The organism is Pedobacter superstes (assembly GCF_037622515.1).
GTDB lineage: Bacteria > Bacteroidota > Bacteroidia > Sphingobacteriales > Sphingobacteriaceae > Paradesertivirga > Paradesertivirga superstes.
On the sequence record NZ_JBBJCN010000002.1, the window covers coordinates 403,362 to 518,704 of the forward strand.

Consider the following 115,343-nt stretch of genomic DNA (forward strand, 5'->3'; position numbering starts at 1 on the left):
ATTTTTCTTCCATTTTCGCAATGGGCCTTCATTCTCAGATGAAGTGTTTTAATTCCCCTCAAAACTAAAAAGCTATCCATAGGGCCCGGAGTTGCTCCGCAGGCGTTGTAAATAAACCAGAGACGTTTATACAGATCCTCATCGTTCAGCATCAATGCCCCCATAACAACATCCGAATGTCCGCCAAGATATTTCGTCACCGAGTGCATCACAATATCAGCCCCCAAATCTAAAGGGTTTTGCAGGTAGGGAGAAGCAAAAGTATTATCAACAGCAAGGAGGACTTTTTTAGCTTTGGCGATTTCTGAGATGGCGGCAATGTCAACAATCTGCAGAGTCGGATTAGTTGGAGTTTCTATCCATATAAGCTTAGTTTTATCGGTGAGATACTGATTGATATCTGCTGGAATTGCGAAATTCGCAAAATGAAATTTAATGCCATAATTAGCGAAAATCCTGGTAAACATTCGGAACGAACCCCCATACAAATCGTTCCCGGTTATTACTTCATCGCCAGGCCGAAGTAACTTCATAACGGCATCAGTCGCTCCCATCCCGCTCGAGAAGGCCAGTCCAAACTTTGCATTTTCCAATGCTGCCAAACAATCTTCTAAAGCTTTTCGGGTTGGGTTCGTACCCCGGGAATATTCAAAACCCTTGTGTTCTCCAGGTGTTTTTTGCCAATAGGTCGATGTTTGATATATGGGTGTCATTACCGCTCCAGTAGTTGGGTCAGGATGCTGCCCAGCGTGAATAGCTTTAGTTCCGAATTTCATGCTTATAGAATTTATGATGCAAAAGTATAAAACCCTTTCGGGAGATTTATGTACTAAAATTCCGGGAATAATTTACCGTAATCAAAACAATCCGCATCCAAAACAATTTAAGCTTCGTAGGTTGTATTAGTAACTTATATATGCTTTTAGATAAATACAAAGAAGTAAGGGCACTAACCGAAAAAATCTGCGCACCCTTGAAAACGGAAGATTATGTCGTGCAGCCAATTGCGGATGTTAGTCCACCAAAATGGCACTTAGGTCACACCTCATGGTTCTTTGAGACCTTCATATTAAAGCCTCATCTTAAAGAATATAAGGAATTTGATTTAAACTATAACTTCGTATTCAATAGTTATTATGAAACTGTTGGAAACAGAGTTATTCGAACGGATAGAGGCAATTTAAGCAGACCCGCAGTAGAAGACATATATGCTTATCGTAGACATGTTGATAATCATATGCACATTCTTTTACAGGATAAAGATTGGATCGCAAAATTCAGTTATTTAATAACATTGGGCCTCAACCACGAACAACAGCATCAGGAACTTTTATACACAGATATCAAATACATTTTTGGGCACAATCCCTTGTTTCCCGCTTATAGCCAAAATCAAAATCCCTTACCTTCATCCGAAGAAATAAAAGATTTTATTGAAATACCAGAAGGCTTGTATGGAATAGGATATGAAGGTGAAGGTTTTTCTTTTGACAATGAATCATACAGACATACAGTATATCTGAACTCATATAAAATCCGCTCTTCCCTCATTAGTAATAGCGAGTATCTTGAATTTATTAAAGATGGTGGCTATCAGAATTTCAACTACTGGCACCTCGAGGGCTGGGAATGGGTGAACCAAAATCACATTAAGGCCCCTCTTTACTGGCACCAAATAAACGGCGCTTGGCACCAGTATACTTTAAATGGATTAAATCCAATAGAAATGGACGCCCCTCTTTGTCACATAAATTACTATGAAGCTCATGCTTATGCTGAGTGGGCAGGTAAAAGACTCCCTACTGAATTTGAATGGGAAGCTGCATCGGCCAAATTTAACTGGGGTAAGCGCTGGGAATGGACAGAAAGCGCCTACTTACCCTACCCCGGGTTTAAAAAAGAAGAAGGAGCTCTTGGTGAATACAATGGCAAATTTATGATCAATCAAATGGTGTTGCGGGGTGCCTCCGAAGTGACCTCACCGGGACATAGCAGGGCAACGTACCGTAATTTCTTTCACCCGGATTTACGATGGCAATACACTGGTATTCGACTTGCACAATAAACAATATGAATCACATTTCCCAAAAAGATAAGCACTCAGAGACCACTGAAACATTCAAGAAGGATGTTATTAAAGGATTGCGCTCTACGCCCAAATTTCTTCAGTCTAAATATTTTTATGATAAACGCGGAGATAAACTATTTCAAAAAATAATGGAAGCCGAACAGTATTACCTTACTGATGCGGAGCTGGAGATATTTAACACCCGTTGTAGAGAAATGCTCGAAATTGTTAGCGACTTTGAACATGGCTTTGATTTAGTAGAGCTTGGAGCGGGTGATGCATTGAAATCTGCTGAGCTCTTAAAATGCTTGAGTAATGCAAATATTGATTTCAGTTACTATCCAATAGATATTTCAGGTAACATCATTCAAACAATTGAAAAAGAGCTGCCTAAAAAAATAAAAGATTTAAAAATAAAGGGCATTACAGGCGACTATTTTGATGCGCTGGAAGAAGTCAAAGCATTTTCTAAAAACCCTAAATTGCTCCTCCTTTTAGGAGGAAACATTGGTAATATGCCTCCTGATGATGCTCTTATTTTTTGCAACAAACTTCACAATCACCTAAAGCAAGGCGACAAAGTATTAATAGGTTTTGATTTAAAGAAAAATCCCTGGACAATTTTCAATGCCTATAATGATAAAGATGGCATAACCCGAGAATTTAATCTGAACCTGCTTCATCGGATAAATCGGGAACTAGATGCTGATATCAACGTAAACCAGTTTGAGCATTACGAAAGTTATGATCCGGAATCAGGAGCCTGCAAAAGCTATCTTTTTAGTTTAATAGCACAAACTATAACCATTGAGGGTATTGATATACATTTCGAAGAGAATGAATGTATTTTCATGGAGACTTCACAGAAATATACCATAGAGGAAACTCAAGTGTTAGCCAAAAAATCCGGATTTAAACCTCTAACGCAACTTTTCGATTCAAGAAACTTGTTTACCGACGTAGTATGGGAGAGGCTATGAGAAACCTGCGACACCTCGCCGTAAATATGTGATATACATTAGATTATTCTAAATGTAGAATTAAATTATCTGTTCCTCAAAAACTATTTTCCCCTGAGCTAACTGCTTTGATGTATCAATTACCCAGGCTGACAAATAAACAGATCCATCGGTTTCAAAACGAAGTTTAAAAAAGCCTTTTGCTTTCACTCCATAGCGTAAATACTTACCTCTTTGAACTACATACTTCACTTTAGAACCCGAACCACTAACAACAAAGTGGTTGTGATTTTTGCATATATACTGCAAATTATGCTCATGACCAGCAGCATAAATCAGCCCGGGATACATCGCGAGAATATCCTTAAGCTTCTTTCTTAATCGCCGGTAACGTGGATGAGCTACATCTTCTCTGGCACCCAGAAATTTTCTATATAAGGGAACTAAGGATCCAAGTCCTGGTAAAGGAATCCATGCATTTTCGTCGTATAAGGTTAAAGGGAAAATATGATGTTTAAGTTTAAATTTGCCTCCATGAATTGCATAACTATATACCGGATGATGGCCTGCTACCAGCAGATGCTTATCTTTATTCCGATCAAGAATCCCGATAAGTTTTGCAAAAAATTCCTCTTCAGTTGATACATCACAACCATACTCCTTTCCTATAGGACGCAAGCCTTTTTGCATCCACCATTGGGTATCAATTGCTACAATGGTAAGGTGATCGTTTAAATTAATTTCTACAGGCCCCGGACAACCGTTTGCAGGGAGGAAAACTTCCCTTTCCCCAAACAGTTTCCGCATATATTGTTCCTGTCGAATAATATAATCGTAACCATCAGGGCGCCCTCTGTTCCAGTCGTGATTTCCTGCAATGAAAACTAATTTACCGTGATAATCTTTTAAAGCTTCGTAATGCTGATTCAAAGTTCTTTCAGCATTCTTCCGCAGGATATTACTTATGGGAGGCATGCCCCTGGGATAAATATTATCGCCTAAGAAAATTATCCCGGAAGCTTGATTTTCGTCGAAATGTGAACCAAGCGTTTGCAAAACCGGATCGGGACGTGCGAGAGAAATGTCCCCTGTATCTCCAATCAAAAATAACTCAAACGGACTTTTAGGCTGATGTTCAGTCATACCTAGCTAACAAGCCTTTAATAAGATTGTTGGATAAACTACCATTTGGGTTGGATTTTATTGAGAAAGGCATCAATGCCTTTTTTAAAATCTTCTGTTAATCTGGACTGAGCATTAATTTTTGAAGCATGGTTTAAACTCTCATGAATTCCCATAGATTGAATTTTTGCCAGCAAAGTCTTAGTCGCTTTTATTGACTGTGAAGAAGTATTTTGAGCCATTTTAATAGCGTAAGCATTTACGGCTTCATTTATATTATTTTTATCTTCAATAAAATTCACTAACCCGTATTGCAGGGCAGTAACTGCGGGAATTAATTCTCCGCTTAACAGCATTTCACGACCTCGCCCCTCGCCTACTTTTTTTATCAGGAAGGTAGCTACAATAGCCGGTACAAACCCAATTTTAACTTCTGTATAACCCAATAATGCTTCCGGTACAGCAAAAGCTATATCACACACCGAAACTAAACCACATCCGCCTGCAATTGCGTTTCCTTCAACCTGCGCTATAACAGGTTTCTCAAGTTTATAAATCGTTGAAAACAAAAACCTTAAGTATTTTGAATCTTCCAGATTTTGATGATAGGTATTACTTTGCAGCTGCTTCAGATACGACAAATCAGCGCCGGCGCAAAAAGTGTCGGCAGAACTTTTCAAAACAATAACTTTAATCGCAGAGTCAGCTTCAGCATTTTTAAATGCTGTAATCAGTTCCCTGATAAGCTGAGGGTTAAGAGCATTTCGTTTTTCAGGGCGATTAATAATTATGCTTGCAACTCTGTTTTGAATATCGATTTGTATAAAGTCTGCCATAATAGATCAATAATCCAAAGGTATAGTATACGCCGGATTTTTCTTCAACACATAGAAATTAATCGACATTTTTCCAGCTGCCGACGTCCATTGTCTGATTTTATAATCCGGGTTTGATCCATCAATAAATAGCATTTTAAATCCAACCACTTTTAACAAATCTTCCAGTTTAACTTTAGGATTTCCGGATAAAATTAATGCGTCGACCATTATTCTTTTTGAATATAGTTTCTCATTAATATCCTTGTTCCAAATTAACATTTTCCAGTTTTTATACTTAAAAAAATTACCTTCTGTAAAAACAGCATTATTTGGTGACAGATGATTCAATTGAAAATAAACTGAGTTGCTGGCATTTGCCTGTACGGCTGGATGAACAGAAAAGGCAAGAGTTTTATCAGAGCTATCCAGATCAGAATACACATATGCTCTCCCCCGATCAAAAAAGGCAAAGGCTGTGTTCTTTCTTAGACTATATATTGTAACGCCGCTATTGCTGAATGACAAAACTGAACAGATCGAATGATAACTAATAAAAACAGAAATAAATGCTAAACTACTGTAGACCAAAAACTTATTTTTATATTGAAGAGCCAGTATTACGCCGGCAATAATCAGGTAGATTAACAGGTAGTAAAAGAAACCAAAGTAACTCGAATAAGTTGCCAAAGGTAATTGCTCAATATAAAACAAACCCTTATTCATAAAGTCAATTCCATACTCCAGCAGCATTCCTATTGGTTTTAGCAACGCATCCCAGGGAATAAAAAGGAAAACTATCCCCAGATACATAATACCGGTTACCGGAAGTACTATAAACAAATTGCTTATCAGAAAATACACCGGAAAATTGTGAAAATAATACATTGCAAGCGGAAAAGTTGCCAGCTGAGCAGCTAGTGAAAGTGCGATATAACTCCATATTTTATCGCCAAGCCAGTTTTCAACATAAAATAAATTATAAATCCTAGGGTAAAAGTAGATTAAGCCCAGGACGGCCAGATAGGACAACTGAAATCCTACATCAAACAAAAAATATGAGTTATATAGAAGTAAAAAGAAAGCAGATATAGCAACCAGATTATAGGAATTACTACTCCTGTTTATAGCTTTACCTAAAACATACATGCTTAGCATTAATGCAGCCCGACAGACAGAAGGTGAAAAACCTGTGATTAATGCATAAAACCAAATCAGAGTTATAATTATTATCGCTCTAAGTATTCTCAGTTTGCTGGTTCGGCCCATAAACCAAAGCATTTTGCCAAGTATAAAAAACACTATTCCAACGTGCATGCCAGATACGGAGAGCACATGCATAGTTCCCGTTTTTGAATATGCATTTAATACGTCCCGACTTAATTCCGCCTTATAGCCCAGGATTAATGTAGACACGACTGATCCTGCCTCTTTATTATGTATGTATTGGCTGTATTTATGAACCATCGATTTGCGCAACGTTAACGCATAGCCAATAATAGAATTCTCCTTTCTTCTGGATAAAATCCGAACCTGCGATTTATAAATAAAAGCCTGATGGGTTATTCCCTGGTAGCTCAAATTTTTTTTATAATCGAACTCATAGGGGTTTAATGGCGGTTCGACCTCAGTATTTACACCACTGATTAACAATTCATCTCCATATCTGAAATTGCTCTTCCCCTTTTCAAGCTTTAAAGCGATATAAATCAACCCGTTTTGCGGGCTGAATTTATTAGCATTTAACCCCTGTTTAACCTTCGCCACAAATCGTAGAATATCCCCTCCCAATTTAGGCTCGGAGTTAACGATAACCACCAGGGCCTGGCTTTTATAATTCGCAAAGTGATTTTCAATAAGTTTTTCGCTTTTAGAAAGGCTGAGAACTATACCGATAATAAATACAAAAAACTGAACTAAAATACCTGACTTCCATCGGCCTAGATACAATTTAAATTGATTGTAAAAAGAAACTGATAACCACAACAAGCAAAAGAGTATAATCGCAATGCCTAGGGTGAGATGATATAACAAAAATGAGGGAGGTAAAAAGAGACCCGCAACTATACCCAAGACAAGAGGTAATAACAACCTGACAAAAACTAATTCGCCTTTTTGAATTAAGTTCATTTAAAATTGAAATCGTAGTTGAAATTTAATGTCAGACTTCTTATTTCCCTCAATTTTATCCAGCCCCGACCCTATTGATTCTACATCTGAATAATAACTCAGGGCATATTTAAACCATATATCCGTCGCAGGACTCACCCTAACCCTGCTGTTTAGATAAAATCGCAAGCCTTTATTCTGGTAAGCAGGCACTGAATAACTATACAAAACGTCATTTTCGAAGGCATATAAACGAGAATTAAATCCCGGTGTATCAAATATCGCAAACCGGAAATTACCCGATATTCGCGACGACATGGGATTATAAATCAAGTCCTGATACATCAAAAAACCTTTTTCTGAAACATCGTCCTTTTTATAATCAACCATTTCGGCGCGGTTTCGAAATTGGAAGCCATCAGAGATCTTATAATTGATCTCAAAGCGAAAATTTTGCTTCCGAACTTCTGAAAGATAATTTATTGTATTATCCAATACATCATTTTCTTCCTTGTTCTCAAATTTATATCGCAACATAGCTTTTAACCTTTTTGATGGAGAAAAAGAAAATTGAGAAAAGATTTCATATCCGGATGAGGGAGCATCTACCCTATATCTCAACCATGGAAATTTGAAGAAATCCGCATAAATATTGTATTCAAACTTTTTATTTGGGGTTATCGCAAGGCCAGAATAAAAGCCCTGTTCATTTGTTGCTGCAGTCCCCTCCGAAACAGCCTGGTTAAAAAATGAGTGATAATTTTTCTGATAATCACGATGAAACAGAACTAAAGATATTTTTGGAGTAAGAGAACTTATTAAACCATTTAAAAATGCAAATCCACTGTTTAAGCTGTGGCCCCCTTCTCCAAAAAAGTAAAAATTATGCCAGTTATAACTATAATATGCGCCAACATTAGTTAGCTTATTGCCAGAAAACCGAAATTTATTATACGGAAGCTGTCCGGGCTCAAATGGATAATTAAACTCCGTTTGGTAAGCCGTTGTTCCTAGCCGGAGTGACTTATTCGAATAATTAAGATTGGCTCCATAGATTAGCTGTTTAATGGAATTCTTATTATTTATCTCATTCTGAGTTCTGTGAAAGCCGGTATTGTTTATTGAGGAAATTTCTTCAGTATCGCCATCAGCTTCAAGACCTCCGTCGATAAAGCGATAGGATAAAAACGGGGTAAAATCTATTTTCCTAAAATTGACTGTACTTGCCAGTCCCCTTAAAAAAAGGGATTCGTTGGTTGAAGTATATGGTTTTAAGCCAATATTATTTTTAGCAACCGTTGCAACTGCTGCTCCCTTACCAAAGCTTAAACCAGACCACATGGTTAATCCCTGACCGAATTGCAGGGAGAAGTCGCCAACAACCAGTTTCTTTATCCGGCCAAAACCCTTATAACTTATATTTCCTGAGTAAAAATCAAAACCCCGGCTTTGGCTTTGTGAGAAAAATGCTTCCCCCGCATCTTTCTCCATGGTTAAAGATGCCGAAAAAGCTTGTTCAAAATGATACCTGTATCTGCTCAGAAATCGTTCAGAACCTCCAAGGTAATATGAATCAGGAGCACTGCTCCTAATAAAGCCTTCTTTTTTCTGAAGTGTTTGTCCATAAGTAAACATCACCTCATTGGTTCCTTTAGTCACCAATGTTTTGAAACTTAGATTTATGAAGGGATTTATCTCGGTTAAATTACAAAAAAGCAAAAGCTTTTTTATCGTCTCCAAATCCATTCCATCGATTGATTGAAGTTCATAAATCTCCATGAAATCCCCGTTATTAGTTCGATGACGTATTAGTTCATTTATTTGCAAAGGGCTCAGAAAAACCAGGTCCTTCAGCTGATCCGCCGTAACTTTATTTAGATTAAATGGATTTTTATTATAGTAATTTAAACGTTCAACTATTTCAGAATAATCAAAATCTTCCGAAGTACTTTCGAACATTGGTTCTATTATTTGTTCAATAAGTAAATCGGTTTCTGTCTGAGATTTTACTTTTTGAGAAAAAACCAGCAAGGAGGTAAGTAGAACAAGCTTAAAACTCATAACTCATTGCTATTTGAGGAGAGAAACCCAGAGTAGGGTGCGATGAGGCTGCTGCATCGATCTTTAGATCATTTAACTGATATCCAAAACCAGCAAACTGACGGAAGGGATTAGCGGATAAACCGCCCCGGAAGGCTAGCCAATTTATAACCGAATATTCCAAACCACATCGAAAGTCGGTTACGGAGTTTAATGTTTTTATAATACCGCTGTTCAGTAAAACTTTATCGGTAAACTTATAAGAAGCTCCAAACTCTAAAATAACAGGAATAAAGGCATCAACATCCTGGTCATAAGAACTTTGGTTAGGATTTGAAATATGGCTCCCTATAATTAACTTTTTATCGATAGAATACTGCAAACCCGCTTCCAGGGAATAAGCCAGAGCACTTCCATACTTTGGAATATGTACCTGATGCAGGTTACAGTTGAGAGAGGCTGCTACGAAATTCCCGAACCGTTTAGCATAGCTAAAACCAATCTTTTGTTCACTATAAGCAGAGAAACCATAATTCTGTAAACTTAATCCAACTGTGCTTCGCCCCATGGGATAAACGACGGCCGCCGATTGGGTACTCAACTCAGGATTCAAATAACTGCTACAGTATGAAACGGAGGCAATGGGCTTTTGCAAACCTGCTGTCCCCGCCTGGTTGGATTGCAGTGTCCATACATCATTGATGGCTACACCGATATTCCCTATAGCGGTGAGCCTGGCCCCTAAATTAATTTCCTGGGAATGTACTTGTGCTGCAAAGCCAAAAAGCATGTACAAAGCACTTAGGTAGAGTCGCTTCATACTATGAAAATATAAATTTTTAAATTAAAATGAAATATTTCTAAATTCTTACGTTACATTTAAGGATAAAAACTTCTGACACATTATTCATTTAGAAATGAGAAAAATAATTTTAAGTGCGTCTTTTGCGCTAATGGCAACCCTGGGATTTGCTCAGAAAAAAATTACCGAAGGTACCATCACATATCAGGTACAATACGATTTGCCTTCAAACATGCAGCAAATGAAAGCTATGTTTCCCAATGAGATTACAGTATATTTTAAAGGGGATTCAAGTTCTTCTCAAAATAAAACGCCGATGGCGATCACTAATTTTATATTGAATCCCAAAACAGAATTTCAACGCTTATTACTGGATATTCCAATGATGAGTAAAAAATATTCGATTCGATTTACACCGGATGACATGGAAATGATGAAAGAGAACTTTCCCGAGTTAACATTTACTGAAGGGACCGAAACAAAAACTTTAGCATCATTTACCGGAAAAAAATATACTGTAACGGAAAAGAAAACCGGTAAGGTAAACGAGGCTTTTTTTACCAAAGACATTGAAATCCCTGCCAATTCTTTTACTCAATATTTTGATAAAAGCTATGGCTTTCCTTTAGAATTTACCACCTATCAACAAGGCATGACAATAAAGGCTGTAGTAAAAAGCATCAAAGAAGAAAAAGTACCTGCCGGAACATTTTCAGCCTCTAAAGAGTACGAGGAAATAACCTATACTCAACTTCAGGGAATGATGGGTGGAAGAAAGTAAGATCTATAAAAATAAGAACGAGCTGCCTCCTAAAAGAGGTGGCTTTTTTTATGAGCGGAAGAAGGTGAGCGGTGCCGATTTACATAAACCACTCATACAAATCTGTATGACTTAACTTAATTTTCTCATTTTTATCCAAATCCCGCACAATCCTCCCCTCAACCATTTGTATAATCCGGTTCCCGTAATTAAAAGCCTCCTTCATATTATGGGTAATTAAAAGAGCCGTCAGCTTATAATCAGAAATAAGTTTATCAGCTGTCTTCATAACAATTTCCGCGGAGCGTGGATCAAGAGCTGCGGTAGGTTCATCGAGTAGTAAGATCCTAACATCATCCATTACAGCCATCAGCAGGGTTAAAGCCTGACGTTGTCCGCCTGACAGACTGCTCATAGGTTGTAGAATTTTATTTTCTAAACCCATACCAAGTTCAGAAATTTTTTCTCTCACTGTATTTTTAAAGGTCTCATCAATACCAATCGTTAATCCCTTTTTCTTTGTTCGTAAAGACGCAAGTCTGAAGTTTTCCAAAACACTTAACTCACCCGCCGTTCCCATTAATGGGTTTTGAAAAACGCGTGCAATCCATTTGCTTCGTCTGTGCTCAGCCAATGAAGTTATGGCGTTTCCATCTATTGATAGTTCACCGGAGCCTTGAAGAACACTACCCGAAATACTGTTTAACAAAGTGGACTTACCCGAACCGTTTGCTCCTACAATCACAAGGAACTCACCAGCCTTAATTTCCAGATCAATCCCATGCAAAGCTTTTACTTCATTCGTCTTCCCGGGATGGAAGGTTTTATATAAATTGGAAACTTTAATCATGATTCAATGAAAAAATTTTTGGCAGACTAACGATCAGAAGTACAAATAAGGCTGTAACCAGTTTTAACAGGTTAGCATCAATACCCACACTTAAAGTAAAGGCCAGCACCAATTGAAATAGTACAGCTCCTGCAATTATTAAAGCCAGATTACTCCATACAGATTTGACCTTCAACCAATGGATAAGCGTCTCTCCTATTATCACAGAACCCAGTCCCACAATTACAATTCCGATACCCATGTTTATATCAGCGAAACCTTGGAATTGGGTGATCAGATATCCACTTGTCGCGGTAAGGCAATTTGCCAGAGCTAAACCTATAACTTTCATTCTATCGGTATTAACCCCCAAAGCTCTTATCATCGTTTCACTGTTGCCAGTAGCACGCATCGCAATTCCGAAATCAGTTTTCAGTATATAACCAATCAGCAGAATAAGGATAGCTACAACGGTCAGAAGTATGATAAATGAATTTACGTTAAGGTCTTTGATCATCATCCAAGAACTGAATATCGTGGGAAAATTCAATAAAGGAATATTAGAACGACCCATCACTGTTAAGTTAACAGAGTATAAAGCCGTCATCACCAGGATTCCTGCTAAAAGTGGATTGATTTTGAGGCGGGTATGAATTAACCCTGTAATTGCACCTGCGCAGGCACCTGCAAGCATAACTAATGGAAGGGTAATCCATACAGGAATTTCCAGAACCAATAATACCGCAGTTATTACTCCTCCAAGGGTAAAACTACCATCGGTGGTAATATCAGGAATATTAAAAATTTTCATGGAAATGAAAATCCCAAGAGCCAGAGCAGAGAAACAAAAGGCTTGCAAAATAGCGGTAAGATAGAAATCCATCAGCTTATGATAATCTGCTCAAATGTCAGAAAAATTTCCCCTATTAGAACATTCGAAAAACAGGGTCTCTTTTGCTGAAAAAACTCTCTGTAAACGACTCAACATTTGTCGTTAAACACCCTGTTAATGCCGCGTTTACACCTCTATTCTATATGAAAAAAGTATTAGGTTTGTATAAACTACCTCAAAATGGAAACACTCTCTGTAAATGATAGCAGAATGCAGTCTCTTATAGTACTGTATGATATGCATACTAGTTTTTTCAAAAGTGCCTTAGACGGGATATCTGATAACGATGCACATAACCGTCTAAACACAAAAGCTAACCATATTGCCTGGCTTACCGGGAGCCTGGTACAGCAACGTTTCGAACTTGCCCATACCTTGGGTATTGACATTAAAAATCCCTCCGATGAGCTTTTCAAAGATAACAAGGGCATTCAGGACGGAATTCAATATCCTTCATTATCGACGTTCAAAAAAGATTGGGAAAGTATTTCACCAATTTCACGAGATGCTTTAGTTCATGTAAATGCCCAAAAACTCGATTCCAATTTTGAAATGATGCCTGGAATGAATATGACCTATTACGATCTGATTACATTTATTATCTATCGGGAGGCAAATTGTATAGGCCAGATTGCATTGTGGCGAAGGTTGTTGGGATATGAGGCAATGAAGTATATGTAAGATTCATTTATTTACCTATATTCCCTCGTTAATTTCAATCTCTGAAATTGGCCGTTTAAACACCTATCCGTGGATAATAATGAGGGGACTGTAAAGAATGATGAATGACGTAAACAGGTCTAAAGACATTTTAAATTTTGAACTTTTCTTTGAAGTATCTACCGATCTTCTTTGTATTGCAGGTTTTGATGGGTATTTCAAGAGAATAAATCCAGCGGTTTCTAAACTCCTTGGCTATAGTAATGAGGAATTATACGCAAAACCAATTAGTGAATTTATTTATTTTAAAGACAGGCATATTACAGGGGAACATCGTAAAAACCTGTTAAAGGATACTCCCCTAACAAATTTTGAAAACCGGTATGTAACAAAATCAGGAGAAATTATTTGGCTCGCCTGGACTTCAATACCGGTATATGAACACCAAGTGGTATATGCCATTGCGAAAAACATAACCCATAAAAAGAAACTTGAGGAAGATCGCAACCAGGTAATTGAAAATCTCACGACAGTGAATAATGATCTAAAATTGTTAACCTATTCAACTTCCCATGACTTAAGAACTCCGGTAAATAATTTGCTCGCGGTATTTGATCTTTTAGACATTTCTAAAATTGAAGATGAAGAAACTCTTGATTTTATTGATATTCTAAAACTTGCTACAGAAAGTTTAAAAGACACCTTAAATAATTATGTAGATATTCTGAATCAAAAAAACGAACTGAAGATACAAACGCAGGAGGTGTTTTTGAATGATTCTTTAAATTCCGTCAGACAATCTTTAAATTCATTATTACACACTTCCAAAGCTTCGATTAGTGCCGATTTTTCAGAAGTTGAAGTAGTTAATTTTAATAAAGCTTACCTTGAAAGTATTTTTCTTAATCTCATAACTAATTCTATAAAATATGCAAGACCCGGTTATTCACCTGTAATTTCAATCCATTCTAAATGGGTAAACGGTTGCAGAGAGTTAATTTATATGGATGAAGGTCAAGGGTTTGATATGGAAAAACTAAAAGATAAAATTTTTGGATTAAATCAAAAATTTCACAATCACTCAGATAGCAAAGGTATTGGCCTTTATTTGGTATACAACCACATTAAAAGTTTAGGTGGCAAAATAAGCATTGAAAGCAGAATAAACGAGGGCGCTAAATTCACAATAACATTCAAGGATTAGAGCAAAAGAAACTTTACCTCCAATTAAATTTAAACGTAAAGCTTATAAATGTAATTTCATATATTTTTGCAGCATGGCTCAAATAAATCTCAAAAAACTTGCTGAGGAATTGAACTTATCAGTATCAACTATATCTAGAGCGTTAAGCGATAGTCATGAAATAAGTAAGAGCACTAAACTGAAGGTTTTATCCCTTGCCGAAAAATTACATTACCAACCCAATCCATATGCGAGAAGTTTAAGAAAGCGGAATAGTAATACAGTAGCCATCATCATTCCAGAAATTGAGAATAATTTTTTCGCACTAGCGATAAATGGAATCGAAGAAATTGCTCAGCAAAACGGCTTTCACGTATTAATTTATATTACTCATGAAAACATAAGTAAAGAGATTGGATTTGTCACTCATTTATTAAACGGAAGAGTAGATGGTGTTATAATGTCCTTATCTGGTGAAACCGATAACATCAGCCATATTAATGAACTTCTTAAAAATGATGTTCCTATAGTTTTTTTCGACAGGATTAGCGAACAGGCAAAAACTGTTAAAGTTACTACCAATGATTATGAAAGTGGCCTGCTGGCAACCAAACACTTAATTGATAAAGGATGTAAAAGAATTTGCTATCTGGGTTATACAAATTCTCAATCTATAGGAATTCATAGATTGAACGGTTATTTAGACGCTCTAAAACAAAACAACATTAGCGTGAATGATGATTATGTTTTAAACTGTTCATCCGAGCATGATTTTAGCTTCGTTAAAATAAAGCAACTGTTAGAATCGGATAACAAACCGGATGGAATTTTTGCCTCAGTAGAACAGCTCGCGCTAATAAGCTATGAAGTATGTTCCTTTTTAAGCTTAAAAATTCCAGAAGATATAAAGGTAATAGGCTTTTCGAATTCAAAAATGGCAGCTTTGCTTAATCCTCCTTTAACAGCAATTGTACAACCAGCCTTTGACATTGGAATGGAGGCCGCAAAAGAATTATTTTCAGTTTTAAATAAGAAAAAGACGACCTCTTTAGAAAATAAAACTATAATCCTTTCCTCTCGCCTCGTAGAACGGAAATCGACAGCGTCTTAGTTAGAGACCAAAGCGGTCAAATCAAAATCCCAAATAACTATTTCAATAAAACGGAACTGCATTTCGCAATTCCGTTTTATAATTTATTCGCCTATGCTTCTCAGAATTCCTAACTCCAGTCCGCGTAATTCCGCCAAACCTCTTAAGCGTCCTATTGCCGAATAACCTGGATTTGTTTTCTTATTCAAGTCGTCCAGCATTTTATGTCCATGATCCGGACGGAAAGGCATTCTTAAATCTTTGCGGCCTGCCTTCACACGTTTCTTTTGTTCTTCAACCAAAGCTTTCATCACAGCATACATATCCACATCACCATCCAAATGATCAGCTTCATGAAAATTCCCTTCAGCATCACGGCGGGTACTTCGCAGGTGAATAAAGTGAATTCTATCGCCCAGACGATGAACCATTCCGGCTAAATCATTATCTTCTCTCACTCCGAAAGAACCTGTACAAAAAGTTAATCCATTATTCGGAGATGGAACGGCAGAATAAAGATCTTTCACATCATCCTCTGTGCTCAATACCCTTGGAAGTCCAAGAATCGGAAACGGCGGATCATCGGGATGGATACAAAGCAAAACTCCTGCTTGTTCAGCTGCAGGAATAATTTCTTCAACAAAACTAAAAAGGTTTGCTTTAAGTTCTTGCGGACCAATATTGTCGTATTCTGCCAATACTTTTAAAAACTCCTCAAGCGTATACCCTTCTTCCGAGCCTGGAAGCCCTGCGATGATATTTCTTACCAGTAATTGCTTATCAGAATCACTAAGGTTTTCTAAATAGTGTTTAGCTTTTTCCTTCTGCTCTGCAGTATATGAATCTTCTGCACCGGGTCTTTTTAAAATGTACAATTCAAAAGCAGCAAAGGCAGCGGCTTCAAAACGTAATGCAGTGGATCCATCCGGCATTCTATATTCTAAGTTCGTACGAGTCCAGTCAAGAACGGGCATGAAATTATAACACACGATATCAATCCCACATGCTCCTAAGTTAATAAGAGACTCTTTATAATTATCAATATAAAGCTGATAGTCGCCCTTACGCTTTTTAATATCCTCATGAACAGGAACACTTTCCACTACAGACCAGGTGAGGCCTGCGGCTTCCACTTCTGCTTTTCGTTTAAGAATCTCTTCTTTTGTCCATACCTGCCCATTTGCTACATGATGCAACGCAGTTACAATTCCTGTAGCTCCGGCCTGTCTAATATCAGATAATGATACAGGATCTTTCGGACCGTACCATCTCCAGGTTTGTTCTAAACTCATTTTCGTTTATATAAATGATAAATAATTAAACTCCACTAAATGCGCTGAATCCACCATCTATTGGTATTACAACGCCGCTAACAAAAGATGATCCTTCACCACACAGCCACAACAAAGTTCCGGTAAGATCATCAGGGGTACCAAAGCGCGACATCGGTGTATGAGAAATGATCGTATTTCCACGGTCTGTTAAGCTTCCGTCAGCGTTTGTAAGCAAGGTACGGTTTTGATCTGTCAGAAAAAATCCAGGAGCCAGAGCGTTTACACGGATATTAACTTTAGAAAAATGTACTGCCAGCCATTGAGTAAAATTAGAAACGGCCGCTTTAGCTCCGCTGTATGCAGGTATTTTTGTAAGAGGACGAAAAGCATTCATGGAAGAAATATTAATAATGGATCCACCATTGGCAACCATATCTTTTGCAAAAATCTGGGTAGGTAACAGCGTTCCGATAAAATTAAGATCGAATACAAACTTTATACCTTCCGGATCTAAATCAAAAAAGGTTTTTAGCCCGGTAGTGTCTTCCATATCTTCTGGAAATAAATGTCCTTTCGACGTGGTACCTAATGGATGATTTCCGCCAGCGCCATTTATCAAAATATCGCATGGACCCAAAAGTTCCAATACTTTTGTATGAGCTTGCTTTAAACTTTCTGCCTCAAGTACATTACAAGCCAGTCCAATTGCTTCTCCGCCGCCTTGTTTAATTTCGTTGGCAACTCTTTCAGCGTTTTCGGCTTTTAAATCAAGGACTGCAATTTTGGCTCCGGCCTTTGAAAGAGCCATAGCCATTGTTGAACATAATACCCCACCGCCTCCGGTGACTACTGCAACCTTTCCTGAAAATTCTAATGACATAATTTTATAGTTCTAAATTGGATCTTCAACAAAATTGATTAAAAAAAACTTTGATTTAGATGATTATTTTCGATTTTCTACGAAAACGTTTTCGTGTCAGCAACAAATGAACATCCTAATTTAACTAAACTAAGTTACAGAGCCCAGTTGCCTAATTCTTTGGGAATCACAGACCAAATAAATGATTTTTGAAAACAAGCCTCCATTCATGTGGAAAATACAACAGTCAGGGGAAAATATTTTCACCGCGAATAAATTAAGTCACGGCAGAATAAAAAATGCTTTATATTAATTTTACTTGATGTATAATTGCCTCCTAATGGGAGAAAAGAGATGGACATAAATCTTCCTCAGCTCAGAACTGTAAATGTTACCCGGTATGTTACTCCTTTGCGTGAAGGAGGGTCAATGCCTGCAATTGCCGAAGCAGATGACGACTTTTTGTATGTAATCAAATTTCGCGGAGCCGGACAGGGCCCAAAAGCATTGATCGCAGAGTTAATTGGCGGCGAAATCGCACGTTCAGTTGGTTTAAAAGTTCCTGAGTTAGTGTTTGCTACTCTTGATGAGGCTTTTGGACGGGCAGAGCCAGATGAAGAGATACAGGATTTGCTTAAGTTCAGCGTTGGATTAAACATTGGATTACATTACCTTTCGGGAGCTATAACCTTCGACCCGGCCGTAAGTACCCTTTCGCCAACCCTGGCTTCACAAATTGTTTGGCTCGATTGCTTGCTTAATAATATGGATCGAACTTGCCGTAATACCAATATGCTGATCTGGCACAAAGAATTATGGCTAATTGACCATGGCGCTTCTTTATACTTCCATCACTCCTGGAATAACTGGCAGGAACAGGCAGTAAAGCCATTCGCCTTAATAAAGGACCATGTATTGCTGGCGCAGGCATCCGATTTAGATAATGTTAATTTGGAATTCAAAAAAATCCTGACAAAGGAGCGAATTCGCTCAATTGTATCTTTAATTCCTGATGAATGGTTAACAGATGTCAGCATATTTGGAACAAGCCAACAGCAAAGGGCTGCATATGCCACTTTTCTTGAAGCCCGGATTAACCATTCCGAAATATTTGTAAAAGAAACTCAATATGCACGAGAAGCACTTATTTGAATATGCTGTGGTTCGCGTAGTGCCGAGGGTAGAACGTGAAGAATTCTTAAATGTAGGAGTTATATTATATTGTCCTAAACAAAAATTTCTGAAATTTAAATTTAACCTGGATGAAGATCGCCTTAGAGCCTTTTCAGCAGAGATAGATATTCAAGAACTTAAGGAAAACCTGAACGCATTGGGACTGATAAGTATAGGAGACAGTAAAAGCGGGCCCATTGCTAAATTAGATCTGGCCTCTCGCTTCCGATGGCTTACCGCAACCCGAAGCACAGTAGTTCAAAGTTCCAAAGTACATCCCGGTTTATGTAATGAAGCGGATAAGACACTTGAAAAACTGTATCAAAGTTTAGTCCTTTAAATTTTTAAAACTTCAGGTTGACCTTGATCCATTCACTTACCTCTTCCTGACTTTTCACTTCGGAGGGTAAACTATCATGGATTAACTTTTCCATTTTATTGCCAGTATGCGAGAATCGATAATCCCATAACAACATTAGTTTATTGATAAGGTAAACCACTTCATTCCCCTCTTTAGGATTAAATATAGTAGAATCGGGCTTTCCGGATACTCTTACGTCATTATTTAAAAACGGCGTCCACTGGTAATCTTTATAGATCAGGTTTTTTGTAGAAAATAATATCATGTTCGGCTATTGTCTAAAGGTACGCTATTAAAATCTAGCTAACCGTAATATAAATCATAACCCAGTCTATTCTAAAAAATTTATGAAGATTAAGTTATTACAGAGGCATTATTTACTTCAACTCTTTCAATAAAATAGCGTTTATTTCATTGGCATGTGTAAACACACATAAATGCCCAGCTCCCTCAATGATATACTCTGGCTTAGTCAGTCGTACGGGAAATACTCTGTCTTTAGACCCATGAATTTGAATACTTAACGAACTTGTTTCTTTGTTTCGCCATCTGCTGATTTTAGAAAAAGCCCAGGTAAGCATCAGAGGATCACTCTGTTGTAAAAAACTAGACACCAACCTTTTACCCTCGATATCCAGAGGACCAAAGAACCAATATAAAAAAGAAAGGGTTTGAGTAAGAAACTTATCCGGCAATAGTTTGTACAATCGCATTAATCCGGCCAGTCGGTATAATAAGGGCAATTCTCTATTTGAACGTATAGTAGAAAACAAAATAAGCTTATCCGGCTTTACTATTTTACTCATTTCAATTGCCATCATTCCTCCAAAAGAAAGACCCGCTATAATAAACGGCTTGCTGACATCTATTTTATCAGCCAAACACTTTGCGTAAAACTCTATAGATTCATTTCCTTTTACAGGGAGCCATTCAATGTGGTACATTTCATAACCGGCAGGCAGAACGATTCTTTGAAATGCTCTTCTATCAGCACCTAAGCCACTAACGAAATATATAATCATTTTACAAAAATTAGTCTTCGGCAGCCTTAATATTTAAAGCAAGGTGCTTGGGTGCTACCTCACAATAAGCTGTATTCATAGCATCTAACAGCATCTCTTTATGAACCAAATTAAGGTTTATGAGAGTCCAGCCTTGTTTACCCCATTTATTGGGAACAGGAAAAATAATATTACAATTAAAGGCCGAAAAGACATTCTGATCAATTTCAGACAATTTTATACAGGCTTCGTTATTTGAAATGTCAAGTGTAGCAAATATTTTTTTTCGAACTCTGAAAGAAGTTTTTTCAAAATGCGGCTGTTCTGTTGATTCAGGAAATGAGAGAGCTATCTTCCTGAATGTTTCTATATCTATCATTTTTGTAAACTACCCTATTAATTACAATTTCAAACATGAAAATAAGACAAATCCTCTTTATCGGAATTAATTTAAGCCGAAACGAAGTGCAATATTAATAAACCCCGCCGCAAAGGAAACTATTATAAATAAAACAATGTTTAAACAAAATGCCACAAAACACTTTCCGTACCAGGCTTTATTCGGTAATTTTTCATTCAGACACCCCAGGAGGCAGAAAATTTGATGTTGTGCTGTTGTGGCTGATTTTATTCAGTATTGCTTCAGTGTTTCTGGAAAGCATTCCTTCTATTAGAAAAGAATACTATCCATTTATTGTTATTTCTGAATGGTTCTTTACAATTTCGTTCACAATTGAGTATATACTAAGGGTTTATAGTCACCCCAATCGCTTTAAATATATATTCAGTTTTTATGGGGTAATAGACCTTATGGCCATCCTTCCCGGTTATCTGGGCTTGTTTATTCCCAATTTACAATATCTTCTTGTAATACGGGCCATGCGATTATTAAGGGTGTTCAGAATATTAAAACTTACCCGGTATCTAAATGAAGGAGATGTTTTAAAGCTTGCATTGAAAGCCAGCATGTACAAAATCATTGTATTCCTGGCTACAGTTTTAACCCTCGTTATTATAGTTGGAACGTTAATGTATGTTATTGAAGGAGAAAAAAATGGATTTACCAGTATTCCGGTTTCAATTTATTGGGCTGTTGTGACCATTACAACTGTGGGATATGGTGATATTTCACCAGATACACCATTAGGCCAGTTTCTTGCAGGAGTTTTAATGATAATCGGCTATGGTATTATTGCTGTACCTACAGGAATAGTTTCTGCAGAAATGACCAGGGCTACTCAGTCATCACTTAAACCTTGTCCGGAGTGTGGAACCCTACTCTACCCGACTAATTCGAAATTTTGTTCTAACTGCGGTGCAGAGCAGAAAACTATTAAAATTGCACCCAAATAAAACCGAATATTGTTAGGTCTATATATCGCAATTGTTCCGGCGAAAATTCCCCGCAAATATTTACCTGCTCAAATCGTCCATTCACCGAAAACTTTATCCAGTTAACCTAATTACCATTTGAGCCGCTTAATTTCCGAAGTATTTTTGAGTTAACAAATAAGAAATAAAACATAAATCACTCAAAAACAACGGATATGAAAACTCTAAAAATTTTAACCGCAGCATTAGTATTAGCTTTCACAAGCAGCGCGTTCGCAGCTGAGGAGGTAAAAAATGAAAAACTTCAAATGAACTATACTATTCAAACTTACATCGATGCAATTGCGCATGGTAAAATCAAAGACCTTTCAGAAATATTGGATAAAGATGTTAAACACACCGTAACAACAGGAGAGAAAGTTATTAATTACACAAGAGCAGACATCTTAAACTCAATGCAACCTAGAAAAAACATAGAACAAAATTGCAGCACTACATATCAGGTCCTGGAAATCAATTCACCTCAGGCAATTATTAAAGTTCTGATGAAGTATGATACGTTTACTAAAATAACTTTGGTAAACATTGCCAATACCAAAAACGGATGGAAAATAACCAATATCACGGATTCATATATGTGAGATCTGTTCAGAATCTCAGGATCTCAGAAACATTTGAGGATTTTTGAATTCAAATCCTCAAATATTTTTTTCCATAATTCTAAAATCGTAATTCCTGTTATCTTTGCCCATGCCTTATAAAGAACGCGACATAAATAAACGGTACTACACCATGGGTGAAGTAACCGAAATGTTTAATGTTAATGCTTCTCAGATACGTTTCTATGAGAAGGAGTTCGAAATTCTGCAACCTAAGAAAAACAAAAAAGGTAATAGACTTTTTACACCAGAAGACGTTGAAAACCTCAAAGTGATTTTCCATTTAGTGAAAGACAAAGGATTCACACTTCAAGGTGCACGCGAGTATCTAAAAAATAATAAATCAGAAGTCAAAGAGAATCAAAAAGTAATTGACTCTCTTGAACGATTAAAGCAATTTCTTTTACAGGTTAAAGAACAACTTTAAGTTTTTAAGCTTGTTAGATATAAAAAACATGCTCAAAGTTCTATTTATTGTAAATCCGCGTGCAGGAAATCGTGAAGGAGGCCGGTTAGAACTTGCTATCTCTGAAGAATCGAGAAATCAAAAATTTGAATATCTTATCTATCGTTTGCAAAGCAACAACGAAGAAAAGAATATTAGAAGGGAAATTTCACAATATGCACCCGACATTGTTGCGGTAGCGGGCGGGGATGGAAGCGTAAACCTCCTTGCAAAATTACTTAGGGGACAAGAAATTCCGTTATTAATCATTCCCCTGGGTTCAGCAAATGGCATGGCTAAAGAATTGGCTATAGGCAATAGAACCGATACTGCCTTACAGCTTATTTCACATGGTATTCAAAAAAAGATAGATCTTTTAAGTATTAACGGAAATATCTGTATTCACTTAGGAGATGTTGGTTTCAACGCAAGTATTGTAAAACGCTTTGATAAGGATCCAAAGAGAGGGTTATGGACCTATGCCAGACATCTTTACAAAGAATTATTTTTAATCGACGAATATAAATTCAATATCACCATTGACGGCAAGGAGATAAAACGAAAAGCGGTATCGGTAACTTTTGCCAATGCCTCAAAATATGGCACAGGGGCAGTCATTAATCCGTTTGGGCTTGTCGACGATGGCAAGTTCGAACTTGTAATTATTAAACCATTTCCTAAAATTCATTTATTATCTATTACCTGGAAAATGTTTATTGGCCGCCTGCAAACCTCAGAATTCGTAGAGGTTTTTAGTTGCAGGAAAGCATTTGTCCAAACTTCTAAGAAGACCACTTTACAAATCGACGGAGAAGTGATTGGAAAAACAAAAGAAATCGACGTTGAAGTAATTCCACAATGTATAACAGTACTGGTACCTGCGGAATAGGCCACGCCCAATTATAATTTTACTTGTGTAGAACAAAACCTGTTCAAATCCAACCTTTTACTTTCACATTAATTTAAAAAAAATCACAGTAATTAAGGTTATCTTTTTATTAATTTTTTGGAAACTGTTTCAATATTACGTGGTTAAATATTTAGTATTCACTTAAGTTCATCCATATGAGATAAAGTTTACTTTAATTTAAACATGTATGGAATCAATCAATAAAACTTCTCTTGTTGCAAAGGCAAAAAGCTGTATTGCATATAATCAAATCCAACCATTAACTTTAGATTTTCGCTTCACGGAAAGAAAAATCGTGAATAAAGAGACTTATTTAGGATCAAAAGTTCCAGATTTTACTAAATATAATTACCTATCCGGGTATTAACCATCCGCATTGCAAATACGAGCTCAATTCGGGTTTGTAAATCTCTGAAAAAAGACAAATAAAATTTCTTACACTAAATTTATTAAAATGGCTAAAACGAAAACAGGATATGTTCCTGCGAAGGGGAAACCTTCCGGTAGTGGACGGGAAACTCATGGATTGAAAAATGCCTTTGCTGTAAATGATTTGGAGACAGATATAGAAATAGCAGAAAAATACACTGATGGTGAAGATCAACCTTCAGCAAATGTAAATTTAAGGCATGTGAACCGAAACCTTCACAAAGGTGAAGATAATATTAATAACAGTTTTTAAAGCTTAGACTATGGAGGTGATTTCAAAAGATGAATTTAAAGAACTTGCAAACTATCATACTGATGGTTGCGTAAGCATTTACATACCGACACATTCTTCAGGTATGGAAGTCAATGAAAAATACGATACACTCGTTTTTAAAAACAATGTTCAGAAGGCAAAGGTTCAGTTAATCGCAAAAGGTTTGGAAATTAAAAAGGTTGACTCCATTCTTTCCCCTGCGCTTGAGCTGATTAAAAATGAAGAATTCTGGAATAAACAATCTAACGGCCTTGCAGTATTTCTGGCTCCTGGATTCTTCAAACTGTATCAGTTACCTTTACCTGTTAAGGAAGAAATTTTGGTGAACAGCTCTTTTCTTCTTAGTCCGATTCTGCCGGTAATGGAAAGGAGGCATCGTTTTTATTTACTTGTTTTAAGTAAACATGCCTGCAAATTTTATGAAGGAGACCAGTTTCAAATGAAAAAACTGGAAATTGAAGAATTACCAACCGGAATAGATGATGTAGTACCCTTTGAGCTTAAAGAAGCCAGACAAATTCATAGAAGAGCCGGCGCAGCCGCCGGAGCAGCAGCTTCTGTAGGTGCTAGTTTTCATGGACATGGTTCCGGCCTATCCGATGAAGACGAGTACTTACTGCAATACCTTAAAGAAGTTGATCAGACTTTATGGAGCGAGGTGCTTCATAATCAACACGTTCCTTTGGTTTTGGCATCTGTAGATTACGAAATTGCCTATTACAAGCAGATTTCGAACTATAAACATATTGCTGATGTTTGCCTTTCGGGAAACTTTGAGCATGAAGACAGACATAGTCTGTATTTAAAAGTAAAAGAGAAGCTGTGTCCTTATTTCAGAGAATATAGCAAAGACGCTTTAAAGAATTATTACAATAATTCTGCTAAGGAACTAACAACTTCAATTCCTGAAGAGGTTATTCCCGCTGCTTATTTTGCGCAGGTTTCTGATCTGTTTGTTCAGAAAGACCAGCATCTCTGGGGAAGTTTCGATGAAAGCAATAATTCAATTACTATTAACGAAGAAAAGCAATTAGATGATGAATGCCTGGTAAACAAGGCAATTGTTAAAACGCTTATGAATGGTGGGGAAGTGCATATGCTTGAGAAAGAAAAAATGCCTGCGGATAGTCCTATTGCAGCATTTATGCGCTATTCTCTTTAGTTAAGTAGCAAGCGTTTGTTATTTAAAAAGAAAGGAATTATCTAATCTTCAAAATGACAAACGCTTTTTATATTACTATCTTTTTCGTAAATTATTATCTAACTAAAACCTTTTGCAAATAACTCAGAAACACTAAAGTCATCTTTTACCTGTTTTCTCCTGCTAAATTTCCAAACTATTGCAAAGGCGGCTATTGCACCGAAAAATGCCGCAGTTAGCAACAATTCCGGATTGTTTACCTGCTTCGGTATATATTGAACTCCATTCTTATTTGTTCGTGCAGGCTCTTTAACATACCTTCCATAGATTGGAACAGCTTCCTTCTCGAAATTATCAATAAGGTTTTTTAATGACTCAATTAATTCTTCGCCATACATAGGATAACCATGTCCGGTAGCGGCCGACTGAGGTTTAAGATCGAGGAGCTTCTGGACTGAATCTTTAGCAGCGATCCAGTCAATTGTAAAATATTTTGGCGGACCGGATAGTACATGTTTCTGCGTCATTACAGAAAAAGCAGATTCCTGTTTTGTAGTAACAAAAGCATCTGCTGCTATCAGAGTTCGGTCGCTCTCTCTGAAAAGTGAAACTTGTCCCGGGGAGTGTCCGGGAGTATGGATAAATTTCCAATCGGGCAAACCCGGGACATCACCTGCTGTGTTTAAACGATGAACTCTGTTTCCCAAATCTTTCGGACTTTTTGGAAATGTCCACGACAGAAGGCTCATTAACCCCCCGCCCACCATTGGATCTGGTGGAGGATAGGACGAAACACCTTTCAAATAAGGGAGTTCCAGGTAATGTGCGTACACTGGGGCATTCCAGGAGGTCAATAATTCTTCCAGTGCTCCTACATGGTCGAAATGCCCGTGGGTAAGGATTATAGCAGAAGGTTTGGCACCTTCACCAAAAATATCCTCCGCCATCCGCCTAATCTTTTCGGCAGAGCCCTTTAAGCCAGCATCAATTAACACCCAATTATTTCCACCGTTCTCGCCGGAAGCAACCATATAGACATTAACGAAGGTTATTTTCATTCCCCAAACACCCGGAGAAACTTGATAATATTCCAATCCAGAGCGTTTTATTGGAGTATATTCAGTATTCTTCACTATTTCCATAGGTAAATTGTTAGATTTTGTCTAAACACTGAACAACAACCCTGGGTAATAGGTTTAAAATATTTTAGTGTATTAGCAAAATTTACCAATTAAGATTTTAATCATTCAATATAAAATATCCTGCCACAACAGTCACAGCCTTTCCGGAAAAAAGAACTCTGTCACCTGCAAGTTTCACTTTAACCTCTCCACCCCTGGTCGATGCCTGATAAGCCAACATTTCAGTTTTTCCCAGTCGTTTCGACCAATAAGTTGTCAGGCAGCAGTGCGAAGAACCCGTAACCGGATCCTCATCGATACCATGCGAAGGAGCAAATGATCGTGATACAAAATCATATTTCGATGACTTGCCGCCCTTACTGGTAATAACTATCATCTCCTGATCTTTAAGTTTATTAAAATCAGGCCTACAAGCAACAACCTCTTCTTCAGAAGACAATTCAACTAAGTATCTTGTCTTCGAAAACACTACGTTAACAGGTTTAACATTCAACGCGCTTAATGCCTCGGGCGGTAAAGCCCTGTCCTCTTCAAACGAAGCCGGAAAATCAAGTTCAATCCAATCACCTACTTTTGCAGCTGTAAGTGTTCCGCTACGTGTATAAAATCTTATAGTTTCATCACTCTTGATAACACCTTCCTGCCATAAGATATGTGCACTCGCTAATGTAGCATGACCACACAGATCTACTTCAACTGATGGTGTAAACCACCTTAAATTAAAACCATCTTTAACTTTTACTAAAAATGCGGTTTCCGATAAATTATTCTCCTCAGCAATAGACTGCATACTCTCTTCAGAAATATCATCATAAAGCACGCATACACCTGCCGGATTTCCCTTAAACTGCTTTTCGGCAAAAGCATCTACCTGAAAAAATCTGATTTTATTCATATTTATATTACCGCTTTTTATAACTGAGTAAAAATTAGCTGTTTAAACACCGGGACTTTCTAATATTTCTAATTGACATAGAATGTCTTCTTCCTTTATCGGGAAAGGTTCATCCTTGCGGATATAAGCAAAAACAGCATCAAATAAACGATTGTAATTTCCTTTTAAAGCTGTAGAATATTTTGTGGATTTGTTTCCATTCGCATCTACTGTAATTAAAAGGCCCTCAAGTCCATCTGGTTCAACTCCGTAAGATCTGTCTGCCGGCGAAATTCCCTTATCAAGCTGTTCTTCCTGAATATCAGTTCTTTCCTTTATAAAACTACCGCTGGTTCCGTGAAGTACAAATGCAGGTAAGGGATTCGCCGTTAACAAACTCGCCGTTACAAATACATTTAATCCTTCAGGATAAACTAAATGAACGGTCATGTAATCATCTACCTTAGAATCGGGCCTGAATGTCCTTAGCGCTTTAAACCATTTTAATGGTTTCCCGAAAATACTGATTATCTGATCGAGCAAATGCGGCCCCAAATCATAACTCAGGCCACTTGCAGGAACAGGATTTTCTTTAAAAGATTTCTTACTAATCTCCCTGCGGTAGCGATCGAACCTGAAATGTACCTCTATTAATTTACCGAGTTTACCACTTTGTATTGCAGCCTTTACCGATTGAAAATCGGAATCCCATCTGCGGTTTTGATAAACCATTACCTTTCGGCCAACCGTTCGTGCTAAATCGAACAATTCCTTCGCTTCTGAAGATGTAGAAGCAAACGGTTTTTCAACCAATACATGTTTACCTGCCAATAAAGCTTTTTTTGCAAACTCGTAATGGGTGTTGTTGGGAGTATTAACTATTACTAATTCTATTTTAGGATCAGCCAATAATTCTTCAACAGAATTATAACTGATTATATCAGGGTAGCGAGACTTGGCTTTTTTCTCATTTCGTTCTGTAACCGCATACAGGTTGAATCCTTTATGGGTATCAATAAATGGCGCATGGAATAATCTCCCGGACATTCCATACGATAAAATCCCGGTTACTAACTGACTTTGCATATTTTTAACTTGATGATATTATTATTATTCCTCATTTAGTTGATATCATTTTAAGTTAGCTGCATACTTTATGCCGCCAAGTAAATGTTTTAAAAAATACTCATCCGATTTAAATGCATCTGATGTATGACCTAAAGCGGTATAGAAAACTCTGGATCCTTCAAATTTGTGATACCATGAAACAGGATGCTCCGAGCCATTTTTACCTCCTTTATACGACTTTTCATCTACTTTTAACAATACATTTATATTCTTATTTGTATACCTGAAATTATACCATTCATCAGTATGTTTCCAGGGAGATATTAAAGATTTGGTTGCAGGATGTCTTGTATCTACCAGTGTCAAAACAGCCTCCTGAATTGGCGGATGGTCTGTAAAATAAGCCCCTATCATCTTCCCGTACCATTCCCATTTGAACAGGCAGTCCGTAGCAGCATGAATACCTGCAAAACCGCCTCCGTTCTGAATATATTTCTTGAAAGCCGCTTTCTGCTCATCATTAAAAAATTCACCCGTCGGACTTAAGAATATTATTGCCCGGTATTGTTTCAAATTCTCAGACGTGAATTTTGAGGGATTCTCTGTGGTGTCGGCAATGAAATTATTTTCTCTGCCCAGTTTTTGAATAGCTACTATCCCGTCTTTTATACTCGCATGCCTGTAACCCACTGTCTTTGAAAATATAAGAACCTTTACGGACTTTAATTTGATATTATCTGCTTTAAGCGATACACATAATAACAGAGGAACAAGTAATAGCAAGAGTTTCTTCATAGCCTTTAATTAAGAAAGCCTAAGTTATAAAACTTAGGCTTTCCAAATAAATAATAGTTTGATTTGAATGTATTATGCCAAATTTCTACCGGCATTTACTATCCCATAAACTGTTCTAATGACAAGCTTATTGTAAATTGCAATTTGTTTTTCGCTTAAATTTTCAGACTGCAACTTTTGTAATGCGTAGTGCTGTATGGTAACCAGTGGCAAGATAATTTTCTCTCTTAGAGCAATTGAACGCCGCTCTACAGGGTATTGCTCCATAATCTCTGACGTACCTGTCATTTCAAGGATAAGATCCCGGGTAAGTTCAAATTCATATTTAAGCTGTTTCCAGAAAGCTCCAAACTCTTTATCTTTTTCGAGATGAGCAGTAATTCGGAAATCAGACTTCGACATAGACATCATACAATTGTCTATCATCGTTTTGAATTGTCCTGAAGTAACATACAAACGTTTCACCTCATCCCAGCTCCCGTTCGTTTTAACTTTTTTTAATGCAGATCCTACTCCGTAAAATCCCGGAATATTTTGTTTTAACTGACTCCAGGCCGTTACAAAACTAATTGCCCGCAAATCTTCAAGTTTGAGTTCCGCACCAGAATTACGTTTAACCGGCCTGCTGCTGATATTAATCTGAGATAATAGCTTTAACGGACTGTAACACTCCAGGTATTTTAAAAATAAAGGATCTTCGCGTAAAGCAACAAATGAATGATGACTTTCATTCGCCATAACATCAATTAATGCTTTTTCAGACGCATTTAATGTATCCTTATCATTATGTGTGTCAAGAGATGACACCACGCCGGCATTAATTAATTGTTCGATATTATAATGAGCCGTATCAAAAGACCCGTATTGACTGCTTATGGTTTGCCCCTGAATAGTCAATTGTATATGATCATTGGCAATTTCCTGACCCATAGTAGCATAAAACTTATGAGTTTTACCTCCGCCACGCGCAGGCGGACCACCACGGCCATCAAAAAATGCTAAATCTATTCCATAATCTCTGGCAATGGCTGTAAGCTCAATTTTGGCTTTATATATCGACCAGTTGGCCATTAAATAACCTCCATCTTTGGTACTATCTGAGAAACCCAGCATAATTACCTGCCTGTTACCCCTTTTCTTTAAATGTTCTTTGTAAAATGGGTGAGTATACAAGCTTTCCATTACGTTTGCGGCTGTAGATAAATCTTGAACCGTTTCGAATAGAGGAACAAAATCAACATGGATATCTTCTTTTTTCCACCCGCTCCACATGAAGAGATTGATTAATTGCAGTATATCGGAAGCTTGCTGACAATTACTTATAATGAAACGATGAGATGCTTTTTCTCCTCCTGCATACTGCATCCTCTTCATCAAACGGATAGTTTGAAGTGTATCATTACTTAAATCATCTAACAAATCGGAAGGACTGTCAGCTTCTTCAAATGTTAACTGTGCGAGTTTCTCCTTTTCTGAGAATTCGTCATAACCTTGCGGGAATGGAGAACTTAAATATTGCCGGCATGATTGGTGAGTTTTTCTTAAAACACGGCTATCCTGACGGATATCCAATGAAGCAAAATAACATCCAAATAATCTGACTTTCCTTATCAAATCATCAACATGATTTAAGAAAAGGCTGTCGTGGCTTTCAACAAGAACAGTTTTGATAGCTTCAAGATTTTCAAGAATTTCCTGTTGCAAGTCGCGGGGCTCTTTTACACGCATAAAACTATTCTGATAAAACAGCTGCTGTAAACGATCCATATATTTTTCGACCCCACGGAAAGTTATACGACGCTTAAGGATCTTAAAATCGCGGTAATAACAACGGAAAAGTATTTCCCTTAATATCTCGGATACGTCTTTAGTACTTTTAGAGGTAACATTTGGATTGCCGTCTCTGTCTCCTCCTGGCCAAAAACCCAGCTCTATGAGTTGAGGATTAATAAAAGCCGGACCTTCAAACTCATTTTCTATTTGCTTTTGAAGATTAGATACTACATTATAAAACACATTTTCCAAGAACCATGCTAAACTTACAGCTTCATCCACCGGAGTAGGCTTGTTTTTATTAAAAAATGGCGTTTTTCCTAATTGCTGCAACAGCTCATGAATCGAACTTACATTATTTGCCTTTAACGCTTCTGTTAAATCGGTAATAATAGCTAAGACACTTCCAGGATAAAATTGTGTCGGATGGGCTGTTAATACTAATCTTAGTGAAAAATCCTGAAGCTTCTTCTGAATCTGGGCCTTCATCGATGGATTTGAAGCAGCCTGATGTAACAACACAGGCAAGCTTCCGGCATCCTCGTTTTTGCTGGTTTTAGTAAATGCAGAATCTTCAATAGCATCAAAAAGCACAACCTGTCTTTCTATATACTGTATAAACCTGAATAAAAGATCAAAGCGATCTTCTGCCTGAACATATTGTTCGTACTGACCAAAAAAGCTTTCTATTATATCTTCAGGAGCTAAATGATTTTTAACTCCCCCTTCGCAATGCGAGGTGAAAAATGGCAATAATGTTCCTGTGTGTTTGATACGATAGAATGGTAAGGTCAAGAACAAACTGTTATAGAGTTCGAATCTTGTTACTACTTCACTCGTAAAAAGTGCTTCTTTCTGACTTAATTTCATGTTAATTGCTTACGGCATTCGGCAAACAAAAATAGCAGGATAAAACCGTATGCAAAATTTAGGACGATAAAAAGACATAATAATTATGATTTTATCGTCCTAAATGAGTTTTTGAACTGAAAACTAACTTAGTTTAAGATTTATCCGTTTATAATCTCCCCGCCATTGGGATGAAGAACCTGGCCTGTTATGTAACTTGAATCTTCTGAAGCGAGAAAAAGATAAGAAGGAGCGACCTCTTCCGGCTGTCCCGGCCTGCCTAAAGGCACATCACTTCCAAACTTTGCTACTTTATCTTCGGGAAATGAAGAAGGAATTAACGGCGTCCAAATCGGTCCTGGTGCTACCCCATTGACACGTATACCTTTTTTCGCGAGATTTTGAGAAAGAGATCTTGTAAATGCAACAATTGCACCTTTGGTAGAAGCATAATCTAACAAATGGCTGCTTCCGCGATATGCTGTTACAGATGTCGTATTAATTATAGAACTTCCTTTTTGTAAATACTTTAACGCTGCTTTTACCAAATAGAAATAGGCGAAAATATTAGTACGGAAAGTTTTTTCCAATTGCTCTGAAGTAATCTCTTCTATATTCTCCTGGGGATATTGGACAGCCGCATTATTAACTAAAATATCCAGGCGGCCAAATTTTTGGATCGTGTCTTCAACAATTTTTATACAATGCTGCTCCTCTCCGACATCGCCTGATATTAAAAGACATTGCTGCCCTTCTTCTTCTACTTCCTTTTTTGTTTCTTCAGCGTCCGTATGCTCATCAAGATAGGAAATTACAACGTTAGCACCTTCTCTTGCAAAAAGAACCGCTGCCGCACGTCCAATTCCACTGTCGCCACCCGTGATAATGGCAACTTTTCCTGCCAGTTTGGAAAACACATCCTCTCCTTCAAAAGCAGGCCTGGGTGTCATCTTAGACTCAATACCAGGCTGTTTCGCCTGATGCTGAGGCGGCTGTATGTTTTTTTCTTCATTGGATTCTTGCATAGCTGTAAGTTTAGATAGATGATAAAAGTTTAACACCAACCCACAGCTGTAGTTTTAAAAATTCGGATCGGTGAATAATCATATTCTTCATTTAAAGCTCGACACATAAGTTCGAATTCCGAAGATCTGAGTCTTTTCCATTTCAAGCTTTTGACCTGCCTCAAACTCCCTCCCTTTTACTATACTTGTTCAATGCTATTTGACGATCGTTTTAAGACAATTGCGGGGCCATCCGAAGGAATTTTCAGGGATAAGGGTAGTAAATTTCTGGCTTATGCCTATCCTGTTCGCACTGATGAAGAAGTAAAAGGTCATATATCCCTTTTAAAGGCGCATCATTCAAGGCCAGCCATCATTGCTGGGCGCTCCGGATAAGTCCGGACAGGGCTGTCTTCCGCATTAATGATGATGGAGAGCCGAACGGAACCGCTGGAAGGCCAATATTAAACACTATATTATCTTATGATGTAACCAACATCCTGGTTGTTGTTGTCAGATATTTCGGCGGCACTCTATTAGGCGTACCGGGGTTAATAAATGCATATAAAACAGCCACAGCAGACGCATTAAAAAATGCTGAAATTATCGAATTAACTGTAAATGATGTTTATATGATCTCATTTGACTATCTTCAAATGAATGATATTATGAAAATAATTAAGGATTATGGGCTGAAAATAATTCACCAGCATTTTGAAAATTCATGCCAGATAGAACTCGAAATCCCAAAGGCCCAAATAAATCCCATCGTATCAAAATTCGAAGCTATTAAACTGGTAACTCTTACATATCTCAGAACATTATGAGCCCTATTTCTGAAACCGATCTTATATTAAATCCTGATGGCAGTATTTACCATCTTAACCTTTTACCAGAAGATATCGCTGATACAATTATTACAGTTGGAGATCCAGACAGGGTAAGTGAAGTATCGATACATTTTGATTCGATCGAACTAAAGAAGGAGAAAAGAGAATTTATTACGCATACAGGTTATATAGGCTCTAACAGAATAACTGTTGTATCAACAGGAATTGGCACTGATAATATTGATATTGTTCTGAATGAATTAGATGCTCTGGCAAATATCGATTTTGACTCACGCATTGAGAAACAACAAAAAAAATCGTTGAATATTATTCGTATCGGAACATCAGGATCATTACAGGAAAGCATTTCAGTCGACAGTATTCTGGTTTCTGAATACGCAATTGGGCTCGATAGCCTCATGCATTATTACAATCAATCTTTAAGTTTAGAAGAAGAACATTTTAAGCGGGCAATAGAAAATCATTTTCAGGGACTCGCCAACATATCCCCTTATGTAGCTAGTGGCGACAGTGATTTATTACTTAAAATCGGCAAAGATTTAAAACGTGGAATTACCATAACTGCGCCCGGCTTTTATGCGCCTCAAGGTCGAATGCTCCGGGCCCGAAGTTCAAATGATAATTTAATTAAAAGCTTTCAAAATTTTCAATACAACAGTCACAGAATTACAAATCTGGAAATGGAGACAGCCGGCTTATATGCCCTGGCAAATGTTCTGGGCCATAAGGTAATTTCTGTAAACGTTATAGTAGCCAACAGAATAAACCTGCAATTTAGTAAAGCACCTCAAAAAACTGTACAGCAAGCAATTGAACATGTTTTTCAAAAATTATTTTAGTCTTAATTAAGTTTATTTTGTTTATTTTCATGTAGCATTTTTATGCACCTGATCAAATCTAAACCTAATTACTTTATCATGAAAAAATTTGGCAAAATCATCGTCTACATTGTCTTATCGCTGGCAATAATTGTCGGAGCTTTATTAAGTTATGTTAAATTCGCACTGCCTAATGTCGGAGAAGCTCCCGATTTAAAAGTTGAACTGAGTCCTCAAAGAATTGAACGAGGTAAATACCTTGCAATGCATGTTACAATCTGTATTGACTGCCATTCTACACGCGACTGGAGTAAATTTTCAGGCCCCTTAGATCCAGATAAAATTGGTGTAGGAGGAGAAAAATTCGATGAAGCGGCTGGCCTCCCGGGGACTATTTACAGTGCAAACCTAACCCCTCACAACTTGAAATCCTGGACAGACGGAGAGATATTCAGAGCAATAACAACCGGAGTTAAAAAAGATGGTTCAGCTATTTTCCCCATCATGCCATATGATTCTTATGGAAAAATGGATAAGGAAGATATTTATTCCATTATTGCTTTCTTACGAACATTACCAGAAAAGAACACTTCTATTCCAGAAAGAGACCTTGATTTTCCCTTAAATTTTATAGTTAATACTATTCCTCAAAAAGCAAATTTCCAAACACTACCCCCTCCTTCAAAGGAATTGGAATATGGTGCTTACTTAGTTAATGCTGCCGCATGCATCCATTGTCATACAAATTTTATAGATGGAAAATCTGTCGAAGGCATGGAGTTTGCAGGAGGTCGCGAGTTCATGTTACCGGGGGGATCGGTATTTACCGCTAATATTACCCCGGATAAAGAGACAGGCATTGGCAATTGGACCAAGCAGCAATTCGTAGAAAAGTTTAAACTATTTGCTGATTCTGGCCATATCATGAGAACGGTTTCAGCAACCGACTTCCAAACTGTTATGCCATGGACCATGTATGGTGGCATGAAAAGTCAGGATATTGAGGCTATATATTCATATCTCAGAACGGTGAAGCCTATTAAAAATCGGGTTACAAAATTTGTTCCTGCCAAAGGCTAAAATAAAAAGGATAGACATCTGAGTCTTTTTTGATGTCTATCCTTTTACCTTACAGGCTACTGCAGATTGTAGTGTTAAACCCGATTCTTTTCGAATTGATGGTCTACATAGATTTCATCTATTTCATTTTTATACTTTTCCATTATAACCTTCCTTTTAATTGTTCCTTTGGGTGTTAATTCTCCATTATCGATAGACCATTCATAAGGCAGGAGATAAAACTTTTTAACTTGTTCTACGTGACTGAATTCAGCATTATATTTATTAACAAGCGATTGATAAAAAGCAATTACTTTTTCTTCTTTTACAACCTGATCGTTGGACTCGTAAGGCACCTGGTTCCTGCTGCACCATTCCTTCAGATTTAAGAAAGAAGGAACCAGTAAAGCCGACGTGAATTTTTTCTCGGGCCCTAGTACGATTATCTGTTCGATATATTTATTTTCCTTCATCTTATTTTCAATAGGTAAAGGAGCTACATACTTACCACCTGCGGTTTTAAAAATTTCTTTTTTACGATCAATGATCTTAAGAAACTTACCATCCACGATTTCGCCAATATCCCCCGTATGAAACCAGCCATCCGTCAGTACTTCTGAAGTTAAATCCGGCTGTTTGTAATATCCTTGCATAACGTTTGGCCCCTGACAAAGAACCTCTCCATCATTTGCAATCTCAACTTTTACATCGTCGATTACCATACCCACTGTACCAAACATCCTTTCCTTTTTATCATAATGATTTACTGCGATAACAGGAGAAGTTTCAGTAAGTCCGTAACCTTCCATTATAACAATATTAGCAGCAGTGAAAATTTTCTCAAGTCTAATCTGACAGGCAGCGCCTCCCAAAACAATAGCCTTTACATTCCCTCCGATTGCAGCCCTCCATTTGCTAAAAACAAGTTTATCAGCTACTCTCATCTGCATTCTATAAAATAAACTTCCTGATGAGTTAATTTCATATTGCTCAGCAAGATGAATAGCCCAATAAAAGATCTTCCTTTTAACACCTTTCAACTTGTTACCTTCTGTTAAAATCCGCTCATAAACTTTTTCAAGTAAACGCGGCACAGATGCAAAAACATCAGGTCTAACTTCTTTTAGGTTAGCTCCAATCGTTTCCATGTTTTCTGCATAATAAATTGAAAACCCATTAAATAAATAGCAATAGGTTATCATTTTTTCGAAAATATGGTTTAGAGGTAAAAAGCTAAACGCTTTTTTCTCTGTTAATGGAATCTGAACCAGTACCTTATAACAGGCTTTTACATTACTTAGAATATTTTTATGAGTAAGCATTACTCCCTTAGGACGACCAGTAGTACCCGATGTATAGATAATAGTTGATACATCGTTTTCTTGTACCTTATTTGCTGTTTTTTCAAGTAAGCTCTGATCTTCTGAGCTCAATGGCTGAAGTAAAGTTTTCCAACAAACTCCATCTTCAACATCATTATATGTAAAGATTTTTATAGATGCTGGCAGTTTATCCGCAATCTTTTTTACATCGAGATAAAGCTCCTTACTTTCTACAAAAATCATTTTAACATTAGCCTCCTGAAGAATCATTTCCATTTCATGCATACCAATCGTGGGATATAATGGAACTAAAATAGCGCCGGTTTGCTGAACGGCTAGATCAGTGATTACCCACTCAGGTCTGCCTGTGCTAATTAAACCTATTTTATCTCGTCCTTCAAGACTTCCATCATTTCCAGATACACCTAATTTAAGGAGGGATCCCGCCAACTCAGTGATCATCTGGTGCACCTCAGAAGTACTGTAACTATGCCAGTTTCCATTCATTTTAGCAGCTAACAGGTCGGGCCTTGGCGCACTCGCCTGAACTTGTATGCAGTCGAACAATCTGGTTACGGTTTCCATATCAAATTAAATTAGGTGTATCTCATTCTCAAAAGCAATAGCTATTTTCTTCAATAATTTTTGCAGCTATCTTTCTTCTGCATGCTGTGGCATTCAAGTCATCTGCTTTAGTAAAGCGTTTTAATCCCATGAGCATTAACTTTTTTTCATCTCCTTCTGCAAAGGAGTTAAGTGCTTCTTTGCCTGCCTTATAAATACGATCCGCAGCATCGTTGATATAAACTTTCATAATTTCAACCTGCTCGGCTACGGTGTCCGTGTTTTTTTGACTCAGTTTCTCTACTCTTAATTGCAAAGATTCAGATATATAAACCTCAATGGTCATATCAGCCAGATACATTAATATTTCCTGCTCTTCAGAAAGATTTTTATTTAGTTTTTGTACTGCGGCTCCGGCGACTAGTAATACAGCCTTTTTAAAATTCGCGACATACTTTTTTTCCTTTGTAAAGATGTCTTCTCCGGTTCCATTAAAATCAGGGATACTCAATAATTCAGAAGCAACTTTTTTTGCGGGTCCCATCAAATCGAGCTCACCCTTGAGCGCTCGTTTCAGCATCATATCTACTATCAATAGTCTGTTAATCTCATTAGTGCCTTCAAAAATCCGGTTTATGCGGGAGTCGCGATAGGCTCTTTCCATCGGGGCTTCAGTACTATATCCCATCCCCCCGTATATTTGAACACCCTCGTCTACTACATAATCCAATGTTTCTGACCCATGAACTTTAATGATAGCGGCCTCGATAGCAAACTGTTCCGTTCCACTTAATTTTGCCTCGGCAGCATCCATGCCGTTTTCAATTAAGTTTTGTATCGCATCCTCAATATTTTGACCTGTTCTGTACACTGCCGACTCTGTTGCATACGTGCGGATCGCTTGTTCTGCCAGTTTATACTCGATAGCACCGTATTTTGCTATCGGTTTCCCAAATTGCTGACGTTCATTGGCAAATTTCACCGATTGTGTGATGACATTCTTTGCGGCCCCCAGTACGGCGGCTCCTAATTTGATCCGGCCTATATTTAAAATATTCAGGGCAATTTTAAAACCTTTACCCCGGTCTGAAAGTAAATTACCAGCAGGTATTTTACAATCATTAAAAAAAACCTGCCGGGTTGAGCTTCCCTTGATACCCATTTTATGTTCCTCCACATTCAAGGTAAAGCCTTCCGTTCCTTTTTCGACAATAAAAGCACTCAGATCTTTATCATCGCCAATTTTCGCAAAAACCGTAAAAACATCGGCAATACCTGCATTGGTGATCCACATTTTCTGACCGTTAAGTATATAATGTTTGCCATCATCAGATAATACGGCTCTCGTTTTTCCCGAATTTGCGTCCGATCCGGCGGAAGGTTCTGTGAGGCAGTATGCGCCCTTCCATTCTGCACTTGCCAGCTTAGGGATATATTTATCCTTCTGTTCCTTATTTCCGTAATATAAAATTGGTAAAGTTGCGATACCTGTATGAGCAGAAAAAGCAACCGAAAAAGAAGCTCCTGCACCAGTTTTTTCACTAACTAACATAGAAGTATTAAAATCTTTGCCAAAGCCGCCATATTGTTCAGGGATTGAAATAGCACATAATCCTAATTTCCCTGCTTCATCTAAAAGCCTTGTCATAAGACCATCTTCCTGAGCATCAATTCGACTGATGACAGGAATAACATTCTGTTCTATAAAGCCCTGACAAGTCTGAGCAATCATTAATTGTTCATCCGTCCAGTGTTCTGGAATAAAAACATCTTCTGCCTTTGTTTCTCTTATTAGAAACTCGCCACCTTTTAATGGATTTAATTGAATGGAGATACTCATACTGTAGGTTTTATAAGGTTTATAAATTTGATGTCTCAGCTCTACTTCATAAGGTCGTTATTCGTTTAATTACAGTCGTTCAAAAATACCGGCCGCCCCCTGGCCCGTTCCTACACACATGCTAACCATCCCATATTTGCTATTTCGTCTTTTCATTTCGTCAAAAATCTGAACCGAAAGTTTAGCTCCGCTGCACCCTAACGGGTGACCTAAAGCAATAGCCCCGCCATTAACATTTACCAACTCCTGGTTTAGATCCAAATCACGTATTATTGCAAGCGATTGGGCAGCAAACGCTTCATTAAGCTCAATTAGGTCTATATCCTTTTGCTGCAGGCCGGCCATTTTCAAAACCTTCGGAATGGCTATTATCGGACCAATACCCATTATACGAGGCGGAACTCCTCCCACAGCATAATTTACCATACGTGCGATGGGAACCAGATTATTTTCTTTAAGAAATCGTTCGCTAACAACCATTACAAATGCTGCCCCGTCGCTGGTTTGAGATGAGTTACCGGCGGTGACCGTTCCGGTGGATTTAAATACGGGCTTTAGCTTTGCCAGGGCTTCAATTGTAGTGTCGGCCCTTGGCCCCTCATCAATATTTACTATAAGATCCCGGCTCCGTCCTTTTCCGCTTTCATCGATATATTTTTCAACTATTGATACCGGAACTATCTGTTTATCAAATTTCCCTTCTTTTATGGCTGATATTGCTTTTTGATGAGAATTAAAAGCGAACACATCCTGGTCTTCCCGACTTATTTTATATTGCTCAGCTACTGCTTCAGCGGTTAAACCCATACCCCAGTAATAGTCAGGATGATTAAGCGCAGTATCAGCATCAGGAACAACCCGCCATCCACCCATAGGTATAAGACTCATACTTTCCACTCCACCGGCAATAATACAATCGGCCAGACCTGAATGAATTTTAGATGAAGCTATAGCAATCGATTCTAAACCAGATGCGCAATACCTGTTCACTGTCATTCCCGGAACTTTATCCGTGTCCAGCGCAAGTAAAGAAATAAATCTTCCTATGTTTAACCCTTGCTCGGCTTCGGGCATAGCGTTGCCAACAATCACATCGTCTATTTGCTCATTCTCAACGTTCGGCACAGATATCATTAATTGCTTAATAATATCGGAAGCTAGTATATCGGGCCGGGTAAAACGGAATCCTCCGCGGTTGGCCTTACCAACTGCACTTCGGCAAGCTGCTACTATATATGCATTCATGGCTACCCTGTTTAATTTCTCAATATTTTTCCTCCTGACAGAACAGATTGAATTCTTTCCAGAGTTTTCTTCTCTCTGCACAACGATATAAAAGCTTCTCTTTCAAGATCCAGAAGATATTGTTCAGAAACTATGCTTGCTTGGGATAAGTCCCCGCCTGATAATACATAAGCAAGCTTTTTCGCTATTAATGCATCATGCTCGCTGATATAATTGCCGGCAAGCATATTATTTGAACCTACATATCCCAAACCTAATGCAGGTTTACCTAAGACCTTGATATCATTTCTTCTGACAGGCTGAGAATAACCGTCTTCCCACATTTGCAGGCAATGACTTTTTGCCTGAGCGAGAAGCCTGCTTCTGGAAACAACTACTACATCCTTATCTTTACGAAGGTAGCCTAAAGCAAAAGCATCATGCGCTGATGAAGATACTTTAGCCTGTCCAATAGTTAAAAACCTATCTCGAAAAGCGTTCAATTCTACATCTCCTTCATTCAACGAATCTGATAGTCTCAATGCAAATTCTTTAGAGCCACCGCCAGCAGGAATTAATCCTACCCCAAATTCCACCAGGCCCATATAAAGTTCGGCATGAGCCACCACCTTATCAGCATGCAGGCATAATTCACATCCTCCACCAAGTGCCATTCCATGTGGCGCTGCTACTACTGGAATAGGAGAATAACGAATACGCATCATGGTATTCTGGAAGGACCTTATAACAGAATTTAATTCATCCAGCTCATTTTCTACGGCCATCATAAAGATCATAGCAATATTGGCCCCCGCACTGAAATTTGCTCCTTCATTGGAGATAACAAGCCCCTTATATTCACGTTCCGCAATATCAATAGCTTTATTGAGACCTTCAATCACTTCGCCGCCAATGGTATTCATCTTTGTATGAAATTCAAGGTTCAGTATTCCATCACCCAGATCTGTAATTGTAGTGCCCTTATTGCTCCAAATGGTGTTCGAACCTTTAAGATTTTTCAAAAGAATAAAAGACTCAGTGCCTGGAATTTTTTTGTAGGTTTTAGACTCAATATCATAATATAACCGAAGCCCATTTCCTAGTTTATAAAATGAAGTGGCTCCGCTTTTTATCATTTCATATACCCATTCAGAAGGCTTTACTCCTGCTGCCTCCATTTCCTGAATCACTTTCTGAGTATCAAGGGCATCCCACATCTCAAATGGTCCCATTTCCCAGCCAAAGCCCGCAGACATGGCAGAATCTATCTTGTAAAGTGCTTCAGAAATTTCAGGGATACGCCTGGTTGAATATGCGAACAGCTCATAAAATGTAGAACGGTAAAACTCGCCAGCTTTGTCCTTATCAGCAAACAATACACGTAACCTGGATTTTAAATCATCTATGGTTTTGGTAGTTTCTAATACACTAAAATTATTTTTAGGAGGTAACTCGTATTCAAGCTTTTTCAAGTCGAGAGTCAAAAACTCAGTTTTACCATCTACTTTATGCTTTTTATAAAAACCCTGCTCTGTTTTACTACCCAGCCATTGGTTTTCAATCATCACCCGAACAAAATCAGGAATAACAAAAATATCTTTTGCTTCATCATTTGTAAGGCTTTGAACAAAAGCATTAGCTACATGTACGATGGTATCCAGTCCCACCACATCACTGGTTCTGAAAGTGGCAGATTTCGGATGTCCTATAACTGGCCCGGTAAGTTTATCAATTTCCGCAACTGAGAGTCCTGTTTTTTCGGCATAATGCAGTGTGCTCATGATACTGAACATCCCGATTCTGTTACCGATAAACCCTGGGGTATCCTTGGCTAAAACTGTAGTTTTTCCCAGAAACTTTTCACCATAATAAATTAAAAAATCAATTACTTCCGAAGAGGTTTCTGTAGCAGGTATAATCTCAAGAAGAGGTAAATAACGTGGAGGATTAAAAAAATGTGTTCCGCAGAAATGTTTACGAAAATCGTCACTTCGACCCTCGCTCATTAAATAAATAGGTATCCCGGAAGTATTGGATGTAATTAAAGTCCCCGGAGATCTGAATTTATCTACTTTAGTAAAGAGCTCTTGTTTAATCTCAACTTTTTCTATAATTGCTTCTATAATCCAGTCACAATCAGAAATTTTATCCAGATCATCTGAAAAATTTCCGATGGTAATTCGATTTGAAAAAGAAGGGAGATAGATTGGAGATGGATTTGATTTTAAAGTGAGTTGAAGTGCATCACTTACTACTTTATTTCGCTGGATCTTACCAGTTGCAGGAGCGTCTTTAGGAAGTATATCCAATAGCAAAACTTCAACTCCGATATTCGCAAAATGACATGCTATGCGGCTCCCCATAACCCCGGAACCTAATACTGCTACTTTTTTAATGTACCGGTTTTTCCATTCCATATTTAAAAGATTAATTTCAATAGGTGGTAAACAATCAACCCATATTCTAAAGCTCAGACTTTCATTATTACCTATTTAGATAATTTGGCACAATTAATTCATTAACCACAAGGAAAATTATTTATTAGTTATATAATCAAGTTACAAATTTCCTTTAACTTATTTTTCCTTAAATAAAAAAAAATATATTACTTAAATCTCTTGCGAAGCCAGGAATATGGAAATTAAATTCATCAAAACTCCACAGGATCAGGCCCTTCCAGTAAGATATTCACAATACGATCTAAATCATCAGAAAAATCCATTGCGGTTATATTTCCAACTTCAATTAATGCGGCAATGTTTTCCTGGGTAGCATTATCAATTTTGGGCTTGGCATTGCGAAAACTAGTAGGTTGAATCCTGATATAGTTACGTTCGTTGCCATGTGCAGCAAATATCTTTTTAAGATAAAAATCGATTGTTTCTGAAGCTGTGGACATCATCAGGTCAATCATAGGTCTTGACCATGCTATTGTTCCCCATCCTATCGCATTATTTATTTGAAAAGGTTTCCTGGCTACCCCTGTGCCAATAGAAACAATAAACATATCCTTAGCGATAGGAAATCCTTTAGAATTGTGTACTTCTGAATAAGCGCACAAAGCGGGGTTATTGGCAAATACTCCCCCATCAACCAGAGGATAAGAAACGCCACTGAGAGATTTAACCAATGCCGTTTCAAAATATGTTGGAGCAGCTGAGGTTGCCCTGCATACATCACAAACTAAAAAATTATCCGAATCACCGGATTTAGCGGCATCGTGCTGAGTAAAGAAATGAGGATTTCTTTTATTAATATTATAGGATGTTATAATACAAGGCTTTAATAATTCACTCAGCTTTATTGACCCGAAGTATTTTTTGAGAATTCTTTCTAATTCTACTACATTATATATTTCATGAATTATTCCCTCAGGATTAGATATTTTCTTCCATATTGAAAGTTTAAAAATTTCGTATCCGTTCTTTATATAAAGCCCTATTGCTTCTTCTGCACTATAACGTGGTTTTTTCGGATCATCTGCAGAGGGGCACAAATACAAACATACAAGAATGCCCCCGGTACTGGTACCAGTAAAAAAGTCGAAATAATCGGCAATCCGAGCATCCGGGTTACCGGATCTCTCCTGGAGTTTTTTTTCTAAGGCAATTAATATTTGACCGGCAATAATCCCGCGTATCCCCCCTCCATCAATCGATAGAATCTTTTTCCTCTTTACCGCATGATTCTGCACCTGGGGTCCGGAAAACCACTTGTTGGCAGATTTAAATAAATGACGAATAATTCCCAAAATCCTTTAAATACTAAAGTATTTACACTAACCTATGAAAAAAAAAAATCACAATCAATCAAGAAAAAATTCTTTAAGCGTAAATAAATATCCGCTTTTAGAATTACTAAATAAAACAAATTCAAATTAATTTAAGAAAATAACTATCAGGTAAACTTTTTACGCAATGCGGCCAATTTTTCACTCATATTCGTTTCAGGGTGCTCTTGTTTAGGCTTTGCAGCTGGGGTTTTTACAACCTTCGTTTTTTGTATCCCATCCTTTTTCATGGATAAAGCTATCCTTTTACGATTTACATCAACCTCAGTTACAGTAACCTCTACAGATTGATGTACTTTGACAACTTCATTAGGATCTTTAATAAAGCGATTAGATAGCTGGCTTAAATGCACTAATCCATCCTGATGTACTCCGATATCTACAAATGCCCCGAAATTTGTGATATTGGTAACAATTCCAGGGAGAGTCATCCCTACCTTTAAGTCAGAAATACTATTTACCCCGTCAGTAAAACTAAACGCTTCAAACTGCTCTCTTGGATCCCGGCCTGGCTTTGCCAGCTCCTGAATAATATCGTTCAAAGTAGGCAAGCCCACAGCATCGCTCACATACTTTTGAACAGCAATCTGCTTTCGCAGGGATTCATCCTCCATTAACTCTTTAACATTGCACTTTAAATCTTTGGCCATGCGTTCCACCAGCTCATAGCGTTCCGGGTGTACGGCACTTTTATCTAGTGGATTCTCAGCATTTCTGATCCGCAAAAATCCAGCAGCTTGTTCATAAGCTTTGTCTCCGAGCCTTGCTACTTTTTTAAGTTCCTCTCTTTTTTTGAAAGCACCGTTTTTATTTCTGTATTCAACAATATTTTGAGCGATCTGAGGACCTAAACCCGATACATACGAAAGGATCTGTTTTGAAGCGGTATTCAACTCAACTCCCACGGCATTCACACAACTTATAACAGTATCATCTAATGAAGTTTGAAGTTTGTTCTGGTCCACATCATGCTGATACTGACCTACTCCAATTGATTTAGGATCTATTTTCACCAACTCAGCTAATGGATCTGTTAATCTTCTGCCAATGGATACCGCTCCCCTAACAGTTACATCTTTATCCGGGAATTCTTCTCTTGCTGCATCAGAAGCCGAGTAAATTGAAGCTCCGCTTTCATTAACCATTACTATAGTTACATCTTTAAGATTTAATTTTCTGACAAATGCTTCTGTTTCTCTGCCTGCAGTTCCATTTCCGATAGCAATTGCTTCAATCTGATATTTAGATACTAAAAAAGGGATAGTTTTTTCCGCTTCCGCTAAACCTCCAGCACCGCTGTGGGGATAAATATTTGTATTTTCTACGAGCTGTCCCTGTGCATCCAAACAGACAATTTTACAACCGGTACGAAACCCCGGGTCAATAGCCATAACACGTTTTTGTCCTAATGGAGCAGCAAGTAATAATTGCCTTGCATTTTCTGCAAACACACGAATAGCTTCATCATCGGCCCTCTTTTTAGTTATTAAGCGAATCTCTGTTTCCATTGATGGTTTTAGCAAACGCTTATAAGCATCGCCCACGGCAAGCCTGACCTGTTCTGAGATACTATTCTTCCCTTTTAAGAATATTTTTTCAAGCATGCTTACCGCATCTTCAACCGGGGGGTATACATCTAAAGACAGTATTAATTCTTTTTCCCCTCTCCTCAGTGCAAGAATTCTGTGAGATGGCGCCGATTTTACGGATTCTGTCCAATCAAAATAATCCTGATATTTTAATCCCTCGGTTTCCTTACCGGAAATCACCTTCGATTGAAAAATTCCTTTGTCTAAAAACAATTGCCTGATTACCGACCTTGCTTCAGCATGTTCACTAATAAATTCTGATATGATATCTCTGGCTCCTGATAGAGCCTCTTCTTCCGAAGAAACACCTTTCTCTATGTCGATATACTTCGCTGCTTCTGAGCTTAAGTCAAAGCTATTCTGATCTAATAATAAATCGGCCAAAGGCTGTAACCCTTTTTCTCGTGCTATACTTGCACGGGTTTTTCGTCTTGGCCTGTATGGAAGATATATATCCTCCAAAAGACTCATTGTTTCTGCATTTGTCACCAAACTCTCTAATTCAGGATTAAGTTTCCCCAATTCCAGCAAAGATTTAAGAATGGCTTCTTTACGTTTATCAAGTTCTTTTAATTGTTCTACTCTGTCCCGAATAGCAGCAATCTGAACTTCATCCAGACTACCTGTTAATTCCTTTCGATATCTGGAAATGAATGGGACAGTTGCCCCATCAGTCAGTAACTGAACCGTTGCAGCAACTTGTTTTTCAGTAATCGACAATTCACTGGCAATTCGTTTAGAATATCCCATCTTATTTTCCATATACATAACCAAAACACGAAAATGAATTTATAAGATGATATTTCAAAAAATGCTTATCAACACTCCATTTTCTTTCACATAACTCCAAAGAACAAATAAATCGGTAAAATTAAACACATAACGCCTGCATAAAAGATTTGGCGTTTAAAGAATTTTTAAAAAAATCACAAAAATGCAGGTCTTAACTTATCCATTTTTAAAAAACTCAACGAATAGGTTAATTTATTATTAACTTTTCATAAAAGTTAAAATTTTAATACATTATTTATAAAACATAGTTACCTTTGTTATGGATTTAATTTAAAGACTATGAAAAAGTTACTATTTGTTATCGCGTTAGCCCTGTTAACAACAGGTACATTTGCCGTCGAGAAGACAGACAAGAAGGATGATGTAAAGAAGGTTTCTTACTCTGCACTAAAACAATTCGAACAAGAATTTGGAACAGCCAAAGATGTTTCCTGGAAAGTAAACGATCAATATGTAAAAGCTTCTTTTAGCTCAGAAGGAAAAAAGATGGCTGCTTTATATGACTTACAAGGAAGTTACCTTGGTGCAGTAGAATATTTAACTTACGAGCAATTACCTTTAAAAGCACGTACAGAAATTGAAAAAAGATTTAAAGATTTCAATTTTTCATCCGCTCTTAAAATTGTGAGCAGACCGAATTCTACCGGAGATTTCAATGACGTTGGTACTTACTGGGTTGATTTAACTAATGATGTTAAGCAATTATATGTAAGCGTATCTCCTTCATTATCTGTTGCATTATTTAAAACAATTAGTTTAGAAGCTACAGCCCAAAACTAATTCTGTACTATTTCTACCTGAAGGATCGCCAAACATTGGCGATCCTTTTTTTTATTCATAATTTTAAGGAACTCACAGAGAGGTATAAAACACCTCCTCAGCTACAATATTAAAGTCTGACTATTTCTATAAAGCTATTTTAATCCATTGTATTAAAATCTATATTACTGCTGAAAAATTATTATAATTTAGCCGATTCATATAAATCATTATGTCAGCACGCTTAAAAGAACAATTTAAAGAGTTTTTTAGTCAGGAAAATGCAAACATATTTTTTGCTCCGGGCAGGGTAAACCTTATTGGCGAACACATAGATTATAATGGAGGTTTGGTAATGCCCTGTGCTATTACTTATGGAACTACGCTCTTAACAGCACCTAACTCAGAAGGAATATTCAGATTCAGAAGTACTAACTTTAACGAAACTCTGGATATACCTGTTAAGGAGTTTTATGAAAAAGCAGGAAGTTCCTGGTTCAATTATCCGCTCGGTGTAATTCATAATTTCATAAAGCAAGGGAAACAGGTTCAGGGACTGGATATGCTTTTTTATGGCAACCTTCCGATTGGTGCAGGATTATCCTCCTCTGCTTCCCTGGAAATTGTAACTGCTTTTGCGTTTAATACTCTTTTTAATGCAGGACTCTCAAAACTTGATCTTGTATTGTTAAGTAAAAAAGTTGAAAATGAGTTCATCGGGGTAAATTCAGGAATCATGGATCAATTCGCAGTAACATTTGGAGAAAAGGAAAAAGCTTTAAAATTAAATTGTGAAACTCTGGATTACGAGGCCGTTGAATGCAATTTGGGGGATCACATTCTTGCTATTATAAACACCAATAAGCCAAGAAAACTTGCTGAATCCAAATATAATGAGCGGGTTAGTGAATGCCAAACAGCTTTAAACGCTTTACAAAAAGAATTAAATATTAACAATTTATGTGATATCAATTCTGAAACCTTTGAAAAGCATAAGCATTTAATTGACAATATTACGATTCTGAACAGAGCCAAACATGTTGTTGAAGAAAATGATCGGGTCGAATTAGCTGCAGTTGCCCTAGCGGAAAACCGGTTAAAAGATTTCGGAAATTTAATGTATTCCTCTCACGACTCATTGAAAAACCTCTATGAAGTTTCGGGAAAAGAATTAGATACATTAGTTCAATTCTGTCTCAATTACCCCGAAGTTACTGGTGCACGAATGACAGGAGCAGGCTTTGGTGGATGTGCAATTGCATTAGTTAAAAAAGAATCTTTCAATGATTTCAGTTTTAAGATCATTGAGTATTACACTCAGAAAATCGGATATTCCCCATCAGTTTATAGTTCTGAAATCGCTGACGGAGTTAAAGAGATTAATTAAACATCCCGCATTTTTTTTAATAATCCGGTCTCATAGCAAGTCGACCGGATTATTTCTACCTACTTTATAGGAGTAAATCCAGCTGTCTGTAAAATTTCCTTTTCCACATTCAATTTGAGCTCAACAGACTCGTACAAGAACAAGTATTAACAAATTATGAAACTAAAACTTGATGAATTAAATCGCGTTAGCGTTGACGAATTTAAAGCTCAGCAAAAATTACCAATAGTTGTAATATTAGATAGTGTTAGAAGTTTACATAATGTTGGTTCCATTTTCCGTACTTCAGATGGTTTTGCAGTTGAACAATTGATATTATGCGGTATAACCGGGCAGCCCCCCCACCGTGAAATTGAAAAAACCGCTTTGGGTGCAACGCAATCAATTGATTGGATTTATTATGAAAATATAGGTGATGCAATAAACGAACTTCGCGAGAAAGGTTATCAGATTATTGCAATTGAACAAGCTAAAAACAGTATTTCTCTCAATGATTATAAACCATTACCGGATAAAAAGTACGCTTTGATTTTTGGTAATGAAGTTAATGGGGTATCAGATGAAGCAATGCAATTAATTGATTCTTGTATTGAAATCCCACAATTTGGAACTAAACATTCATTTAATATAGTAGTATCTGCCGGAATAGTCTTATGGGATCTTTTCGCTAAATTAAATTTAAAGTACTGATCACTAAAGACGATAAACAAAAAATCCTGCCTTAAAAAGACAGGATTTTTTGTTTACTTATAAAATTACTTCTAGAAAGCATACATACTTTCAGCATCTTTACTCTCTAAAGCAGTGCTTCCTGTTAAAAATTGATCTACTCTTCTGGCAGCTTCGCGTCCTTCAGAAATAGCCCAAACAACCAAAGATTGACCTCTTCTCATATCACCTGCGGCAAATACTTTATTTACACTGGTTTGATAAGAACCTTCTTTCGCCTTAACATTACCTCTTTCATCCAAATCAACACCCAGTTGTTCTAATAACCCTGTTTTTTGAGGATGAACGAATCCCATTGCAAGGAACACTCGCTGAGCCGGAAGTTCGCGTTCTGAACCGGCTACTTCAGAAAACTTAAGTGGACGACCTAAAAAGTCAGTTTCCCATTCAACATCTACTACTTTAATTGCCTTCAGGTTACCATTCCCGTCACCGATAAATTCTTTGGTGTTAATAAACCACTTACGTTCGGCGCCCTCTTCATGAGAACTTGTAGTTTTCATTAACATTGGGTAAGTCGGCCATGGCATAGCCTCAGTACGTTCAGCCGGAGGTGTAGGCATTAATTCAAACTGAGTAATTGATTTTGCCTTCTGTCGATTTGAAGTTCCTACACAATCAGACCCCGTGTCACCACCACCAATTACGATAACATCCTTTCCTTCAGCAAGAATTTCTTCTTCAGGAAAAGAGATATTGCTAACACGCTTATTACTTTGCTTTAAGAATTCCATTGCAAAGTATACACCCTTTAAATCACGGCCCGGAACCGGAAGATCGCGAGGAATAGTAGAACCGCCCGAAAGAACCACGGCGTCAAAATTACGCATGATTTCATCTCCGCTTATATCTTTACCTACTTCTGTGTTGTATTTAAACAGGACTCCATCCTCTTCCATTAATTTCACTCTCCGCTCAACTACCCACTTCTCTAATTTGAAATCAGGAATACCGTACCTCAATAATCCACCTGCCCTATCATCGCGTTCAAAAACCGTAACAGTATGCCCTGCTTTATTTAATTGAGCAGCAGCAGCTAAACCAGCCGGACCAGAACCGATAACGGCTACTGTTTTGCCCGAACGGATAAACGGAGCTTTAGATTTTACCAGTCCTTTTGAAAAAGCTATTTCTATAATATGCTTTTCAATTTCCTCAATAGCAACAGCTGGTTTGTTTATCCCGAGCACACATGCAGATTCGCAGGGAGCAGGACAAATCCTTCCGGTGAATTCAGGGAAGTTATTTGTTGATGTTAAAATACGATATGCCTCTTCCCAATTTTCTTTATAAACGGCATCATTAAATTCCGGAATTATATTTCCCAGCGGACAACCATTATGACAAAAAGGGATTCCGCAATTCATACAGCGTCCCGACTGCTGATTTAACTTTTCCTCTGAGTAATTTCCAACAAACTCATTATAATCCTTAACACGCTCTTCAGGAGATCTTTTCTGAGGAAGCTCTCTTGCGTATTCCTTAAATCCTGTTATTTTTCCCATAATTAATTAACTGGTTGAAATTGTGCGTGTTGTAATACTTTTTTATACTCTTTAGGGAACACCTTGATAAATTTAGATCTTTCATCATTCCAGTTACTCAAAAGATATAGAGCCAAACGGCTTTGAGTTAACTGCATATGAGTTCGTAACAGAGCTGAAATCTGCTCTTCGTCTGCTGAAGTAAGCGGATCAAGATCTACCATTTCAGGATTACAGTTTTCTGCAAAACTACCATCAACATCGTAGATCCAGGCAATTCCACCGCTCATACCTGCTGCAAAGTTTCTTCCTGTTTTACCAAGGATTAAAGCTCTACCGCCTGTCATATATTCGCAACCATGATCTCCTACACCCTCAACTACTGCTGTGGCACCAGAATTACGCACAGCAAAACGCTCACCTGCCTGTCCGCGAACGAATAACTCACCAGAAGTTGCACCATACAATGCCACGTTTCCGATAATTATATTGTCTTCAGGAATAAGTGTGCTTAAAGAAGAAGGGTAGATCGCCAACCTGGCACCTGATAATCCTTTACCTACATAATCATTTGCTTCACCTTCTAATTCAAAAGAAATACCTTTAGCACAAAATGCTCCAAAACTTTGACCTGCAGACCCGCTAAACTTAAAGTTTATAGTATTGTCGGGTAAACCTGCCGATTGATAAACTTTAGAAACCTCATTTGAAAGAAGTGTTCCTATTGTACGATCGGTATTTTTAACTTCAAAAGTTGCGAATACAGGAGTTTTATTTTCCAATGCCTGTTGAGCATGATCCAATAATTTCCAGTCAAGAATGTCAGACATTCCATGATCCTGAGATTCGCTGTTGTAAAGTGTTTGTTTAGAAGTAACCGGGTGAAGAATCGCAGATAAATCCACAGTTTTTGCTTTCCAGTGCTTATTGCCTTCCCTTGCTTTAAGAAACTGGGCACGGCCAACCATATCATTAATAGTTCTGAAACCTAAATCAGCCATGATTTCGCGAAGCTCCTCGACCATAAAATGGAAAAGGTTAACTATATGCTCCGGTTTTCCGGTAAATAATTTACGTAAATCAGGATCCTGAGTAGCAACACCAACAGGACATGTATTTAGATGACATTTACGCATCATTATACAACCACCCGCAACAAGTGCTGCAGTAGCTACACCCCATTCTTCTGCTCCTAATAAAGTAGCAATGGCGATATCTCTACCTGTTTTCAACTGACCGTCGGCTTGTAAAACCACGCGGCTTCTAAGCTGATTTCTAACCAGAGTTTGATGAGCTTCTGCTAAACCCAGTTCAAATGGCAAACCGGCATGCTTAATGGAACTAATCGGAGATGCTCCGGTTCCTCCATCATATCCCGCTATAAGAATAACATCAGCGTGAGCTTTTGCTACACCTGCGGCAATGGTACCAACACCTGCTTTAGAAACTAATTTGACGTTTATTCTTGCATCACGATTCGCATTTTTTAAATCGAAGATAAGCTGAGCTAAATCCTCAATAGAATAAATATCGTGGTGAGGTGGCGGAGAAATCAAGCCTACTCCAGGAGTTGAGTGACGCACTTTCGCAATCCATTCATCAACTTTATGTCCTGGTAATTGCCCTCCTTCACCTGGTTTTGCTCCCTGAGCCATTTTAATCTGAAGCTCATCCGCATTTGTTAAATAATACGAAGTTACCCCAAAACGTCCGGATGCAACCTGCTTAATAGCGGAACGCATTGAATCACCATTAGGTAATCTTTCATAACGCATTTCATCTTCACCACCTTCACCTGTATTACTCTTACCACCTACCCTGTTCATGGCAATGGCTAAAGTACTGTGTGCTTCGTGAGAAATTGAACCGAAAGACATAGCTCCTGTTGCAAAACGCTTTAATATTGATTCTGCAGGCTCAACTTCCGACAATGAAATCGGTTCGCGATGATGTGCGAAATCCAATAACCCACGAAGGGTATACATTTTCTCAGACTGATCATTTATAATTTTTGCATAATTCTTATAAATAGAGTAGTCTCCTGTACGGGTAGAATGTTGAAGTAAGTGAACTGTTTGAGGATTAAACAAATGTGCTTCTCCACGACGCTTCCACTGGTAAATACCACCCTCAGGTAATAATTGCTCTTCAGGTTTAGCGTGGACAAAGCCATGATTATGTTTAAACAATGTCTCCTTTGCTATTTCATTAAGTCCCAGACCACCAATTCGTGTTACTGCTCCGGTGAAATACTTATCAACAACGGTTTTATTTATACCTAAAATTTCAAATATCTGCGCCCCGTGATACGATTGCAATGTAGATATACCCATTTTAGAGAAGATCTTCAGCAAGCCGTCACATATTGCTTTAATATAATTTTTTGAGAGATATTTATACTCCAGAGAGGTTTCTAATTTTCCTTCTTCTTTAAGGGTGTGGATTGTTTCAAGAGCTAAATATGGATTAATGGCACTTGCACCAAAAGCTAGTAAACAAGCAAAATGGTGTACCTCCCAAACGTCTCCCGCTTCAACAACAATACCAACCTGGCCACGAAATCCTTTTTTAATAAGGTGATGATGTACCGCAGAACACGCTAGCAGTGATGGAATCGGAGCATGCTGAGAATCCACCGCACGGTCTGATAATATTAAAACTTCAAAACCATCATTAACAGCGTCTTCCGCATAACGACATAATCTTTCCAATCCATTTTGCAATGAACCAGGCTGACCATCCGCTTTAAAATAGGTTTGAAGTGTTTTGGCATTAAACATGCCTGTATCAATACTTCTTAATTTCTCCAGTTCAATATTGGTAAGAATTGGCTGTTGCAATGCCACGCAATGACAATGCATTTTATCTTCATCAAATAAATTACCATTACTACCAATAAATGTAGAAAGACTCATCACCATCCGCTCGCGAATGGGATCTATTGGCGGATTAGTAACCTGAGCAAAAAACTGCTTAAAGTAACTTGACAAATGCTGAGGCCTGTCTGATAGAACAGCTAAAGGAACATCAGTACCCATAGATCCTATCGGTTCCTTACCTTCAACAGCCATTGGCTTTATTATAGTTTCAATATCCTCGCGGCTATAACCGAACACCTGCTGATATTTTAACACTGCCGATTTTGAAAGATTAGTAAATGCTAATCTAGGTTCAGGCAATTCTTCAAGGCGAATTTTATAGTTTTCAAGCCATTGGCCATAAGGCTGGCTGGATGCTATTTTATTTTTAATTTCTTCGTCCTTGATAATCTTACCTTCAACCAAATCAACCAGGAACATTTTACCAGGCTGCAGGCGTCCTTTTTGTATAATTATTTCTTCAGGAATTGGCAATGCACCAGCTTCAGAAGCAACTATGACACGATTATCATTGGTAACCGCATAACGTAATGGACGAAGACCGTTTCTATCCAAAAGGGCTCCGATTTGAGATCCATCCGTAAATGTCAAAGCTGCAGGACCATCCCATGGTTCCATTAAAGTAGCGTGGAATTCATAGAAAGCCTTTTTTATCGGATCCATTTGCTCATTTCCATCCCATGCCTCAGGCACAAGCATCATCATCACGTGAGGGAGAGAGCGTCCTGTATGAACCAATATCTCAACCACGTTATCCAAACAAGCAGAATCTGACTGGTTACTATCAATAACAGGAAGGACGATATCCATTTCTTCACTACTGAAGAATGAGGATGCATAGGATTTCAATCCGGAATAAAACCAGTTCAGGTTTCCGGTAAGAGTATTAATCTCACCATTGTGCGCCATAAATCTAAATGGCTGCGCTAATTTCCACGATGGGAAAGTATTGGTTGAAAACCGACTGTGCACTAACCCAAATGCAGATGTTAATCTGGAATCTTGAAGGTCAGTATAATAAGTACGTAACTGATAGGTCGTTAACTGGCCTTTATAAACTATTATACGGCTAGATAATGAAGCGATATAAAAATCGCTGCCATTCTTAACAGTCTCATTAATGGTTTTTGTTATTAACCTTCTGAATACAAACAGCTTTCTCTCAAAATCTTCGCTATTGTTAATTCCGTCTGGCCTGCCAACAAAAACCTGTTCAACCTCTGGCTCTACAGACAGAGAAGTTGGCCCAACAACTGAAGGATTTACGGGCGATTTTCTGAATCCAAGCAATGGCAATCCAAGCTTTTCGGCTGATCCTGCAATTATAGAACGGCATGTTTCTCTTGTCGTTACATTCTTAGGAAAGAAAATCATTCCTACTCCATATTGCCCGGGCTCAGTAAGATGGATATCTAAAGCAATACACTCCTCCATGAAAAACTCATGAGGAATTTGCAATAATATCCCTGCACCATCACCACTTTCAGGATCACAGCCACATGCACCCCTATGCTCCATATTCTCAAGAATAGTCAAAGCATCAGAGACATTCTGGTGTGAACGCTGGCCATTAATGTGTGTAATAAAACCTACTCCACAAGAGTCGTGTTCAAATTCAGGGCGATATAATCCCTGCTGGTCGTTTTCGGTTTGCTTCATTATTATAATAATGGGAATGTACGAAAGTACGAATTTCGCACTTAAATTATGGACTGGACAATAATTTTTAACTATTTTTCAAAAACCAAAGGCTTTTGATTCCTTAAATTATCAAATTCACATTTTACTCCTTTTCATATTAACAATATATTAATGTTAACTTTACATATAACCTAACTAATCTTTTAAGTAAAAGCCACAGGGATTTCTAATTTACAATAAATATTTAAAATCCCGAATTCAATTTTTTAATTCATAAAATTTATTACTTTTGCCTCGGGTTAGTCTTCTACGATCAGCTCCTCTTGAACTCCCCCAGGGTGGGAACGCAGCAAGGGTAGAGAGTTGTAGCGGTGCGATAGAAGGTGCTAGCCCACTTTTTTTTCTCTTTTTCCATCGGAGCGCATTCATTAAAGATTTCTTAAGTATCCAAATTTTATTTACTTTCGCTCGACAATTTTAAGTGTCAATAAGACAATTTTTAAACTCAAACTCAATATGAAATTTTTTATCGATACCGCCAATCTTGCTCAAATTAAGGAAGCTCATGAAATGGGTGTTTTAGATGGCGTTACTACTAACCCAAGCTTAATGGCTAAAGAAGGAATTTCGGGCCACGATAATGTTATTAATCACTATAAAGCAATTTGCGAGATTACCGACGGAGATGTAAGTGCTGAAGTAATTGCTACTACTGTTGATGAGATGATAGCGGAAGGTGAAGCTCTTGCTAAGTTACATCCCCGGATTGTTGTTAAAGTTCCTATGATTAAGGATGGTATTAAAGCGATTAAATACTTTTCGTCTAAAGGCATTAAAACCAATTGCACCCTTGTATTTTCGGCTGGACAGGCTTTATTAGCTGCCAAAGCGGGAGCTACTTACGTATCTCCGTTTATTGGACGCTTAGATGATATCGCAACAGACGGTCTAACATTAATTGAAGATATCCGTTTAATTTACGACAATTACGGCTATACTACTCAGATTCTGGCAGCTTCTGTTCGCCATCCTATGCATATTGTGAACTGTGCAAAAATCGGTGCGAATGTTATAACTGGTCCTCTGTCTGCTATTGCTGCTTTATTAAAACACCCTCTTACAGATAACGGCTTAGCTCAGTTTTTGGCAGATCATGCTAAGGCTGCAGGAAAGTAATATATCGTTAAAATACATTCATGTGCCCGATGATTATTAATTGTCGGGCCTTTGTTATAATACCTAATTATAACTTTTTACTCCGAATTGACAGCCCTGCTCAATAAGTTATAAAAAGGAAGTAAACACTCCTTATCTTTGCAGAGATGAATATTCAGAATCTGTTGCAGGGAGCTCTCTCCTACCACTTTCTATCTATTGAAGAAGGTGTATACCTATTCAAACATGCCAGCACTGCAGAATTAATGTATACAGCAAATGAATTGCGTAAACAACAGGTTCCGCACGGAAAAGTGACATGGCAAATCGATAGAAATGTAAACACCACGAATGTTTGCATTGCCAACTGCAAGTTTTGTAACTTTTTCAGAAGACCCGGTCATGCAGATAGTTACATAACAGATATTGAAACCTATAAGCAAAAGATCGAAGAAACTTTCAGATTTGGAGGAGATCAGCTTTTATTGCAGGGGGGCCATCATCCCGATTTAGGTTTAAAATTTTATACAGATCTGTTTAAACAGCTTAAAGAGCTATATCCTACCCTAAAACTTCACTCTTTGGGGCCTCCTGAAATTGCGCACATAGCAAAACTAGAAGGATTGAGCCATACCGAGGTTTTAAAATCTCTTATTGAAGCGGGACTTGATTCCTTGCCCGGCGCTGGTGCCGAAATACTAAATGACCGCGTAAGAAGACTGATTTCAAAAGGAAAATGCGGCGGACAGGAATGGCTGAATGTAATGCGGGCCTGCCATCAATTAAAGCTTCCTACTTCTGCTACGATGATGTTTGGACATGTAGAAACTTTAGAAGAACGTTTCGAACATTTAGCCTGGATTCGTCAGGTTCAGTCTGAAAAACCTGAAGATGCACATGGCTTTATTGCTTTTATTCCATGGCCTTTTCAGGATGATGCAACTTTACTAAAACGGGTAAGAGGCATAAGTAATGAGGTAACTGCAGATGAATATATCCGTATGATTGCTCTAAGCAGAATTATGCTTCCGAACATTAAAAACATTCAGGCATCCTGGTTAACAGTAGGAAAACAGGTTGCTCAAATCTGCCTGCACGCCGGAGCCAATGACTTTGGTTCTATTATGCTTGAAGAAAATGTAGTGAGTGCTGCAGGTGCTCCCCATCGTTTTACATCTGCCGGAATACAGGAGGCAATACGCGAAGCTGGATTTGAGCCTCAGTTACGTACGCAGAAATATGAGTTTCGGGAGGTTCCCAGTCAAATTGTTCAACAAACAATTAATTACTAAACGCCTTTAAAATTATGAGTTTTAGGTAAATTTTATTAGAATTACCTATGCCTTTAAATGCGCTTATAGTTGACGATGAAGAATACAGCAGAAAATCGCTTTATTTTTTACTGCAGGAAAATTGTCCAGAAATAAATGTAGGAGGAATTGTCGGCTCTGTTGCTGAAGCACGGAAAATTATTGAAGAAAATTCTTTCGATCTTGTTTTTCTGGATATTGCTATGCCTAAGGAAAATGGATTTGAACTCTTACCAACTCTTCAAAAAAACAAAATTCTTGTTGTTTTCATAACTGCCTTTGATCAATACGCTTTAAAAGCGCTTAAAGCTAGTGCTGTTGATTATTTGTTAAAGCCAATAGATATCAATGAGCTTAAAATTGCCGTTAAAAAAGCTGCTGAGCGAATAGAAATTTTAAAATCTTCCAATTTACCCGGAACTATTCCTCCGCTAAATGCTTTAAGTGAGAACCTGCACACAAAAAACAAAATTGAAAAGATAACTCTTCCACATACAAATGGTTTTCATATAATAGATACCAGCAATATTATTTATATTGAAGCAGATAGTAATTATTCAGTATTCCATCTTAAGAATGCTGGAAATCTGATAATATCAAAACCTCTGAAAGAATTTGAAGATATGCTGGATGATGATTTTGCCCGGATACATAAATCAGCAATTATTAATCTGAAATATGTAAATAGTTATTCCAACAAACATGGATTCGAAGTGATCCTCGAAAAAGACACTGTTTTGCCTGTATCCAGAAGGCGTTCTGCTGAATTCCAGGAAAAACTACGAGAGTTCATCCAAACCGGGAAAGCGAACATTTAAAACCTTGAAAAAGATTACAAATTATATATTGGTGATTATTTGCTGGTTTAGCAGTCCAGGAAATCTGTGTGCTCAAACATTGAGCTTTAAAAATTACACAGTCAATAACGGACTCGCCAATTCGACTGTGTACTATATTAATCAGGATTCGAAAGGATTTATTTGGTTTGCCACAGAAAGCGGGGTTAACCGGTTTGATGGTCAAACCTTCGAAACCTTTACAATGGATGATGGCCTTTCGGATAATGAAGTACTCCAAATCCGGGAAGATTCAAAAGGGAGAACCTGGTTTTTAACCTTAAATGGTAAACTAAGTTATTACTATAAAAACCGGTTTTATAATGCAGCGAATGACAGCTTATTGAGAAAAACTTTCTGCAAAGCTAGTTTTGTCTCCTTTTTTGAAGACTCCCGGCAGAGGCTGTGGTTTTCCACCAATCAGCGTGAAATTCTAATGATTGACGGTCAATCTGTTAAGATCTTTTATTCAGGCACTCGATTATTTACGAATTCAGTAATTGCCGAAAACGAGGAAGGTGAAATTTTGATTTTCAACCGAAATGACATATATAAATACAGCAATAACAAATTTACTGAATTAAAGACTAATCATTACCCGCTTTCGTTTAAAACGTTGCAATATGATAAAACCAAGAAAGAAATCTCATTTATCTCAAAATCAGGTTTAATTGAATTAGTAAAGGGGAAGGGCATTATTAAAAGGAAAATCCCGGAAGAAGTTCTACAAAATGGCATTAGTAATTTCTTTTTTGACAGAAATTCGAACATTTGGATTAACACTATGGGAAATGGTGCGTATGTACTTGACTCCTCATCAGTCAAATCATCATTAAACCATTTGAAAGGGAAATTCATCACCCATAGTTTATTAGATATAAATGGGAATATTTGGATTTCGACTATTGGAAACGGAGTGTATATGCTGCCTGAACTTGCAAGAAACATGCAACATTATACGGTGAGCGAAGGTCTATTTTATAACTCTGTCCATAGCCTGACCCGAACTCCCGATAAGCAACTGATATTGGGGTTAAGAAATGGAAATCTGACTTTGATGAAGGGCAAAAAGATAAGGTACAAATCTTTAAGTAACTCGCATTTTTCTTACAATCCCATTAAAAAACTTTTTTACGATCCTCAGAATAAATCAATTTGGTTCGCATCCAATAATAGCCTGGGTGAAATTTCTCCAAACTTACAGAGTATAAGATATTTAAGAGAAAGAGATAACTTAACATTCGCCCTTAAGTCATTTAGTATCGGCAAAAGCGGAAAATTAGCAATAGCACTTGCAGCGGGTGTTGATATTCTTGAAGATAAAAATGCACCGCTCATATTTGAAACGCCCAATTTAAGCAATCCTTCCTTACATTTTCCATTCCGTGCATATACTGTATTTTACGACTCGGAGGAAAGATTATGGTTTTCTAATATAAACGGCCTACAATACACATATAAAAATAAACTGGTTGATCTCTATAACTTTATACCCAAACTTAAACAGCGTATAACCGATATAACAGAATTACCTGATAAAACAATCGTCTGCGCAAGTTATGGATTTGGTATCTACTTCATTAAAAATCATAAGTTAATTAAGGAAATTACAACCAACGACGGGTTAGGAAGTAATATTTGCAAAAAAGTTTTTTATGCTGATAATTATATATGGGTTATTACAGGTAAGGGAATTAGCAGAATTTCAAAAGATTTAAAAAGAATAGACAATTTTCACAAAGAAAACGGGCTGCTTTCTAATGAAATCAATGATGTTATTGTAGATGATGATTCGGTATATGTAGCATCAAATAGCGGTTTATCTATTTTTTCAGCCAATGTTCAACTCAAAAAAAAGAGGTCAATTCCATTAAATTTAAATTCGATACTGATCAACAACCAAAAGGTTGATTTGTCAGAAAAAATTGAGTTAAATCATAAATCAAATAATATCACAGTAAACTACATTGGCATAGATTTTAATAATCCATCCGAAATAGTGTATGAGTATCGTCTAAAAGATGAGCTGATTTGGAATACAACATCCAATAACACTATAGAATTTGGCTCATTAGAACCAGGTGAATACCATTTACAAATTCGGGCCCGGGGTTTAAATAGTGCATGGAGCAAACCAATTGTTTACGTTTTTTACATAAAGCCTCCCTTATGGAAAACTCCCTGGTTTATTATTTTAATGATTTTAATTTTTGTGCCGGTAATCTTTTTTTTAATTAACAGTTTCTATAAAAATAAAAGAATCAAGGAAAGGGAGAAACTGCTCGCCAAAACCAAGATTATTGCATTAGAACAACAAGCCTTGCAGGCGATGATGAATCCACATTTCATCTTTAATGTAATGAATTCTATTCAGCATTTCATAAATACAAAAGACACAGTAATGGCCAATCAGTTATTAACTGGTTTTGCCCGTCTTATCAGAAAGAATCTTGATATCTGCAATAAGAGTTACATATCCATTGAAGAAGAAATTTCCTATTTAACTTTATACCTCTCTCTGGAAAAACTTCGGTTTGGAGATAAGTTGAATTACAAGATTGATATTGATACGGAAATAGATAAGGAGGAAACTCTTATACCATCCATGCTTTTACAACCTTTTGTAGAAAATGCAATCTGGCATGGAATTATGCCTAAAGAAACAAATGGCAACATAGCAGTTGTAATTAAATTACGCAGCCAGAATCTTTTACACATATGTATAGAAGACGATGGTATCGGGATCGAAAATTCTTATAAATTAAAGAGTAATGATCATATCAGCAGGGGTATGGAACTTACGCGGGAGCGTATAAATCTTTTAAATAAATTTGATGCGCCTATAACATTGAATGTCGAAAATGTGGAACCAACCGGCACAAAAGTGACGATTTTAATCCCATTTTAACCGTTAACTCAATAAGTACTACCGATAACTCATTAAATTATATCAGAAATTCTATTTTCCTTATTATTGTTTCAGATATCATTGCGAATCTGTTTTAAGGTAAACTTTTTTTAATATTATTATCTAAGTGTGTGTTTAGCGGCTGGAACTTCCCAAAAGTTTCACCGCTTTTTTTTTATCTCAATATTTTAATCTATTGTTTTTAATAAATTTGCAATCCAGTGGATAATCTCGAATTATATATAGAAGCATTGATATTTGCATCGACGCAAAGTCTATCTGTTGCTGATATTCAGCAAGTATTAGATTCAATAAATGAAGCGCCAACAGCTATCGAGCTGGTAATGGCTTCTCTCCATAATATTAAACGAAAATATGATCAAGCAGAATTTGCGATCGAACTTATTGAGTTAAACGGAGGATATCAATTTCTTACAAAGAAAGCCTTCTATCCCCTGATAAGTCAGCTGCAAATTCAGCGTTCTAAAAAGAAATTAAGCCAGGCTGCTTTGGAAACACTGGCTATTATTGCTTACAGACAACCTATCACTAAACTTGAAGTAGAACAAATTCGTGGTGTAAACTGTGATTATACTATTCAAAAACTTCTCGATAAAGAGCTAATTGCGATCTCCGGCAAAGCAGAATCAATTGGAAAACCTTTACTTTATAACACCAGCTCACTGTTTATGGATTATTTTGGAATTAAAGACAGTTCAGAATTACCACAATTAAATGATATCCAGACAGATGAAAATGAAATTGGAGAAAAACAAGATTAATTATAATTGAGTGGCATACTTTTAAAAATCTTATTATTTTTATGCTAAGCAAAATTAATCTGAAAGATGAAAACGCCAAAGAAAAAGTTTGATAATATAGACAGCTTAAATAGCTCCAAAACGAATTTAGACGACCCCATTGTGAATAAACGTTTAAATGTTGATGACGATGATGATGATTTTGACGCTCCCTTAGATGATGATTTGGGAGGGTTTGATGATTTGGATTCTCTGGATGATGATGACGATTATTAATTAAATTTGTTCTTTGCATGGAAAGCATTCAGCCAACTGAATGCTTTTTTTGTATAAAACCCCGCGCTGATAAAATATGGTTATAACCGAAGTAAAAGATAAAAAAGCAGTTAAAGATTTTTTAAACCTTTCCAGAAAAATTTATGCCAATGATCCCGTTTGGGTTTGTCCATTAGATGTAGATATTGAGAAAGTATTTGATCCCAAGCAGAACAACTTTCATCAACATGGAACCATTACCCGCTGGATAGCAAAAGATTCAAATGGAAATACTGTAGGCAGAATTGCTGCCTTTATAAATGATAAAAAAGCCTATTCATTTCCCCAACCCACAGGCGGAATTGGTTTTTTTGAATGTATAAATGATAAAAATACCGCCTTCGCTCTTTTTGACACCGCACAAGCCTGGTTAAAAGAGCACGGGATGGCAGCTATGGATGGCCCCATTAACTTTGGTGAAAACGATTCTTTCTGGGGTTTACTTATTGAAGGATTTACTCATCCCTCTTACGGAATGAATTATAATCCTCTTTATTATAAACAGTTATTTGAACAATATGGGTTTTCTCCGATGTATGAGCAAATAACCAATCACCTTGAAGTGAACAAACCATTTCCTGAACGATTTACCAAAATTGCAGAATGGGTATCTAAAAAACCCGGGTATTCGTTCAGGCATCTCGAAAGGAATAACATTGAAAAATATGCTTCCGACTTTATAGAAATATATAATGATGCATGGAAGGATTTCGAAAACTTTGTTCCGATTGATAAAGAAACTATCTATGAGAGTTTCAAAAAAATGAAAGCTATTATGGATGAGAAGCTTATCTGGTTTTCCTATGTTAATGATGAGCCCGCCGCGTTTGTTGTTATATTACCAGATGCTAATCAAATCATAAAACCTTTAAATGGTAAACTTGGACTTATTGAGAAGCTCAAATTTGTATATTATCGGTGGAAGGGCGTTTCGCGAATGAGGGCTGTTGCTATGGGTACAAAGCAAGCCTATCAAAAACACGGCCTGGAATCGGCAATGTTTATCAAGCTAAAAGAATATGTTTTACCATTGAAACAATATCAGGAACTGGAATTATCCTGGGTGGGTGATTTTAATGACAAAATGCTATCCCTTCATGAGGCGACAGGAGCCTCATTTGGAAAAAAGCATGTAACGATGAGAAAAATATTTTAAATAAAAGGCTCAAATAAAGAGCCTTTTATTTAGGCAATAACTTTCGAACGTCTTAGCTCTTCAAAAAGGTTTATTATTTTTTTCTGCAAATCAATAACCTCAGTTTCCCTCTCCTGCAATTTTTTAGTCATTGTCTCTAGTTCAGAAATATATTTTTCTTGCTGTTCAGTATCGTTATATGTAAGTAACTGAACAACTGTCATATCAAATAATTTTGATATTTGTTCTAAACGAGACAAATTAATATCTGTTATTCCTGTTTCAATTTTTGAAAATGCAGGGATTGAAATGTCCAATCTCTTCGCCACATCTTCCTGGCTCCAACCTTTCTGGTGCCTCAAAAGTCTGATCTTTTTACCTAATGTTTTCATTTACCCTTCAATTTAAGCATCTAAAAAGTCAGGGCTTTATTAGCAAGTATATTTAAATCTATACCTCCAAAATCACCCGAACTCATAAGAAGCAAGTTTTTACTCTTATAATTAATATAACTCAAAAATTCGACCAATATTTCGGAATTGTTGAAAAAAATTAACTTATCGTTATTAAACGCAGATTTAACTTCGTTTTCTGTAAAAGGCACCATATTTTTCTGTTCAAATGTTCGTCTGTTAATGAATACAACTGCAGTATCTGCTGTATTCATACAGTCTTTATATTCGTCCAAAAATGCTTTATTTAAACTGCTGAACGTGTGAAGTTCCATTACTGCGATCAGTTCCCTATTGGGAAATTGGGCTTTTACAGCAGAAAGAGTGGCTTTCAACTTTGATGGTGAGTGAGCAAAATCTTTATATACTGCGGTGAATTCATTCTTACCTAAAAGCTCTAATCTCCTGGCGGCTCCCTTAAAAGATTTCATGGCATGATAAAAATCATAATCGCTGATATCCAATACTTTACAAACATTATGAGCAGCTTCCATATTTTGTAAATTGTGCTGACCGAAGATTAGCAGGGGAATTTTTTCCCCTTTTATTTTCAGAAATGTGACACCTTCTTCAGTAATACTTTGACTTTCAGAATAGGGAATTTTAGTTAAGGGAACATCCGAATGTTGCACAACAGCATTGACATGATCATCCCCTTCATTATAAATTATAGATCCACCTGCAACAATCGTTTTAAGAAATATTTTAAACTGTTCAATATAATTGTCAAAAGTTGGAAATACGTTTATATGATCCCAGGCAATACCGCTTATAACTCCAATATTAGCATGATATAAATGAAACTTTGGGCGCCTGTCAATTGGGGAGGCTAAATATTCATCTCCTTCTATTATCATCACCGGGGCATCAGAAATTTTGACCATTGTTTCGAAACCTTCAAGCTGAGCCCCTACCAGATAATCGAATTCTTTATTGCACGATTTTAAAACGTGCAATATCATAGAAGTAATGGTTGTTTTGCCATGACTACCTCCAACCACAACTCTTACTTTATCTTTCGACTGTTCATAAATGTATTCAGGGTAGGAGTACACTTTTAAACCGAGTTCCGTTGCCTTTAATAATTCCGGATTATCCGCACGGGCGTGCATTCCCAAAATAATTGCATCAATATCTTCTGTAATATTTTCAGGAAACCACCCCATTTGCGATGGTAAAATATTATGCTTTTCTAATCTGGATCTTGAAGGCTCGTAAATTGCATCGTCAGACCCTGTAATAACATATCCTTTTAGGGATAGCGCAATAGCCATATTATGCATTGCACTGCCACCAATAGCAATTAAATGTAAACGCATTAAGTTGAATTTGTGATAAATATCTTGTTAAAGTTACAAGATATTCTGTTAAAGGAATTTACCTTAAGTTTGTTTTAAGAATTTTGCTGAACACCAGTTATCCCTCAGCTTATTTGTAATAAACGATAATTTAAAAGTGCCGGCACTCTCGATTAAAATTTCCAGATCATTCTCAAAAAAGCCGCTTATGTATAACTCGCCTCCGGACACCAACACTTCTGAATAGCGATCCAGCTGATCTAAAAGTATATTACGGTTAATATTGGCAAGTACTATATCGAACTCTCGTTCAGGAATTACATCTTTTGAACCACATAGAATCTGATCAAGAGGTGCATTATTTAAACGCGAGTTTTCGATCATGCTATCATAACAAACTGGGTCATAATCAATGGCGGTAATCTGTCGTGCCCCTTGCTTAGAAGCAAGTATAGCAAGAATTCCCGTTCCTGCACCCATATCCAGAACTCGTTTATCCTGAAAATTTTCTTCCAGTATAAACTCCATCATCATAGTGGTTGTTTGATGATGACCGGTTCCGAAAGACATTTTTGGGTCAATAATAATTTCTAAGGGGTATTCCGACTTAGGCTGATGAAAAGTTGCCCTGACGTAACATTGCTCCTTAATAATAAGTGGTTCAAAATTGCTTTCCCATAATTGGTTCCAATTTTTTTGAGCCACTACATTTTGATTCCATGAAAAGGAAAAAGATTCTTTGTAGGGCGAAAGGACATTATCAAAACTTTCCTGATTAAATTCCGAGGCCTTGATATAGGCATTAAATCCTTCAGGCGTTTCTTCAAAAGTATCGAAACCAGCCTCACCCAAAGCATTGATGAGGAGGTCTCTTTGGTAATCTTGTTTAAGATCAGTATTAAAAATAAACTCTAAATAATTCAAGTATCAGGAATTAAAAGCTTTAACAATGTCTGTAAAATCCCTTGATTTCAATGATGCACCACCAATCAAACCACCATCGATATCCGGCTGAGCGAACAGTTCGGCAGCATTTTTTGGATTACAACTTCCACCATATAAAATCGTAGTATTCTCCGCTGTTGCTGCATCATATTTCGAAGCGATTTCTTTACGGATAAATGCATGTATCTCCTGAGCTTGTTCAGAAGTTGCGGTTACACCGGTACCAATAGCCCAAACCGGTTCATAAGCAATGATAGCTTTAGCAAATTCCTCAGCAGAAAGATGAAAAATCCCTTCTGTTAATTGAGCTTTTATCAAATCAAAATGAATATTTTGATTTCGCTCTTCCAGTGTTTCACCGATACAAAAAATTGGCTTTAAACCGGCTTTAAGGGTTGCGTCTACTTTTGGAGCAAGGGTTTGGTTGGTTTCGCCAAAGTATTGACGACGCTCAGAATGGCCAAGAATCACAGATGCCGCTCCGATGGATTTCAGCATATTAGCAGAAATTTCGCCAGTAAATGCACCCGATTCTGCCTGATGACAGTTTTGAGCGCCAACACTCACCCTTGTATTATTTTTAGCAAGCTGCACTAAACTATGGATGTAAACGAATGGCGGACATACAATTACTTCCTGATCGCCATGGGCTTCATCATTAACCATATGTAAAACTTCAGAAAACAATGTCATTCCTGATGTATAGTCGAGGTTCATTTTCCAGTTACCGGCAACAATTTTTTTTCTCATTACTTATCTATTTAAAAGTTTCTATATGATTGTGTTAATTCAAATACCCGGGTCAATATTTTTTTCTCCTGGTCATCAAATGTTCTGTCGCGTCTTTCAAAAACTTTCTCTGCAGTTTCAAAGGCTTTATTCAAAGCGTATAAATCAAAGCCCTGGGCTCCCCCCCATGCAAAGTCAGGGATAAAATTACGCGGATAACCTGCTCCAAAAACATTTGCACTTACACCAACTACAGTACCGGTATTAAACATGGTATTAATTCCACACTTTGCATGATCTGCCATAATAAGTCCGCAAAACTGCATTCCTGTTTTACGGAATGATTTTTTATTATAGTCCCAAAGCTTTACTTCTGCGTAATTATTTTTAAGATTTGAATTATTACTATCGGCTCCAATATTGCACCACTCTCCTAAAGCAGCGTTGCCTAAAAATCCTTCATGACCTTTGGATGAGTAACCATGGATTACAGAGTTGTTTATTTCTCCGCCTACTTTACAATAAGGTCCTATTGTGGTTTTACCGTAAATTTTAGACCCCATTTTCACCTGGGAATTTTCACATAAAGCAAAAGAACCGCGAATAAGGGAACCTTCCCAAACCTCAGAATTTTTGGCAAGATATACCGGACCTTCTTTAGTATTAAAAACAGAGCATTCGGCTACCGCACCTTCTTCGGCAAAAAACTTATCGCCTAAGATAGTATTGGTAGAGCTTAAGCTGGCAGATGTTCGTCCGGAAGTTAAAAGTTCAAAATCATTTCTAAGCTCAATATCATTTAGCTTAAATATATCTTCCGGAAAAACAACACGGATAAAATCCTCAGTAAACTCAGTTTGATGAAACTTCGATGGCTCCGAAAAACTTTCGCAATCGGCCTGTTTCAACTTGACGGCAATTGGAATTCCATTTTTTACCAGCAATTCTCCTTCAGCAAGTCTATCTATTGCCTCGAGCAAAGCCAAATTAGGACATATGGAACCATTTATAAAAATATTATCTGCTGAGGTGTGGTAAGGAAATTTTTCCTGCAAATAATCTACTGTAAGAAATGACACCGGAGATTTGAGATATTTTTCCCATTTACCGGCGATTGTCAGGATACCTATCCTTAAATCAGCTACAGGCCTGGTAAAAGTTAACGGAAATAAACTATTTCTGGCAGAATCATCAAAAAAAATGATACTCATAGAGGGCAAAAATAAAAAAAGTCCCGGCGTATACCGGGACTTTCAACTATTTTTAAATTTATTTTATTTTTTATTGTAACGTGAACGGAATTTGTCAATACGTCCTGCTGTATCAACAAGCTTCATTTTACCAGTATAAAACGGGTGAGAGGTGTGAGAGATCTCCAGTTTAATCAGTGGATACTCGTTACCATCTTCATATTTGATAGTTTCTTTAGATTCTATGCAAGATTTGGTCAGAAAAGAATAGTCGTTAGACATATCTTTAAAAACTACCAATCTATAATTTTTTGGATGCAAATCAGCCTTCATGGTTCATTCCTTTTTAAGAGGCGCAAATATATGTACAAAAAGGTAAGTTTTCAAATAGATTTTAAAAAAGATTTGAGAAAGGAGATCAGGCACAAGAGAATGAGCAGTTAAGCATCCTGACAAAGTTCAATTAAAACGCCATTCGCATCTTTTGGATGAACAAAACAAATTAATTTATTGTCTGCTCCAAGTTTAGGCGTATCCGATAACAATCGAAAACCTTCAGCTTTTAGGCGCTCCATTTCCCAATAAATATCATCGACACTAAAAGCTATATGATGAAGACCCTCCCCTTTTTTTTCAATAAATTTCGCGATAGCACTATCGGGAGAAACAGCCTCCAGAAGCTCAATTTTTTCATTTCCCACCTTAAAAAATTCAGTGATAACCGCTTCTGAATTAATAATTTCACGCTTATAACTCTTAATTCCTAAGAGCTTTTCATAAATAACTGAGGATTGATCTATACTGTGGACTGCAATACCAATATGTTCTATCTTATTCATGGTTGTTTCTGGTAAAAATGACTTTTTATCTATATTTAGACTCGTTTCAGGTAATAACAGGAGCTAAAAGTTTTACTATCTTTGTATTTAAATATAGTTATAGTTTTAGATATGAATCTCCCAATATATTTAGACAACAATGCCACCACTCCAATGGACCCGAGGGTACTTGAAGCAATGATACCTTATTTCACGCAGAAATTTGGCAACGCAGCGAGTAGAAATCATCCTTTTGGATGGGCAGCCGAAGAAGGTGTTGATTATGCACGCGAACAAGTAGCAAAACTGATTGGCGCAAACGAAAAAGAAATTATCTTTACTTCTGGTGCCACTGAAGCAAATAACCTTGCATTAAAAGGTGTCTTTGAAATGTACAAAGACAAAGGAAACCATATAATTACCTGCACTACAGAGCACAAAGCAGTTCTTGACGCGTGTAAACATATTGAAAAACTTGGAGCCAGTGTTACCTACCTTCAGGTTAAATCTGATGGTTTAATTGACTTGCAGGAGCTTGAAAATGCAATGACTGACAAAACCATCCTTGTGTCCATTATGTACGGAAACAATGAGATTGGAGTTATTCAACCCATCAAAGAAATATCGGCTATCGCTCATAAACACGGTGCTCTATTTTTCACTGATGCTACACAAGCTGTAGGAAAAATTCCGGTTGATGTTATTGCAGATGGTATCGATTTAATGTCGTTTTCAGCACATAAAATGTACGGACCGAAAGGTGTCGGTGCATTATATGTTAGAAGAAAGAATCCAAGAGTTAAGGTTACGGCGCAAATGGACGGAGGTGGCCATGAGCGTGGAATGCGTTCAGGAACACTAAATGTACCCGGAATTGTCGGATTTGGTAAAGCATGTGAACTTTGCTATTTAGAAATGGCAGATGAAGCTAAACGTTTGTCGGCTTTGCGCGATAAACTTGAAAGCTCTTTAACTACGCTTGAAGAAAGTTACGTGAACGGGAACCGTCAATACAGACTGCCGCACGTTGCTAATATTTCTTTTAAATATGTGGAAGGAGAAGGTTTGATGATGGCAATGAAAGATATGGCTGTTTCATCAGGATCTGCCTGTACCTCAGCATCATTAGAGCCGTCTTACGTATTAAAAAGTTTAGGATTATCTGATGATTTGGCACACTCTTCGATACGTTTTGGATTAGGAAGGTTTACCACTGAGGAAGAAGTAGATTTTGCTATCGAACAAACTAAAAAAGCGGTTAATCACCTTCGCGACCTTTCTCCTCTATGGGAAATGTTTAAAGAAGGAATTGATTTGGATAAAGTGGAGTGGGTAGAACACTAAATAGATATGCAGATGATTTGATGTGCAGATATGCAAATTAATGATGCAAATAGAACTTAAAGTACAAATTTTACAAATAAAATAAGGCTATGGCTTACTCAGATAAAGTTATCGATCATTACACTAACCCAAGAAACGTTGGCACACTTGATAAAAGCAAAAACAACGTAGGAACAGGCTTAGTAGGAGCTCCTGAATGTGGAGACGTTATGCGCCTTCAAATTGAAGTAGATGCAAATAATGTAATTACTGATGCAAAATTTAAAACCTTTGGTTGCGGTTCTGCAATTGCTTCATCTTCTTTAGCTACCGAGTGGTTAAAAGGAAAAAGCATTGATGATGCAATGGCCATAGATAATATGGACATCGTTGAAGAACTTGCATTACCACCGGTTAAAATACATTGTTCTGTTTTAGCGGAAGATGCTATTAAAGCTGCTATCAACGATTACCGCGTAAAAAACGGTTTAGAGGCATTGGTAGTTGAAAAGTCACATCACTAATTAGATGTGAAAGAATAGATATGAGATGTTAGAACATGCATATCTATTATAATATGGTTAAATGATTAGAGTGTTGGATTCGATGATCTCAAATCCAATATCTCAAATCTCAAATCTTTTAAACAAATGGTTACAGTAACAGATAAAGCAAAAGAAAAAGTAGCAGAGCTGGTTGAAAATTCAGGTCTGGATAATACTTACTTTTTAAGAGTATCTGTGCAGGGAGGTGGTTGCTCTGGTTTATCCTATAAACTTGATTTTGACAATGAAGAAAAACCTGGCGATCAATTCTTTGAAGATAAGGGTGTGCGAATGGCTTTGGACATGAAGTCATTTTTATACCTGGCTGGCACAGAACTGGATTTTTCGGATGGTTTAAATGGCAAAGGCTTTAATTTTCATAATCCTAATGCAAGCCGCACCTGTGGCTGCGGAGAAAGTTTTTCTGTTTAACCTTCTATAAAATATCATTAAAAAGGGGCTATCGCCCCTTTTTGTGTTTAGGTATATTCTGTATACTTGTTGGTATTAAATCAACAATGAATTCAAAGCCCAATACTATCCCTAAATTATTAAGAAATGTAGTTTCTACAATTCAATCAGAAGAATCAACTTTTCTTGTTCATAAGAAGGGTGAAGTATGGGAAGAAATCAGTTACAGAAAAACCCTTGAGAATGCTGATGCGATTTCGTCATACTTCTTAGAAATAGGAATTCAAAAGGGCGACAGGATAGGTTTTATTCTCGAAAATTCTCCCGAATACATTTTTTATGATCAGGGATTACAGCAGATTGGCGCTATAAATGTATCGATATACCCCACCCTCTCGGAAAGTGAAATCGAATATATTCTTAATGATGCCGGTGTAAAAACACTACTGGTGGGTAATCCATTCTTACTGAGGAAAATATTAAAGATTGCGAATGAATGTCCTGAATTAATTCGCATAATTCCAATTTTTGATGACTACGAAAAGTACATTCAAGGCATAAACCTTAATGCAGGCATTATTTCATTTAATGCGGTGTTAGAAGAAGGTAAAAAGTGTTATGAAGCACATAAGAAAGCGATTGATTTTGCTCGTGGGTGTATACTTCCTTCAGATATATCATCCCTGATTTATACTTCCGGAACAACAGGGGTCCCCAAGGGTGTGATGCTGAGTCATCATAACTTTGTGGAAAATGTAAATTCCTCTCTATTACAAATTCCTGTTATCGACAAAGATGATGTTTTCTTGTCGTTTCTGCCTCTTTCACATGTTTTTGAACGTACCGCAACTTATCACGTCTGCATCACAGCGGGATGTAAAATAGCATTTTCACAAAGTCTGGAACTTCTTGCTAAAAACATGACTGAAATAAAACCCACAGTTATGAGCTGTGTACCCCGACTACTTGAGCGCATACACGACAGGGCTATAAAAGCGGGCACTCAGCCAGGAGGTACTAAGGCTAAAATATTTTTATGGGCATTATCGATCGGGAAAAAATACCGGGAAAGTAAAGAAGCCGGAAAATCTCCGGGATGGATTTTAACAGCTCAGCATAAACTTGCCGGCAAGCTGGTATTTAATAAAATTAAGGAAAAAACAGGCGGACGACTGAAATTTTTCCTTTCAGGAGGAGCTGCGCTTCCGCAAAATGTAGGTGAGTTTTTTGGCAACCTTGGAATTAAAGTACTTGAAGGCTATGGACTAACCGAAACATCGCCTGTTTTAGCCGTAACCGAGTATCACAGGCAAGTTTTTGGCACCGTTGGACGCATAATTCCCGGCATTGAAATCGGTATACAAGAGGTAGAAACAAAAAGAATGCTCACCGTTCAAACGAACAATACCTTTAATGAAGATTTTGAATGTGAAGAGGGCGAAATTTTAGCCAGAGGACATTGTGTAATGAAGGGTTATTGGAATAAGCCTTATGAGACAGAGCAGGTAATTGATTCTAAGGGCTGGTTTCACACAGGCGATATCGGGCGTTTTTTTAAAGGGAACTTAAAAATAACCGACCGCATAAAGAATATGCTTGTAAACGCATATGGTAAAAACATCTATCCTACCCCTGTAGAAAACACCTACTTAAAAAGTCCAAAAATTGAACAAATATTTTTAATAGGTGATAAGCGGGAATTTATAACGGCCATAATAGTGCCTCCAAAAGACAGCCTGGTGGAAGAATTTGGCAAGGGGGATGAATTTTTCAAAGAAGAGGAAATATTTATTGAGGATAAAGAGCTTAAAGATTGGCTATCTCACGATATCCGTAAACTTTCAAATGAGCTTGCAAAATTTGAAAGAATTAAAAATTTCATCATTAAACGCCATCCGTTCAGTATTGAAGAGGGAGAATTAACTCCATCTATGAAAGCTAAAAGGAAGGTAATAGAAAAAAAATATGCCATGGAAATTGATCAGATGTATATAGACGAGATGGATCAGAACTAAGGTTTGAAAAATGCGTTTTTTTATTTTAAGATCAATAGCCCCTAATTCATCTTAAAAATTCCACCTCACAAACGCTTCCATTGCTTCATACTCAGCCATTCCCAATTTATCGTATTCTCGGGCAGTTTGACTTGTCCGTTCCTCCGCCCTGACCCAAAACTCCCGTTGATCCTCACCTGGAAAGACCGGCCTGTCTTTTTGAGACTGGTGCTTAAATATAGCATTTCGCTTTTTCAGCACCTGTTTGGGTGATAGAGGTACGGCCATTTGAATTTCATGTATCTCGAACTCCTGCCATGCACCGCGATATAGCCATAACCAACAATCTTTAACCCATTCTTCAGATTCTTTCAGGCGTTTTAATGCTTCAAGTACGATGTCGAAACAAAGTTTATGAGTACCATGAGGGTCGGCAAAATCGCCTGCCGCATAAACCTGGTGAGGCTTTATTTTTTGCAATAAAGCGATCGTAATTTGTATATCGTCCTCATTGTAACGAGGTTTCGGATTTTCATAGAAAGGCAATGCCATGAAATGAATGTTTTCGTCTCTTAAACCCGAAAAACGAGCCCCTGCTATAGCTTCACCTTTTCTGATTAATCCTTTTACTGTTTGAAGCTCCTTGATATCAGGCTGATTTGGCTGCTTAGATTCAATAAACTCCCTCATCATGATATAGCTTTCTTCAAGGCCATTAGAATCAAAGTCGATTGATTTCGAAAAGTCGCGTACAAACTCTACATAGCGCAGGGCATCATCATCCCAAACGGCGGTATTTCCAGAAGTTTGGTATGCCACATGCACATCATGCCCCTGATCAACGAGCCGCATAAAAGTACCTCCCATCGAAATAACATCGTCATCAGGATGAGGAGAGAAAATCAAGCATCTTTTTACACCGGGATTAGCACGTTCCGGACGCTGACTATCGTCTGCATCGGGCTTCCCTCCCGGCCAGCCGGTTATGGTATGTTGAATTAGGTTGAAAATCCGAATATTTATGTCGTAAACCGGGCCATTTTCAGTGGCTAACTGGGCCATTCCGTTGGAGTTATAATCTTCTTCAATTAGTTTAAGAATTGGTTTATTGACTTCATGTGATAACCAGATAACAGCCTTCTTTATCAGTGGTTCATCCCAAATGCAATCTTTAACTAACCATGGAGTGTTAAATCTGGTCAGCTCTGATGCGGCATCAGAGTCTAAAACAAATTCAACTTTATCCGACTGTTGCAAATACGTAGCCGGCACTTCTGATGATATCTCTCCTTCAACAGCTTTCTTTATAATCGATGCTTTTTTCCGATTCCAGGCCATAAGGATAATTTCCCTGGCTTTAAAAATTGTTCCAATCCCCATTGTAATGGCTTTGGTGGGAACATTCTCCTTACTTCCAAAATCACGGGAGGCATCTGTCCGGGTTAAATCAGCCAGAGTGACTAAGCGGGTACCCGAATTTGGAGCCGATCCGGGTTCGTTAAAACCAATATGGCCAGTCCGGCCGATACCAAGTATTTGCAGATCCAAACCTCCATGTTCACTTATGCTGCGTTCATAGTCCAAACAATACTGGTGGATTTGCTCCAGAGGTAAGCTCCCGTCAGGTATATGAATGTTAGATCTTACTATGTCAATATGATCAAACAGATGTTCATTCATGAAACGTACATAACTTTGCTCTGCGCCCGGTTTCATCGGATAATACTCATCGAGATTAAAAGTGATCACATTTTTAAAACTCAGCCCTTCTTCCTTATGCAAGCGGATCAGCTCTTCATAAACACCGATTGGAGTTAGCCCAGTAGCCAGTCCCAGAACAGTTTTCTCTCCTTTATTCTGTTTTTCACGAATAAGTTTTGCTATGCGTCGGGCAACTTCTTTTGAAGCCAGGTTTTCATCAGGGAAGACAGCCACCGGTAACTTTTCAAAGCGGGTTTCTTCAAGCAGGTTTAAGCGGGCCATAAGTAAGTTTTGAAATTAAATATAGGGATTTATGAAGGATTTACTAAAAATTAGAGGGTATAAAAAAAGGTTTGCCTGTGCAAACCTCAAATAATATAACCAATAAACAAAGTTTATCAGCAACGGCAAATTTTATTAATTCCTTTTTCCGGAAAAACTGTTATTAATGCTGTTACTTAATGTCTTCGCAGACCAGTAACCACTTGCTATGATTCTTCGTATGGTAAACAACGGATCATTTTCATCCCTGGATGTTGCTAGAATAAATGCTGATTTAAACCCTCTTTTCTTCAATTGCGGGATAGCTTCCTTATTCCATAGGCCAAAAGGATAAGCAAAGTATTCAATTTTTTTACCAGTTATTTCTTCAAGACGTTTAGTTGGCTTATCAATTTGAGTAAGCCAGTCCTCATCCTGATATTTTTTAACATTTTTATGATCGTAGGTGTGGCTTCCAATTATATTACCTTCATCAGATAATTGTTTTATCTCCTCACTGTTCATATATTTCACCTTACCCCTTCTTCCGATAGAAACAGTCATGATAAAGTATACGGCTTTAAAACCATACTTTTTCAGCTCGGGGGCAGCAATAGTAAACTGATCGAGGTCAGTATCATCAAAAGTAAACATGATCGGCTTAGATGGCAAGGGATCTCCATATACCAGGTAATTATAAACCTGATCTGGCAATACCGAATGATACCCGCTATCGGCCAGCATTTTAACATGCGATTTAAACGTGCTTACAGGTATTATGTAATCTTTAGCGGTTTCAGAATCACCTGCACGCCAATCTCTAACCTGGTGATAGCACAGAATCGGCACTTGTTTTCTGCTTAAAATAGTTGCTGCATCGGCAGGCTTTCTTTCTTTACCCGGTACATTTTCAGCGGAAACCGGGTCGTTTTCACGAACAGAATCTGTAGCTACACTATCATTGGCTTTTGTAACATTTTGGGCATTATTCGAGGAACAGGAAACTGATAATGCAACGACAGGAATAAGAAGGAGATGTAAAATAGGTTTTAGCATAATAATATTAAAATGTTTGTAAGCAACGTTTATTGTATGAACAGGAAATAATTATTCTTTATCAGGCTCTGCCAAAATATCATCCTGACTCTCAAGAATATATTCGGCAGAATATGCAACTTCTGCATCTCCAACATTTTTCCGCGGGAAATTAAACAGATAAGATGTAACTACAGGAACAATAAAAATTGCTACAGTAAATACAGAAACCATTAAGTCTAAACTTTCGCTATCAAGAAACTGCGCCAGTACCGAGCCTTCAGCATAATGAGTATATAAAGACGCAAGTAATTTTAATCCTAAAACTCCAATTACAATAAATGCTATTGTTTCTAAAAAAGGAAACTTTTCCATCAGCTTAACAAATCCCTGGGTCACAAACCTCATTGCCAGAATTCCAATAAAAACACCTATATAAATTAAAGGCATGTGATCTGTAAACGCTACTGCAGCAAAAACATTATCTATTGAGAATGCTAAATCCATTACTTCCACCAATGCAACAGTTGACCAGAAAGTTCCTATTACACCCACTGTTGAACGATAAATCCAGCTACGGTCCTTATCGATAACTTCATCTTCATCGCTACTCTTTCCTTTAAAATAATCGAAAGCCAGCCAAAGGAGGTATAAACCGCCGAGAGGTTTAAGAAACCATATCTTAACCAGCCAGCTGGCTATTAACAAGCAAATCCCGCGAAACACGTATGCTCCAATAATTCCATATTTTAATGCCCTGTTCCTTTGCTCTTTAGGAAGATCAAGAACCATTGTAGCAAGCACGGCGGCGTTATCAACAGACAAAAGACTTTCAATAACTATCAAATTTAAAACAATAAGCAAACCTGCTTGAATGTCATCACCTAATATGGTATGTAAAAAATCCATCATATCACCTGTCTAATAAAATGCCAGCTTTAAATTTTCGCAAAGATGAGGGTTTTATATTATTAAACTATACTTTTTATAAGATTAACCTGTCAATTCAGGGAATTTATTTACGAAAAGCACATTGACTTTTTTTAAAAACTATGATGTTGAGAATGAATCCGTTTTTTGTAAATCACCTGTAAGCCCTTTCTGGTAGATTTAATCCAAAACGCCAAAATGGATTCATTAAAAAATTCAAACAGGAAGCAGTGATTAATAATTTGTAATTGCATTAGAAGTATCTTCCTGATAGAAACTGACCTTGTTTTTTAAAGAAGAGATTTCTTCCTCCATATGTTCCAATCGTGACAGGAGATAAATAATCACTTCAATTCCAGCGATATTAATGTCCAGATCCTGAGATAAACGAATAATTTTTTCTAATTGCGCCAGTTGAGCTTTTTCAATAAACTTCTGGTTTTCATGCGCCACCAGTTGCACCAGGCCTGCTTCTTCAAGTGATCCTATAAATGAGTATTCGATATGATGAAACTCGCAAAAATCATTCGCTGCGATTAAATCTCCGGTTGTCATATCTGATATTATTTAAGTTGAGACAATTCTTTAAATAACTCCCTTTGTTTATCGGTTAAATTCTGCGGAATCTGAATTTCATAGGTTAGATAGAGATCTCCGGATTCATTTTCTTTTTTGTAAACAGGAAATCCCTTTCCTTTCAATTTAACCTTAGTACCATTCTGGGTTTCGGGCTTAACCTTAAGCTTTACCAGACCGCTCAATGTGTCTACGGTAATTTCACCCCCCAAAACAGCGGTAAATAAATCAAGTTTAATAGTAGCATACAGATCCTTTCCATCTCGTTTGAACCTTGGATCCGGGGTAATTATAAATTTTATCAGCAAATCACCCGCTGGACCACCATTTACACCGGCACCTCCATGGCCAGGAATCTTAATGGTTTGTCCGTTTTCAATTCCGGCAGGAATCGTAATGCGGATGTTTTTCCCATCTACTGTAACTGTTTGTTTATGAGTTGTACTGGCTTCCTGTAAACTTAAATGAAGTTCGGCATTGTAGTCCTGCCCACGAAATTTCACCTGCCTGCCCTGGCCAGAGGCCGATCTGCCCATATTTCCAAACATAGATTCAAAGAAGTCAGAGAAATCGCCGCCCCCCCCAAATGATTCAAACCCGGTTCCGCTTCCGCCATAGCTTCCCTGCGGTCTTCCCCCCTGCCTTTCTGCCGCTTCGTAAGCTTCAGCTTGCTGCCAGTTTTCACCGTATTTGTCGTACTTTTTTCTCTTTTCAATATCACCTAAAACTTCGTTTGCCTCATTTATTTCCTGAAACTTCTTTTTGGCCCCTGCATCATTCGGGTTAAGATCGGGATGGTATTTCCTGGCCAGCTTTCGATAAGCATTTTTGATATCTTTTTCGGACGCAGATTTCCCGACACCCAAAATTTTATAGTAATCAATGTAAGCCATAGTAATTGGTTTATTTTTAAACAAAACTTATGGGCATACAGTTCCGGAAAAAGATTTCTTTTTTTAAGGGGGATCAACTGTGTTATAATAAAGAAGCACCCATGATATGGCTTACTTCAAGTATTAACTATTAATAATATATTTATCGAAATTTAACCCTATGAAAAAACCTTATTTACTTCTGCTATTATTTTTAATCTCATCGATTAGCTGTTTCGCTCAGGCTATTGTCAACCCTTATGTCGAAACAGTAGACGACCGCGCCTGCTACATCAGTAAAATTGAAATCACTGATAAATTTACAATTGTAAGTTTTGAGCATAAAAACAACAACGGCTGGGTAAGAGTAAGTGACAAAATTTATATAGAAACACCTGACCATACCAGGTATGAGTATGTAAAATCGGAAGGTATACCAGTTTCTCCAGAAAAATACACGTTCAAAGAGGGCGAAGAAAGTTTAAAATTTAAAGTTTATTTCAAGGCATTACCCAAAAGAGTAAAAACTGTCAATATTATTGAAAAAGAAGGTGATAGATTTTCTTTCAATTTTTATGGAGTAAGTTTTGAAAAATCAAGAACTTCTGATGTTCAGCGTTCGCATACGCCTGTTGCTGAACAGCCTATCGCTAATTCAGATTTTCCATCAGCAATGTTTAAATCATTAGGACCAATATACAGTACCTTGGTTAAGTCGATGCTTAATTCTTCATTAGAATATTATAATGAGCCCGGTAAATTAACGGAACTGGCCAAAATTAATAAAACCTATTTTGAAGCATTAAGGAAAGAGGGCTTTACCAGGAAAGAGGCATTGAAAATTATGTTATCCAGTCCTTTATCTAAAGGATTAGGAAAATAACCTGAATAAATGCATATTAAAAGGATTTGTTAATATGCATTTATATTTCTTTTTGCAGACAACGTTATTTTGTTTCCTTAAAAGGCCATATAACCAAAATCGCAGATGTTCCACTGTTAATACAGTGATCGCCAACAAAAAATTGAAATGATAATTAGCATGTTTCGCTATATTCGTACCGATTAGAATATTTAATCATGCCTTTCTTATCAGCTATTACCCTTCTCCCTGTCGCGATAGATTCTTATCCATTTAATATTCCCGGCTTCAAAAGAGGAATTAAAATGAGGTTAAAAAATAATGTATCGTTTTTTGTGGGTGAGAATGGCTCCGGAAAGTCAACATTGCTGGAGGGCATAGCTGAAAAATGCGGATTTAATCTGAGGGGCGGTAATAAAAACCATAACCTGAATACTGGGTATAATTTTTCCGGTTACGAATCTCAATTGGCCAAAAGTGTGACTTTAGGCTGGACACCGAAAAAAATCTCAGGAGGTTTTTTTATGCGTGCAGAAAGCTTTTATAATTTTGCCAGCTTTATAGATGAACTGGCATCAGAGGACAGTAGAATTTTAGATGCTTACGGTGGAAAATCGTTACATCAGCAATCTCATGGAGAATCATTCTTAAGCTTGTTTAAGAATCAATTTGAGACCGGTATCTATCTTCTTGACGAGCCTGAAGCTGCCCTTTCTCCGGCAAGGATTCTTGCGTTTATGACTATAATATCTGAACTGGAAAAATCCGGACGGGCGCAATTTATTATTGCCACCCATTCGCCGATGTTGCTATGTTATCCTGATGCAACTATTTATCAATTTGATGAGGATGGTATCAGGGAAACTACCTGTGAAGCTACCGAACATTTCCAATTGACCAAAACATTTCTGGAGAACCCGGCCGTGTATTTAAGGCATTTATTTGAGGATTAACACCTCTATCAAATAGCATTGTTATGAAGAAAATAAGTCAGCTTTATTTAAAACATTTTCAGAATAGAAATGTGTTTATTTTATGAGCTCAGCCTTTGTCCGTGAAAGCGATGAACAGCGCTTAAATGAGGTAGCACCTACTTTAAGTGCATTGCAAATGTATTTACGCCGTGAAAATGGTGGTATGACCATACGGGAAATAAAAAGTTATTATAGTAAAGTGCATGGCAGGGAAATCCACGAAATGAGTGACGGTTTAAGTTATGCTAAGGACGATGAAAGTAAGTGGTATATTATTCCCGATTAATCTGACTCTGAGACTCAAGTTGCCGATGTATTTAAGACATCTGAAGAAATGCTTATAGAGGCTTTATAGGGCAAGGAAAACATTGAAGGAACTTTTGTTAAACCAAATACCCGCTGAAATTTTCTCCTACCATAAAAAACAATGGAGGTCTTACCAACATAGTTGATTTTATTTGATTTTGCAGCCATTTCTTTTATGCATCAGCGACTTCCCTCTTTTATACCCGGTTTTGTCTTTTTTGATTTAAGAGCGCTACGCTGAAACTCTTAAAGCGAAGGAAATTCTTTCGGAGTGATATGTAGTTAAAATTTGTTAAAGTGAATCCGGTTAACTCATTCCTTCTTAGCTTAGTAAAAATGAAAGAGAACCATTTATTTAGTAATGTAATTGTGTTATGCATGCTTTTTAGCTGCGTGAGTACATTTGCTCAAAATGGTAAGACTCTTCAGGGTGTTGTGTTAAAAAAAGGCAGTACGGTTAGAATTTCCAAGGCAAATATATTCAATAAGAGGGGAAATTATAGTGTTCTTACTGATAATTTGGGTTTATTCTCAATCCTTGTCATTCCAGGCGACACGCTTGAGATTAGCCATCCGGAATATTTAAAGCAGCAACTCGTTGTTAGCACTTTCTCTGATATGATCATATACCTCCAGATAGGTCATGTATTAAAGGAAGTAATAATAAAAGGCGAATCACCAACAGAACGGCTGGCTGAAGCAGAGAAATCATTTAAAAAAAAAGGTATTTATTACAAAGGCAGGCCGCCCCTTAAATTATTATCTCCATTTGGAGGCAGCCCTATAACCTTCTTTTACGAGCTTTTTAGTAAAGACGGGAGAAGGGCAAGACGATTTGGCCAGTTCGCTCAATCCGAAACCGATTATTATGAGGTAGCTTCACGCTTTAATGATTATAACATTAAAAGAGTAACCGCGATTAGAGATGAAGAATTACCAGATTTTAAAGTGGCCTTCTGGCCGTCAGTAGAGCAAGTAAGAGCCTGGAATGACTTTGACCTTTTGCATTATATAAAAACATCCTTTGTCAAGTTCCGGTCTCCATCCCACCCCATGGATAGTTTGAAAAGGGTGCTTCCGGAGCCCTGAAATGGTTTGAGACATTGTCCGAATTTTTTAAACCAAAAGAAGAAAATTTACGGCTTTCCCAGCATTTCGCAAATACTGCGAGGCTTTAACGATTTTTTTTAGAATTTTGCTTCCGGAGTTTTAGAAACTTATCTGAACAAGGTCTTTAAACGTAAAAAATTCTTAGTATGAATAGTGATGAAAGAAAATCAAAAGCTGAGCATTTATTTGAGGCAACTCTACTTTCAGCTATCTGTAAAAAACTAATAGAAATAGGGGAAATTGAGACAGAGAATGAATTTCTTGACAGTTATCCTAAAGATCGTCTCGCGGATGTTCATAACAATGAAACAGGTGCTTATTACCTGATGACCGGAGAAACTCCTGTAAAGCTGGTTGAATATAACCTTGTCAGTTTTGAGGTGTTCCCGGTGTTATGAAGCTCGTTGCCAGAATACGTCAGCAAAGGCATTTGGATTAACAATTCATATTAAAACCCTTTCCTCGCTACAGAAATATCACCTGCAACTACCCTACCCTTCTTTCCCTTCTTCTTAGGGTATTTTTTAAGATCTATAACTCGAACTGAAAAATCGGCGTCAGACACTTTTTCTATATTAGCATCGAGCACAAAAATTTTATTTTTAAAAAAGTCCAGATTAACCGGACTGTTATAATTCCATATGTCTGTACGTAGTATATTCGCGGAAGCCCAGCTATTACTGCTGTTGAGAATATGAACTTTCCGGGAATCACCTCCTTCAGAAAGAGCCAACAAATAGTTGGTAGTAAAATGTATGCTGTTAATATCATCAAATCCCTCTTCAACAAACACCCTCGATATCGAATTATTATTAGTTAAATCAATCTTTAAAATGTCGCTGTTCACTGCCACCAGTAAATAACCATTCTTATGGTATGTCAGCGGTTTGTTTTGGTTGTTTTGACTGTTTAACCGTTTATCAGTTAATAAAATGGAAGTAACACCATTTGGGCTTACTTTATATATAACCGGACAGAATGCATCTGTAATGTAAACTATTCCTTCATTATCAATTACTAAATCGGTGATATAATGGGGTCCGGAATATAATTTATCAAGTTCGTAGGTCGACACAATTGTTTTATCCAGCAAATTAATCTTGATAAGTTTTATATCCTTCCCGAATGCAGGATCTCCTTTTGATGTCAGGGTAGAGTTACCCGTTAGTACATACAGAAAATTATCCCTCACCTTTAAACCTGTTGCACCGATTAGTTTATCATCTTTTAAAAACAATTTGTATCTGCCCTCGCTGTCGATATAACCCAGCTGACCTTCTTTCATTGAACTAACGACAAAGCATTTTTGAGGAGGATAGTAAGCCAGCGCCTGGGCATCCAGGTTAACATCAAAATAATTGATGGTATAATTTTGCGCTTTAACTTGTTTTTCAGTAAACAGGGTCAGAGCCAAAATCAGAGCTAAACTAAAAACTCTTGCAGATAAATTAACGTGACCAGGTTGTTCAGAAATATTTGAGATGGTTTTCATGACATGTTGATTGATACGTTACAAGACAAAAGTAACTGATTATCAAAGAAATGTTGCTAATATTCATATAAAAAACCACACCTGGTATGAAAGCGATACGAAGACTTGTCCGCAACTTTCTAGCTGCGCAAAATCTTCACCATCTTCCTGCCCTTCGCCAGCTCATCCACCAACTTATCCAAATACCTCGCCTGCTGTGTCAAAGTATTCTCGATCTCCTCCACACGATACCCGCAGATTACTCCTGTGATGAGGTGGGCATTGGGGTTTAGCGTAGCGAGTTTGAAGAATGCTTCAAAAGTTACATTTTCTTTTATTAGTTCCTGCAGCTTCTTACTATCGAAACTTGTTAGCCACTCTATGACCTGATGTAATTCTTCTTTTGTTCTGCCTTTCTTCTCCACTTTTGCGAGATACAAAGGATAGACAGAGGCGAAGGTCATTTTTGCTATACGCTGATTATGGATGTCAGAAGTAATCATATTTATATGGTTCTAATTTTTCATAATTATGATAAGTCAAAAGTCTTGATGGTCAGTCGCCGACGCCCTCCTTCCCGGCGAACCGAGTTGCGTGTTAGTTCCAAAAGCCATCAATACGCTACGTCTGCTCCTCCACAATGAGACTATTACAAACTTCACAAGTTTACTTGCCCGTAGGTAATCCAGAGATAATCACGGCGGCCACACCTACAATTCCGGCACTGCCTATAACAGCCATATAGTTATTAAGACGCCCGTTTCTGGTTTTATTATACGCCCCCTTTCTGAATTCTTTCACATAAGTAGAATCGCTTAAGATCATGGTATAATCAGACTTGGTTTTAAACGGCTTAAAATAATCGGAAGCAGAATTTCTCTTATCTCTTAGAAATTTAATATAATCTACTTTGTCTAATTTAAAAAACCTAACATCATACCTCGCCTGGCGAATTAAGGATCTGCCGTCATTCGTTTGAGCGGCCAATTGAGAAATTGTACAAAAGAAAAGAAGGAACGCAGCTAACTTTATCATATTTCTTGTAATCCCGGTTAGTAAATCTACATTTATCTTTCTAAGTATTAAAACACTTACAAGCTATCCCTTCTCTCTTTTACCTAGGTATGAGAGTTTCTTCTGCATTGTGCCAATTTTAAACTTAAATATACTTCCCAATATGCTAAGGACAAGTCAAGGGGTATTAAGATAAAAAAGGAAGAACCTGTTTAATTATCCGTTCAATTTTATTGGTTGAAACACCAACAAAGGAATAATGACCTCAGGTGCTTGTATGATGAGCGCAGGTGCTTATCTGATAAATGCAGGTCCTTATCTGATATAAGCGGGTTGCTTATATTATAAATGCAGATGCTTATATGATGAGGCAGGTACTTATCTGATAAACATAGGTCCTATGTAATGGAAAACACTGACAATAAACCACCTCACTTGCATTGCAACAGAGCCTTTGTTACGTATAGGCCTTATTCTCGTTTAATATCCATCAGGGTGTTTAACAAAATGTCGCCTGGCTTATTTAGTATGATTCTTGCAATATTGGTTGTGCTTGATGACTCGTCTTTAAAGCTAAATCTTCCTAGGTCGCCGACTCAGTACTCAGATGAGTCTCTCGATAGTTGTCGCTAATCCTCATCAATTGAACCTTTTATTTAAAAAAGTAAATCCTGCCCATCTTAGGATATGAAGAAAACAGTAATTTAAGGTGAGTAACGGAATAAAATGACGCTCCATAATATTATAGCTTATTTGGTAGACTTTTTCCCTCGAATTTCATTGTATCCAAGTTCTGCGAGAACTCTTTATTATAAAACGTCTCTGTCAATGTATCTTCATCAAAAAAAATATGATAAAGCTCGCTTCAAACTGTGATAATCTATCTTTTTGTTTCCAGTGTATCGACAGCCTTGAGACAACAAGAGAACGATTGTCAGGATCATTAGAGGTTTCATGTTACCGGTTTGTTAGGTGGGATTCTAAGCTTACGCACAACGGTTAAGGATTTAAGGTTGTGCCCGATTCAAAAAGGGGTCGCCTGTCGCCCAGCACTAAAGTAATAAAAAGTAGAAAAGGAACGATATTCACGTCGCCCGCGCATAACCTAAACCCTATGTTAGCTGTTGGGCATCTTTGTTTCGCTCGGTCAATAATTCTTTAGCAGCTATTTGAGCTTCAGCAACAAATCTTTTGTCATTTATCAGGGTTTCTAGTTCTACTTCCGTATCATTCCGATATTTGAAACTAAACTTCTCGATTTTTTCTTGGTCGGGCAAAGAGTCGGTTAGATTTTCTGAAACTTTGAACTTAGCACTGACTCTTCGATAGAACAACTGAGTCTTTTGGAACTTTATTTTGGGCCATGGATTTAAGATGGATCGATATAAATAAGGTAGCAAAGATTAACTATAATTTCATAGATCTAATTCGGGTGGCTAACGGAACTTTTTACAGCGTTATTCTCTTCGAATATAGTATTATAATCATCAAAGGAGCTTTTTATACTCTGCAAACTTTTAGCACTTACATGTTGTATATTTCGGTGGTTTTACTGCTTTTATGGCCCGGTATCTCCCGGATGTATCTCAGATCGGTGCCGCTTTCTAACAGATGAGTGGCGTAACTGTGCCTGAGCCAATGTAGACTAACTTCCTTCTTTATATTAAATTTACTGCTTGCTTGATGGTATTTGGGCTGTATCGCTTCGTATTTTCCAGAATTTACCGCTCCACTCCCCAACAAAGCACATACTCCCCACCCTAAACCCGACAGCACGAATACCGGCCTTTGGGCCTAAGGCCTCGCGCAGTATAAGTAATGGCGGGACTACATTCTCCCAAGAGAGCCAGACCCTGCTTTTCTAAAAAGACAAAATTCATTGACACTAGCATATGAAATAGTATTTTTGCCAAATATTACTCTTTGGTAATATCATGTAATAACACATTTCAATAGACAAACCCATGAGTATTGGTCTTTCCGAACAGGAACTTTATCGCCGTGAGGCATTGCTGGAGCTTCGTAAACTGGGCATAGAGCCCTATCCTGCCGAGGCATATGAGGTAAATGTTACCGCAAGGGACATACATAATAACTACGAGCGCGATAAAACGAGTTATAAGAACATAAGCCTGGCGGGCAGAATAATGACGCGCAGAATTATGGGCAGCGCATCTTTTGCGGAGATTCAGGATTCGACGGGACGGATGCAGGTGTACCTGAAACGCGATGATCTTTGCCCCGGTGAAGACAAGACATTATACAATACGGTGTTTAAAAAGCTGATGGATATCGGCGATTACATCGGTGTGAAGGGTTATGTGTTTACTACGCAAACGGGTGAAATTTCTATCCACGTTACGGAGATGACGCTGCTGGCTAAATCGCTGAAGCCGCTGCCGATTGTGAAGCGTGATGATGAGGGCAATATTTATGATGGTTTTACCGACCCGGAAATGCGTTACCGTCAGCGGTATGTGGATTTGACGGTGAACCCGGATTTAAAACAGATTTTCATGAACCGCAGTAAGGTGATTAACACCATGCGGAGTTATTTTGATAACCAGGGCTGGATGGAAGTGGAAACGCCGATACTTCAGCCGGTGCATGGCGGTGCGGCTGCACGTCCGTTTAAAACGCACCACAATACGCTGGACATGCCTTTGTTTCTGCGCATTGCCAATGAGCTTTACCTGAAGCGCCTGATTGTTGCGGGTTTTGACGGGGTGTATGAGTTCGGCAAGATGTTCCGCAATGAGGGCATGGACCGCACGCACAACCCTGAGTTTACTTCCATGGAGATTTATGTTGCCTACAAGGATTATGTATGGATGATGGCCATGGTGGAGGAATGTTTGGAGAAGGTGGCCCTGGCTATTCATGGTTCCTCAAAGGTGAAAATGGGTGAGCACGTGCTGGAGTTTGCAGGTCCGTATGAGAAACTGACGATGTTTGAGTCGATTGAGAAGTATACGGGCATTGATGTTTCGGCCATGAATGAAGATGAGATGCGTGCAGTTTGCAAAAGCATGAACATTGAAACTGACCCGAGCATGGGCAAGGGTAAATTGATTGATGAAATTTTTGGCGAGAAAGTGGAAGCGAACCTGATTCAGCCTACATATATTACTGATTACCCGGTAGAGATGACTCCGCTGGCGAAAAAGCACCGCAGCAAAGAGGGATTGGTAGAGCGCTTTGAGCTGTTTGTGAATGGTAAAGAGATCGCGAATGCTTATTCGGAGCTCAATGATCCTATCGATCAGCGGGCGCGTTTGGAGGATCAGTTGTTACTGGCCGGTCGGGGTGATGAGGAAGCAATGGCCATGGATGAGGATTTCCTTCGTGCATTAGAATATGGTATGCCGCCTACTGCCGGCTTGGGTATCGGGATCGACCGTTTGGTGATGTTGATGACGAATCAGCATACGATCCAGGAGGTGTTGTTCTTCCCGCAGATGAGACCGGAGAAAAAGGCGAAGGTCGCCTCGGTAGAGGACTTCACGGATATTGGAGTACCTGAGGAATGGGTTCCGGTGTTGATGAAGATGGGATTTAATACGGTCGAGGAGCTGAAGGCGGGGAACCCGAATAAGGTATTTAATGATTTGGGCGGGATGAGGAAGAAGTTGAAGCTGGAGATTGGGATACCGAGTAAAGAGGACGTGAGTAAGTGGTTTGAGTAAAAGTGTGAGGTGGCATGCTGAACTAGTTTCAGCGTTTCACTTTTAGTAATATATTTTAAAATGCCTGCGGGATTCTGCGGGCATTTTTTGTTTGGAGGGTTGGTTTTTATAGGGTTGGCTTGGGCGTGACGACGGCTTTTGCCGGCCTCATTATCGGCTAAGAGGGAAAAAACTTGTATTCACAAAGTTGGCTTTAATACGAGTGAAAAGCTGAAATCAGAAGTTGGGACCTGTAGGTTGAGACTGTTCCTAGGTACTTTCGCCGAAGTTTAACTCTGTGGAGGAGCTGAAGGCGAAAATTCGGATATGTGTCAAAGACGTTTATGAAGGCCAAACTTGTATTCACAGATTTGACTTTAATGCAGTGGAGAAGCTGAAGCCGGGAATCCCCGAAGTTTGGCCTTTATAGGTTAAGATCTTTTTGAGGTACTTTCGCCGCTTATCATTTACAGCGAGTTCAGACAGTGATAAAAAGTAGCTTTAACACATCCGTTAAAGCTACTTTACAGTTACTTCACAATCTGCTTTACAATTTTCTCTTTTTCAAAAATCTTTGGAAGATTCTTCTTTAATTTATTTAAGAGTTAATGATCGCAGACTTAAAGTATTAACAATAACTTAAAGTGTTGTGAATGATTAATTCACAATCAACATCTAATTTTATAATCGAGAAAAGTATACTATGAAACTATCTACAATTGAAATTACTGAAAGCGAATACTTAATTAAGTTAAGTAAAGAAAACTTTGACCTTGCATTTATTAACCAACTGCTGAAACGAATCCAGTCGGAAGTGTTATTCTCTTCTTTTAAAGATACAGATGAGGATATTATCAGCAGAACCGCAAGCTTTGACCGGGGTACTTATTTTAGTCACTTAGACGATAAATAATTTGGAGCTGGTATAAAACCGACTCCAAATCTTTTATTTTTTTTATGGCTTTTATCTACCCCTGAAGCCGCCGCCACCGCCGCCTCTTTGCATTACCGTTTTATCCAACTGAACCATTTGACCCTGCATCATTTTTATCTGCTCTGCCAGAAGTTTGTTTTTGTCGGCTTTTTTAGCTTCTTGTAAATACATCGTCGCTTCACGTTTATTACGCTTCGACATGGCTATTCCGGCAAGACTAAGCTTTGCAAGAGCAATGTTATGATCCATTGTCATACCCATGGAAAGAGCTTTTTTGAAATATTTTTCAGATTGTAAGGGCGCCTTACGGGATTCGATTAACCCGATTAACAGATGATAATAGCCGTGTTGAGCCTGAATAAGCTCTTTTTCGTAATTTTTAATCTGACGTAACCAATGCTCCGCTTTATCCATATTTTCCTTCCGGAGATAAAACTGGGCAATGAGCATTTTCTCATTAAAGAAAAACGTTACTGCTACGGTCAGGGCAAGCAAGATCAATAGAATTCCCCATCCCCAGAAACCGAAAAAAATCAGCGCAATTGCGGATCCAAGAAAGGCAAAAGCTATTATTAACCGTATGAAATTTGGCATTATTTTAATTTCTTAAATTTGTGCTGCAAATATCCGCTTATTTAGCCGCTAAACAAACAAAAACCTAAAAATATGGCAGTTCAATTAGAAGAATCATGGAACGAGGTTTTGAGAGATGAATTTGAAAAGGAATACATGATTAATCTGAAGGCATTTCTTGCACAAGAAAAAAAAGAAGGCAAAATTATTTACCCGCCGGATAACTGTGTTTTTAATGCTTTTGCTCACACTCCCTTTAATAATGTTAAAGCGGTTATTATCGGACAAGACCCATACCACGGCCCTAGCCAGGCACATGGACTGGCATTTTCGGTTCAAAAAGGAGTATCAATCCCTCCGTCCTTACGAAATATTTTCAAAGAGCTGGCGAATGATATTTCAGGATTTAAAATACCGGTAAACGGCGAATTAACAAAGTGGGCGGACGAAGGTGTATTGCTTTTAAATGCGGCCCTGACCGTAAGAGCCGGTGAAGCAGGTTCGCATCAGAAAAAAGGCTGGGAGAAATTTACTGATCAGGCTATAAAAGTACTGTCCGAAAAGCGTGAAGGTATTGTGTTTTTATTATGGGGCAATTATGCTCAATCGAAAGGGGCTTTTATTGATGATAAGAAACATTTTATCTTAAAAGCGACTCATCCCTCTCCTCTTGCCCATGGTTTTATCGGCTGTAAACATTTTTCTAAGACGAATGAGATTCTGGAGAAGGAAGGAAAAAAAGGGATTGACTGGAAGTTAAGTTAGACGGGCTATTATGGTCAACCCTTTCAGGGTTGCCAGGTAAGACATGGGTAATATCCCGGATTGCATCCAAGGTTAAAATATTTAAGACCTTCAGGCTTAGAAGTACCTTTAAAGCTCATAACGTATCCTGAAGGGATACAAACGCAATAACCCTGCATTTCATGCAGGGGAACTATCAACCCTGAAAGGGTTGAATTAACAATAGGGTAGCTAATCCAAATACTTCTCATCGAAAGCAACCCCATGCCCATTCAGCAACGCAATAAATTCTTCTTTGTATGAAGATTTTTCATGGTGTTCCTCCTGATTTTTAACATAATTAATCAGTCGCTCTCTCTCTTTGATTGAATAAGTAATAGCTCCATATCCTTCCTGCCAGCTAACAAAATCAGGAAAAAAGAGATTGTTCTTTAATAAACAAACTATTGGCGATCTTATTATCTTTTATTAAACCCGCTAAGGCGACACAAGGATGCAGATGCGTAACAATATGCAAATGATCTCCCACTCCATTTATACGATACAAGTGACATCTCTTGTTTTGAAGAATGCCCCAAATGTATTTATATAATTGATCACGGTTAGGCTTTAACCTACCAGGCGCTCTGTGTTTAGTGCTAAACACAATCTGATAGTGGAGTTGAGTATAGGTGCTCATAGGTATATTCAACCTTTCCCGGTGTTATTAGGTTCCCGGATCACATCGGGGATTAATAATATTGATGACTTTAGAGGGAGAAATCAATACTCTCCGGGCAATACAGGCTCATTCTTACTGGTAGAGAGTATCATCATAGTTTGAAAGGTTTTAATCACACTTATCCGGCTGATTTTTTCCATGATAAGCTTTTCATATGCCTTAATATCCTTCACATATATTTTCAGAATAAAGTCGCAGCCGCTGGTTACATGATGGCACTCTGTAACCTCTCTGATCTCTTTAATTTCATCAACAAAAGTCTGTATAGCATTGTCGCGATGAAAATCAAGTTGAATCTGGATAAAAGTTTTTATACCCAATCCTAACCGTTCTTCATCCACTATCGCGTGATAGCTTTTTATAAATCCGCCGATTTCTAATTTTCTAACTCTCTCGAGCGTTGGCGCTGGAGACAACCCAATTTGATGGGAAAGTTGCAGGTTGGTAATTCTTCCATTCTCCTGCAGTATCTGAAGAATTTGTAAATCAATTTTATCCGGTTCAAAAGCCATAGAATTATTAATTGTTCCAATATTAAAACAAATTACGAATAAATTTATTTTTTAGACTAATCTAATTTTATTATTAGATTTACAAAACAAACGCACTTATGGCCGATAAAAAATACAGTGAATCTTTAGAAGAAGTACATTCTTCAGTTAATACTTCTGGAAAAACTGCATGGAAAAAACTATTTGCATTTGTAGGTCCGGCATACCTTGTAAGTGTTGGCTACATGGATCCTGGAAATTGGGCTACAGATATTGCAGGAGGAAGCCAGTTTGGTTATAAATTGCTTTGGATTCTGTTAATGTCCAATATTATTGCACTACTTCTTCAATCCCTGAGTGCACGATTAGGAATCGTAAAAGGCCTCGACCTGGCCCAGGCTTCAAGAAATGCCTTTCCTGCATGGGCGAATTATCCATTATATGTACTGGCGCAAATTGCAATTATTGCTTGTGATCTGGCTGAGATTATCGGTATGGCGATAGGACTTAACCTATTATTTAACATGCCTTTAATCTGGGGAATATCAATTACCGTTTTAGATACTTTTCTCTTACTTTTTCTTTTAAACAAAGGCATGCGAATGATGGAAGTTTTCATCGTTTCGATGGTTTTTATTATAGGAATTTCTTTCCTCACAGAGATGTTTATCGTTCAACCTATCTTCGGTGAAGTGGTACGGGGATTAAAACCATCCGCGCTAAGCGGCAACGCGTTGTATATCGCTATCGGAATTATAGGCGCTACAGTTATGCCTCACAATCTTTACCTGCATTCGTCGCTTGTACAAACCCGAAAAATCGAAAAAACAAAAAAGGGTATTCAGGAAGCCTTAAAATTTAATCTAATTGATACAACCATTGCGCTTAACCTGGCGTTTTTGGTAAACGCATCAATTCTTATACTTGCAGCTACAGCTTTTTATAAACATGGTTTTTTTGAGGTTGCAGAAATTCAGGATGCCTATAAATTACTTGAAAATATTTTTGGTTCGCTGGCCCCTACCCTTTTTGCTGTTGCGCTAATCGCCTCCGGACAGAGCTCGACAATAACAGGCACCCTCGCTGGACAAATTGTAATGGAAGGCCATCTGAATCTGCGTATTGCGCCCTGGATAAGAAGACTAATTACCAGGCTTTTAGCAATTACTCCCTGTCTTTTCACCATACTTTATTTCGGTGAAGATTCTTTGGGTGAGTTATTGGTGCTAAGTCAGGTGGTTTTGAGTTTACAATTAGGGTTTGCGATCATACCCCTTATACACTTTACCTCCAGTAAAAAATTAATGAAAGATTTTGCAATAAAACCCTGGGTGAAAGTTCTTGCCTGGATAAGTGCATTTATTATTGTTGGATTGAACGTAAAACTCGTATATGAAGAAATTTATGGCTGGATAATAAGCACCAATAATGCCTGGTGGATCTACGTTTTTGTTTTGCCTGCAACTCTAGCCATTGGATTCCTGATGCTATATGTTTTAATATCACCGCTTGTGAAAAAACCTAAAGCACCTTTAAGTAATCTGCCCCACGGAGAAGCACTTGAAATTGAAGAAGTTGGCAGAATTTCATATTCAAGTATCGGAATACCGGTCGATTTTTCGATAAATGACAGAAATACTATCAGGCATGCGCTTATTCAGGGGGGAAAATCGGCTAATTACTATCTTATTCATATAGTTGAAACCGCAGGAGCCAGATATCATGGTGACGAGGTTATGGATTATGAAACACAAATCGACACCAATAACCTGGAAAAATACAAGCTGAACCTTATAGAGCTGGGATATAAAGCCCATATTTTAATTGGATATGGTAATGCGGCGAATGCCATTGCTTCACTTACAGAAAAAAACGGACTTGATTTACTGGTTATGGGTGCACATGGCCATAAGGGAATTAGTGACTGGATTTTCGGAACTACTTTAGACTCTGTAAGGCATAAAGTTCATATTCCTGTATTGATAGTTCGGTAATGATAACGATAGTTTCCCTCCTGTTTGATTCCTGGTGCCATTGAAATTTGAAAAGCAAATAGAAAGTAAGAATCGGCGCTTCCTAATAATTTCTTTGGTAGAGGTAATAGCTCTATAACAAGGACAATAATTTATCAAAGCGATAGAGTTCCATCAGGTTGAACCTGGTGTACATTTTATTTCAAAAAACCTTTGCATTAAAAAAAAATATTCCCTTACTGATATCATTCTCGGGTAAAACTTTTCCAGGGGACACGGAATAGCTAATACACGAGTGATTTACGCTTCACAGAGTTTATAGAATAAAGTAATGGTTGATAAATTGCGACGCGACTTTCATATCAAACATCAAGGTCCCGTATATTTTACTATACGAGACCTTACTGGTTCTCCGTTTCAATCCAGAGCACTATTATGGATGCTATAATTTCCTCTACTTTAAAACATATCTCAATCCAAAAAAACCTCTGATTCCTTGATTTGGAGCATACATATATGTGGGATCAAAAGTAAGGGCATAGGGATTAGATCCTGTCGCCATCACCTGACCATCTGATTCATACTCAACTTCTTTATCAAAAGGATCGTTAGTCCTCGCAATTATAAATGGATTTCTTCTGATTGGAGTCCAGTTAAGTAAGTTTTTCACTCCCCCATAAAATTCAATCTTTTTAAAACCAGAAAAAGTAAACTGAATATTCTGGATACTCCAAACCGGAGAGTTTTTTTCCCGTGGATCAAGACCTCCAAGTGTTGGGAGAGCCATCGGTCCATATATATTGCCGGTATAATCTACTGCCAATTTCAAATCCTTAATTGGATATGATACAGACCATGTGCCCATCCAGGGTTCAGTCAGCAATTGTTTTGCTTTAATATCATTCTCCTTGCTATAAACATCCATTAATGTAGCGCCCAGCAAGAACTTTAGCCCGCTAGAATATGCAAGGTCAACATTTGCACTTACCCCCTTCGAAATTGCAAATCCATTAAGATTATCATAAATAATTTTATTCGGGTCGGTTTGATAGTCAGCAATAATCCGATTATTAAATCGTGTAAACCAGGCAGAGCCATCAAAAGAAAGAATATTATCTCCCCTCGTTATTATCTTTTTCAAAAAGTTAAGGTTTACATTAAAGGTCTTTTCAGGTTTCAGCTCTTCTTTAATTTCAACAGTTCTTGCACCTGTTAATGCCGCATGGTCTTCAGTAAATAAGTTCACAATACGAAAACCCGTTCCGGCATTCAGCCTTAGAATAGTATTAGCATCAGCTTTCCATTTATAAGCAAACCTCGGAGTGAAAATATTGCCATGATTTGAATTATAATCATAGCGAAGACCCAAAAGAACGTTGTGCTTATCGTGCAGTTTAATTTCATCTTGTAAAAAAACACCTGGTAGCCAGGTTTCGTCGGCTTTTTGAGAAGTTGCTTGTGTATTATCATCATAAAAAGTGTACCTGGTAGCTATTCCGGCTAATAAATCATGACGGTGGATTTTTTTGTCCCAGGTAAGCTGACTAAATGCCACATGTTGTGATGCGATATAAGAAGTTGTTCCATAAACTGAATTCTGCTGATGATTGTTATAAGAAAATGAAACCAATAGCTTCTCCTTAACCGGAAGCTGATATGCTCCAAGCATTTCCCATCTTTTGGTGAAGATACTCTCACCGTATTTTACGTTTCCTCCTCTGTAGTTGCGGTTCCAGCTCATATCACCACCCCACCTGTCTTCATAAAAATATCGTCCGGCAAGTGAAAACAAGCGATTTTCGTTTCGTTCAAATATCCATTTTTGAAACAGAGAGATTCTGTGCTGTAAGGTTACATCAGTGAAATTATCACCATTATTATCAACAGGATTTTGGTAATTATAATAGTTGAGTCCGCTTAATGCTGTTGCCTTACCAGCGTTAAACTTGAATCCTATATCTGTATTTATCTCGTTCCAATTCGTTGAAAACACATCAGCAGAAAAAACAGGAGCATTCTTTGGCGATTTGGTAATAATATTGATCAAACCACCTACCGCTTCAGAACCGTAAAGTGAGGAAGCGGGTCCTTTAACAATTTCTACCCGTTCGATTAAAGAGTTAGGAATGCCTGACAAACCATAAACAGTCGACAAACTACTTACCAATGGCATTCCATCAATTAATACCATTGTATAGGGCCCTTCCAGACCGTTAATATGAATATCTCCCGTATTACAAACATTGCAGTTTAACTGAGGTCTTACCCCGTTAACATTTTGCAAAGCATCAAAAATCGATGGAGTTGGATTTTTTCTAAAAAAAGTGTGATTATATATTTCTACCGGAACAGGACTCTCCAGCCGGCTGACTTCCTTCAATGTTCCTGTAATAACAACTTCGTTCAAATTCGTTTCAGATTTCAACTCTATATCAACAACCTTTAATGTATCATTTTCATTAATACTAATAGATTTAAACAGTGTCTTGTATCCGACCGAGGCGACGCGCAATATAAATTTCCCTGATTTTCCCACTTCTATACTATACCTTCCTGCACTATCAGTTGACTTAATAAGATTTAATTCTGAGATTTTTATGGAAGCCTCTGATACAGGAATGCCGTTACTATTTACTGTTCCGGTAATGGTTTGCGAATACAAATGATTCGTAATCAGCATTAAAAGAACAAATCCAACAAAGTTTTTCATATCTAACTATCAAAATAAGATCAACAAAACTATAAAAATTAGACGAGCCTAACAATTTTAATTTTGTTTTTTTATTACTTTTATAGCCATGCTGTCGTTTACAGAAGAAAACTATTTAAAAGCGCTGCTCCATTTGACTATGGAGATTGAGGATAAAGTGGAGGCCGGAACAAACGAGCTCGCTTTTTTTCTGGGTGTTAAACCCGCAACGGCCACAGATATGCTGAAAAAGCTTAAGGAGAAAAAGTTAATTGATTATGAAAAATATGGAAAGATCTCTCTGTCGGAAAGTGGCCGGAAAAAAGCAATAGAGATTTTAAGGAAACACCGGTTGTGGGAAACGTTCCTTTATGAAAAGCTGGAGTTCACATGGGATGAAGTACACGAAGTAGCAGAACAACTGGAACATATACATTCGCCCAAATTAGTTGATAAACTCGACAAGTTTTTAGGCTTTCCTGAATTTGACCCGCACGGTGATGCAATCCCAAATGCCAAAGGAGAATTAAAACAATCGTCGAAGAAAACTCTTTCTGAAGTAGAAACCGGAGGCAGCTGCAAAATGGTAGCTGTAAAAGATAATACCGCCGCTTTTTTACAATATGTGAGTCAACTAAACCTGGGTATTGATACCCCAATTAAAGTTGTATCCAGACAAGCTTTTGATGGCTCGATGGAAATTATGATAAGTGGTACTAAAATCATGGTATCTCAAAAATTTGCAGAAAATATCCTGATTGTGTAAAAAAAGGACTGCACCCAATCAAAATGAAGAACGATTTAAACGTTAAGAATAAAAAAGCTTATTTCGAATATTATATACTCGAAACATTTACTGCCGGATTGCAATTACTGGGAACCGAAATCAAGTCGATCAGGGAAGGCAAGGTAAATATAAACGATGCTTTCTGTACTTTTTTAAACGATAAACTATATGTAAGGAATATGCATATAGCGGAATACTCTCATGGTTCTTTTTATAATCACGAGCAAAAACGCGACAGAGCTTTGCTATTAAATAAAAAGGAGTTGAGGAAACTTAGGGATAAAGGAGAAGAGAAAGGATTTACAATTGTTCCATTGCGTTTATTCATCAGTGACAGGGGTTTTGCGAAATTAGAGATTGGCATGGCTCAGGGTAAAAAGTTATTCGATAAACGCGATACGATTAAAGACAGAGAGAGTAAAATTGAATTAAGCAGGGTGTTAAAAAGTTAAACCTGGCCTTTAGTGCTTAGTTGTTCAGCAACTCGTTCAAATAAATTTCAATATTGATAGTCCCGAAATACCTGCCCGATGCAGGCGGAAATTCGGGACACAGTTAACTCCCTACCATGCTTTGTCGCCAACCAGGGGAACAAAACGAAAGGTATCCAGCTCAATTTTCTCATAGTCATTTTCACTCACCCGGAAAACAGTTACCATCTTTTGAGAATTTTCATCCCCTACCGGGATGACGCACACGCCACCGATCTTTAATTGCTTTAATAAATCTTCGGGAACAAATGGAGCCCCTGCAGTAACCAGAATTTTATCATATGGAGCGTGCTGAGGAATTCCCCTGGAACCATCTCCCAGGAAAAACTCCGGAGAATATTTCATTTTTTTCAAGAATAGCTTAGCGCGTTCAAAAAGTTTTTCCTGTCGCTCGATAGTGTAAACTTTAGCTTTTAGCTCCAGCAAAACACAGGTTTGATACCCAGACCCGGTGCCGATTTCCAAAACTTTATCGCCGGGTTTTATATGAAGCAGTTGAGTTTGATAAGCCACCGTATAGGGCTGAGATATGGTTTGCCCCTCACCTATCGGGAAAGCGATATCTTTATAAGCCTGGTGCCAGAAGGTTTCGTCAAAAAAGTAATGTCTCGGAACATTTTCAATGGCTTTTAAAACACTTTCATCCTCAATTTTTCGCTCATTTCTAAGAAATGCGACTAATTTTTTTCGTGCCCCTTGCTCGCGATAATTATCAATAAATTTATATGACATTGTTTTACAAAAATAAGCTTTGAAAGCATATCATTGCTCTAAACGATTAAGATAATTTGTCACTCAATATCTTGATTTATTAAATTGCAGGACACTAAGAACTTTTATTACTTTTACGACGTAGCTCTCAAAGTATGAAGAAATCTTTACTCATTTTATTTTCTGTTGTATCCCTGTCTTTACAGGCCCAAATAACCAGGATCGATACAGTTAATACGTCAAACATTAAATTAAATACATCTCAATTTAAAAATCCCCGGCTATTCATGTATACCATTGGTATAAAAGCATATAGCCTTGAAGAATTCCCCAAAGTTTTAAACCAGGTAAATTCGAACGATTATACCACTACAAAAATGAGTGGTATTTTTGTTAAATTAAATGACAATCAGATAAGTTACCGGATTTCAGGAAACTTCTATTCCGATGATATATCTTTTAAAAACGAATGCGAAGAATGTGAAGAGGCTCAGGGCAAGCTAAAGGATTTTTCTGCTAAAATCGGATTCGAGAAAAATTTTATTTATGGAATGATACAACCGTATCTTGCTTTTGATTTGGGTTATAGAAGAAATGCCTTTGATGGGAAAGTTCAAAATGCTTCCACGATAAATTACACAAATCCTTACGAAATAAACTCGTTAAAAAACGGCTTAATAATGTCTCCAAATTTTGGATTAAAATTCAATCCGGTTAACCATCTCACTTTAGCTATTGAAACAGGTATAGGCTTACTATATAGCTATGAAAAACAGGAAAGAATTTATCAGGATGCTAACCGTACGCGTACCTTTAGTGAATTCAGAAAATGGGAATTCCTTTTAAATCCTGTCAGTATGTTTTCTGTTCAGTATAATTTCGGGGTAACTTATTAAGTTTATTAATAGGGGTCAACATCTACCTGCACAAAGGCTCCTTTATTAAGTTTGTTCGTTTCCATGTTAAGTAATACAGAATGAAGAAACTCTTTAACCTTTGCGATTGAAATACCATTTCGCTCAACTTTTATATAAATAGTTTTGATATAATAGTTTCTAATCCTGCTTATCAAAGGTTCTTCCGGACCTAAAACTCTTTTTCCAAGAGTTGATTTAAGCTCCTGAGAAAGTCTGAAGGCGATATCGTATAACAAGGAAGAATCTTTATGTTTAATATCCAGCCTTATTAATCGAAATAAAGGAGGATATAAAAATGTTTTGCGCTCTGATATTTCGCGATTGAACATGCTTTCAAAATCATTAGTAATAACCTGCTCTATGACCCGGTGTGCTGGATTGAATGTTTGAATCACCACTTTGCCAACCTTATCACGCCTCCCAGCCCGCCCCGCAACCTGCGATAATAGCTGAAAACTTCTTTCATAAGCTCTGAAATCAGGATAATTCAACAAACTGTCAGCATTTATAATCCCGATTACGGTTACATTTCCAAAATCAAGACCCTTGGCGACCATTTGTGTGCCAACTAAAACATCAATTTTAGAATCTTCAAAATCTGCAATAAGCTTTTGAAAGCTATTTTTTGAGCGGGTGGCATCCAAATCCATCCGGGCAATTCTTGCTTCAGGAATTATAAACTGCAGGTCTTCCTCAATTCTTTCGGTACCAAATCCCTTTTGTTCTATGTGGGTCGAACCGCAGGCCGGGCACCGGGCTATTGTTTCCTGTTTGTAACCGCAATAATGGCAATGCAACTTCCCGCTGCTCTTGTGATAGGTTAAACTTACATCACAATTAATACATTTAGGTAAATATCCGCAGGTTCGGCAAAGCAAAATCGGGGTATAACCTCTTCTGTTTTGAAACAGAATCACCTGCTCTTTATTTTCCAGGGCAAGTTTTATTTCATTAATCAGGACACTGGTAAAGTTTGACTGAATAGTTTTCTTATTTGTTTCATCAGTTATACTGACGATTTCAATTTGAGGAAGTTGCGCAACTCCGAAGCGTTCTTTCAATTCTATCAACCCATACTTCCCTGTTTTAACATTAAAATAGCTCTCAAGGGATGGTGTAGCCGAACCTAATAAGACTTTGGCCTGATGTACCTGTGAAAGATAAATTGCTGTATCACGGGCATGATAACGTGGCGCCGGATCATATTGCTTGTAGGAAGCCTCATGCTCTTCATCTACAATGATCAAACCTAGTTTAGAAAAAGGTAAGAAAACTGATGAGCGTGCACCGAGAACAATATCATACTCATTTTTTAAAACTTTATTCCAAACTTCTGCACGCTCGTTGTCACTAAAGCGAGAATGATATATTCCGATTTTATTCCCGAAACATCTGCGTAAACGCTCTATCATTTGAGCTGTAAGAGCAATTTCGGGCAACAAATACAAAACTTGCTTCCCCCTTTGTACTGCCTGCTCAATTAGCTTGATATATACCTGGGTCTTCCCCGACGAAGTAATACCATGTAAGAGCACTACATCTTTAGTCAAAAAATACTGATCAATACCGTCAATAGCTTTCTGCTGAGATTCGCTTAATGAAAAATTGTCTGAAATTTCCTGTTCCTCAATTCCTAAGCGGCTAACAATTTTGTCTTCCTGTATCAGGATATCTTTTTCAATAAGCGTTTTCAAAGCCGAGCTACCACATCCCGATTCCTCAAGAATCAGGCTTTTAAGTATCTGAGGACCGGCCCTGCTTAGTTTCAAATAAGCAAGTAAAGCCTCCAGTTGCTTTGGCGCTCGTTCAAGAATCTGAAACAAGGCTTTCCTGTTTTCGGGCTCGTTATACAGATCATTTAAATAAATATATGCCTTTCTACGAGGCTTATACCGGTCTGAAATCTCCTCAGAGATATGAATAATTCCTTTTTCGAACAGGCCCTTTAATAGCGGAAAGACAGTTTTCTGACCAAGGAGACTAGCAATATCGCTAACGCGTAGCTCGGGTTGAATTTCGAGTGCGTCGACTATCAGAAACTCCTTATCACTTAATAAGGCTTTATCATAAACAACATCTTTAAGCAGAATGATTTTAGTCTCACTGGCAAGTTTAAGCGCGGCAGGCAGAGCAGCCTGCATTACTTCCCCTATATAACACATATAATAATCTGCCATCCATTGCCATAAATGCAACTGATTTTGATTTACGATCGGGGTTTCATCCAATACCTCGATGATATATTTAGCCTCATAAAGTAATGGGGGCTCTTCAGTTATATTTAAAATTATCGCGGTATAAATACGGCTTTTCCCGAATTGTACGATAACCCGCTTACCTATCCCGAGACTGTCGTTAAGCGTTTGTGGAATCCGGTATGTATACGTTTTGGATATAGATAAAGGGAGAATAACTTCTACAAAATAGGTTTTCCGGTTACCCGCCCCTTCATTAAACTCAAGCATTTATTTATTCTTTATGGCAGACAGCAGTAAAAAAAACCATCCTAATATTAACAGAAGGCCTCCTATAGGAGTAACAGGGCCCAGAAAAGAAAAGCTCACTCCAATAAGAGCATTAATAGACAATAAATAAATAGAACCTGAAAAAAGAATCATTCCCAGAGTAAATGACCAGTAGGCTATCCTGATAGATCTGCTTCTGTATTTTGAAAAATTTGATAAAAAAAGCAAAGCAAGGGTATGATAGAACTGGTAACTTACAGCAGTTTTCCAGCCTTCGAGAGCGGAAGACGATATATTCTCTTTTAAAGCATGCGCTCCAAAAGCACCTAAAATCACTGCAGCCAATCCAAAAAGTGCAGCTGTAATTATAATTTGCCTATTCATAAACACATCATGATTTGCTAATTTAATAATAGTGATAAGATTTCTTGCTCTTAAAGAGTTAATTTTGCGTAACTGATGAGAAATATAATTTTACTCTGTGCAATTTTATTAGTTGTTATTTTGGCATTGGCAAGTAAGTATTTTACAGACTTAGCCGGAAAAGATGAAAACGTAACAAAGGTGCTGAATTATATCCCGGCGGATGCAGCTTTGGTTTTAAACTTTAAAAACGATGAATCATTCTATGATATTTTTAAAGATTATCAACTTTTTAAAGCGATAATGGGAGAAAATCGCACAGATGAAATTAACCAGTTAAAACTTCTGCTGCTAGAACAAACCAGTTTGGCAGAAATCGCTGCAGACAAAAATATTTTTTTATCCTTTCATCCAACAGCTGATTCAGTAGAATTTCTTTATAGTATAAACCTTGATAACAAATACTCCACAACAGATTTAAAAGAATCGATGCTGGAAATTAAAGATTTTGAAGTTAAGCCATCTGGCAAAAACATTTATAAAATTCAAAGCTCAACACTTAGGAAACCATTTTATATATTTCTTGAAGAAGGTGTAGCAATCGCGAGCTTCTCTGATGCTCTTTTAACTAAATGTGTAAATGAAAAAGGCAGCGAAGAAAACAAGAGTTTCATAAATGAAATAGGTAAAACCAGCAGCAAAAACCTTAATTCTCCCGTAAACTTATTTATTAACCACAAGACAGGTCCCGCCTACCTGCAAAAATTCTTTAGAGGTAAGTTAAGTGGCAATTCAGCATTATTAAATAATCTGAATGGGATCTCATCTTTAAGTATGAACTTCAAAAGTGATGCATTAATGTTTAATGGCATCAGCTATACAGATACACTATCACCAAATTATTTGAATTTATTTCTTCATCAAAAAGCTGTACCGAATCAAATTAAAAAAGTATTACCTGAAAACACTTCAAATTTCATTGCATTCGGATTGTCGGATGTACGAAAATTTCATTCAGATCTAAAGACATATTTTGGGAAACGTGGCGAATTAAAAAATTTAGAAAATAAATTAAAGCTTATTCAATCAAAAACCGGAGTTAACCCCGACCGGGATATTAAACCTTTTTTCGATAAGGAATTTGTAACGATTGAAAATTCTTATGGCGAAAAATTTGTTATAATTAAGGTTTCAAACGGCAGAAATATAAATTTCAAATTACAATTAATCAGCACACTTGTAAATGAACAGATTAGTAAAATAAATCACAGCGAATTATTTTATTACTATTTTGGAGATCCGTTAAAGAATTTCCCAATGCCGTACTTCGCTGTTGCTGATAATTACCTGATTGTAGCAAACACTCCCGGAATTATTTCTAACTTTTTATCCATATATCAAAAAGATCTCTTTTTGTCCCATAAAGATTCTTTTAAACTGTACGATCAGCTTGTAGCTAACCAAAGTAACATTTTATACTTTATTAATATTAATAACTCCAGGCGTGTTATTAATTCTACTTTACGGTCAAATTATGCAAAACCCTTTAATAATGAGGCCTTTGGATTAAAAAATTTTTATGGATTATCGTGCCAATGGACAGGAGACGAAGATCACTTCTCTACTAATTTATATTTAAGTTATAACTCTTCAGACAGTATTGCGTTAAACAGATAGTAAAACACACCACTACTATTTAATGAAGAAGCATCTTCTCTTATTCTCTTTTCTCGTCCTAACATTTTCAGTAAGCTACGGCCAGTTTAATCTCTACAACACCCGTACTCTTTATGACACCTTCGAAAATCCTTCGCAAAAGGCTTTTTATGCCGACAGCAGTAAAAAATATGCTTTCAATTTTTTCATGCCCACTCTTAGTATAAACGGTACAGTAACAGGTGAAGGACAAACATCTCTAAAAAAACTGATGTATAAAGAGACTTTGGATGCCAATGGCTTAACATTAGGAGAAGAAAAACTGAACAAGGTTTCCCTAAATGAAAATACTTATTTAGCCATGTTCAGGATTTTCAAATCCGTGAAACATCACAGGGAAATGGGTATAGCATGGCAAATCAGATCCGATACTTATGGAGAGGTTACAAATGAGAGTATCGCTATTTTTCATAACTATAAACTTTTCAATAAATCATCTTATCTAAACCCATTTAACAATAACGCGACCACTCTCAACTACCATCAATTTAGCCTTAACTACAGAGAAGATATAAATAAGCGATTGGGATTAGGATTTAAGCTGAGCTACTTAAGCGGAATTCTGCATAGCAAACTTCGAATCGATTCTTCGACCTTAAATATTAACCAGGCTCAGGATTCATATGACTTATCGTTACATGGCAAGTTTAGAAGCAGTATTTCTTATAATCAGACAGAAAGCAAAATGTTGTATCCTGGCTTACAAAACCCGGGGGCAGCTATAAGCCTGAGTGCAAATTATAAACTTAGGGGCGGATGGTATATTCTAGGAAATCTGAAGGATCTGGGATTTATTAAATGGAACAAGAAGAACACCTTCACTTACACCTTTGATGATACTATTACTGTTCCATCTGCATCAATACCCAATTCTGACGAACGTTTAATTACCGAAATTGAAGATTTGTTTGATCAGGGCTCTGATTATAAATCCTATACCACACTGATAAATGGCAAGGCTGAGATGTTGATTAGCAAAGATATGGGCAGCTATCAACCCAATCTGTTAATCTCAAAAAAACTCTTTTATAAAGGGGCCGATATCGCACTGATAAATCGTTTCAAGCACCGGGCAATGAACTTCAGCCTTTCTACGGCATATAGCCAGAATAATCACTTTCAGATCGGAGGCCAGTTTATGCTAAAATCTCCTAATGCTGAGTTTTTTATTGGTAGCGACCAGCTCCTGAATTCATATTATACAACCAAAGGGGCTCTGGCGTCTGATGAAAACATTGGTAAAGGCAATATGGCAGCTTCAGTTTATTTCGGCTTTGCTGTTAAGTTTGGCCCTTTAATGGAAAGACAACAAAACGCTAATAATATTCCCGGAATTGTAAGTCCGGTCAGATCAGGTTTCTTATATCGCTTGCTTAACTAAAAGACCGGGGCGGGGTTACTTCTTTCTGGGTTGAGTGACTAAAAAATCTTTGAGATAAAAAGGTTCAAAATAAGCCACATCTTCAAACTCCTTTTGTTGAAATTTAAATGCTGCCATAAAACTTAAATCTTTAGCAGAGTTAAGAAATTCAGGTACAAATATGGCATTAGGTTTCCCAGCTAAAACTTCCTGACATTTCATGGCACCATCACCAAAAAATACTATCTGCTGATTTTTCAGCAAGTCTGAGAATGAGTCTTCATCAATGATTCTGGCTTCAACTGGCATTACTTCTTCAATTTGATAGTCAAAAACTGCTGAATATACTTCCATCCTACGGGCATCAATCATTGGACAGTACAATACTGATTTATCATTATATGAAGAAATAAACCCATAGGACATAGCCTGAAGAGTGTTTATTGCAAGAAGTGGCAGATCTAAGGCATAACATAGTCCCTTCGCAGTAGAAACACCAATACGGAGGCCCGTATATGAACCCGGCCCCATACTTACAGCAACAGCATCCAGATCTTTCATACTGTATCCGGTTTGAACCATCACGTCTTCAATATAGAGGGTTAAATGACTGGCATGAACATTCCTTTCCGTTAATTCCTTAACGGCAATGGTCTTTCCATCAATGGATAATGCTACTGAACAGGAGATTGTCGAAGTTTCTAATTGAAGTATGAGTGCCATTTAACGTGCAAAGATGCAAATAAAAGCTAATATTATGGAACAGGATCATGACCATGTCCTCCCCATGGATGACAGCGCGAAATACGTTTCAAAGTTAGCCACAAGCCTTTAAACGGACCATGTTTTTTGATCGCTTCAACACCATATTGGGAGCAGGTTGGAGTATACCGGCATGATGCACCCAGAAGCGGTGATAACAGATACTGGTACAGTTTAATCAACAAAAGAAAAAACCAGCTCAATGCATCCTTTAAATAATTAAGGGGAGTCATGCTTCGCATAAGATTCAACTAGTTTTCCGAGGGCTTGCTTCAACTTTTTTTCAATAAATTGAAATTCGGTAATTTCTTTACCGATATAGTGAATGCTGATAATCAGATATAAATTTCTCTCTCTTAGAAAAGAATATAAGGAAGCATCCTTGTTCAGGCGATAAGCCTCCCTGACACGTCTTTTGATTAGATTTCTATCGACTGCGCGCTTAAACTTACGTTTAGACACCGCAATAACTACTTGTGCAGGAGAGTCTGCAAGCAAAGTTTCAGGAATAGAAACTATACGAAAAGGGTAAACTAAAAAAGAAGAACCGGTATGAAAAAGCTTCTCTAAAAGCTTTTTACTGCATAACCGTTCTTCTTTATTAAATGTGTACATTTTGATTGCGTTAACCTTTATTTGCAGATTTTCTCTGCAGAATCCGCCGTAACGGCCAGGACTGCAATCAAAAACTATGCTTTATGACGATGTTCGCTGGAAACGCTTAATTTCCTTCTGCCTTTTGCTCTACGAGCAGCTAATACTCTTCTACCGTTAGCTGTACTCATACGCTCTCTGAATCCGTGCTTATTTCTTCTTTTTCTTTGAGAAGGCTGGAATGTTCTTTTCATGACTTATATAAAACTCTAAAATGTAGCTCTTAAAAACAAGAGTGCAAATATAGGAGGATTTTTTCTCAAAGCAAATTCAAACTGGAATATTTTGAATCTAAAAACTAATTGCTCTTCAATTATATCGTAAAGATAAGGTTAAAAAATATCCGATAACTAAATGCCATCCTTTTCAAATATGCATTTCCGCATAGTGACTAAACTAAATTTAGCTAAATTTGCAGGATGGAGCAGGCTTCACAGCTTACAGAATTTGGTAAGATCTTTATCTTTCTGATTATCGGAATAGTACTTGTTTGTGCTACCTTATTCTTGTCTAAACTATTGGCACTAAACAAACCAACGCCTCTCAAGCTATCATCATATGAATGCGGGGAAGAGCCAAGTGGTAATTCCTGGGTTCAATTCAACTCCAGATTCTATGTAATCGCGTTAATATTTTTATTATTCGATGTGGAAATGATCTTTATTTTTCCATGGACGACCGTATTTGCACAGAAAAGCTTGATTGCCGCCAGTTCGTTGTGGGGATGGCTTACCTTCACAGAGATGTTTATTTTTGTGGGAATTTTACTTATAGGGTTAGTTTATGTCTGGCGCAAAGGAGATCTGGACTGGATCAGACCAGAACAGAAACTTCCGGTTGTTGAGCATAAAATTCCTCTTTCTGTATACGATAAAATCAATACTGAAATTTATACTGTAAAACCTTTTTCAATAAATAACAACATTAACGAGGAAGCTATAGCTCAATCGCCTGCTGTGTCTACATCATCAAAACCGGCATTTAAGCCAACATTCAGAAAACCACCGCAATCATGAGTTTAGAGAAAATGTCACAGGATGGTGGGGTTATCATTACAAAAATAGATGACCTGTTAAATTGGGCCCGCTTATCTTCACTTTGGCCCGTGAGTTTTGGTATTGCATGCTGCGCCATCGAAATGATGGGTTCTTATGCATCAACTTTTGACTTTGATCGTCTGGGAGTTTTTCCACGTCCATCACCAAGGCAATCTGATGTAATAATAATCGCCGGAACAGTAACCTTTAAAATGGCAGAAAGAATAAAAAGGCTTTATGAACAGATGCCCGAACCAAAATATGTTATTTCTATGGGTTCGTGTTCAAACTGCGGCGGCCCGTACTGGCAGCATGGCTATCATGTGGTGAAAGGTGTTGACAGAATTATTCCCGTTGATGTATATGTTCAGGGATGCCCTCCAAGACCGGAATCCTTGATCGGAGCTATTATTGAGTTACAGAAAAAAATACAGGAAGAAAGCTTGTTAACATCAAAATAAACAACATACAATCAATATTTAATATTTAAATTTTTGACTTAATACATTGACAATGAAATCCTTTTATGGTAATTTACGTGTAGGAATTCTTGGAGGTGGCCAGCTAGGCCGTATGCTTATCCAGAATGCGATAAATTACAATACCAATATAAAGGTTCTTGACCCCGACCCGGATGCGCCTTGTAAACATCTCTGCGATAAATTTGTGCAGGGCTCATTAACAGATTTTGACACTGTGTATAAGTTTGGTAAACAAACCGATCTTCTTACAATCGAAATTGAGAAAGTAAATATAGAAGCTCTGCAACAGCTGGAAGAGGAAGGTGTGTTGGTTTACCCTCAGCCCCGTATTATCCGATTAATACAGGATAAAGGTTTACAGAAAGAATTTTTCAAACAGAATGATATCCCGACCTCCCCATTTCAGCTTATCAGTTCAAAATCAGCTCTAAAATCAGCTAATATTGAATTCCCTTACATCCAAAAGTTAAGAAAGGATGGATATGATGGACGCGGTGTTTATAAAGTAAAATCTAAAACAGATTTAGATAATGCGTTTGATGCCCCCAGCATTGTAGAAGAATGGATTGATTTCGAAAAAGAAATTGCGGTTATTGTAGCAAGAAATGAAGACGGAGAAATCAAAACATTTCCTTGTGTTGAAATGGAGTTCAACGCAGATGTTAATCTTGTCGAATTTCTCATATCACCTTCTACCCTTCCCATTGATATATTAAAACAGGCCGATCAGTTGGCTATCCAGATAGCAGAAGCGTTAAAAATCACCGGAGTACTGGCTGTAGAAATGTTTCTTACAAAGGATGGTAAAATACTGGTAAATGAATTAGCTCCCCGTCCCCATAATAGCGGTCACCATAGTATTGAGGGAAATCTAACATCTCAGTTTGAACAGCATTTAAGAGCTATTTTCAATTTACCCCTTGGCGATACCACAGCTATAGGCAATGCCGTAATGATAAACCTTCTGGGGGAAAAAGGATATGAGGGACTTGCTGAATATGAGGGGATTGAAGAAATATTAAAACAGCAAGGGGTTTATATTCATCTTTACGGGAAAAAGTTCACAAAGCCTTTCCGGAAAATGGGCCACGTTACTATAATAGACAATGATCGTGAAGCAGCAATTGCTAAAGCACGGTTGGTACAAGACACGATTAAGGTAAAGGTGTGAGAAAGTCAAACTTGAAAAGTGGAATTAGAACCTTCACGCAAGTACCGACCTGATCTAAACCATCTTTTAATTTTTAATTTTAATATTTTTTTAATTTAATTAACATGAAAATAGGCATAATAATGGGCAGCAAATCAGATTTACCTGTAATGCAGGATGCTGCCGACATTCTCAAAGAACTGGGTGTTGAATATGAAATTACAGTAGTATCTGCACACCGCACTCCCGAAAGAATGTTTAATTATGCAAAAACAGCTGCGGACAGGGGACTTAAAATAATTATTGCCGGAGCAGGCGGTGCTGCACATTTGCCTGGTATGGTCGCATCCATTACCCATCTCCCGGTAATAGGGGTTCCGGTTAAATCTTCAAATTCGCTTGATGGCTGGGACTCAATTCTATCAATTTTACAAATGCCCAATGGAATACCGGTGGCAACTGTGGCCTTAAATGCTGCTAAAAATGCGGGCATATTGGCAGCCCAGATTTTAGCTACAAGCGATATAACATTGACCGAAAAATTAATCGCCTATAAAGAAGATCTTAAGCAAAAGGTAGAAGCAACAGCTAAAGAAATGGGAGGTTAAAAACTCAAAAAGATCAATAAATTCTCACCGATCTCTATCTAAATTTCCACAAAAAGAGATCTGTTATATCAATATACATGCTTTAAACGTTAGTTTTGCATGATTTTCCACATCTGTTAATTACTCTTGTATATTAACCATCTGGATATCTGTAATTTAGCACACTTACTAATAATTATGCTCAATAAAATTATCAAGATAACACTAGTATGCCTTTTTATATCAGCAGCTTCACAGGCCCAACAGACGGAATGGTTTACTCTAAACCTGGCTTATAAATCAGGATTAGAATTATTTGATAAGGGCAAATATTCTGCAGCCAGCCAGCAATTTGGTAAAGTAGAGCAATTAAAAACGGCTCCGTCTACCCAACCTGCAGATAACCGACAGGTATCATTATTAAAAGAAAATGCTAAATTTTATCAGGCGGTTTGCGCCCTTAAACTGAACAATCAGAACGCTGAGAGCTTGTTTCTTAAATTCATAAGAGAGTACCCTGCCAGCGCCAATTCAAAATCGGCCTATTTTTTTATGGGTACATCCTATTTTGAAAGAAAGGACTATACTAAAGCGATCGAATGGTTTAAACAGATTGATGCAAACAGCCTAACTGCTAAAGAAAGTGCCGAATATCGTTTTAAACTGGCTTATTCTTATTTTTCTACAAAAAATTATACTGCTGCCGAACCTCTTTTCGCCAAGCTTAAAGACCAGAAAAATGAATATTCTGAATCATCAATATACTATTACGCATATCTAAACTACCTGGATGCCGATTATAAAACAGCCCTTCGTGAATTTGAGCGCCTAAAAAATTCAAAAAAATATCAGGCAAGTTATCCCTATTATATATCCGCCCTTTATTTCCTCGACAAACGATATGATGATGTAATACAATACACAATACCGGCAATTGAAAATATAGATGCTAAATATAAAGCAGATATGTACAGAATTGTGGGAGCTACTTATTTTGCTAAAGCTGATTACAAAACTTCGGCGAACTATTACCAAAAATTTCAGGATTTAGACAAGGGCAAAACACAGAACAATCAGGACAGTTACCAAATTGGGTACTTGCATCTAAAGCTTAACGATTCAAAAAGAGCCATATCGGAACTTGAAAAAATGGAAAGCCCTGATATTTTTTATCAGCATGGAATGATCATTCTTGGCGATGCTTTTATTAAAACAGGGAATAAACAGAGCGCCAGAAATGCTTTCTTCAGAGCATCCAAATTAGATTTCGACCCCGCATTAAAAGAGGAAGGTCTTTTAAACTACTCAAAACTTTCTTATGAGCTTGAGTTTCATACTGTAGCCCTTGACGCTGTTCAGGAATTTATAAAAACTTATCCCCGATCTGCGAAATTAAATGAGGCTAAAACTTTGCTTGGTCAGGTTTTACTTTCCACTAAAAATTATAAGGATGCTGTAAATATACTGGAAACAATCCCTGTTAAAACTGATGATACCAGGGCTGTTTACCAGCGTGTTACATATTTCCGCGGACTTGAGTTTTACAATGAAAGAGCATTCGAAAACAGCATTTCTATGTTTATGCGCTCCATAAGTAATCCTATGGATGGAGAGATTGAAGCGATGGCTACTTACTGGCTTGCGGAAGCGATGTTTGAAGTACGTAAGTATGGAGAATCTGTGGCTACATTTGAGAAGTTTTTGGACCTGGATGCGGCCCGAAATACGGATGTGTTCAATTATGCTAATTATGCATTAGGATATTCTGCTTTTCAAAACGATAATTATTCAAAATCAGCAAACTACTTTCAAAGGTTCTTAAACGGAAATGAAAAAGACCGGAACACCGTAAATGATGCTACATTACGACTTGCTGATTCATACTTTGTGATAAAAAGCTATCCGCAGGCAATGACGCATTACAATAAAATCATTGCATGGAATGCCACTGGTGAAGATTACGCCCTCTTTCAAAGAGGTATGATTCAAGGATTACAAGATCAGAATGATGCAAAAATCAGTACCCATCAGTCGCTTTTAAGTCAATACCCCAGTTCAAATTATGCAGATGATGCGACTTTTGAAATCGGTTACACCTACTTTGTAAAAGGCGACAATGAACGTGCAAAAGCAGATCTTACTAACCTCATCGACAAATATCCGAGAAGCAGCTATGTACCTCGCGCGTTGGTAACCATTGGTCTGGTAAATTACAATCAGGATAAAGATGCTGAAGCATTAGCGGCATTTCAGCGCGTTGTTAAAGAATACCCAACTACTGACGAAGCAAAGCTTTCGCTTGAATCAATAAAAAATATTTACCTCGACAAATCTGATGCTGATGGGTTTTTAGCTTACGCGAACACTACAAGTATAGGTAACTTAAGCACTGCAGAGCAGGATAATATCACCTTTCAGGCTGCAAATAATCGCTTTTTAAAAGGCGATTTCCAGGGGGCATTTGAAGCAATAAATGCGTATTTCGATAAATTCCCTAAGCCTATTCATGATAAACACGCCCGTTTTATCAGAGCGGAAAGCTTGGTAAAAATCAATCGCCCGGATGAGGCTATTCCTGATTACAACTTTATTTTGAACGATTGGACGAGCGACTATACAGAACGTTCACTTATAAGTATCTCCAAACTTTATCTTAATCAGAAAAAGTATAACGAGGCTGTCGTATATCTTAAGAAACTGGAAATAACTTCGGAATATAAATCCAACTATGGTTTTGCTGTAAACAATCTGCTGGAAGCATACAGTCAGATGGGAATGCCTGATGATGTACTTAACTATGTAACCATTGTGAAAGCTTTCGACAAAGCTTCTGCAGAAGATAAATACAGAGCCGGTTTATACGCAGGGAAAGCATATTTGGTAAAAGGAGATACGACAACAGCTGTTAAAGAACTGACTGATGTCTCTACAAAAACATCTACTGTTGTAGGAGCTGAGGCTAAATACAATGTCGCTCTTCTACAATACTTAAAAGGCAATTATAAAGCTTCTCAAAAAACCGCATTTGAATTGATCAATAAAATGCCTTCTCATGATTATTGGGTTGCTAAGAGCTTCTTATTATTATCGGATAATTATGTTGCACTAAAAGATGTATTTCAGGCTAAAAGCACGTTGCAAAGCATCATTGAGAACTACGAAGGGAATGATGATATTCTTCCTTCAGCTAAAGCGAAGCTTGAAATAATAAATAAAAAGAAATAACATGAAGTCTACATATTTTAATTACACCTTCCTCTTTTTGATTGGAACCTCTTTAGCAGGATTTTCCCAAAACAAACCGGAAGAGAAAAAGCCGGAGCCCGCAAAAGGTGAGATCACAGAAGAGATTGAAGTAGTACGGCCCTACATGCCGGTTCTTGCAGATGCTTCTAAAATCAGACGAAGCCCTGATTTGAACACCAACAAACCTTTCAAACCGAATTTAAATTACAGTATTCTGGACAAAAGGCTCGAGTTAAATAGTGATTTGCGACAATTACAAGCTCAGGATATAAACCTCCTCGGACCGGAAATTCTTAAAAATAACTACGCAAAGTTAGGAGCCGGAAATTTGGGTACGGTACTGGGAGAAGTATATATTAATACGGGCTCGGATGAAGCGCTGCAGGCAGGTGGTTTTTTTAAGCACATCAATCAAAGTGGTAAATTAAATCAACAGAATATATCGACACAGGAACTGGGTATTTTTGGAAAGAGCATTCAGGATCGTATAACATTAAACGGAGAATTGGGCTATGACAGGCTTTCCACTTATTTGTATGGATTTAACCCGGAAAACACTTTAGCAAATCCGGATCCTTCACATCAGCGTTACGGAACCTTCAATATTAAGGGGGAGCTGCTGAAAAATTTCAATGATAGTTCCGAATCTGATTATGCTGCAAAAATTGATGCTTATCTGTTAAGGAACAATTTCGCAGCAAAAGAAAACTCGTATACATTAAGCGGCTTCTTTAATAAAGTCTGGAAAGATTTTAATATTGGAGCAAATAGTTCAATTGATTTTACTGCAACAAAAGACGAGACCTACGACATCAGTAATAATCTTATCCGGATCAACCCCTATTTAAAATTACAAGGCAAAAACTACAAACTATCATTAGGGATCAATCTTGTTAAGGAATTCGGCACAGAGTCAAGAACTAATTTATTTCCTGCTGTAACCGGAGAATTTCCAATTGTCCCGGGCTATGCAACCATTTTTGGTGGATATACTGGCGACGTTCTTAAATCCACCCTTAAAAATTTCGCAGCAGAAAACCCATATTTATCGCAAAACATTGCCATCGAAAACGCTATAGAAAAATCGAACGTTTATGGTGGAATAAAAGGCAATGCAGGAGCCGGCTTTGGATTCAAGGCGATGGTGTATTTCAAAACAATTGAAGACATGCCCCTTTTCACCAACAGCAAAACTGGCTTTCAACAGTTTGATGTAATCTACGACAGAGGAAACAGCAAAACTTTTGGCATTGAAGGTGAGCTTAGTGTTAAGGCTTCGGAAACTCTTAATCTGACCGGGAGATTATTGATGAATGATTATAAAATGGGGACGGAGGATGAGGCATGGTACAAGCCTAACTACAGAATGTTTTCTAATGCAAGATTATCTTTAAATAAATTCACCCTGGATGCCGAACTCGTTTTAAATGGAGATTCAAATGGCTTAACTTACGACAGCGAAACGCTCGAACGAAAAGTTATTGTTGTTAAAAGTTACGTTGATTTGAGTGCAGGAGCAGAATATCAGTTTAAAGATAAAATGGGAATCTTTTTAAGGGCCAATAATCTTTTCGGGAACGAATACCAACGTTTCTTATATTACCCAAATTTTGGCCTGAACATTCTTGGCGGACTTAATTATTCATTCTGATGTTATTTGTCTCATCAACAATTTAGATTAATTTTACCGCCTGATGGAGATAGGTCAGTATATTTCAGATTTACTTAATAAGCATAACGAAGTGAGCCTGCCGGGTTTTGGTACTTTTTTTAAACAAAGTACCAGTGCTTATTTTAATGAAGCTGAAGGCATATTTTACCCTCCTTCAGAAAAAATAGATTTTAGATCTGAAGAGAATTCATCTTCACTTCTTGTAAATCATATCATTAAAAATAAGCATATTTCAGAATCTTCTGCTCTTTATTTTATTGAACGTTTTTGTGAAAACTTAAATAAAAATTTAAATAAAGATTTGAGTACTGTTATCAGCCCACTTGGCACCTTGTTAAAAACGGATAGCGGCTATGTTCTGGAATCTCCCTCAATTAACGGACCCTCCTTTTTTGGTTTAAAGCCAATAAAAGTCCCTGATACTTCTAATAATAATATCAAGGCTAACGGCCCTGAATTGGAGGGAACACTTGTAAACTCAGTTGAGAAGACTGTT

Annotated in this window: 108 protein-coding genes, 1 other RNA gene and 1 pseudogene (2 of these 110 cut by a window edge); 55 read left to right on the top strand and 55 right to left on the bottom strand. The window is 37.5% G+C overall.

Translation table 11 applies throughout. The features are described 5' to 3' along the window. Positions 1-776 carry the 5' portion of a cystathionine gamma-synthase gene (locus WG906_RS07105; RefSeq protein WP_339991861.1) on the bottom strand. 370 nt of this gene lie to the left of the window's left edge, so the window shows 776 of its 1,146 coding nt (coding positions 1-776); it begins with the start codon at positions 774-776; the stop codon falls past the left edge of the window. 140 nt (positions 777-916) lie between these two features. On the opposite strand from WG906_RS07105, the gene egtB reads away from it, so the two are divergent. Next, on the top strand, positions 917-2,065 hold the full coding sequence (gene egtB / locus WG906_RS07110) for an ergothioneine biosynthesis protein EgtB (RefSeq protein ID WP_339991862.1): 1,149 nt from the start codon (positions 917-919) through the stop codon (positions 2,063-2,065). Between the two features lie 5 nt (positions 2,066-2,070). Continuing rightward, positions 2,071-3,048 carry an L-histidine N(alpha)-methyltransferase gene (locus tag WG906_RS07115; protein ID WP_339991863.1) on the top strand — a complete coding sequence of 326 codons (978 nt, stop codon included), beginning with the start codon at positions 2,071-2,073 and terminating at the stop codon, positions 3,046-3,048. Between the two features lie 60 nt (positions 3,049-3,108). Here WG906_RS07115 and WG906_RS07120 read toward each other — a convergent pair whose 3' ends face one another. From WG906_RS07120 to WG906_RS07140, 5 genes are read right to left on the bottom strand one after another with little or no spacing between them, the layout of a single operon-like run. Beyond that, positions 3,109-4,170: a metallophosphoesterase gene (locus tag WG906_RS07120; RefSeq protein WP_339991864.1), complete on the bottom strand. Its 1,062-nt coding sequence runs from the start codon at positions 4,168-4,170 to the stop codon at positions 3,109-3,111. A 38-nt stretch (positions 4,171-4,208) separates the two neighbouring features. Next, the gene (locus tag WG906_RS07125; RefSeq protein WP_339991865.1) at positions 4,209-4,985 is read right to left on the bottom strand and encodes an enoyl-CoA hydratase/isomerase family protein; all 777 of its coding nucleotides are present in this window, start codon (positions 4,983-4,985) and stop codon (positions 4,209-4,211) included. Positions 4,986-4,991: 6 nt separating this feature from the next. Continuing rightward, complete coding sequence (locus tag WG906_RS07130; protein ID WP_339991866.1) at positions 4,992-7,094, bottom strand: ComEC/Rec2 family competence protein; 2,103 nt, start codon at positions 7,092-7,094, stop codon at positions 4,992-4,994. Next, a complete protein-coding gene (locus WG906_RS07135) occupies positions 7,095-9,134 on the bottom strand; it encodes a ComEA family DNA-binding protein (protein ID WP_339991867.1) in 2,040 nt (679 codons plus the stop codon). Further along, positions 9,124-9,933 (bottom strand): PorV/PorQ family protein, encoded by an 810-nt coding sequence (locus WG906_RS07140; RefSeq protein WP_339991868.1) that lies wholly within the window; start codon positions 9,931-9,933, stop codon positions 9,124-9,126. The genes WG906_RS07135 and WG906_RS07140 overlap by 11 nt, the downstream gene beginning before the upstream one ends. Before the next feature lie 97 nt (positions 9,934-10,030). Here WG906_RS07140 and WG906_RS07145 point away from each other — a divergent pair, with 97 nt between their 5' ends. Next, positions 10,031-10,696: a hypothetical protein gene (locus tag WG906_RS07145; RefSeq protein WP_339991869.1), complete on the top strand. Its 666-nt coding sequence runs from the start codon at positions 10,031-10,033 to the stop codon at positions 10,694-10,696. A 79-nt stretch (positions 10,697-10,775) separates the two neighbouring features. Here the strand turns inward: WG906_RS07145 and WG906_RS07150 are convergent, their stop codons facing one another. Both WG906_RS07150 and WG906_RS07155 read right to left on the bottom strand, forming a co-directional pair. Continuing rightward, positions 10,776-11,525, bottom strand: a complete 750-nt coding sequence (locus WG906_RS07150) for an ABC transporter ATP-binding protein (protein ID WP_339991870.1) — start codon at positions 11,523-11,525, stop codon at positions 10,776-10,778. Further along, the gene (locus tag WG906_RS07155; RefSeq protein ID WP_339991871.1) at positions 11,518-12,387 is read right to left on the bottom strand and encodes an ABC transporter permease; all 870 of its coding nucleotides are present in this window, start codon (positions 12,385-12,387) and stop codon (positions 11,518-11,520) included. Before WG906_RS07155 ends, WG906_RS07150 begins: the two co-directional genes overlap by 8 nt. A gap of 189 nt (positions 12,388-12,576) precedes the next feature. Here WG906_RS07155 and WG906_RS07160 point away from each other — a divergent pair, with 189 nt between their 5' ends. The 3 genes from WG906_RS07160 to WG906_RS07170 all read left to right on the top strand — a co-directional run bounded on the left by WG906_RS07160 (position 12,577) and on the right by WG906_RS07170 (position 15,350). After that, a complete protein-coding gene (locus WG906_RS07160) occupies positions 12,577-13,077 on the top strand; it encodes a DinB family protein (RefSeq protein ID WP_339991872.1) in 501 nt (166 codons plus the stop codon). Positions 13,078-13,174: 97 nt separating this feature from the next. Then, the gene (locus WG906_RS07165) at positions 13,175-14,260 is read left to right on the top strand and encodes a PAS domain-containing sensor histidine kinase (protein WP_339991873.1); all 1,086 of its coding nucleotides are present in this window, start codon (positions 13,175-13,177) and stop codon (positions 14,258-14,260) included. A gap of 73 nt (positions 14,261-14,333) precedes the next feature. Then, positions 14,334-15,350 carry a LacI family DNA-binding transcriptional regulator gene (locus WG906_RS07170; protein WP_339991874.1) on the top strand — a complete coding sequence of 339 codons (1,017 nt, stop codon included), beginning with the start codon at positions 14,334-14,336 and terminating at the stop codon, positions 15,348-15,350. 83 nt (positions 15,351-15,433) lie between these two features. Here the strand turns inward: WG906_RS07170 and uxuA are convergent, their stop codons facing one another. Then, positions 15,434-16,621, bottom strand: a complete 1,188-nt coding sequence (gene uxuA / locus WG906_RS07175; protein ID WP_339991875.1) for a mannonate dehydratase — start codon at positions 16,619-16,621, stop codon at positions 15,434-15,436. A 25-nt stretch (positions 16,622-16,646) separates the two neighbouring features. Continuing rightward, complete coding sequence (locus WG906_RS07180) at positions 16,647-17,483, bottom strand: SDR family oxidoreductase (RefSeq protein WP_339991876.1); 837 nt, start codon at positions 17,481-17,483, stop codon at positions 16,647-16,649. Between the two features lie 333 nt (positions 17,484-17,816). Here WG906_RS07180 and WG906_RS07185 point away from each other — a divergent pair, with 333 nt between their 5' ends. Further along, positions 17,817-18,614 carry a HipA family kinase gene (locus tag WG906_RS07185; RefSeq protein ID WP_339991877.1) on the top strand — a complete coding sequence of 266 codons (798 nt, stop codon included), beginning with the start codon at positions 17,817-17,819 and terminating at the stop codon, positions 18,612-18,614. Then, entirely contained in the window at positions 18,592-18,975 is a 384-nt protein-coding gene (locus tag WG906_RS07190; RefSeq protein WP_339991878.1) for a DUF3037 domain-containing protein, read from the top strand. Before WG906_RS07185 ends, WG906_RS07190 begins: the two co-directional genes overlap by 23 nt. A gap of 4 nt (positions 18,976-18,979) precedes the next feature. Here the strand turns inward: WG906_RS07190 and WG906_RS07195 are convergent, their stop codons facing one another. The 3 genes from WG906_RS07195 to WG906_RS07205 all read right to left on the bottom strand — a co-directional run bounded on the left by WG906_RS07195 (position 18,980) and on the right by WG906_RS07205 (position 20,376). Further along, a complete protein-coding gene (locus WG906_RS07195; RefSeq protein WP_339991880.1) occupies positions 18,980-19,261 on the bottom strand; it encodes a hypothetical protein in 282 nt (93 codons plus the stop codon). Positions 19,262-19,373: 112 nt separating this feature from the next. Continuing rightward, positions 19,374-20,018, bottom strand: coding sequence for an alpha/beta hydrolase (locus WG906_RS07200; RefSeq protein WP_339991881.1), 645 nt, complete (start codon positions 20,016-20,018; stop codon positions 19,374-19,376). Between the two features lie 10 nt (positions 20,019-20,028). Then, entirely contained in the window at positions 20,029-20,376 is a 348-nt protein-coding gene (locus WG906_RS07205; RefSeq protein ID WP_339991883.1) for an MmcQ/YjbR family DNA-binding protein, read from the bottom strand. A gap of 149 nt (positions 20,377-20,525) precedes the next feature. Between WG906_RS07205 and WG906_RS07210 the strand changes: the two genes are divergently transcribed. The 6 genes from WG906_RS07210 to WG906_RS07235 all read left to right on the top strand — a co-directional run bounded on the left by WG906_RS07210 (position 20,526) and on the right by WG906_RS07235 (position 25,208). Further along, entirely contained in the window at positions 20,526-21,350 is an 825-nt protein-coding gene (locus WG906_RS07210) for an ion transporter (protein WP_339991884.1), read from the top strand. A gap of 194 nt (positions 21,351-21,544) precedes the next feature. Beyond that, positions 21,545-21,970 (top strand): nuclear transport factor 2 family protein, encoded by a 426-nt coding sequence (locus tag WG906_RS07215; protein WP_339991885.1) that lies wholly within the window; start codon positions 21,545-21,547, stop codon positions 21,968-21,970. A gap of 109 nt (positions 21,971-22,079) precedes the next feature. Further along, entirely contained in the window at positions 22,080-22,415 is a 336-nt protein-coding gene (locus WG906_RS07220; protein WP_339991886.1) for a MerR family transcriptional regulator, read from the top strand. A 28-nt stretch (positions 22,416-22,443) separates the two neighbouring features. Then, complete coding sequence (locus tag WG906_RS07225) at positions 22,444-23,322, top strand: diacylglycerol/lipid kinase family protein (RefSeq protein ID WP_339991887.1); 879 nt, start codon at positions 22,444-22,446, stop codon at positions 23,320-23,322. 475 nt (positions 23,323-23,797) lie between these two features. Beyond that, on the top strand, positions 23,798-24,025 hold the full coding sequence (locus tag WG906_RS07230; RefSeq protein ID WP_339991888.1) for a hypothetical protein: 228 nt from the start codon (positions 23,798-23,800) through the stop codon (positions 24,023-24,025). Between the two features lie 10 nt (positions 24,026-24,035). Further along, the gene (locus tag WG906_RS07235; RefSeq protein ID WP_339991889.1) at positions 24,036-25,208 is read left to right on the top strand and encodes a baeRF7 domain-containing protein; all 1,173 of its coding nucleotides are present in this window, start codon (positions 24,036-24,038) and stop codon (positions 25,206-25,208) included. Between the two features lie 98 nt (positions 25,209-25,306). On the opposite strand, the gene WG906_RS07240 is transcribed toward WG906_RS07235, so the two are convergent. The 6 genes from WG906_RS07240 to WG906_RS07265 form a co-directional block, all read right to left on the bottom strand. Continuing rightward, on the bottom strand, positions 25,307-26,329 hold the full coding sequence (locus tag WG906_RS07240) for an MBL fold metallo-hydrolase (RefSeq protein ID WP_339991890.1): 1,023 nt from the start codon (positions 26,327-26,329) through the stop codon (positions 25,307-25,309). A 97-nt stretch (positions 26,330-26,426) separates the two neighbouring features. After that, positions 26,427-27,224: a PhzF family phenazine biosynthesis protein gene (locus WG906_RS07245; RefSeq protein WP_339991891.1), complete on the bottom strand. Its 798-nt coding sequence runs from the start codon at positions 27,222-27,224 to the stop codon at positions 26,427-26,429. A 42-nt stretch (positions 27,225-27,266) separates the two neighbouring features. Then, a complete protein-coding gene (locus WG906_RS07250; RefSeq protein ID WP_339991892.1) occupies positions 27,267-28,289 on the bottom strand; it encodes a Gfo/Idh/MocA family oxidoreductase in 1,023 nt (340 codons plus the stop codon). A 45-nt stretch (positions 28,290-28,334) separates the two neighbouring features. Continuing rightward, on the bottom strand, positions 28,335-29,066 hold the full coding sequence (locus tag WG906_RS07255; protein WP_339991893.1) for a ThuA domain-containing protein: 732 nt from the start codon (positions 29,064-29,066) through the stop codon (positions 28,335-28,337). Positions 29,067-29,138: 72 nt separating this feature from the next. Continuing rightward, on the bottom strand, positions 29,139-31,709 hold the full coding sequence (locus WG906_RS07260) for a phosphoenolpyruvate carboxylase (protein WP_339991894.1): 2,571 nt from the start codon (positions 31,707-31,709) through the stop codon (positions 29,139-29,141). Between the two features lie 140 nt (positions 31,710-31,849). Beyond that, the gene (locus tag WG906_RS07265) at positions 31,850-32,713 is read right to left on the bottom strand and encodes an SDR family oxidoreductase (RefSeq protein WP_339991895.1); all 864 of its coding nucleotides are present in this window, start codon (positions 32,711-32,713) and stop codon (positions 31,850-31,852) included. Positions 32,714-32,905: 192 nt separating this feature from the next. Between WG906_RS07265 and WG906_RS07270 the strand changes: the two genes are divergently transcribed. From WG906_RS07270 to WG906_RS07290, 5 genes and pseudogenes are all read left to right on the top strand, one after another. Then, positions 32,906-33,088 carry a hypothetical protein gene (locus WG906_RS07270; RefSeq protein WP_339991896.1) on the top strand — a complete coding sequence of 61 codons (183 nt, stop codon included), beginning with the start codon at positions 32,906-32,908 and terminating at the stop codon, positions 33,086-33,088. Then, positions 33,085-33,222, top strand: a pseudogene (locus tag WG906_RS07275) (YigZ family protein); the annotation flags it as partial. The gene WG906_RS07270 and the pseudogene WG906_RS07275, both read left to right, overlap by 4 nt. A gap of 138 nt (positions 33,223-33,360) precedes the next feature. Further along, positions 33,361-33,519 carry a hypothetical protein gene (locus WG906_RS07280; RefSeq protein WP_339991897.1) on the top strand — a complete coding sequence of 53 codons (159 nt, stop codon included), beginning with the start codon at positions 33,361-33,363 and terminating at the stop codon, positions 33,517-33,519. Continuing rightward, positions 33,516-34,382, top strand: coding sequence for a nucleoside phosphorylase (locus WG906_RS07285; protein WP_339991898.1), 867 nt, complete (start codon positions 33,516-33,518; stop codon positions 34,380-34,382). The genes WG906_RS07280 and WG906_RS07285 overlap by 4 nt, the downstream gene beginning before the upstream one ends. Positions 34,383-34,460: 78 nt before the next feature. Next, positions 34,461-35,441, top strand: a complete 981-nt coding sequence (locus WG906_RS07290) for a c-type cytochrome (RefSeq protein ID WP_339991899.1) — start codon at positions 34,461-34,463, stop codon at positions 35,439-35,441. A gap of 74 nt (positions 35,442-35,515) precedes the next feature. On the opposite strand, the gene WG906_RS07295 is transcribed toward WG906_RS07290, so the two are convergent. From WG906_RS07295 to WG906_RS07320, 6 genes are all read right to left on the bottom strand, one after another. After that, the gene (locus WG906_RS07295; RefSeq protein WP_339991900.1) at positions 35,516-37,327 is read right to left on the bottom strand and encodes an AMP-dependent synthetase/ligase; all 1,812 of its coding nucleotides are present in this window, start codon (positions 37,325-37,327) and stop codon (positions 35,516-35,518) included. Between the two features lie 28 nt (positions 37,328-37,355). Beyond that, positions 37,356-39,146, bottom strand: a complete 1,791-nt coding sequence (locus tag WG906_RS07300) for an acyl-CoA dehydrogenase FadE (RefSeq protein WP_339991901.1) — start codon at positions 39,144-39,146, stop codon at positions 37,356-37,358. A gap of 69 nt (positions 39,147-39,215) precedes the next feature. Next, positions 39,216-40,391, bottom strand: a complete 1,176-nt coding sequence (locus WG906_RS07305) for an acetyl-CoA C-acyltransferase (protein ID WP_339991902.1) — start codon at positions 40,389-40,391, stop codon at positions 39,216-39,218. 11 nt (positions 40,392-40,402) lie between these two features. Then, positions 40,403-42,787 carry a 3-hydroxyacyl-CoA dehydrogenase/enoyl-CoA hydratase family protein gene (locus WG906_RS07310; RefSeq protein WP_339991903.1) on the bottom strand — a complete coding sequence of 795 codons (2,385 nt, stop codon included), beginning with the start codon at positions 42,785-42,787 and terminating at the stop codon, positions 40,403-40,405. A gap of 233 nt (positions 42,788-43,020) precedes the next feature. After that, positions 43,021-44,121: a patatin-like phospholipase family protein gene (locus tag WG906_RS07315; RefSeq protein WP_339991904.1), complete on the bottom strand. Its 1,101-nt coding sequence runs from the start codon at positions 44,119-44,121 to the stop codon at positions 43,021-43,023. A 146-nt stretch (positions 44,122-44,267) separates the two neighbouring features. Continuing rightward, a complete protein-coding gene (locus tag WG906_RS07320) occupies positions 44,268-46,511 on the bottom strand; it encodes a Tex family protein (RefSeq protein WP_339991905.1) in 2,244 nt (747 codons plus the stop codon). 309 nt (positions 46,512-46,820) lie between these two features. Between WG906_RS07320 and WG906_RS07325 the strand changes: the two genes are divergently transcribed. The 3 genes from WG906_RS07325 to WG906_RS07335 all read left to right on the top strand — a co-directional run bounded on the left by WG906_RS07325 (position 46,821) and on the right by WG906_RS07335 (position 49,377). Continuing rightward, positions 46,821-47,321 (top strand): hypothetical protein, encoded by a 501-nt coding sequence (locus WG906_RS07325; protein WP_339991906.1) that lies wholly within the window; start codon positions 46,821-46,823, stop codon positions 47,319-47,321. A gap of 211 nt (positions 47,322-47,532) precedes the next feature. Next, positions 47,533-48,687, top strand: a complete 1,155-nt coding sequence (locus WG906_RS07330; RefSeq protein ID WP_339991907.1) for a galactokinase — start codon at positions 47,533-47,535, stop codon at positions 48,685-48,687. A 153-nt stretch (positions 48,688-48,840) separates the two neighbouring features. After that, a complete protein-coding gene (locus tag WG906_RS07335) occupies positions 48,841-49,377 on the top strand; it encodes an RNA methyltransferase (RefSeq protein ID WP_339992259.1) in 537 nt (178 codons plus the stop codon). A 71-nt stretch (positions 49,378-49,448) separates the two neighbouring features. Here the strand turns inward: WG906_RS07335 and WG906_RS07340 are convergent, their stop codons facing one another. Together WG906_RS07340 and gltB are read right to left on the bottom strand one after the other, a co-directional pair. Continuing rightward, complete coding sequence (locus WG906_RS07340; protein ID WP_339991908.1) at positions 49,449-50,921, bottom strand: glutamate synthase subunit beta; 1,473 nt, start codon at positions 50,919-50,921, stop codon at positions 49,449-49,451. A gap of 2 nt (positions 50,922-50,923) precedes the next feature. Further along, a complete protein-coding gene (gene gltB, locus WG906_RS07345; protein WP_339991909.1) occupies positions 50,924-55,438 on the bottom strand; it encodes a glutamate synthase large subunit in 4,515 nt (1,504 codons plus the stop codon). A gap of 279 nt (positions 55,439-55,717) precedes the next feature. On the opposite strand from gltB, the gene ffs reads away from it, so the two are divergent. The 8 genes from ffs (at position 55,718) to WG906_RS07385 (ending at position 63,861) form a co-directional block, all read left to right on the top strand. Beyond that, an RNA gene (ffs, locus tag WG906_RS07350) (signal recognition particle sRNA small type) lies at positions 55,718-55,815 on the top strand. A gap of 121 nt (positions 55,816-55,936) precedes the next feature. Beyond that, positions 55,937-56,596, top strand: coding sequence for a fructose-6-phosphate aldolase (fsa, locus tag WG906_RS07355; protein WP_339991910.1), 660 nt, complete (start codon positions 55,937-55,939; stop codon positions 56,594-56,596). A gap of 146 nt (positions 56,597-56,742) precedes the next feature. Next, complete coding sequence (gene mqnC, locus WG906_RS07360) at positions 56,743-57,867, top strand: cyclic dehypoxanthinyl futalosine synthase (protein WP_339991911.1); 1,125 nt, start codon at positions 56,743-56,745, stop codon at positions 57,865-57,867. 47 nt (positions 57,868-57,914) lie between these two features. Then, entirely contained in the window at positions 57,915-58,703 is a 789-nt protein-coding gene (locus WG906_RS07365; protein ID WP_339991912.1) for a LytR/AlgR family response regulator transcription factor, read from the top strand. A gap of 4 nt (positions 58,704-58,707) precedes the next feature. Continuing rightward, entirely contained in the window at positions 58,708-61,629 is a 2,922-nt protein-coding gene (locus WG906_RS07370) for a sensor histidine kinase (RefSeq protein ID WP_339991913.1), read from the top strand. A gap of 221 nt (positions 61,630-61,850) precedes the next feature. Next, complete coding sequence (scpB, locus tag WG906_RS07375) at positions 61,851-62,411, top strand: SMC-Scp complex subunit ScpB (protein ID WP_339991914.1); 561 nt, start codon at positions 61,851-61,853, stop codon at positions 62,409-62,411. A 66-nt stretch (positions 62,412-62,477) separates the two neighbouring features. Beyond that, positions 62,478-62,666, top strand: coding sequence for a hypothetical protein (locus WG906_RS07380; RefSeq protein ID WP_339991915.1), 189 nt, complete (start codon positions 62,478-62,480; stop codon positions 62,664-62,666). 76 nt (positions 62,667-62,742) lie between these two features. Beyond that, on the top strand, positions 62,743-63,861 hold the full coding sequence (locus WG906_RS07385) for a GNAT family N-acetyltransferase (protein WP_339991916.1): 1,119 nt from the start codon (positions 62,743-62,745) through the stop codon (positions 63,859-63,861). 29 nt (positions 63,862-63,890) lie between these two features. Here WG906_RS07385 and WG906_RS07390 read toward each other — a convergent pair whose 3' ends face one another. The 7 genes from WG906_RS07390 to mce form a co-directional block, all read right to left on the bottom strand. After that, the gene (locus tag WG906_RS07390; RefSeq protein ID WP_339991918.1) at positions 63,891-64,232 is read right to left on the bottom strand and encodes a helix-turn-helix domain-containing protein; all 342 of its coding nucleotides are present in this window, start codon (positions 64,230-64,232) and stop codon (positions 63,891-63,893) included. 20 nt (positions 64,233-64,252) lie between these two features. After that, positions 64,253-65,611 (bottom strand): UDP-N-acetylmuramate--L-alanine ligase, encoded by a 1,359-nt coding sequence (locus tag WG906_RS07395; protein ID WP_339991919.1) that lies wholly within the window; start codon positions 65,609-65,611, stop codon positions 64,253-64,255. 63 nt (positions 65,612-65,674) lie between these two features. Continuing rightward, the gene (prmA, locus tag WG906_RS07400; RefSeq protein ID WP_339991920.1) at positions 65,675-66,514 is read right to left on the bottom strand and encodes a 50S ribosomal protein L11 methyltransferase; all 840 of its coding nucleotides are present in this window, start codon (positions 66,512-66,514) and stop codon (positions 65,675-65,677) included. A gap of 3 nt (positions 66,515-66,517) precedes the next feature. Continuing rightward, positions 66,518-67,285 (bottom strand): triose-phosphate isomerase, encoded by a 768-nt coding sequence (gene tpiA / locus WG906_RS07405; protein ID WP_339991921.1) that lies wholly within the window; start codon positions 67,283-67,285, stop codon positions 66,518-66,520. Positions 67,286-67,296: 11 nt separating this feature from the next. Beyond that, positions 67,297-68,475 (bottom strand): GlmU family protein, encoded by a 1,179-nt coding sequence (locus WG906_RS07410; protein ID WP_339991922.1) that lies wholly within the window; start codon positions 68,473-68,475, stop codon positions 67,297-67,299. A gap of 63 nt (positions 68,476-68,538) precedes the next feature. After that, on the bottom strand, positions 68,539-68,787 hold the full coding sequence (locus tag WG906_RS07415) for a type B 50S ribosomal protein L31 (protein ID WP_255901268.1): 249 nt from the start codon (positions 68,785-68,787) through the stop codon (positions 68,539-68,541). 107 nt (positions 68,788-68,894) lie between these two features. Then, positions 68,895-69,293 carry a methylmalonyl-CoA epimerase gene (gene mce, locus WG906_RS07420; RefSeq protein ID WP_339991923.1) on the bottom strand — a complete coding sequence of 133 codons (399 nt, stop codon included), beginning with the start codon at positions 69,291-69,293 and terminating at the stop codon, positions 68,895-68,897. A gap of 111 nt (positions 69,294-69,404) precedes the next feature. Here mce and WG906_RS07425 point away from each other — a divergent pair, with 111 nt between their 5' ends. From WG906_RS07425 to WG906_RS07440, 4 genes are all read left to right on the top strand, one after another. Further along, on the top strand, positions 69,405-70,616 hold the full coding sequence (locus WG906_RS07425; protein WP_339991924.1) for an IscS subfamily cysteine desulfurase: 1,212 nt from the start codon (positions 69,405-69,407) through the stop codon (positions 70,614-70,616). An 89-nt stretch (positions 70,617-70,705) separates the two neighbouring features. After that, complete coding sequence (gene iscU / locus WG906_RS07430) at positions 70,706-71,119, top strand: Fe-S cluster assembly scaffold IscU (RefSeq protein WP_339991925.1); 414 nt, start codon at positions 70,706-70,708, stop codon at positions 71,117-71,119. Between the two features lie 126 nt (positions 71,120-71,245). Then, on the top strand, positions 71,246-71,572 hold the full coding sequence (locus tag WG906_RS07435) for a HesB/IscA family protein (protein WP_339991926.1): 327 nt from the start codon (positions 71,246-71,248) through the stop codon (positions 71,570-71,572). 86 nt (positions 71,573-71,658) lie between these two features. Then, the gene (locus tag WG906_RS07440; protein ID WP_339991927.1) at positions 71,659-73,566 is read left to right on the top strand and encodes an AMP-dependent synthetase/ligase; all 1,908 of its coding nucleotides are present in this window, start codon (positions 71,659-71,661) and stop codon (positions 73,564-73,566) included. Between the two features lie 51 nt (positions 73,567-73,617). Here WG906_RS07440 and nagB read toward each other — a convergent pair whose 3' ends face one another. The 5 genes from nagB to WG906_RS07465 form a co-directional block, all read right to left on the bottom strand. Continuing rightward, positions 73,618-75,528 (bottom strand): glucosamine-6-phosphate deaminase, encoded by a 1,911-nt coding sequence (gene nagB, locus WG906_RS07445; protein WP_339991928.1) that lies wholly within the window; start codon positions 75,526-75,528, stop codon positions 73,618-73,620. Between the two features lie 135 nt (positions 75,529-75,663). Further along, positions 75,664-76,563, bottom strand: a complete 900-nt coding sequence (locus tag WG906_RS07450) for a polysaccharide deacetylase family protein (protein ID WP_339991929.1) — start codon at positions 76,561-76,563, stop codon at positions 75,664-75,666. Between the two features lie 51 nt (positions 76,564-76,614). Next, positions 76,615-77,454, bottom strand: a complete 840-nt coding sequence (locus tag WG906_RS07455; RefSeq protein ID WP_339991930.1) for a TerC family protein — start codon at positions 77,452-77,454, stop codon at positions 76,615-76,617. A 252-nt stretch (positions 77,455-77,706) separates the two neighbouring features. Beyond that, complete coding sequence (locus WG906_RS07460) at positions 77,707-78,027, bottom strand: chaperone modulator CbpM (RefSeq protein ID WP_339991931.1); 321 nt, start codon at positions 78,025-78,027, stop codon at positions 77,707-77,709. A gap of 8 nt (positions 78,028-78,035) precedes the next feature. Beyond that, on the bottom strand, positions 78,036-78,941 hold the full coding sequence (locus tag WG906_RS07465; RefSeq protein ID WP_339991932.1) for a DnaJ C-terminal domain-containing protein: 906 nt from the start codon (positions 78,939-78,941) through the stop codon (positions 78,036-78,038). Positions 78,942-79,101: 160 nt separating this feature from the next. Here WG906_RS07465 and WG906_RS07470 point away from each other — a divergent pair, with 160 nt between their 5' ends. The 5 genes from WG906_RS07470 (at position 79,102) to WG906_RS07490 (ending at position 82,570) form a co-directional block, all read left to right on the top strand. Further along, a complete protein-coding gene (locus WG906_RS07470) occupies positions 79,102-79,803 on the top strand; it encodes a hypothetical protein (RefSeq protein WP_339991933.1) in 702 nt (233 codons plus the stop codon). 197 nt (positions 79,804-80,000) lie between these two features. Continuing rightward, positions 80,001-80,735: an AAA family ATPase gene (locus WG906_RS07475; RefSeq protein WP_339991934.1), complete on the top strand. Its 735-nt coding sequence runs from the start codon at positions 80,001-80,003 to the stop codon at positions 80,733-80,735. A gap of 82 nt (positions 80,736-80,817) precedes the next feature. Further along, the gene (locus WG906_RS07480; protein ID WP_339991935.1) at positions 80,818-81,042 is read left to right on the top strand and encodes a hypothetical protein; all 225 of its coding nucleotides are present in this window, start codon (positions 80,818-80,820) and stop codon (positions 81,040-81,042) included. Positions 81,043-81,398: 356 nt separating this feature from the next. Continuing rightward, positions 81,399-82,151 (top strand): hypothetical protein, encoded by a 753-nt coding sequence (locus WG906_RS07485; protein ID WP_339991936.1) that lies wholly within the window; start codon positions 81,399-81,401, stop codon positions 82,149-82,151. 167 nt (positions 82,152-82,318) lie between these two features. After that, positions 82,319-82,570, top strand: coding sequence for a hypothetical protein (locus tag WG906_RS07490; RefSeq protein WP_339991937.1), 252 nt, complete (start codon positions 82,319-82,321; stop codon positions 82,568-82,570). Between the two features lie 50 nt (positions 82,571-82,620). Here WG906_RS07490 and WG906_RS07495 read toward each other — a convergent pair whose 3' ends face one another. The 5 genes from WG906_RS07495 to WG906_RS07515 form a co-directional block, all read right to left on the bottom strand. Beyond that, a complete protein-coding gene (locus WG906_RS07495) occupies positions 82,621-83,664 on the bottom strand; it encodes a hypothetical protein (protein WP_339991938.1) in 1,044 nt (347 codons plus the stop codon). Positions 83,665-83,783: 119 nt separating this feature from the next. Beyond that, on the bottom strand, positions 83,784-84,146 hold the full coding sequence (locus WG906_RS07500) for a DUF2200 domain-containing protein (protein WP_339991940.1): 363 nt from the start codon (positions 84,144-84,146) through the stop codon (positions 83,784-83,786). Between the two features lie 163 nt (positions 84,147-84,309). After that, a complete protein-coding gene (locus tag WG906_RS07505) occupies positions 84,310-84,678 on the bottom strand; it encodes a hypothetical protein (RefSeq protein WP_339991941.1) in 369 nt (122 codons plus the stop codon). A gap of 1,091 nt (positions 84,679-85,769) precedes the next feature. Then, positions 85,770-85,934 carry a hypothetical protein gene (locus WG906_RS07510; RefSeq protein ID WP_339991942.1) on the bottom strand — a complete coding sequence of 55 codons (165 nt, stop codon included), beginning with the start codon at positions 85,932-85,934 and terminating at the stop codon, positions 85,770-85,772. A gap of 247 nt (positions 85,935-86,181) precedes the next feature. After that, on the bottom strand, positions 86,182-86,433 hold the full coding sequence (locus WG906_RS07515; protein ID WP_339991944.1) for a tyrosine-type recombinase/integrase: 252 nt from the start codon (positions 86,431-86,433) through the stop codon (positions 86,182-86,184). A gap of 188 nt (positions 86,434-86,621) precedes the next feature. Between WG906_RS07515 and lysS the strand changes: the two genes are divergently transcribed. Beyond that, positions 86,622-88,343: a lysine--tRNA ligase gene (gene lysS / locus WG906_RS07520; protein ID WP_339991945.1), complete on the top strand. Its 1,722-nt coding sequence runs from the start codon at positions 86,622-86,624 to the stop codon at positions 88,341-88,343. 682 nt (positions 88,344-89,025) lie between these two features. After that, positions 89,026-89,235, top strand: coding sequence for a hypothetical protein (locus WG906_RS07525; RefSeq protein ID WP_339991946.1), 210 nt, complete (start codon positions 89,026-89,028; stop codon positions 89,233-89,235). Positions 89,236-89,286: 51 nt separating this feature from the next. Here the strand turns inward: WG906_RS07525 and WG906_RS07530 are convergent, their stop codons facing one another. Continuing rightward, positions 89,287-89,850 (bottom strand): tetratricopeptide repeat protein, encoded by a 564-nt coding sequence (locus tag WG906_RS07530; RefSeq protein WP_339991947.1) that lies wholly within the window; start codon positions 89,848-89,850, stop codon positions 89,287-89,289. A gap of 72 nt (positions 89,851-89,922) precedes the next feature. Between WG906_RS07530 and ung the strand changes: the two genes are divergently transcribed. Beyond that, a complete protein-coding gene (gene ung, locus WG906_RS07535) occupies positions 89,923-90,594 on the top strand; it encodes a uracil-DNA glycosylase (protein WP_339991948.1) in 672 nt (223 codons plus the stop codon). A 388-nt stretch (positions 90,595-90,982) separates the two neighbouring features. Here ung and WG906_RS19450 read toward each other — a convergent pair whose 3' ends face one another. Beyond that, positions 90,983-91,252 (bottom strand): transposase, encoded by a 270-nt coding sequence (locus tag WG906_RS19450; RefSeq protein ID WP_431844468.1) that lies wholly within the window; start codon positions 91,250-91,252, stop codon positions 90,983-90,985. Positions 91,253-91,335: 83 nt separating this feature from the next. Next, on the bottom strand, positions 91,336-91,806 hold the full coding sequence (locus tag WG906_RS07540; RefSeq protein WP_339991949.1) for an Lrp/AsnC family transcriptional regulator: 471 nt from the start codon (positions 91,804-91,806) through the stop codon (positions 91,336-91,338). A gap of 98 nt (positions 91,807-91,904) precedes the next feature. Between WG906_RS07540 and WG906_RS07545 the strand changes: the two genes are divergently transcribed. Further along, positions 91,905-93,779 (top strand): Nramp family divalent metal transporter, encoded by a 1,875-nt coding sequence (locus WG906_RS07545; protein ID WP_339991950.1) that lies wholly within the window; start codon positions 91,905-91,907, stop codon positions 93,777-93,779. Between the two features lie 433 nt (positions 93,780-94,212). Here WG906_RS07545 and WG906_RS07550 read toward each other — a convergent pair whose 3' ends face one another. Beyond that, positions 94,213-96,468, bottom strand: a complete 2,256-nt coding sequence (locus WG906_RS07550; RefSeq protein WP_339991951.1) for a TonB-dependent receptor — start codon at positions 96,466-96,468, stop codon at positions 94,213-94,215. Between the two features lie 88 nt (positions 96,469-96,556). On the opposite strand from WG906_RS07550, the gene WG906_RS07555 reads away from it, so the two are divergent. Beyond that, complete coding sequence (locus WG906_RS07555; protein WP_339991952.1) at positions 96,557-97,213, top strand: metal-dependent transcriptional regulator; 657 nt, start codon at positions 96,557-96,559, stop codon at positions 97,211-97,213. A gap of 23 nt (positions 97,214-97,236) precedes the next feature. Next, positions 97,237-97,686: an SsrA-binding protein SmpB gene (gene smpB, locus WG906_RS07560; protein WP_339991954.1), complete on the top strand. Its 450-nt coding sequence runs from the start codon at positions 97,237-97,239 to the stop codon at positions 97,684-97,686. Between the two features lie 111 nt (positions 97,687-97,797). Here the strand turns inward: smpB and WG906_RS07565 are convergent, their stop codons facing one another. Beyond that, positions 97,798-98,457, bottom strand: a complete 660-nt coding sequence (locus WG906_RS07565) for a protein-L-isoaspartate(D-aspartate) O-methyltransferase (RefSeq protein ID WP_339991955.1) — start codon at positions 98,455-98,457, stop codon at positions 97,798-97,800. A gap of 134 nt (positions 98,458-98,591) precedes the next feature. Between WG906_RS07565 and WG906_RS07570 the strand changes: the two genes are divergently transcribed. Continuing rightward, positions 98,592-99,332 (top strand): hypothetical protein, encoded by a 741-nt coding sequence (locus WG906_RS07570; protein WP_339991956.1) that lies wholly within the window; start codon positions 98,592-98,594, stop codon positions 99,330-99,332. Between the two features lie 5 nt (positions 99,333-99,337). Here WG906_RS07570 and priA read toward each other — a convergent pair whose 3' ends face one another. Together priA and WG906_RS07580 are read right to left on the bottom strand one after the other, a co-directional pair. After that, complete coding sequence (priA, locus tag WG906_RS07575) at positions 99,338-101,818, bottom strand: replication restart helicase PriA (protein WP_339991957.1); 2,481 nt, start codon at positions 101,816-101,818, stop codon at positions 99,338-99,340. Continuing rightward, positions 101,819-102,202, bottom strand: coding sequence for a DUF423 domain-containing protein (locus WG906_RS07580; protein WP_339991958.1), 384 nt, complete (start codon positions 102,200-102,202; stop codon positions 101,819-101,821). It lies immediately after the preceding gene. A 75-nt stretch (positions 102,203-102,277) separates the two neighbouring features. Between WG906_RS07580 and WG906_RS07585 the strand changes: the two genes are divergently transcribed. Together WG906_RS07585 and WG906_RS07590 are read left to right on the top strand one after the other, a co-directional pair. Next, a complete protein-coding gene (locus WG906_RS07585; RefSeq protein ID WP_339991959.1) occupies positions 102,278-103,858 on the top strand; it encodes a hypothetical protein in 1,581 nt (526 codons plus the stop codon). A 22-nt stretch (positions 103,859-103,880) separates the two neighbouring features. Then, positions 103,881-105,278: a DUF5723 family protein gene (locus tag WG906_RS07590; protein WP_339991960.1), complete on the top strand. Its 1,398-nt coding sequence runs from the start codon at positions 103,881-103,883 to the stop codon at positions 105,276-105,278. Between the two features lie 15 nt (positions 105,279-105,293). On the opposite strand, the gene tsaB is transcribed toward WG906_RS07590, so the two are convergent. The 4 genes from tsaB to rpmH all read right to left on the bottom strand — a co-directional run bounded on the left by tsaB (position 105,294) and on the right by rpmH (position 106,867). Then, positions 105,294-105,980, bottom strand: a complete 687-nt coding sequence (gene tsaB, locus WG906_RS07595; RefSeq protein WP_339991961.1) for a tRNA (adenosine(37)-N6)-threonylcarbamoyltransferase complex dimerization subunit type 1 TsaB — start codon at positions 105,978-105,980, stop codon at positions 105,294-105,296. Between the two features lie 32 nt (positions 105,981-106,012). Then, the gene (gene yidD, locus WG906_RS07600; protein WP_339991962.1) at positions 106,013-106,252 is read right to left on the bottom strand and encodes a membrane protein insertion efficiency factor YidD; all 240 of its coding nucleotides are present in this window, start codon (positions 106,250-106,252) and stop codon (positions 106,013-106,015) included. After that, positions 106,239-106,634, bottom strand: coding sequence for a ribonuclease P protein component (locus WG906_RS07605; RefSeq protein WP_339991963.1), 396 nt, complete (start codon positions 106,632-106,634; stop codon positions 106,239-106,241). The genes yidD and WG906_RS07605 overlap by 14 nt, the downstream gene beginning before the upstream one ends. 74 nt (positions 106,635-106,708) lie before the next feature. After that, positions 106,709-106,867, bottom strand: a complete 159-nt coding sequence (gene rpmH / locus WG906_RS07610) for a 50S ribosomal protein L34 (RefSeq protein WP_339991965.1) — start codon at positions 106,865-106,867, stop codon at positions 106,709-106,711. Positions 106,868-107,092: 225 nt separating this feature from the next. Between rpmH and WG906_RS07615 the strand changes: the two genes are divergently transcribed. From WG906_RS07615 to WG906_RS07645, 7 genes are all read left to right on the top strand, one after another. After that, positions 107,093-107,689, top strand: coding sequence for an NADH-quinone oxidoreductase subunit A (locus WG906_RS07615; RefSeq protein ID WP_339991966.1), 597 nt, complete (start codon positions 107,093-107,095; stop codon positions 107,687-107,689). Continuing rightward, on the top strand, positions 107,686-108,171 hold the full coding sequence (locus WG906_RS07620; RefSeq protein ID WP_339991968.1) for an NADH-quinone oxidoreductase subunit B: 486 nt from the start codon (positions 107,686-107,688) through the stop codon (positions 108,169-108,171). Before WG906_RS07615 ends, WG906_RS07620 begins: the two co-directional genes overlap by 4 nt. 52 nt (positions 108,172-108,223) lie before the next feature. Further along, positions 108,224-109,363, top strand: coding sequence for a 5-(carboxyamino)imidazole ribonucleotide synthase (locus WG906_RS07625; RefSeq protein WP_339991969.1), 1,140 nt, complete (start codon positions 108,224-108,226; stop codon positions 109,361-109,363). Positions 109,364-109,467: 104 nt separating this feature from the next. Next, positions 109,468-109,950: a 5-(carboxyamino)imidazole ribonucleotide mutase gene (gene purE / locus WG906_RS07630; RefSeq protein ID WP_339991970.1), complete on the top strand. Its 483-nt coding sequence runs from the start codon at positions 109,468-109,470 to the stop codon at positions 109,948-109,950. A gap of 177 nt (positions 109,951-110,127) precedes the next feature. After that, positions 110,128-113,154: a tetratricopeptide repeat protein gene (locus tag WG906_RS07635; protein ID WP_339991971.1), complete on the top strand. Its 3,027-nt coding sequence runs from the start codon at positions 110,128-110,130 to the stop codon at positions 113,152-113,154. A 1-nt stretch (position 113,155) separates the two neighbouring features. Then, the gene (locus WG906_RS07640) at positions 113,156-114,826 is read left to right on the top strand and encodes a hypothetical protein (RefSeq protein ID WP_339991972.1); all 1,671 of its coding nucleotides are present in this window, start codon (positions 113,156-113,158) and stop codon (positions 114,824-114,826) included. A 43-nt stretch (positions 114,827-114,869) separates the two neighbouring features. Further along, positions 114,870-115,343: the start of an HU domain-containing protein gene (locus WG906_RS07645; RefSeq protein ID WP_339991974.1), read on the top strand. It continues 558 nt past the right edge of the window; the window shows 474 of its 1,032 coding nt (coding positions 1-474); the start codon lies at positions 114,870-114,872; its stop codon lies beyond the right edge, outside the window.

Excerpts from the sequence above, each read along its gene's own strand:
- egtB (WP_339991862.1), top strand. The coding sequence starts at position 917 with ATGCTTTTAGATAAATACAAAGAAGTAAGGGCACTAACCGAAAAAATC.
- WG906_RS07115 (WP_339991863.1), top strand. The coding sequence starts at position 2,071 with ATGAATCACATTTCCCAAAAAGATAAGCACTCAGAGACCACTGAAACA.
- WG906_RS07120 (WP_339991864.1), bottom strand. The coding sequence starts at position 4,170 with ATGACTGAACATCAGCCTAAAAGTCCGTTTGAGTTATTTTTGATTGGA.
- WG906_RS07125 (WP_339991865.1), bottom strand. The coding sequence starts at position 4,985 with ATGGCAGACTTTATACAAATCGATATTCAAAACAGAGTTGCAAGCATA.
- WG906_RS07130 (WP_339991866.1), bottom strand. The coding sequence starts at position 7,094 with ATGAACTTAATTCAAAAAGGCGAATTAGTTTTTGTCAGGTTGTTATTA.
- WG906_RS07135 (WP_339991867.1), bottom strand. The coding sequence starts at position 9,134 with ATGAGTTTTAAGCTTGTTCTACTTACCTCCTTGCTGGTTTTTTCTCAA.
- WG906_RS07140 (WP_339991868.1), bottom strand. The coding sequence starts at position 9,933 with ATGAAGCGACTCTACCTAAGTGCTTTGTACATGCTTTTTGGCTTTGCA.
- WG906_RS07145 (WP_339991869.1), top strand. The coding sequence starts at position 10,031 with ATGAGAAAAATAATTTTAAGTGCGTCTTTTGCGCTAATGGCAACCCTG.
- WG906_RS07150 (WP_339991870.1), bottom strand. The coding sequence starts at position 11,525 with ATGATTAAAGTTTCCAATTTATATAAAACCTTCCATCCCGGGAAGACG.
- WG906_RS07155 (WP_339991871.1), bottom strand. The coding sequence starts at position 12,387 with ATGGATTTCTATCTTACCGCTATTTTGCAAGCCTTTTGTTTCTCTGCT.
- WG906_RS07160 (WP_339991872.1), top strand. The coding sequence starts at position 12,577 with ATGGAAACACTCTCTGTAAATGATAGCAGAATGCAGTCTCTTATAGTA.
- WG906_RS07165 (WP_339991873.1), top strand. The coding sequence starts at position 13,175 with ATGATGAATGACGTAAACAGGTCTAAAGACATTTTAAATTTTGAACTT.
- WG906_RS07170 (WP_339991874.1), top strand. The coding sequence starts at position 14,334 with ATGGCTCAAATAAATCTCAAAAAACTTGCTGAGGAATTGAACTTATCA.
- uxuA (WP_339991875.1), bottom strand. The coding sequence starts at position 16,621 with ATGAGTTTAGAACAAACCTGGAGATGGTACGGTCCGAAAGATCCTGTA.
- WG906_RS07180 (WP_339991876.1), bottom strand. The coding sequence starts at position 17,483 with ATGTCATTAGAATTTTCAGGAAAGGTTGCAGTAGTCACCGGAGGCGGT.
- WG906_RS07185 (WP_339991877.1), top strand. The coding sequence starts at position 17,817 with ATGGACATAAATCTTCCTCAGCTCAGAACTGTAAATGTTACCCGGTAT.
- WG906_RS07190 (WP_339991878.1), top strand. The coding sequence starts at position 18,592 with ATGCACGAGAAGCACTTATTTGAATATGCTGTGGTTCGCGTAGTGCCG.
- WG906_RS07195 (WP_339991880.1), bottom strand. The coding sequence starts at position 19,261 with ATGATATTATTTTCTACAAAAAACCTGATCTATAAAGATTACCAGTGG.
- WG906_RS07200 (WP_339991881.1), bottom strand. The coding sequence starts at position 20,018 with ATGATTATATATTTCGTTAGTGGCTTAGGTGCTGATAGAAGAGCATTT.
- WG906_RS07205 (WP_339991883.1), bottom strand. The coding sequence starts at position 20,376 with ATGATAGATATAGAAACATTCAGGAAGATAGCTCTCTCATTTCCTGAA.
- WG906_RS07210 (WP_339991884.1), top strand. The coding sequence starts at position 20,526 with ATGCCACAAAACACTTTCCGTACCAGGCTTTATTCGGTAATTTTTCAT.
- WG906_RS07215 (WP_339991885.1), top strand. The coding sequence starts at position 21,545 with ATGAAAACTCTAAAAATTTTAACCGCAGCATTAGTATTAGCTTTCACA.
- WG906_RS07220 (WP_339991886.1), top strand. The coding sequence starts at position 22,080 with ATGCCTTATAAAGAACGCGACATAAATAAACGGTACTACACCATGGGT.
- WG906_RS07225 (WP_339991887.1), top strand. The coding sequence starts at position 22,444 with ATGCTCAAAGTTCTATTTATTGTAAATCCGCGTGCAGGAAATCGTGAA.
- WG906_RS07230 (WP_339991888.1), top strand. The coding sequence starts at position 23,798 with ATGGCTAAAACGAAAACAGGATATGTTCCTGCGAAGGGGAAACCTTCC.
- WG906_RS07235 (WP_339991889.1), top strand. The coding sequence starts at position 24,036 with ATGGAGGTGATTTCAAAAGATGAATTTAAAGAACTTGCAAACTATCAT.
- WG906_RS07240 (WP_339991890.1), bottom strand. The coding sequence starts at position 26,329 with ATGGAAATAGTGAAGAATACTGAATATACTCCAATAAAACGCTCTGGA.
- WG906_RS07245 (WP_339991891.1), bottom strand. The coding sequence starts at position 27,224 with ATGAATAAAATCAGATTTTTTCAGGTAGATGCTTTTGCCGAAAAGCAG.
- WG906_RS07250 (WP_339991892.1), bottom strand. The coding sequence starts at position 28,289 with ATGCAAAGTCAGTTAGTAACCGGGATTTTATCGTATGGAATGTCCGGG.
- WG906_RS07255 (WP_339991893.1), bottom strand. The coding sequence starts at position 29,066 with ATGAAGAAACTCTTGCTATTACTTGTTCCTCTGTTATTATGTGTATCG.
- WG906_RS07260 (WP_339991894.1), bottom strand. The coding sequence starts at position 31,709 with ATGAAATTAAGTCAGAAAGAAGCACTTTTTACGAGTGAAGTAGTAACA.
- WG906_RS07265 (WP_339991895.1), bottom strand. The coding sequence starts at position 32,713 with ATGCAAGAATCCAATGAAGAAAAAAACATACAGCCGCCTCAGCATCAG.
- WG906_RS07270 (WP_339991896.1), top strand. The coding sequence starts at position 32,906 with ATGCTATTTGACGATCGTTTTAAGACAATTGCGGGGCCATCCGAAGGA.
- WG906_RS07280 (WP_339991897.1), top strand. The coding sequence starts at position 33,361 with ATGAAAATAATTAAGGATTATGGGCTGAAAATAATTCACCAGCATTTT.
- WG906_RS07285 (WP_339991898.1), top strand. The coding sequence starts at position 33,516 with ATGAGCCCTATTTCTGAAACCGATCTTATATTAAATCCTGATGGCAGT.
- WG906_RS07290 (WP_339991899.1), top strand. The coding sequence starts at position 34,461 with ATGAAAAAATTTGGCAAAATCATCGTCTACATTGTCTTATCGCTGGCA.
- WG906_RS07295 (WP_339991900.1), bottom strand. The coding sequence starts at position 37,327 with ATGGAAACCGTAACCAGATTGTTCGACTGCATACAAGTTCAGGCGAGT.
- WG906_RS07300 (WP_339991901.1), bottom strand. The coding sequence starts at position 39,146 with ATGAGTATCTCCATTCAATTAAATCCATTAAAAGGTGGCGAGTTTCTA.
- WG906_RS07305 (WP_339991902.1), bottom strand. The coding sequence starts at position 40,391 with ATGAATGCATATATAGTAGCAGCTTGCCGAAGTGCAGTTGGTAAGGCC.
- WG906_RS07310 (WP_339991903.1), bottom strand. The coding sequence starts at position 42,787 with ATGGAATGGAAAAACCGGTACATTAAAAAAGTAGCAGTATTAGGTTCC.
- WG906_RS07320 (WP_339991905.1), bottom strand. The coding sequence starts at position 46,511 with ATGGAAAATAAGATGGGATATTCTAAACGAATTGCCAGTGAATTGTCG.
- WG906_RS07325 (WP_339991906.1), top strand. The coding sequence starts at position 46,821 with ATGAAAAAGTTACTATTTGTTATCGCGTTAGCCCTGTTAACAACAGGT.
- WG906_RS07330 (WP_339991907.1), top strand. The coding sequence starts at position 47,533 with ATGTCAGCACGCTTAAAAGAACAATTTAAAGAGTTTTTTAGTCAGGAA.
- WG906_RS07340 (WP_339991908.1), bottom strand. The coding sequence starts at position 50,921 with ATGGGAAAAATAACAGGATTTAAGGAATACGCAAGAGAGCTTCCTCAG.
- gltB (WP_339991909.1), bottom strand. The coding sequence starts at position 55,438 with ATGAAGCAAACCGAAAACGACCAGCAGGGATTATATCGCCCTGAATTT.
- fsa (WP_339991910.1), top strand. The coding sequence starts at position 55,937 with ATGAAATTTTTTATCGATACCGCCAATCTTGCTCAAATTAAGGAAGCT.
- mqnC (WP_339991911.1), top strand. The coding sequence starts at position 56,743 with ATGAATATTCAGAATCTGTTGCAGGGAGCTCTCTCCTACCACTTTCTA.
- WG906_RS07365 (WP_339991912.1), top strand. The coding sequence starts at position 57,915 with ATGCCTTTAAATGCGCTTATAGTTGACGATGAAGAATACAGCAGAAAA.
- WG906_RS07380 (WP_339991915.1), top strand. The coding sequence starts at position 62,478 with ATGAAAACGCCAAAGAAAAAGTTTGATAATATAGACAGCTTAAATAGC.
- WG906_RS07385 (WP_339991916.1), top strand. The coding sequence starts at position 62,743 with ATGGTTATAACCGAAGTAAAAGATAAAAAAGCAGTTAAAGATTTTTTA.
- WG906_RS07390 (WP_339991918.1), bottom strand. The coding sequence starts at position 64,232 with ATGAAAACATTAGGTAAAAAGATCAGACTTTTGAGGCACCAGAAAGGT.
- WG906_RS07395 (WP_339991919.1), bottom strand. The coding sequence starts at position 65,611 with ATGCGTTTACATTTAATTGCTATTGGTGGCAGTGCAATGCATAATATG.
- tpiA (WP_339991921.1), bottom strand. The coding sequence starts at position 67,285 with ATGAGAAAAAAAATTGTTGCCGGTAACTGGAAAATGAACCTCGACTAT.
- WG906_RS07410 (WP_339991922.1), bottom strand. The coding sequence starts at position 68,475 with ATGAGTATCATTTTTTTTGATGATTCTGCCAGAAATAGTTTATTTCCG.
- WG906_RS07415 (WP_255901268.1), bottom strand. The coding sequence starts at position 68,787 with ATGAAGGCTGATTTGCATCCAAAAAATTATAGATTGGTAGTTTTTAAA.
- mce (WP_339991923.1), bottom strand. The coding sequence starts at position 69,293 with ATGAATAAGATAGAACATATTGGTATTGCAGTCCACAGTATAGATCAA.
- WG906_RS07425 (WP_339991924.1), top strand. The coding sequence starts at position 69,405 with ATGAATCTCCCAATATATTTAGACAACAATGCCACCACTCCAATGGAC.
- iscU (WP_339991925.1), top strand. The coding sequence starts at position 70,706 with ATGGCTTACTCAGATAAAGTTATCGATCATTACACTAACCCAAGAAAC.
- WG906_RS07435 (WP_339991926.1), top strand. The coding sequence starts at position 71,246 with ATGGTTACAGTAACAGATAAAGCAAAAGAAAAAGTAGCAGAGCTGGTT.
- WG906_RS07440 (WP_339991927.1), top strand. The coding sequence starts at position 71,659 with ATGAATTCAAAGCCCAATACTATCCCTAAATTATTAAGAAATGTAGTT.
- nagB (WP_339991928.1), bottom strand. The coding sequence starts at position 75,528 with ATGGCCCGCTTAAACCTGCTTGAAGAAACCCGCTTTGAAAAGTTACCG.
- WG906_RS07450 (WP_339991929.1), bottom strand. The coding sequence starts at position 76,563 with ATGCTAAAACCTATTTTACATCTCCTTCTTATTCCTGTCGTTGCATTA.
- WG906_RS07455 (WP_339991930.1), bottom strand. The coding sequence starts at position 77,454 with ATGATGGATTTTTTACATACCATATTAGGTGATGACATTCAAGCAGGT.
- WG906_RS07460 (WP_339991931.1), bottom strand. The coding sequence starts at position 78,027 with ATGACAACCGGAGATTTAATCGCAGCGAATGATTTTTGCGAGTTTCAT.
- WG906_RS07465 (WP_339991932.1), bottom strand. The coding sequence starts at position 78,941 with ATGGCTTACATTGATTACTATAAAATTTTGGGTGTCGGGAAATCTGCG.
- WG906_RS07470 (WP_339991933.1), top strand. The coding sequence starts at position 79,102 with ATGAAAAAACCTTATTTACTTCTGCTATTATTTTTAATCTCATCGATT.
- WG906_RS07475 (WP_339991934.1), top strand. The coding sequence starts at position 80,001 with ATGCCTTTCTTATCAGCTATTACCCTTCTCCCTGTCGCGATAGATTCT.
- WG906_RS07480 (WP_339991935.1), top strand. The coding sequence starts at position 80,818 with ATGAGCTCAGCCTTTGTCCGTGAAAGCGATGAACAGCGCTTAAATGAG.
- WG906_RS07485 (WP_339991936.1), top strand. The coding sequence starts at position 81,399 with ATGAAAGAGAACCATTTATTTAGTAATGTAATTGTGTTATGCATGCTT.
- WG906_RS07490 (WP_339991937.1), top strand. The coding sequence starts at position 82,319 with ATGAATAGTGATGAAAGAAAATCAAAAGCTGAGCATTTATTTGAGGCA.
- WG906_RS07495 (WP_339991938.1), bottom strand. The coding sequence starts at position 83,664 with ATGAAAACCATCTCAAATATTTCTGAACAACCTGGTCACGTTAATTTA.
- WG906_RS07500 (WP_339991940.1), bottom strand. The coding sequence starts at position 84,146 with ATGATTACTTCTGACATCCATAATCAGCGTATAGCAAAAATGACCTTC.
- WG906_RS07505 (WP_339991941.1), bottom strand. The coding sequence starts at position 84,678 with ATGATAAAGTTAGCTGCGTTCCTTCTTTTCTTTTGTACAATTTCTCAA.
- lysS (WP_339991945.1), top strand. The coding sequence starts at position 86,622 with ATGAGTATTGGTCTTTCCGAACAGGAACTTTATCGCCGTGAGGCATTG.
- WG906_RS07525 (WP_339991946.1), top strand. The coding sequence starts at position 89,026 with ATGAAACTATCTACAATTGAAATTACTGAAAGCGAATACTTAATTAAG.
- WG906_RS07530 (WP_339991947.1), bottom strand. The coding sequence starts at position 89,850 with ATGCCAAATTTCATACGGTTAATAATAGCTTTTGCCTTTCTTGGATCC.
- ung (WP_339991948.1), top strand. The coding sequence starts at position 89,923 with ATGGCAGTTCAATTAGAAGAATCATGGAACGAGGTTTTGAGAGATGAA.
- WG906_RS19450 (WP_431844468.1), bottom strand. The coding sequence starts at position 91,252 with ATGAGCACCTATACTCAACTCCACTATCAGATTGTGTTTAGCACTAAA.
- WG906_RS07540 (WP_339991949.1), bottom strand. The coding sequence starts at position 91,806 with ATGGCTTTTGAACCGGATAAAATTGATTTACAAATTCTTCAGATACTG.
- WG906_RS07545 (WP_339991950.1), top strand. The coding sequence starts at position 91,905 with ATGGCCGATAAAAAATACAGTGAATCTTTAGAAGAAGTACATTCTTCA.
- WG906_RS07550 (WP_339991951.1), bottom strand. The coding sequence starts at position 96,468 with ATGAAAAACTTTGTTGGATTTGTTCTTTTAATGCTGATTACGAATCAT.
- WG906_RS07555 (WP_339991952.1), top strand. The coding sequence starts at position 96,557 with ATGCTGTCGTTTACAGAAGAAAACTATTTAAAAGCGCTGCTCCATTTG.
- smpB (WP_339991954.1), top strand. The coding sequence starts at position 97,237 with ATGAAGAACGATTTAAACGTTAAGAATAAAAAAGCTTATTTCGAATAT.
- WG906_RS07565 (WP_339991955.1), bottom strand. The coding sequence starts at position 98,457 with ATGTCATATAAATTTATTGATAATTATCGCGAGCAAGGGGCACGAAAA.
- WG906_RS07570 (WP_339991956.1), top strand. The coding sequence starts at position 98,592 with ATGAAGAAATCTTTACTCATTTTATTTTCTGTTGTATCCCTGTCTTTA.
- priA (WP_339991957.1), bottom strand. The coding sequence starts at position 101,818 with ATGCTTGAGTTTAATGAAGGGGCGGGTAACCGGAAAACCTATTTTGTA.
- WG906_RS07580 (WP_339991958.1), bottom strand. The coding sequence starts at position 102,202 with ATGAATAGGCAAATTATAATTACAGCTGCACTTTTTGGATTGGCTGCA.
- WG906_RS07585 (WP_339991959.1), top strand. The coding sequence starts at position 102,278 with ATGAGAAATATAATTTTACTCTGTGCAATTTTATTAGTTGTTATTTTG.
- WG906_RS07590 (WP_339991960.1), top strand. The coding sequence starts at position 103,881 with ATGAAGAAGCATCTTCTCTTATTCTCTTTTCTCGTCCTAACATTTTCA.
- tsaB (WP_339991961.1), bottom strand. The coding sequence starts at position 105,980 with ATGGCACTCATACTTCAATTAGAAACTTCGACAATCTCCTGTTCAGTA.
- yidD (WP_339991962.1), bottom strand. The coding sequence starts at position 106,252 with ATGACTCCCCTTAATTATTTAAAGGATGCATTGAGCTGGTTTTTTCTT.
- WG906_RS07605 (WP_339991963.1), bottom strand. The coding sequence starts at position 106,634 with ATGTACACATTTAATAAAGAAGAACGGTTATGCAGTAAAAAGCTTTTA.
- rpmH (WP_339991965.1), bottom strand. The coding sequence starts at position 106,867 with ATGAAAAGAACATTCCAGCCTTCTCAAAGAAAAAGAAGAAATAAGCAC.
- WG906_RS07615 (WP_339991966.1), top strand. The coding sequence starts at position 107,093 with ATGGAGCAGGCTTCACAGCTTACAGAATTTGGTAAGATCTTTATCTTT.
- WG906_RS07620 (WP_339991968.1), top strand. The coding sequence starts at position 107,686 with ATGAGTTTAGAGAAAATGTCACAGGATGGTGGGGTTATCATTACAAAA.
- WG906_RS07625 (WP_339991969.1), top strand. The coding sequence starts at position 108,224 with ATGAAATCCTTTTATGGTAATTTACGTGTAGGAATTCTTGGAGGTGGC.
- purE (WP_339991970.1), top strand. The coding sequence starts at position 109,468 with ATGAAAATAGGCATAATAATGGGCAGCAAATCAGATTTACCTGTAATG.
- WG906_RS07635 (WP_339991971.1), top strand. The coding sequence starts at position 110,128 with ATGCTCAATAAAATTATCAAGATAACACTAGTATGCCTTTTTATATCA.
- WG906_RS07640 (WP_339991972.1), top strand. The coding sequence starts at position 113,156 with ATGAAGTCTACATATTTTAATTACACCTTCCTCTTTTTGATTGGAACC.